General features: G+C 55.4%; 102 protein-coding genes. 44 read left to right on the top strand and 58 right to left on the bottom strand.

Annotation, left to right across the window (positions count from 1 at the left end):
- The 11 genes from WC598_RS11160 to WC598_RS11110 form a co-directional block, all read right to left on the bottom strand.
- Positions 1-546: PLP-dependent cysteine synthase family protein (locus WC598_RS11160; RefSeq protein WP_372961578.1), on the bottom strand; the 546-nt coding region annotated here is incomplete at its 3' end.
- A gap of 415 nt (positions 547-961) precedes the next feature.
- Complete coding sequence (locus WC598_RS11155; RefSeq protein ID WP_372961577.1) at positions 962-1186, bottom strand: hypothetical protein; 225 nt, start codon at positions 1184-1186, stop codon at positions 962-964.
- Positions 1183-1539 carry a hypothetical protein gene (locus WC598_RS11150; protein ID WP_372961576.1) on the bottom strand — a complete coding sequence of 119 codons (357 nt, stop codon included), beginning with the start codon at positions 1537-1539 and terminating at the stop codon, positions 1183-1185. Before WC598_RS11150 ends, WC598_RS11155 begins: the two co-directional genes overlap by 4 nt.
- Positions 1540-1752: 213 nt before the next feature.
- Positions 1753-2337: a hypothetical protein gene (locus tag WC598_RS11145; protein ID WP_372961575.1), complete on the bottom strand. Its 585-nt coding sequence runs from the start codon at positions 2335-2337 to the stop codon at positions 1753-1755.
- A gap of 346 nt (positions 2338-2683) precedes the next feature.
- Complete coding sequence (locus tag WC598_RS11140; protein ID WP_372961574.1) at positions 2684-3151, bottom strand: hypothetical protein; 468 nt, start codon at positions 3149-3151, stop codon at positions 2684-2686.
- Positions 3148-3297: a hypothetical protein gene (locus WC598_RS11135; protein ID WP_372961573.1), complete on the bottom strand. Its 150-nt coding sequence runs from the start codon at positions 3295-3297 to the stop codon at positions 3148-3150. Before WC598_RS11135 ends, WC598_RS11140 begins: the two co-directional genes overlap by 4 nt.
- A 232-nt stretch (positions 3298-3529) precedes the next feature.
- Positions 3530-3901 carry a DUF86 domain-containing protein gene (locus WC598_RS11130; protein WP_372961572.1) on the bottom strand — a complete coding sequence of 124 codons (372 nt, stop codon included), beginning with the start codon at positions 3899-3901 and terminating at the stop codon, positions 3530-3532.
- Positions 3894-4178, bottom strand: a complete 285-nt coding sequence (locus tag WC598_RS11125) for a nucleotidyltransferase family protein (protein WP_372961571.1) — start codon at positions 4176-4178, stop codon at positions 3894-3896. Before WC598_RS11125 ends, WC598_RS11130 begins: the two co-directional genes overlap by 8 nt.
- A gap of 553 nt (positions 4179-4731) precedes the next feature.
- On the bottom strand, positions 4732-5433 hold the full coding sequence (locus tag WC598_RS11120; RefSeq protein WP_372961570.1) for an ABC transporter ATP-binding protein: 702 nt from the start codon (positions 5431-5433) through the stop codon (positions 4732-4734).
- Positions 5430-6599, bottom strand: a complete 1170-nt coding sequence (locus WC598_RS11115; protein WP_372961569.1) for an ABC transporter permease — start codon at positions 6597-6599, stop codon at positions 5430-5432. The genes WC598_RS11120 and WC598_RS11115 overlap by 4 nt, the downstream gene beginning before the upstream one ends.
- Complete coding sequence (locus WC598_RS11110) at positions 6596-7012, bottom strand: hypothetical protein (RefSeq protein WP_372961568.1); 417 nt, start codon at positions 7010-7012, stop codon at positions 6596-6598. The genes WC598_RS11115 and WC598_RS11110 overlap by 4 nt, the downstream gene beginning before the upstream one ends.
- A gap of 584 nt (positions 7013-7596) precedes the next feature.
- Here WC598_RS11110 and WC598_RS11105 point away from each other — a divergent pair.
- The 4 genes from WC598_RS11105 (at position 7597) to WC598_RS11090 (ending at position 10786) form a co-directional block, all read left to right on the top strand.
- Positions 7597-8871, top strand: a complete 1275-nt coding sequence (locus WC598_RS11105) for an APC family permease (RefSeq protein ID WP_372961567.1) — start codon at positions 7597-7599, stop codon at positions 8869-8871.
- Between the two features lie 386 nt (positions 8872-9257).
- A complete protein-coding gene (locus WC598_RS11100; RefSeq protein WP_372961566.1) occupies positions 9258-9494 on the top strand; it encodes an Lrp/AsnC ligand binding domain-containing protein in 237 nt (78 codons plus the stop codon).
- A gap of 358 nt (positions 9495-9852) precedes the next feature.
- Positions 9853-10494, top strand: a complete 642-nt coding sequence (locus WC598_RS11095) for a tRNA sulfurtransferase (RefSeq protein ID WP_372961565.1) — start codon at positions 9853-9855, stop codon at positions 10492-10494.
- On the top strand, positions 10469-10786 hold the full coding sequence (locus tag WC598_RS11090; protein WP_372961564.1) for a hypothetical protein: 318 nt from the start codon (positions 10469-10471) through the stop codon (positions 10784-10786). Before WC598_RS11095 ends, WC598_RS11090 begins: the two co-directional genes overlap by 26 nt.
- Before the next feature lie 51 nt (positions 10787-10837).
- On the opposite strand, the gene WC598_RS11085 is transcribed toward WC598_RS11090, so the two are convergent.
- From WC598_RS11085 to WC598_RS11075, 3 genes are all read right to left on the bottom strand, one after another.
- Complete coding sequence (locus WC598_RS11085; RefSeq protein ID WP_372961563.1) at positions 10838-11863, bottom strand: ThiF family adenylyltransferase; 1026 nt, start codon at positions 11861-11863, stop codon at positions 10838-10840.
- Positions 11864-11931: 68 nt separating this feature from the next.
- The gene (locus WC598_RS11080; RefSeq protein WP_372961562.1) at positions 11932-13116 is read right to left on the bottom strand and encodes an aminotransferase class V-fold PLP-dependent enzyme; all 1185 of its coding nucleotides are present in this window, start codon (positions 13114-13116) and stop codon (positions 11932-11934) included.
- A 249-nt stretch (positions 13117-13365) separates the two neighbouring features.
- Positions 13366-14172 carry a sulfite exporter TauE/SafE family protein gene (locus WC598_RS11075; protein ID WP_372961561.1) on the bottom strand — a complete coding sequence of 269 codons (807 nt, stop codon included), beginning with the start codon at positions 14170-14172 and terminating at the stop codon, positions 13366-13368.
- 946 nt (positions 14173-15118) lie between these two features.
- On the opposite strand from WC598_RS11075, the gene cysK reads away from it, so the two are divergent.
- Positions 15119-16051: a cysteine synthase A gene (cysK, locus tag WC598_RS11070; protein ID WP_372961560.1), complete on the top strand. Its 933-nt coding sequence runs from the start codon at positions 15119-15121 to the stop codon at positions 16049-16051.
- Between the two features lie 11 nt (positions 16052-16062).
- Entirely contained in the window at positions 16063-17028 is a 966-nt protein-coding gene (gene cysE, locus WC598_RS11065) for a serine O-acetyltransferase (RefSeq protein ID WP_372961559.1), read from the top strand.
- Positions 17029-17073: 45 nt separating this feature from the next.
- On the opposite strand, the gene WC598_RS11060 is transcribed toward cysE, so the two are convergent.
- Entirely contained in the window at positions 17074-18021 is a 948-nt protein-coding gene (locus tag WC598_RS11060) for an ABC transporter substrate-binding protein (RefSeq protein WP_372961558.1), read from the bottom strand.
- Between the two features lie 3 nt (positions 18022-18024).
- Positions 18025-18513, bottom strand: coding sequence for a helix-turn-helix domain-containing protein (locus WC598_RS11055; protein ID WP_372961557.1), 489 nt, complete (start codon positions 18511-18513; stop codon positions 18025-18027).
- A gap of 103 nt (positions 18514-18616) precedes the next feature.
- On the opposite strand from WC598_RS11055, the gene WC598_RS11050 reads away from it, so the two are divergent.
- From WC598_RS11050 to WC598_RS11020, 7 genes are all read left to right on the top strand, one after another.
- Positions 18617-19420, top strand: coding sequence for an ATP-binding cassette domain-containing protein (locus WC598_RS11050; RefSeq protein WP_372961556.1), 804 nt, complete (start codon positions 18617-18619; stop codon positions 19418-19420).
- The gene (locus tag WC598_RS11045; RefSeq protein WP_372961555.1) at positions 19417-20124 is read left to right on the top strand and encodes a GTP-binding protein; all 708 of its coding nucleotides are present in this window, start codon (positions 19417-19419) and stop codon (positions 20122-20124) included. The genes WC598_RS11050 and WC598_RS11045 overlap by 4 nt, the downstream gene beginning before the upstream one ends.
- A 6-nt stretch (positions 20125-20130) precedes the next feature.
- Positions 20131-20745: a (Fe-S)-binding protein gene (locus WC598_RS11040; protein WP_372961554.1), complete on the top strand. Its 615-nt coding sequence runs from the start codon at positions 20131-20133 to the stop codon at positions 20743-20745.
- Positions 20745-22037: a cysteate synthase gene (locus tag WC598_RS11035; RefSeq protein ID WP_372961553.1), complete on the top strand. Its 1293-nt coding sequence runs from the start codon at positions 20745-20747 to the stop codon at positions 22035-22037. Before WC598_RS11040 ends, WC598_RS11035 begins: the two co-directional genes overlap by 1 nt.
- Complete coding sequence (gene comE, locus WC598_RS11030) at positions 22012-23139, top strand: sulfopyruvate decarboxylase subunit beta (protein WP_372961552.1); 1128 nt, start codon at positions 22012-22014, stop codon at positions 23137-23139. The genes WC598_RS11035 and comE overlap by 26 nt, the downstream gene beginning before the upstream one ends.
- Positions 23140-23382: 243 nt before the next feature.
- Positions 23383-24279 (top strand): pyridoxal 5'-phosphate synthase lyase subunit PdxS, encoded by an 897-nt coding sequence (gene pdxS / locus WC598_RS11025; RefSeq protein ID WP_372961551.1) that lies wholly within the window; start codon positions 23383-23385, stop codon positions 24277-24279.
- A 674-nt stretch (positions 24280-24953) separates the two neighbouring features.
- Positions 24954-25961 carry a sensor histidine kinase gene (locus WC598_RS11020; RefSeq protein WP_372961550.1) on the top strand — a complete coding sequence of 336 codons (1008 nt, stop codon included), beginning with the start codon at positions 24954-24956 and terminating at the stop codon, positions 25959-25961.
- A gap of 92 nt (positions 25962-26053) precedes the next feature.
- On the opposite strand, the gene WC598_RS11015 is transcribed toward WC598_RS11020, so the two are convergent.
- Genes WC598_RS11015 through WC598_RS10985 form a run of 7 tightly spaced genes read right to left on the bottom strand, consistent with a single transcriptional unit; the run spans position 26054 to position 30319 of the window.
- Positions 26054-26752: a tetrahydromethanopterin S-methyltransferase subunit A gene (locus WC598_RS11015; RefSeq protein WP_372961549.1), complete on the bottom strand. Its 699-nt coding sequence runs from the start codon at positions 26750-26752 to the stop codon at positions 26054-26056.
- Positions 26745-27164 (bottom strand): arsenate reductase ArsC, encoded by a 420-nt coding sequence (locus tag WC598_RS11010; RefSeq protein ID WP_372961548.1) that lies wholly within the window; start codon positions 27162-27164, stop codon positions 26745-26747. Before WC598_RS11010 ends, WC598_RS11015 begins: the two co-directional genes overlap by 8 nt.
- Positions 27165-27182: 18 nt before the next feature.
- Complete coding sequence (gene arsB / locus WC598_RS11005) at positions 27183-28256, bottom strand: ACR3 family arsenite efflux transporter (protein WP_372961579.1); 1074 nt, start codon at positions 28254-28256, stop codon at positions 27183-27185.
- Positions 28257-28280: 24 nt separating this feature from the next.
- Complete coding sequence (locus tag WC598_RS11000; RefSeq protein ID WP_372961547.1) at positions 28281-29240, bottom strand: permease; 960 nt, start codon at positions 29238-29240, stop codon at positions 28281-28283.
- Positions 29241-29245: 5 nt separating this feature from the next.
- Complete coding sequence (locus WC598_RS10995; RefSeq protein ID WP_372961546.1) at positions 29246-29593, bottom strand: putative zinc-binding protein; 348 nt, start codon at positions 29591-29593, stop codon at positions 29246-29248.
- Positions 29594-29599: 6 nt separating this feature from the next.
- Positions 29600-29878, bottom strand: coding sequence for a hypothetical protein (locus WC598_RS10990; protein ID WP_372961545.1), 279 nt, complete (start codon positions 29876-29878; stop codon positions 29600-29602).
- 57 nt (positions 29879-29935) lie between these two features.
- Positions 29936-30319 (bottom strand): putative zinc-binding protein, encoded by a 384-nt coding sequence (locus tag WC598_RS10985; RefSeq protein WP_372961544.1) that lies wholly within the window; start codon positions 30317-30319, stop codon positions 29936-29938.
- An 80-nt stretch (positions 30320-30399) separates the two neighbouring features.
- Between WC598_RS10985 and WC598_RS10980 the strand changes: the two genes are divergently transcribed.
- Positions 30400-30786 carry an ArsR/SmtB family transcription factor gene (locus tag WC598_RS10980; protein WP_372961543.1) on the top strand — a complete coding sequence of 129 codons (387 nt, stop codon included), beginning with the start codon at positions 30400-30402 and terminating at the stop codon, positions 30784-30786.
- 26 nt (positions 30787-30812) lie between these two features.
- Here the strand turns inward: WC598_RS10980 and WC598_RS10975 are convergent, their stop codons facing one another.
- Together WC598_RS10975 and WC598_RS10970 are read right to left on the bottom strand one after the other, a co-directional pair.
- Entirely contained in the window at positions 30813-32099 is a 1287-nt protein-coding gene (locus WC598_RS10975; protein ID WP_372961542.1) for a GntP family permease, read from the bottom strand.
- A gap of 103 nt (positions 32100-32202) precedes the next feature.
- Positions 32203-32577 (bottom strand): ArsR/SmtB family transcription factor, encoded by a 375-nt coding sequence (locus WC598_RS10970; RefSeq protein WP_372961541.1) that lies wholly within the window; start codon positions 32575-32577, stop codon positions 32203-32205.
- A 140-nt stretch (positions 32578-32717) separates the two neighbouring features.
- Here WC598_RS10970 and WC598_RS10965 point away from each other — a divergent pair, with 140 nt between their 5' ends.
- Positions 32718-33728, top strand: coding sequence for a putative zinc-binding protein (locus tag WC598_RS10965; RefSeq protein WP_372961540.1), 1011 nt, complete (start codon positions 32718-32720; stop codon positions 33726-33728).
- A 95-nt stretch (positions 33729-33823) separates the two neighbouring features.
- Here WC598_RS10965 and WC598_RS10960 read toward each other — a convergent pair whose 3' ends face one another.
- Entirely contained in the window at positions 33824-34639 is an 816-nt protein-coding gene (locus WC598_RS10960; protein WP_372961539.1) for a methyltransferase domain-containing protein, read from the bottom strand.
- 263 nt (positions 34640-34902) lie between these two features.
- Here WC598_RS10960 and WC598_RS10955 point away from each other — a divergent pair, with 263 nt between their 5' ends.
- A complete protein-coding gene (locus WC598_RS10955) occupies positions 34903-35736 on the top strand; it encodes an NAD(P)H-dependent oxidoreductase (protein ID WP_372961538.1) in 834 nt (277 codons plus the stop codon).
- A gap of 27 nt (positions 35737-35763) precedes the next feature.
- Here WC598_RS10955 and WC598_RS10950 read toward each other — a convergent pair whose 3' ends face one another.
- The 7 genes from WC598_RS10950 to WC598_RS10920 form a co-directional block, all read right to left on the bottom strand.
- Positions 35764-35982: a helix-turn-helix transcriptional regulator gene (locus WC598_RS10950; protein ID WP_372961537.1), complete on the bottom strand. Its 219-nt coding sequence runs from the start codon at positions 35980-35982 to the stop codon at positions 35764-35766.
- Positions 35979-36371 carry a DUF2178 domain-containing protein gene (locus WC598_RS10945; protein ID WP_372961536.1) on the bottom strand — a complete coding sequence of 131 codons (393 nt, stop codon included), beginning with the start codon at positions 36369-36371 and terminating at the stop codon, positions 35979-35981. Before WC598_RS10945 ends, WC598_RS10950 begins: the two co-directional genes overlap by 4 nt.
- A 15-nt stretch (positions 36372-36386) precedes the next feature.
- Positions 36387-36680 (bottom strand): hypothetical protein, encoded by a 294-nt coding sequence (locus WC598_RS10940; protein WP_372961535.1) that lies wholly within the window; start codon positions 36678-36680, stop codon positions 36387-36389.
- Positions 36681-36836: 156 nt separating this feature from the next.
- A complete protein-coding gene (locus WC598_RS10935; RefSeq protein ID WP_372961534.1) occupies positions 36837-36974 on the bottom strand; it encodes a hypothetical protein in 138 nt (45 codons plus the stop codon).
- Positions 36975-36985: 11 nt separating this feature from the next.
- Positions 36986-37489, bottom strand: coding sequence for a hypothetical protein (locus WC598_RS10930; protein ID WP_372961533.1), 504 nt, complete (start codon positions 37487-37489; stop codon positions 36986-36988).
- Between the two features lie 449 nt (positions 37490-37938).
- A complete protein-coding gene (locus WC598_RS10925; protein ID WP_372961532.1) occupies positions 37939-38307 on the bottom strand; it encodes a hypothetical protein in 369 nt (122 codons plus the stop codon).
- 10 nt (positions 38308-38317) lie between these two features.
- Positions 38318-39823 (bottom strand): hypothetical protein, encoded by a 1506-nt coding sequence (locus WC598_RS10920; protein ID WP_372961531.1) that lies wholly within the window; start codon positions 39821-39823, stop codon positions 38318-38320.
- A gap of 943 nt (positions 39824-40766) precedes the next feature.
- Between WC598_RS10920 and WC598_RS10915 the strand changes: the two genes are divergently transcribed.
- The gene (locus WC598_RS10915; RefSeq protein WP_372961530.1) at positions 40767-41639 is read left to right on the top strand and encodes an alpha/beta fold hydrolase; all 873 of its coding nucleotides are present in this window, start codon (positions 40767-40769) and stop codon (positions 41637-41639) included.
- A 246-nt stretch (positions 41640-41885) separates the two neighbouring features.
- On the opposite strand, the gene WC598_RS10910 is transcribed toward WC598_RS10915, so the two are convergent.
- On the bottom strand, positions 41886-43151 hold the full coding sequence (locus tag WC598_RS10910) for a cation:proton antiporter (RefSeq protein ID WP_372961529.1): 1266 nt from the start codon (positions 43149-43151) through the stop codon (positions 41886-41888).
- Positions 43152-44237: 1086 nt separating this feature from the next.
- Between WC598_RS10910 and WC598_RS10905 the strand changes: the two genes are divergently transcribed.
- Complete coding sequence (locus WC598_RS10905; RefSeq protein ID WP_372961528.1) at positions 44238-45440, top strand: pyridoxal phosphate-dependent aminotransferase; 1203 nt, start codon at positions 44238-44240, stop codon at positions 45438-45440.
- Between the two features lie 117 nt (positions 45441-45557).
- On the top strand, positions 45558-45833 hold the full coding sequence (locus tag WC598_RS10900) for an acylphosphatase (protein WP_372961527.1): 276 nt from the start codon (positions 45558-45560) through the stop codon (positions 45831-45833).
- Positions 45834-45964: 131 nt separating this feature from the next.
- Here WC598_RS10900 and WC598_RS10895 read toward each other — a convergent pair whose 3' ends face one another.
- The 7 genes from WC598_RS10895 to nifS all read right to left on the bottom strand — a co-directional run bounded on the left by WC598_RS10895 (position 45965) and on the right by nifS (position 53794).
- The gene (locus tag WC598_RS10895) at positions 45965-48295 is read right to left on the bottom strand and encodes a PGF-pre-PGF domain-containing protein (protein WP_372961526.1); all 2331 of its coding nucleotides are present in this window, start codon (positions 48293-48295) and stop codon (positions 45965-45967) included.
- A gap of 72 nt (positions 48296-48367) precedes the next feature.
- Positions 48368-50494: a cache domain-containing protein gene (locus WC598_RS10890; protein ID WP_372961525.1), complete on the bottom strand. Its 2127-nt coding sequence runs from the start codon at positions 50492-50494 to the stop codon at positions 48368-48370.
- Between the two features lie 173 nt (positions 50495-50667).
- Entirely contained in the window at positions 50668-51087 is a 420-nt protein-coding gene (locus WC598_RS10885; protein WP_372961524.1) for a molybdenum cofactor biosynthesis protein MoaE, read from the bottom strand.
- A gap of 11 nt (positions 51088-51098) precedes the next feature.
- A complete protein-coding gene (locus tag WC598_RS10880; protein ID WP_372961523.1) occupies positions 51099-51377 on the bottom strand; it encodes a MoaD/ThiS family protein in 279 nt (92 codons plus the stop codon).
- Positions 51374-52129 (bottom strand): ThiF family adenylyltransferase, encoded by a 756-nt coding sequence (locus WC598_RS10875; protein ID WP_372961522.1) that lies wholly within the window; start codon positions 52127-52129, stop codon positions 51374-51376. The genes WC598_RS10880 and WC598_RS10875 overlap by 4 nt, the downstream gene beginning before the upstream one ends.
- Positions 52130-52167: 38 nt before the next feature.
- The gene (gene nifU / locus WC598_RS10870) at positions 52168-52605 is read right to left on the bottom strand and encodes a Fe-S cluster assembly scaffold protein NifU (RefSeq protein ID WP_372961521.1); all 438 of its coding nucleotides are present in this window, start codon (positions 52603-52605) and stop codon (positions 52168-52170) included.
- On the bottom strand, positions 52595-53794 hold the full coding sequence (gene nifS / locus WC598_RS10865) for a cysteine desulfurase NifS (protein WP_372961520.1): 1200 nt from the start codon (positions 53792-53794) through the stop codon (positions 52595-52597). Before nifS ends, nifU begins: the two co-directional genes overlap by 11 nt.
- Positions 53795-53979: 185 nt before the next feature.
- On the opposite strand from nifS, the gene WC598_RS10860 reads away from it, so the two are divergent.
- The 3 genes from WC598_RS10860 to fdhD are packed head-to-tail and all read left to right on the top strand — an operon-like array spanning position 53980 to position 55987.
- Positions 53980-54318 (top strand): transcriptional regulator, encoded by a 339-nt coding sequence (locus WC598_RS10860; RefSeq protein ID WP_372961519.1) that lies wholly within the window; start codon positions 53980-53982, stop codon positions 54316-54318.
- Between the two features lie 51 nt (positions 54319-54369).
- Positions 54370-55197, top strand: a complete 828-nt coding sequence (larE, locus tag WC598_RS10855; RefSeq protein WP_372961518.1) for an ATP-dependent sacrificial sulfur transferase LarE — start codon at positions 54370-54372, stop codon at positions 55195-55197.
- A 25-nt stretch (positions 55198-55222) separates the two neighbouring features.
- Positions 55223-55987 carry a formate dehydrogenase accessory sulfurtransferase FdhD gene (gene fdhD, locus WC598_RS10850; RefSeq protein ID WP_372961517.1) on the top strand — a complete coding sequence of 255 codons (765 nt, stop codon included), beginning with the start codon at positions 55223-55225 and terminating at the stop codon, positions 55985-55987.
- 6 nt (positions 55988-55993) lie between these two features.
- On the opposite strand, the gene WC598_RS10845 is transcribed toward fdhD, so the two are convergent.
- Together WC598_RS10845 and WC598_RS10840 are read right to left on the bottom strand one after the other, a co-directional pair.
- Complete coding sequence (locus WC598_RS10845) at positions 55994-56920, bottom strand: TIGR00269 family protein (RefSeq protein ID WP_372961516.1); 927 nt, start codon at positions 56918-56920, stop codon at positions 55994-55996.
- Positions 56921-56924: 4 nt separating this feature from the next.
- Positions 56925-57119: a thiamine biosynthesis protein ThiS gene (locus WC598_RS10840; RefSeq protein WP_372961515.1), complete on the bottom strand. Its 195-nt coding sequence runs from the start codon at positions 57117-57119 to the stop codon at positions 56925-56927.
- A gap of 107 nt (positions 57120-57226) precedes the next feature.
- Between WC598_RS10840 and nadA the strand changes: the two genes are divergently transcribed.
- From nadA to WC598_RS10825, 3 genes are read left to right on the top strand one after another with little or no spacing between them, the layout of a single operon-like run.
- Positions 57227-58135 (top strand): quinolinate synthase NadA, encoded by a 909-nt coding sequence (gene nadA / locus WC598_RS10835; protein ID WP_372961514.1) that lies wholly within the window; start codon positions 57227-57229, stop codon positions 58133-58135.
- 36 nt (positions 58136-58171) lie between these two features.
- Positions 58172-58759: a thiamine-phosphate synthase family protein gene (locus WC598_RS10830; RefSeq protein ID WP_372961513.1), complete on the top strand. Its 588-nt coding sequence runs from the start codon at positions 58172-58174 to the stop codon at positions 58757-58759.
- Entirely contained in the window at positions 58746-59789 is a 1044-nt protein-coding gene (locus WC598_RS10825) for an AIR synthase family protein (RefSeq protein WP_372961512.1), read from the top strand. Before WC598_RS10830 ends, WC598_RS10825 begins: the two co-directional genes overlap by 14 nt.
- Here the strand turns inward: WC598_RS10825 and WC598_RS10820 are convergent.
- Both WC598_RS10820 and WC598_RS10815 read right to left on the bottom strand, forming a co-directional pair.
- Positions 59747-60037: a hypothetical protein gene (locus WC598_RS10820; RefSeq protein ID WP_372961511.1), complete on the bottom strand. Its 291-nt coding sequence runs from the start codon at positions 60035-60037 to the stop codon at positions 59747-59749. The two genes, WC598_RS10825 and WC598_RS10820, sit on opposite strands and share 43 nt — an antisense overlap.
- Before the next feature lie 4 nt (positions 60038-60041).
- Positions 60042-60737: an SOS response-associated peptidase gene (locus tag WC598_RS10815; RefSeq protein WP_372961510.1), complete on the bottom strand. Its 696-nt coding sequence runs from the start codon at positions 60735-60737 to the stop codon at positions 60042-60044.
- A 101-nt stretch (positions 60738-60838) separates the two neighbouring features.
- Here WC598_RS10815 and WC598_RS10810 point away from each other — a divergent pair, with 101 nt between their 5' ends.
- From WC598_RS10810 to WC598_RS10790, 5 genes are all read left to right on the top strand, one after another.
- Positions 60839-61366 (top strand): hypothetical protein, encoded by a 528-nt coding sequence (locus WC598_RS10810; protein ID WP_372961509.1) that lies wholly within the window; start codon positions 60839-60841, stop codon positions 61364-61366.
- A complete protein-coding gene (locus tag WC598_RS10805) occupies positions 61366-61632 on the top strand; it encodes a hypothetical protein (protein ID WP_372961508.1) in 267 nt (88 codons plus the stop codon). Before WC598_RS10810 ends, WC598_RS10805 begins: the two co-directional genes overlap by 1 nt.
- Entirely contained in the window at positions 61619-63649 is a 2031-nt protein-coding gene (locus WC598_RS10800; protein WP_372961507.1) for a type B DNA-directed DNA polymerase, read from the top strand. The genes WC598_RS10805 and WC598_RS10800 overlap by 14 nt, the downstream gene beginning before the upstream one ends.
- Positions 63639-65141 (top strand): small ribosomal subunit Rsm22 family protein, encoded by a 1503-nt coding sequence (locus tag WC598_RS10795; protein ID WP_372961506.1) that lies wholly within the window; start codon positions 63639-63641, stop codon positions 65139-65141. Before WC598_RS10800 ends, WC598_RS10795 begins: the two co-directional genes overlap by 11 nt.
- 227 nt (positions 65142-65368) lie before the next feature.
- Complete coding sequence (locus tag WC598_RS10790) at positions 65369-66736, top strand: hypothetical protein (RefSeq protein WP_372961505.1); 1368 nt, start codon at positions 65369-65371, stop codon at positions 66734-66736.
- Positions 66737-66814: 78 nt separating this feature from the next.
- Here the strand turns inward: WC598_RS10790 and WC598_RS10785 are convergent, their stop codons facing one another.
- Both WC598_RS10785 and WC598_RS10780 read right to left on the bottom strand, forming a co-directional pair.
- The gene (locus WC598_RS10785; protein WP_372961504.1) at positions 66815-67024 is read right to left on the bottom strand and encodes a hypothetical protein; all 210 of its coding nucleotides are present in this window, start codon (positions 67022-67024) and stop codon (positions 66815-66817) included.
- Positions 67025-67344: 320 nt separating this feature from the next.
- Positions 67345-69543 carry a PKD domain-containing protein gene (locus tag WC598_RS10780; RefSeq protein ID WP_372961503.1) on the bottom strand — a complete coding sequence of 733 codons (2199 nt, stop codon included), beginning with the start codon at positions 69541-69543 and terminating at the stop codon, positions 67345-67347.
- Positions 69544-70415: 872 nt separating this feature from the next.
- On the opposite strand from WC598_RS10780, the gene WC598_RS10775 reads away from it, so the two are divergent.
- On the top strand, positions 70416-70922 hold the full coding sequence (locus tag WC598_RS10775) for a hypothetical protein (protein WP_372961502.1): 507 nt from the start codon (positions 70416-70418) through the stop codon (positions 70920-70922).
- A gap of 231 nt (positions 70923-71153) precedes the next feature.
- Here WC598_RS10775 and WC598_RS10770 read toward each other — a convergent pair whose 3' ends face one another.
- The 5 genes from WC598_RS10770 to WC598_RS10750 all read right to left on the bottom strand — a co-directional run bounded on the left by WC598_RS10770 (position 71154) and on the right by WC598_RS10750 (position 78975).
- A complete protein-coding gene (locus tag WC598_RS10770) occupies positions 71154-73241 on the bottom strand; it encodes a glycine-rich domain-containing protein (protein ID WP_372961501.1) in 2088 nt (695 codons plus the stop codon).
- On the bottom strand, positions 73238-74770 hold the full coding sequence (locus WC598_RS10765; RefSeq protein WP_372961500.1) for a hypothetical protein: 1533 nt from the start codon (positions 74768-74770) through the stop codon (positions 73238-73240). Before WC598_RS10765 ends, WC598_RS10770 begins: the two co-directional genes overlap by 4 nt.
- Before the next feature lie 235 nt (positions 74771-75005).
- Positions 75006-76652, bottom strand: coding sequence for a PKD domain-containing protein (locus WC598_RS10760; protein ID WP_372961499.1), 1647 nt, complete (start codon positions 76650-76652; stop codon positions 75006-75008).
- A gap of 419 nt (positions 76653-77071) precedes the next feature.
- Positions 77072-77479 carry a type IV pilin N-terminal domain-containing protein gene (locus tag WC598_RS10755; RefSeq protein ID WP_372961498.1) on the bottom strand — a complete coding sequence of 136 codons (408 nt, stop codon included), beginning with the start codon at positions 77477-77479 and terminating at the stop codon, positions 77072-77074.
- Complete coding sequence (locus WC598_RS10750; protein ID WP_372961497.1) at positions 77476-78975, bottom strand: hypothetical protein; 1500 nt, start codon at positions 78973-78975, stop codon at positions 77476-77478. Before WC598_RS10750 ends, WC598_RS10755 begins: the two co-directional genes overlap by 4 nt.
- A gap of 323 nt (positions 78976-79298) precedes the next feature.
- On the opposite strand from WC598_RS10750, the gene WC598_RS10745 reads away from it, so the two are divergent.
- The 4 genes from WC598_RS10745 to WC598_RS10730 all read left to right on the top strand — a co-directional run bounded on the left by WC598_RS10745 (position 79299) and on the right by WC598_RS10730 (position 83390).
- Positions 79299-80729, top strand: a complete 1431-nt coding sequence (locus WC598_RS10745) for a two-component system response regulator (RefSeq protein ID WP_372961496.1) — start codon at positions 79299-79301, stop codon at positions 80727-80729.
- 139 nt (positions 80730-80868) lie between these two features.
- A complete protein-coding gene (locus WC598_RS10740) occupies positions 80869-81858 on the top strand; it encodes a radical SAM protein (protein WP_372961495.1) in 990 nt (329 codons plus the stop codon).
- Complete coding sequence (gene uppS / locus WC598_RS10735; protein WP_372961494.1) at positions 81855-82619, top strand: polyprenyl diphosphate synthase; 765 nt, start codon at positions 81855-81857, stop codon at positions 82617-82619. Before WC598_RS10740 ends, uppS begins: the two co-directional genes overlap by 4 nt.
- 78 nt (positions 82620-82697) lie before the next feature.
- Positions 82698-83390 carry a hypothetical protein gene (locus WC598_RS10730; RefSeq protein WP_372961493.1) on the top strand — a complete coding sequence of 231 codons (693 nt, stop codon included), beginning with the start codon at positions 82698-82700 and terminating at the stop codon, positions 83388-83390.
- 6 nt (positions 83391-83396) lie between these two features.
- Here the strand turns inward: WC598_RS10730 and WC598_RS10725 are convergent, their stop codons facing one another.
- The 3 genes from WC598_RS10725 to WC598_RS10715 form a co-directional block, all read right to left on the bottom strand.
- Complete coding sequence (locus WC598_RS10725; RefSeq protein ID WP_372961492.1) at positions 83397-84026, bottom strand: undecaprenyl diphosphate synthase family protein; 630 nt, start codon at positions 84024-84026, stop codon at positions 83397-83399.
- A gap of 73 nt (positions 84027-84099) precedes the next feature.
- Positions 84100-86082 carry a ferrous iron transport protein B gene (feoB, locus tag WC598_RS10720; protein ID WP_372961491.1) on the bottom strand — a complete coding sequence of 661 codons (1983 nt, stop codon included), beginning with the start codon at positions 86080-86082 and terminating at the stop codon, positions 84100-84102.
- A complete protein-coding gene (locus tag WC598_RS10715) occupies positions 86079-86795 on the bottom strand; it encodes a DtxR family transcriptional regulator (protein WP_372961490.1) in 717 nt (238 codons plus the stop codon). Before WC598_RS10715 ends, feoB begins: the two co-directional genes overlap by 4 nt.
- 167 nt (positions 86796-86962) lie before the next feature.
- Between WC598_RS10715 and WC598_RS10710 the strand changes: the two genes are divergently transcribed.
- The 6 genes from WC598_RS10710 to WC598_RS10685 all read left to right on the top strand — a co-directional run bounded on the left by WC598_RS10710 (position 86963) and on the right by WC598_RS10685 (position 91907).
- Entirely contained in the window at positions 86963-87670 is a 708-nt protein-coding gene (locus WC598_RS10710; protein ID WP_372961489.1) for an RAD55 family ATPase, read from the top strand.
- Entirely contained in the window at positions 87667-88830 is a 1164-nt protein-coding gene (locus WC598_RS10705; protein WP_372961488.1) for a GTP-binding protein, read from the top strand. The genes WC598_RS10710 and WC598_RS10705 overlap by 4 nt, the downstream gene beginning before the upstream one ends.
- Positions 88831-88883: 53 nt before the next feature.
- Positions 88884-89633 carry a diphthine synthase gene (gene dph5, locus WC598_RS10700; protein WP_372961487.1) on the top strand — a complete coding sequence of 250 codons (750 nt, stop codon included), beginning with the start codon at positions 88884-88886 and terminating at the stop codon, positions 89631-89633.
- Positions 89630-90208, top strand: coding sequence for a DUF357 domain-containing protein (locus WC598_RS10695; protein ID WP_372961486.1), 579 nt, complete (start codon positions 89630-89632; stop codon positions 90206-90208). The genes dph5 and WC598_RS10695 overlap by 4 nt, the downstream gene beginning before the upstream one ends.
- A gap of 137 nt (positions 90209-90345) precedes the next feature.
- A complete protein-coding gene (locus tag WC598_RS10690; RefSeq protein WP_372961485.1) occupies positions 90346-91368 on the top strand; it encodes a YbhN family protein in 1023 nt (340 codons plus the stop codon).
- Positions 91369-91454: 86 nt separating this feature from the next.
- On the top strand, positions 91455-91907 hold the full coding sequence (locus WC598_RS10685; protein WP_372961484.1) for a bifunctional nuclease family protein: 453 nt from the start codon (positions 91455-91457) through the stop codon (positions 91905-91907).
- A gap of 26 nt (positions 91908-91933) precedes the next feature.
- On the opposite strand, the gene hisE is transcribed toward WC598_RS10685, so the two are convergent.
- The 3 genes from hisE to WC598_RS10670 all read right to left on the bottom strand — a co-directional run bounded on the left by hisE (position 91934) and on the right by WC598_RS10670 (position 93582).
- Positions 91934-92236 (bottom strand): phosphoribosyl-ATP diphosphatase, encoded by a 303-nt coding sequence (gene hisE / locus WC598_RS10680; protein WP_372961483.1) that lies wholly within the window; start codon positions 92234-92236, stop codon positions 91934-91936.
- Positions 92233-92676, bottom strand: a complete 444-nt coding sequence (locus WC598_RS10675; protein WP_372961482.1) for a NusA-like transcription termination signal-binding factor — start codon at positions 92674-92676, stop codon at positions 92233-92235. Before WC598_RS10675 ends, hisE begins: the two co-directional genes overlap by 4 nt.
- A 150-nt stretch (positions 92677-92826) precedes the next feature.
- Complete coding sequence (locus tag WC598_RS10670; protein ID WP_372961481.1) at positions 92827-93582, bottom strand: SIMPL domain-containing protein; 756 nt, start codon at positions 93580-93582, stop codon at positions 92827-92829.
- Positions 93583-93784: 202 nt separating this feature from the next.
- On the opposite strand from WC598_RS10670, the gene WC598_RS10665 reads away from it, so the two are divergent.
- The 3 genes from WC598_RS10665 to WC598_RS10655 are packed head-to-tail and all read left to right on the top strand — an operon-like array spanning position 93785 to position 96697.
- The gene (locus tag WC598_RS10665) at positions 93785-95035 is read left to right on the top strand and encodes a 3-isopropylmalate dehydratase large subunit (RefSeq protein WP_372961480.1); all 1251 of its coding nucleotides are present in this window, start codon (positions 93785-93787) and stop codon (positions 95033-95035) included.
- 1 nt (position 95036) lies between these two features.
- Positions 95037-95591, top strand: a complete 555-nt coding sequence (locus tag WC598_RS10660; protein WP_372961479.1) for a 3-isopropylmalate dehydratase small subunit — start codon at positions 95037-95039, stop codon at positions 95589-95591.
- The gene (locus WC598_RS10655; RefSeq protein WP_372961478.1) at positions 95579-96697 is read left to right on the top strand and encodes an isocitrate/isopropylmalate dehydrogenase family protein; all 1119 of its coding nucleotides are present in this window, start codon (positions 95579-95581) and stop codon (positions 96695-96697) included. The genes WC598_RS10660 and WC598_RS10655 overlap by 13 nt, the downstream gene beginning before the upstream one ends.
- Positions 96698-97233 lie beyond the last annotated feature (536 nt).

Genomic DNA, 97233 nt, shown 5'->3' with positions numbered 1-97233 from the left:
CCCGATCCCTGCGACAAAGTGGGTGACTTTGCCATCGGTATCCCGCCAGATCTCCGGGCCGGTGGTCGTGTAGTGGGCAGCCGGGTTGTCGGGGTTTTTGAACTGGTTGGGAACAAACGAGCCCGGGGTCTCGCGGGCCACCCGTTCGGCCACCTTGTAGTAGCTCCGCTCGTCTTCCGGCGGCACGTTCGTTGGTGTCCGGATAACTTCCGCACCATAGGCTCTGAGCAGGATCTCTTTTTCTTTGCTCATCTTCTCGGGAAGCGTAAAGACCGTGCGGTATCCTCTTGAAGCCGCAAACTGGGCAATCCCTGCACCGGTGTTGCCGGATGTCGGCTCGACAACCGTACCTCCGGTTTTGATCTTCCCAGCCTGCTCGGCCCGGACAAGCATGGATTTTGCCGTCCGGTCCTTGATGGACCCGCCCGGGTTGAGGCTCTCCATCTTGGCGAGAACGATCGGTGTGGTCCCGGGATGGAGGGTGCGGTCCAGCCGCACTAGGGGGGTATTGCCGATGACTTCGGTGATGTTATGGTAATATTTCATGGGGATTGTTCCTTTTCAGATGTACTATGCGGTCTGTGTTCGAACGGCGGGATGATGGGATCTTGCGGCAGCACCCGTAACCGGGGTCTGCGATCAAGACCATGGGTGAATTGTATCAGCGACAACACGCGAAGAAGATCGTATCAAAAAAGGGAAGGGTTGCCCGGGGCTGGCGGGATGAGTTGCCTGACCGTCGCATAGGCCATGCATTCGTGTCCTTTACGTCCTGGTTCATTGTTTTTATCCTTCCTTGTCTTGTTGTAAGGTTGTCTACTAGGTTCATTTGTAGTTTAATAATACGTTCAGATGGGGGAAATTTTGGTCATAGTTCCCGAATTTGGATTATTTGCGGCAATTATTGCCGCAACTCCGTAACGGTCGTTCACCGGTGCAAATTTGTGACCGGCAGGACGGGTCAGAGAGACCTGCCCTGCACGGTCTGGGCTGCCGAAGCTGCAAGAGCAAGGTGGTTCTGGATCTCAAGTCCTGAAACAAATGCGGCCATAGACTCCGGAAGCGACATTGCGGGGCTGGGGATTCCCAGTTCCGAGCAGGTCGGGAGGATATGCCAGTAGTGGACCTTCCGTTTGAACTCGGGAGAGTCCTGGAAGAACCCGAATCCCACGGTTCCGTAGGTCACAGGTGCTCCGCCTCCGCCCGGGCGTATTCCGCGAATACAGGGTTCGATGCATAATCATAGTAGTGCATGAGGGTGCAGGCAGTGCTCATGTGGGTTTTGGCCCGTTCGAGCCGGTTCAACATCTGGGCAGTGTCCAGGTAGAACTCCACCAGATCATTCTCTGTGCCGTACGTTTCATCCTCCTGGAGGCTGGTTCCCTGCGAAAAGAAAAACCGGTCGTGCTTGTGCAGATGGTTCCGTACTTCCGCAGCCACCCTGTCAAGATCGTCGATTGCGGTGACGATTTCGGATAGGTTTGCGAGAATCTTATGCCGGTATTCCCGGCGTTTTTCCCGCTCTGCTGTTGCCTGCATGATTGTGAATAAGAGTTGCCTTTTATGCATATAAGGCATAATTTGGCGGCAAAAAATGCAGTATAATATGATTAGAGGGAATATTTCTTCGGCCCGGTCTGACAGAAACAAGGGCTACATTCATCGATCTCCGGCCGGTACCAGCCTTCGTACCGGCAGATCAAAGTCCGGAGGGACTGGGATGATCCTCCGACAATTAATGCTCTGAACCTCTCACCGCTCCCCCAGCAATTCCGCCATCAGCCCGCCAATGAGAAAATTCACCCGTCGCATCCGGTCCTGGATCCGCACCCAGGAGTCATCATCCACAGATTCAGAGAAGAGCGGGATGTCACAGTACACCAGCAGCGTGCCATCCTCCTCTTTTGTGGCGCTCCATCCGATACACCAGACAAGGGCATCGATGACCGGATGCTCAAGGGACGGCCTGATCAACGGTCCAACAACCGGGTCCGACAGGTACGCAACCGGTTTTCCGTCAAGCATCCCGTTCTTCAGCTCGGCAAATCCCCTGCGCCGGGTATCGAGCGTGACGAGCAGTTCGTCCCGCAGTGAGAGCGTGAGGTCTTCTCCAGAGGATGAACAGATCTCATCAACGCGATCGAGAACACGATCGATTGCGGAAATGTTTTGGAGAAAGTTGTCGTTCACCTCTCCGACAATCTTCAGGCTGAGCCGGTCCTCCGGCCGAACCGGGTCCGGCACAGCCTTTGCAGATACGGACACGAGTTCAACAATGCCGTGGCGGAGAAGATCGTGCTGCGCTTCCGGTACCAGGGATTCAAAAAGGGTTGTCATGATGATTACCTCCGGGTTCTGTTCTTCATTTTCTTCTGTTGCTCTGGGGTCAGTTCGTTGTGTCCGGGTTCCTGCACAACCGGAGGGGGTCGATCCGGCCGTTGTACCCACCCTCTCCCACAAACTGACACACGATTTCTCCCAAGATCCGCCTCCCAAATAGTGCTAAATGCTGCTATCCGTCTCCGGCGTGAAAAAGCTCGTTTTCTAAGGAAACAGTGTCGGTTTTTGGAAAAATAGTGTCGGTACGGACCCTTTGAGGGGGAATCGGAGCCCTGTACGGGCCCGGATTCGAGCATCCCATTATCCCCTCTCTTTACCGGGGTGAAACCATACCCTCCGTCGATCACCGGGTTTCACCCCCACACCCGGTAACGGACGGCTGATCATGTGCCGCCAGTGTTCCTCCTGGCCGGGCCGGGGGTGCAGCCGGGCGGGTCACGGCCGGTCCCGCGGGCAAAGTCACCAGGATCCTGCCATCAGAAGAGAGTTCCACGATACCCTGATCCTCCACCCGGAAGAACCGGAGCACGCCATACCGGGAATAGAGCCAGAGCTCGCGGGAGACCGGGCCGCCGCCGGGAACGATCCGGATCCGGGCAAGGACATCATAGTAATCCCGCTCCACTTCGGCCAGGGTCTCATGGAGACGCGGGGCTTTCTGGATGGTGACAACGGTAAGGCAGCCGCTACCGGCGATCATCATGTGACCGGTAGTTCCCGGGGAGCGCTGGAACAGGGTCACCTGCCCTCTCGCTCTCGCAAACGGCAGTGCGGCGTCCAGCCCGATGGCGGGCAGCGGCCCCCGGTTCATGGTCCCGCTCCTTTGGCACCGGGCCGCAGCTCGCGCCGGACCCGCCGGGTAGGGATACTCATGGTATAATCGTGCCGGCCACTACGTTGGCTGATGAGACGGTGGATCTTCACCATGAGCGGGGGGCTGGATGTGCGGTACAACATCAATAACTATTTTTTTAAAAAATAGGATATATACTAATTGGTTGTATTAAAGATCCTGATCGCGTATTGGTGAATCGGAGGCTGTATCGGGGTCGGATTGGTATAACCGGGGGGTTATGGGATTGAACCGCGGAGTTTTTGTTCGCAGTGTATTCTTTTTCAAAATATTTTCCAGAACATCACCCGTTACGAAAGAAAAAGGGTGTATTGATGAGCCTGAACCATACTCACATTATTTTTGTTTTTCTGATTCCTTCTCTTTTTGCTGCTCATTCTTCCGTATTTTTATCACTTCGGTCTTGAATTTTGGCAGCGTATTGGTGATGATCCCCCAGAGGATCTCGTAATCGATATGGAAGTATCCATGAGCAATTACATCGCGTAACCCGGCAACCTGTTTCCATGCGACAGAAGGATAGCGGATTTTGAGATCATCGGGGAGTTTCTTTGTCGCTTCGCCAATAATTTCAAAGTTCCGGACAACGGCATCCCTTCGTCGCCGGTCGGCTATAAATTCAGTATATGACAATCCTTCTGTATCCTCACCAATATTGCGAGCTGCTTCAAGGATATCATCGAGATACTGGAGTACCGTTCTATGCATAAACGACCTCGCCGAGAATGTAAGGCTTGAGGCGTGTTTTTATCGTGTTTTTCAGGACAAGATCCACCTTTCTCTGGAACAGGTCCTCAAGATAGAATTTACATTCCATATAATTTTCAAAGGTCTTCTGCCCTTTCCGGAATGTTACGAGCACGTCCACATCACTCTCCGTTCGCTCTTCCCCGCGTACAAATGATCCAAAGATACCGATCTTTGCCACACCGTACCGTTTTTTGAGTACCGGTTCGGCTTGCCGGAGGAGTGCGAGTGCATCCATGGTTAGTATTTTGGTATGATCGCAGATGCACTTAACGTTACGGTCATTGGATTGATGAAATTGGTGTGTGTGTTTTGAGTCTGTTCAACCTACTCCGCGAGAGATGACAAAACCCTGTCGGGCATCCCTCCGTTCTCCCGATCCCTCTTCTATCCGGCGGGCGGCTGCGAGTGAGAGGGGGGGTGGCCGGCCCTCCCCCCACAATGACACACGATTTCTCCCAGGATCCGCCTCCCAAATAGTGCTAAATGCTGCTATCCATCTCCGGCGTGAAAATGACCATTTTTCACGGAAACAGTGTCGGTTTTTGGAAAAACAGTGTCGGTCGGAACCCCAAGAGGGGTAATCGGAGCCCGCATAGGGCCCGGATTAGTCTATCTCTAAAACGGGGTTTTTTTAGAGGAGCCGTGTCTTTCACCCGGCCGGTACCGCAGCCGATGCATCCGTGTCCCGGAAGCACGGGATGGGAAGCAATCGGTTCCCCCAGACCGGCAGCAGGGTAAAAAATGGCTCTATTTTGGAGCTCCTTGTGAATGTGCGGTGCAGAAGGATATCAGACCCCGGATGGGGGTGGAATACATTCCTGAACCGGGAGAACGTCGATCTGACCATCCTTCAGCGCGATAATGCGCCCTGCCCGTTTTGCAAGGACGGGGTTGTGGGTAACGATGATGAGGGTGAGACCCTGCCGGTTCAGTGCCTCGAACGTAGCATAGATGCCTTCTGCGGTAACGGAATCAAGGTTGCCGGTTGGTTCATCGGCAAGCAGAATGGCGGGATCGTTCACGAGCGCCCTGCCGATGGCGACACGCTGCATCTCCCCGCCCGAGAGCTGCGAGGGCAGGTGATCGGCCCGGTGGGAGAGCCCGACCTCGCGAAGGATACGATCGATCTTCACCGTATCGTACGGTTTTCCCGCAAAGACGAGCGGGAGACCGACATTCTCCGCAACGGTCAGGGTAGGGATGAGGAAGAACTGCTGGAAGACAAAGCCGATATGTTCCCTGCGGATCTTCACAAGATCCTTCTCCTCCCGCATGGCGATCGGTACTCCGTTGATTGCAAGCATCCCGCTTGTCGGAGTATCGAGGCAGCCGAGAAGATTCAATAGCGCGGTCTTGCCGGCACCGGACGGGCCGGTGATAGAGACAAACTCCCCGGCCCCGATGGTGAGATCAACGCCGCGGAGCGCATGAATTACCTCGCTTCCCCGGCGATAGTTTTTGCAGAGGCCGGATGTGGTGATAATACTCATTCCCATGCACCCCGTATGGCTTCCATGGGAGAGAGCCGGGCCGATCTCCAGGCAGGGTAGAGACCACAGAGAAGACCGAGGAGGATGGAAAAGGCCAGGCATTCCACGATCAGGACTGGATCGAATATGGCCAGGGATCCTGCCGGGGCGTACGGGATGATCCCCCGGACGAAGGTCTCGCACAGGCCGGAGCCCGCAATCGCGGCAATGATCCCGATGATCCCGCCCATCAGGGTGATAAGGATTGTTTCCGAGAGGAGGAGAAGTGCGATATGGTACCCCGAAGCCCCGATCGCCTTCATCATCCCGATCTCCCGTGTCCGCTCGTGCACCGACATCAGGAGGGTGTTCGTTATGCCGGCGGCGCTGATCACAATCGCGATCAGGATAACAGTGAAGAGGAGGACGCGGGCGGATCCAACGAGATTCATGATAGTCCCGGTCACCTGTGCCATGGTGACTACCTGGATATCCGGGATCTTCTCGAGTTTTTCCGATATTGACGGGATGTCCTTCACATCATCCGCACGGATGGCAATCGCGGTAATGAGGCCGTCCTTATGGAAGAGCCGCTGGGCATCGGCAAGCGGGAGGAAATGGAAGTTGTCATCCTCGCCCGTTGTCGGCTCCAGTACCCCGACAATAGTATACGGCTCCCCGGCAGGGCCAAACGGGATGATGCTCCCCGGCACCAAGTGCTCCTTTTCAGCGAGCGTGCTGCCGATCACCATTACTCGGGACTCGTTGGATGTAAAGAACCGGCCGTTCACCTTCCACGCAGGTTTTAGGGGCAGCATGGTCGCGGGATCGATACCGTACACGATATGAGGGGCCCCGTCTTTTATCACCTGCTGGAGGAGCATCGGGGCTGCTGCGGAAACGCCGGGAATTGCCCGGGCCTGTTCCAGGTCTCCGGTTGTGAGATACTTCGGGATCACACCCCCGTGAAGGATGAGCGTTGTTGCTTCGTAGGGACAGCCCTTTGGAACCGCCAGCAGGTGGAAGCCGAAGCTGTCCATCTCTTTGGTGAGCTGCTGCTCGTATCCCGCAGAGAAAGAAAGAAGCGAGAAGAGGATGGCAACCGCAATCGCAATGCCGGCAATTGTCAGGAGGGTCCGCCCCTTCCGGCGCTGGAGATTTCTGGTGGCGAGTGTGAACAGATTCATGGGTATGTCCGCGTGCCGGTTGCAACCGTACTTGCGTACAGGGCAGGATCACCGTTCGTCACATGGATGACTCCCTTTACAATGATAGTGGATCCCTGCAGCTGGGGAATGGCAAAGCCGGCTGGCGCCAGGTCTACGTAGATGAGACCGGTCCCGTCATCCAGCATGAACCAGCAGCCGGACCCGCACTCGTTCGTGATCTTTCCTTTCACCAGGACTTCCTTTCCTTCGTACGCAGTCGGGTTCTTGACGATCTCTCCCACCGTTGCAGACGGAGCCTTCGTTGTCGGGCCGGATTCAGGAGAGGACGTTGTCGTACACCCGGTCATGAGAACGAGACCGATGATAAGAAAGGAAACGATCGCAGCAATGACAGAGCCCGAAAGAGGGAGCAGCGGGAGTTTTCGTACCATGAATTCACCTGAAATATTCTGGAGGAACTGTGCCTTTCACAATTGTGAATAATCTCCGGCCCGGGATCTGAAAATACTTGTGATGGCTGCAAAGGAGGCAGACAAATTCATATCACACGCCACGATTCTGTGTTTTAAAAGGATCTGCAGGAAGGTTTCCGGCAAAGGATTTTGTTGGGGATCAAATGGCGGGGTTACAGCGATATCATCTCGGTGAGTTCATATCTGAGCGGCAGGATCTTTCTCTTCGGGAAGCTCAACCCGTCCCTCTTCTGAGAGGAGAGACAGCGAATCTTTTTTTAGGGCACCGTAAAAGCCGGCAGGTTTGCATGAAACCCCGGATAACGGAGGACAACACTTGACGGGATAAGGACCCTGCTCGCGGGAGTGGCGTCCATAAGTTATAGGGAGGTACGTGATCCCGGATTTCAAACGATTTTGAAATCCGGTTCTGCACTTTATATGAGCCGGACTTCCATGCTAATCGACTCAGTCGCCGATGTCGGAGTATTTCCTGACCACGACCTCACCGGTCCAAGGAAAAGGAAATTGTATCCTTCTGGACAGATCGAGAGAGAAACACCATGCACCCCAGAACCACAGATTCCCTCCGGCTGCCGCAGGTTGTCGCGCTCTACACCGGCGCCGTCCTCGGTTCGGGGATCCTGATCCTGCCCGGCCTTGCTGCCGACATCGCCGGGCCGGCATCCCTCGTTGCATGGGGCCTGATGGCACTCCTCGTTGTGCCGATGGCACTGACAATGGGGCTACTCTCTGCCCGGTACCCGGATGCCGGGGGCGTCTCCTCGTTCGTCACGAAAGCTTTCAACCCGCTGGCAGGTTCCCTGATCGGCTGGTTCTTCCTCCTGTCAGTTGTGGTCGGGGCTCCGGTCCTTGCCCTGACGGGTGCAGGATATGTCTGCGAAGCTGCAGGTCTCGGGGACACATTCCGGCTCCTGATCGCAACAGCGATCCTGGCTGCCGGCATCCTCCTCAATTACGCAGGCATGAAAATAACCGGGCAGGTCCAGGTGGCCGTGGTCCTGACAACCATCATCGTCATCGTTGTCACCATTATCGGAAGTTTTACGGTCATTGACTCTTCGAACTTCACACCGTTCATGCCGTACGGCTGGGAGAGCATCGGCCATGCCTCGGCCGTGCTCTTCTGGTGTTTCATCGGATGGGAAGCCATCACCCACATATCCGGGGAATTTGAAAACCCGGAACGGGATGCAATCCGTGGAACCATCATCGCCGCCCTGATCATCAGCATCCTCTACTTCCTTGTGGCATTCGTGGTTGTCGGGACACACAGTTACGGCACAACCCTTACCGATGTGTCCCTGGTCCACATCATCAAAACCTCGTTTGGCCCGGCCGGGGCCGTTGTTGCCAGTGTCGCGGCCCTATTCATCTGCATTGCGCCGGCCATTGCCTATATAGGGGCCGCGTCCCGGCTCGCATGTTCGCTTGCAACCGAGGGGTTTGCACCGCGCTGGCTTTCCCAGAGATCCGAAAAATATCATACGCCCGTTGGGGGTCTCCTCTTCCTTGCAGGGTGTTTTTCGATCCTGCTTATGGTGTTCAGTACCCGGGCCGTCTCGCTCTCCACGCTGATCCAGGTACCGAGCGGGACATTCATCCTGACCTATATCGGGGGCTGCGCTGCCGGCATTGCTCTTTTAAAAGACAGCAGGTCCGGTCTCCTCATAAGTATCCTTTCCCTTATCCTGACAAGTGCAATCTTTCTCTTTATCGGCTGGGCGGTCGTGTACCCGCTCGTCATCACCGTCGTATGGGGAATCTTTATCAGCGTCAGACGCTGGCGGGAGCGGGCGGCCCGTATAATGGATTAACGGAACCCGTAAACCCCACAATTTTTCCGGTATCTTCACCAACCGTGAGAGGATCGATCCCCCGGCAAGGGTTCATGAGATTGGGCCTCACGCAGGCTACCGGTTTCCTTTTGACCCCGTTCCCGGTTGCGGCAAGGATTACCCAATCTTCCCTCCTCAAAATATCGGTTCTTTTTCCAATCAGGGCCATTTTTGCGGATTTCTGTACCAGTAAATACCATCCAGTCCGAATGGTTGTAGAGGATTCTGAAGAGATCCCCGACAATTCCCAAGGATACATCTGTCCCACCGACAGGATACAAAGAGGGAACCGGGGGTAAATCCAGAATCGTCTGTCGTGCATCAATCCCTGGCACGGCACAAAAACCACATGGAGTTGACAAACAATGGCAAAAGCATACCTGAAAATCGATATCGAGACCGGAAAAGAGAATGATGTAAAGACTGCACTGAAAAAGGTTACCGGCGTCAAGAGTGCAGACTTCGTGACCGGGCTTCACGACCTTGTCGCAACGGTCGAAGCAAAGAGTTACGAGGAGATCACAACCAAGACCCTGGCGGAAATCCGCAAGATCAAGGGGATTAAGAAGACCGTGACAGACTTTGCGTTTGAATGGGCTTAATCATCAATCATTTTTTTTTAAAAACGAGAACACCCTGATCCTTGATGATACAACAAAGGATGACAGGGCGATCTCAAGGACAATGTTATCCGTAATTTTTATCTGTATTTTTTTCAATGAGAATGAGAACTCAAATCACTCGTCACCGGTTTTCAAAACCCGTACTGCGGGATGGGACGGGATCTGCCACGGCAAAATGAGAGAACAGTTCCTCCGGCCGAAACTTCCCGATTTTTCCAAAGAGGCAGAAGTCATATAAGGATGAACCAGCGATGTATTACCAGTAATTCACGATTGTGAACTTATCCGGGTGCCAACGAACAGCTCATCCGGATGATAATAGTGAGAGGAACAATCCTTGTCAAAACTCGTATGTCTTGTCTCGGGCGGCATCGACTCGCCGGTTGCTGCGTACATGATGATCCGCCGCGGCGTTGAGATCGTGGCAGTCCACATGGACAACCGCCCGTTCACGGATGACAAGAACCTTGAGAAGGCGCTCCACCTGGTCCGCCATCTGCAGAAGGTGACCGGAAGCCCGATCAGGACCTATGTAGTTCCCCACGGGCCCAACCACGTCACCTTTGCCCGCAACTGCAACCGTCACCTGCACTGCCTCTTCTGCCGGAGGATGATGTTCCGGGTGGCAGAGCGGATCGCAGAGCGGGAAGGGGCCGTCGGGATCCTGACCGGGGAGTCGATGGGGCAGGTGGCCAGCCAGACCGTCCAGAACTTAACCGTTGTCACCCGGGTTGCGAAGCTGCCGCTCATCCGCCCCCTCATCGGCATGGACAAGCAGGATATCATCGGGATCGCCCGGAAGATAGGCACGTACGAGATCTCCACGCTTCCGGGTCTCTGCTGCACCATTGTTCCCAAACAACCCTCGACCGCCGCAAAACTCACAGACGTAACAAACGAAGAGGAGAGGGTCGACATCAGTGCCCTCGTGGAAAAATCGCTGGAAGGGATGTATGTACTTGCTCCTGAAGCCCTGTAAGACCACGGCCGCGATCGAGGCAATACCAAGGAATCGGCTCGTCCTCGACCTTGATCGGTGCGAGGAGATCTTAAAAATAAGTTGCACGATCGTGGCAAACGCCGGCATCATGCTGATCGTGAGCGACCGGTGCGAGGTCTCGATTCACAAGGACGGCCGCCTCATCCTAAAGACGAATGACACTGATCTTGCCGGGGATCAGGCCGGGCGTATTGCCGGCTGGCTTGAAGGAACCGAAGCGATACAGAAAGACCGGAGTTCCGGCAAAGCAGGGCAGCGCTCCCGGAGATAGGAGTGCACACGGGGTAAGGGAGGATGCAGACCCGCACCATTCCCGCTGTTTTTATAACCCGATATACCGGGCATAGAGCGAACGGGCCGTTGCCTCGTCCTTTGTCCCCTTGATGATCGCCCGCCCGTCCCGGAAGATCGAGAACTCCTCTTTTCCCGACCGGAAGGTGAGCATGTAGGGCGTAAGCCGGACCTCGCCGAGACGGGAGAGCCGCATTTCCAGTTCAGGAAGCGGGATCTCCATCTGCGCTGCCGGGGTGATCTGGATCGCGTCCCTCCCGCAGAGCGAAGTTATCATCTCCCGGGATACCGCATCCAGGGATTCAAACCGGCCTTCCCTGCAGCACGGGCAGTCCGCCCGCTGCCCCACGGACATCCGGTCGAAGGTCTGCCGCCAGGCATCCACGTGGACAAGATACGAGGTTTTGTCCCCGACATCAGGCTGACCCGTCAGGATCTGGTAGGCAAGCGTGCATTCGAGGGACGCGATGAGCGAGGGAATCGTGTTCAGCACTCCCGCAATGTCGCAGGTCTGGAGCACGCCGGGCCCGGGCTGGGACGGGACAAGGCACCGGAAACAGGGGGTCTTTCCCGGCAGGATCGGCATCACCATCCCACCGGTCCCGACCGCGCCGGCATAGACCCAGGGGATCGTGTGTTTCACGCAGACATCGTTTATCAGGAACCGGGTCTGGAGGTTGTCGGTCCCGTCCAGCACCACGTCTGCTCCGGCAAGGAGACTCTCGGCATTCGAGACATTGAAGTCCTTGGTATGGGTCTCGACCTCAACGGACGTGTTGATCTTTTTGAGGATAGCTGCCGCAGCAACGGCCTTTGGGACATTCAGGTCATCCTCGCTGTACAGGATCTGCCGCTGGAGGTTGTGGAGCTCGACAAGGTCGCGGTCGATCAGGACAACCTGTCCCACCCCCGCCCGCACGAGATTGTTCGCCACGCAGCTGCCAAGCGCCCCGAGGCCAACGATGACGGCACGGCTCTCATTCAGCCTGCGCTGCCCGGTCTGCCCGATCTCGGGAAGGAGGCTCTGGCGGCAGTACCGGTCCGGTACGAAACTCATATGCCCATCTCCGCATTGGAAACACCGACAGGGGGGAAAAACAGGGTGAGCATCGTCTCCTCCAGACTTCAGAAGTTTGCTGCAATGGTCCCAACCGTATCCACCAGCAGGTCGGCATCATCGGTCGTATTGTAACAGTGCAGGCTCGCCCGTACCGTCCCGTCCGGAAGGTTCAGGTGCTCCATTAAGGGCATGCAGCAGTGGTGGCCCGACCGCACCATGATATCCGCTTCCCCGTCAAGCATGACCGCAACGTCATGGGGGTTGAGCCCCCGTATGGCAAACGAGACAACCCCGATCCGGTCTGCTCCCGGCCCGGGCCCGAAGACCTGCACGTTTTCTATCCGGGAAAGACCATCGAGGATCCGCAAGGTGATCCGCTCCTCATGCTTACGGATATTCTCCATCCCGAGGGCTTCCAGGTACTCAACGGCCCGGGCAAGACCGATGGCTCCCGAGATATTCGGGGTTCCCGCCTCGTACCGTTCGTACCCTGTCGTGAGCGTGTAGCCCGCAGCCGTGACCTTCTCCACACCGCCGCCCCCGACAAAAAGGGGTTCAAGGCACGGCTCTCTCATGTACAGCACACCCGTGCCGGTGGGGCCGAGCATCTTGTGACCCGAGAAACAGAGGAAGTCGCAGCCCATCCGCTCAACGTCAACCGGGATGTGGGGAACCGACTGCGATCCGTCAACAAGGAGGAGCGCACCGTAATCATGGCAAATCTTCGCAAACTCTGCAACGGGCACGACATTGCCCAGCACATTGGATGCCTGGGAGACCGCAACGAGACGGGTCTTCTTCGTGATGATCTCTGCAAGGGCTGCAGGGTTAAGGCTGCCATCCTGTCCCGGGGTAAGGAGCCGGAGATCGATTCCCTGCCGGTCGCGGATGCGCATCCATGGGAGGAGGTTGCTGTGGTGCTCAAGGAGTGTGGATATCACCTGGTCGCCGGCCTGCCACGGGAACCCGAATGCCACCGCATTGACAGCCTCCGTGGAATTCCTTGTAAAGACTACCTCACCCTCGCGGGAATGGATGAAATTCCTGACCGACTTGTGGGCATCCCTGTACTTTTGGGAAGCCTTCTGGGCGATCCGGTGGACACCCCGGCCGGCATTTGCGCGGGAGGTACGCTCGTAGTCGAGCATGGCTTCAAGGACCGGCTCCGGGGAGAGGCTCGTTGCCGCACTATCCAGGTAACAGACCTCGGACAGGAGCGCGAAATCATTCCGGATATCAGCGGGGATCATGGAACCTCAGGGAATACCGTAATCGCGGACGATAGTCCGGGTATGAAACGCGTGGGGTTTCCCGGGTTAAAATCGTGGGCAGGCATTCGGGCAGTCCTTTTAGGGTATATTCGTATCTCCCCGCCGGATCGTATGGACCCGTGTTCAGGGATGCTGGTAAAATAATATTGGAATTCACAATTGTTAATCTTTTGCAGCACGCATTTTGCGGAAAGGAACAGGACATCACAATTACCCCGGGACATTTTTTTAGCCCCCGAGCACGTTCTGCTGGATCATCAGGAGGGCAATCACGAGTAGTAAAATGCTAAACCCTTTCCTGATATGATCCGCCGGGATTCGCGGCGCAATGGCTGCCCCCGTATATGCCCCGATGGCCGCGCCGGCACCGTATACGATAAGAAACGGCAGGGAGATCTGCCCAAGGACAGCATGGGCTGCGGCACCGGTCACCGAAGTGGGGATGATCGTAAGTAGCGAGGTTGCAACGGCTACATGCACCGGGACTCCGATAACCACGAGCGCCGGGACAAAAAATGCCCCGCCGCTGGTTCCGGTAATCCCGCTGACGAGCCCGCCCATGGCTCCCCACACGATAAGATGCATGCAGGGAACCCGTACGGGTTTTAACGGTTCACGATCACGAGAAAGATTCACTTCAATGGAGGGACCCCACCGGATCGCCGGGACTACGCTCAATGAGGGAACCAGCATCTGCAGGGACATGAGGATCAGCACGAGAGCAAACAGGATGACAAGGATCCTGGCGTCGAAATATACGGTGATGAAAGACCCGAGCAGAGAGAATACCATGGCCGGCAAAACCAGGAATGCAGCAAGAACCGGGAGGATCTTCTTCTGTCGCCCGAATACGAGCGTTGCGGAACATGCCGAAAAGATCATCACCGCAAGGCTTGTCCCTACCGCCATCTTCTGGTCAAAACCAAAAAGCAGCGTGAGCGTCGGGACATAGAGAAAACCACCACCCATCCCGATAATGGACGCAACGAGGCCGATGACGGCTGCAATAACAAAGGGAAAGAGGGGGTCGGGCATGAGAGGGTTCCACGGGAGGGTTTTGTTACGGTTCGGGCACCGGCAGTAAACCGGGCCCGGATCACGATTCCCGTTTTCCGCGAGCGGTATTTATGAGGTAATCTCCCGGCAAGATTTTCCTGAATCATATGGTTTAAATAACGGGATGCGGTGAAGTTCCGGCCCCGATCGTGTTCATCCTGAACTATCAGTGCCGTTCAGTTGTCCGGCTGGCCACGATGAGCGTTACCTGTCGGGAAAGGTTTCAGAGTCAGATGGTATTTGGGGCATGCTGGATGAGAAAAAGAGTATCGGGCCGGGGGGTGCGGTCTCCCGGTTATATCGGAGGTAGCATAGAGATTTCCTGCGTTGTTGCAAGGGAATATATTGATGAGGCGATGTGCCCCGGCAGGTTGTTTGATGTGGCGAGTGGGTGATATACCAGGTACTGCCGGGACGAGGTGAGGACGTGAAATCAGGATGGGATTTTCACGGACACATACCACGGACAGCCATTATTCCGGTTGTTGTACGGATTACTGTCATAGGCGGATCTCTATAGGTGGACACCTGGCGGCAACAATACTGCCCGGCGCCCCGGATACCGCTGGACCGTTCCACGGGCCTTCCACAATGAAGGCCGCGATAGGCACGGGCGGAAGGGCCGGTTGCATCGGGTTCCGTCCGGGGTCCTGCGATAATCGCATGGTATGTGTTCATGTCTGCTTTTCCTGTTCACGCTTGTGAACACACAGTATGGAACGGTTCTGATAATATACCCTGATTTTACACCGTTTTTTGCCGCATTCTCCGTATTCCTGGTTGTAAACAGGAAAACCCGGAAGCCGGGCGACCCTGTCATGGACACAAGACCAAAATATATAATCAGGACCGGACAAATTAACAATTGTGAAGTCCGGATACCCCCCATCATGCCCGGGGTATTTCATGACAGAGGAGAATCAAAATGACAAAGATTTATGATAATATCACGGCAACAATCGGCAACACGCCGCTTGTCCGGCTCAACAGGCTTACTACGGGACTGGGAGCCACCGTCATTGTCAAAGTCGAATCATTCAACCCGATGAGCAGCGTGAAAGACCGCATCGGGGTTGCCATGATCGACGAAGCAGAGAAGCAGGGGCTGATTAAGAAGGACACGATCATCCTCGAAGCAACAAGCGGGAACACCGGTGTCGCCCTTGCCTTCGTGAGTGCGGCGCGGGGATACAAATTCACGCTCGTCATGCCGGAGACCATGAGCATCGAGCGGCGGAAACTGGCAAAGGCATTCGGCGCGGAGCTCGTGCTCACACCGGGCGCTGAAGGGATGAAAGGAGCCGTGGCCAGGGCAGAGCAGATGGCAAAAGAGAACCCGAAGTTCTTCTTTGTTACCCGGCAGTTCGAGAACCCGGCAAACCCGGCAATACACCGCAAGACCACTGCCGAGGAGATCTGGCGCGATACCGACGGGAAGGTGGATATCGTTGTTGCCGGAGTAGGAACGGGAGGAACCATCACCGGTATCGCTGACGTTATCAAGAAGAAAAAACCCTCGTTCCGTGCAATAGCAGTAGAGCCCGATGCATCGCCGGTCCTTTCCGGGGGAGCCCCGGGCGCACACCGCATCCAGGGCATAGGGGCAGGTTTTGTCCCAGCGGTGCTCAACCGCAATCTCGTTGATGAGATCATCCGGGTGAAGAACGAGGATGCTTTCGAGACGACACGAAAACTGGCCCGCGAAGAGGGCATCCTTGCCGGGATATCGAGCGGTGCGGCGCTGTATGCAGCCCTTGCCGTTGCAAAACGCCCCGAGAGCAAGGGAAAGACGATTGTCGTTATCCTGCCCGACACCGGCGAGCGCTACCTGAGTATCCCTGACCTCTTTGAGGCATAAGTGAGACTGCCATGGTGTTTGACCGCTTAAGGGAAGATATCCAGGCGATCACTGTACGGGACCCGGCAGCCCGTTCCTGGGTAGAGGTCCTCTTCTGCTATCCCGGGATCCATGCCCTCTGGTTCCACCGGAGGGCGCACTGGCTCTGGCTGCACAACTGGAAATTTTTTGCCCGCTTCCTCTCGCACATCAACCGTTTCCTCACCGGGGTCGAGATCCATCCCGGGGCACAGCTGGGGCGGCGCGTGGTGATCGATCACGGCATGGGTATTGTCATCGGAGAGACCGCGATAGTGGGAAACAACGTGCTCCTCTACATGGGCGCGGTGCTCGGGGCCTCGGTCCTTGAGAAGAAGAAACGCCATCCTACCGTGGAAGATGACGTGATTGTCGGGGCGGGAGCCATCGTGCTCGGCAACATCCTGATCGGGAAGGGTGCCAAGATAGGTGCCGGGTCCGTAGTTGTCCGATCCGTCCCGCCGGGTGCAACCGTTGTCGGCGTTCCCGGGAAAATTGCCGGGCCGGAGGATGTCGATGGGGATGAATCTGCCAACAATGTCATGCCCGACCCGGTGGTCCGGGTGATTAGCAGGCTCCTTGACCGTCAGAACCAGCTCGAAGAGCAGGTGAGAAACCTCGAACAGGCAAGGGCCGGGCCGTTTGCCACGGTTCTCCGCCAGGAGTTTACGATAGAGAACCGGATCCGCGAAGCCCTAAAAGAGGTGATCGATCCCGAGGTGGGCATCGATATCGTGGACCTCGGGCTCATCAAGGAGATCCGGGTGAAAGGCACCAGTGCAGAAGTCGACATGGTCCTCACCTGCAAGGCCTGCCCTCTCTCCGCCCACCTGTCGGAGCAGGTCCAGCGCAGGACACTCGGGATTGCGGGGATCGACCAGGTGAAGGTGAACGTGCTCGACGAGCCGTTCAACTGGGACCGGTTCGTCAAGCAGCGGGGCAGCCTCAAGGGCATCTGATCTTTTTTCTCAATACGGATTCCATTTTTACGCACAATTACCCGGCTAAAAAATACTGATACCATCAAGATAATGATGCCGGCCGGTATGAATCGCATCGATGAGAGTGGTTTCGAAGATTTCGCGTTCGTCCACAAGCCTCCGGGTATAGCCCAGGTCGTGCAGCACGCGGGCAAACCTCATGGTCGAGGCACGGTATTCCGGGGGAAGGGCCGCACAGTACTTCGGCGAGATCCGGTACGTGTCCAGAACAAAGGCCGGATCCACCATGCCCGTTGTCCCGGCCACGATACCCGCCGCTGACCGGGGATCCTGCCGGATCAGTTCGCAGGCAGACTCGTGGGCAGCGAGAAAGCGCACGAGAACTTCTTTTTTCTTGAGCATCTCCCGCATCACCACGATCCCATAACTGGGATTGAAGGGCCAGAACCGATTCGGAGGCACGACCAGCCGGGCATTCCCGTACCGGGCCGCAGTGACTGCGAGTGCCGGCGTACCGGCAGCGGCGGCAATCTCTCCCTGCTGCAGCGCATCGGAAAGATAATCGGCCCAGGGATAATTCTTCACCGTAACGTCATGAATTCCATGCTCGCGCAACAACTCGTTGGTGATGACATCATGGATGGAGCCTTTCGGGGGCGTCCCGATCGCCCGGCCGGAGAACTGCTTAAGGAACTCCCGCAGGTCCCGGCATTCCGCAAGTGCACGGATCCCTGGGCCGGCAATGAGCACCGTTCCCTCCACGTGCCCTCCCGCAATGCAGGCCAGCCGGAGGCCGCGGTCGATCCCGATGATAACCGGGGGGAGCCCGATGTAACCGAGATCGAGCGTGCCTTCCTGCATGGCGCTGATGATATCCGGTCCTGAAGCAAAGAGTCGCCATGTCGCCCGCAGTCCTGCATCTTCAAGGAGGGAGGTTCCCCGCAGCAAAAACGCGGTATGGTACAGCGTAGAGAGATGCCCGATCCGGACAGGAGTATCATCGCCCGCCATGGTTCACCCAATCTTTCGCGAGACCGTGCTGATCGCTTCGTCGATTACCGAGAGATCCGGGCGGAGCATTGCTACAGGGATATCCACGATCTTCTCAACAATGGAGGCAAGAATCGGGGCGCAGATGATGCCGGCCGCTCCGTCCTTTTCTGCCCGTGCCGCGGCAATGATGCACTCCTCGAGCGAGTTCGCGGAATAGCCCCGGATGGCAAATGTCCGGCCACCAAACTCCACTTCGCGCCGCTCCATGGTGTCGAGAAGGAACCGGGCGGCAATGATGGCAATGAAACTGCCCCGGGGGGGTTCAAGAAGCGAGACAATCTTCCTGATCGTAGAGAGACGGGGATCCCGTTCCCCCGTCGTGATCTTGTAGAGTGTCGAGACCGGGATACCCGTAAGTTCGGCCAGTTCCCGGACGGATATGCCTTTTTTTGCCAGCTCCTCGTTCAGGGCCGTGGTAAAATCGATCTCAAAGATCCTCTTTGACAACATATTATCCTTTATGTCTCACTTTATGGATTATAATTATTACTGTAAGGATAATTTTTTTGCTTATTTGGAAACGTATATCAATTATTTATTCCATGATCATGCGATGCACAGCGATCAGACGTACGAGATAACAGTTCTTCCCGGCACCACCCGTGACGGCAAGAAGGAGGGGTTTGACCGGATCGTCATCCGCCCGGGCGACACCATCTCCATTGTCGGGCCCACGGGGTCCGGGAAATCCGCATTCATCAACGACATCGAGGTACTGGCGCAGGACGACACCATCACCGGGCGCAGTATTCTCGTGGACGGCAGCGAACCACCAGAAGAGATGGTCCGCGATCCGGCAAAGAAGCCAATTGCCCTCCTCACCCAGAACACGCGGGTCATCGCCGACCTTACGGTTGCCCGCTTCCTCGCGCTCCACATACGGGCTCGCGATTCCGAAGCACAGCAGCTCGTCAGCCGCACGGTGAACCTGGCAAATGAGTTCACCGGGGAAAAGATTACAGAACAGATGCGGATGAGCGCCCTCTCCGGGGGCCAGACCCGGTCCCTCCTGATCGCCGATGCCATCCTGATCGGCCAGACACCCATCCTCCTTCTCGACGAGATCGAGAATGCGGGAATTAACAAGGAGCGCGTCATCACCTGCCTCCGCAGGTACCAAAAGGCGGTGATCTTTGTCACCCACGACCCGTACCTTGCCCTGATCACCGACCGCCGCATCATCATGAGAAACGGGGCAGTATCCGCTGTGCTCGAACCCCGGGGCCATGAACAGGAGATCTTAAGAACGGTCTCCGGCATGGATCTGTTCCTCTGGGACCTCCGCGAGAAGATCCGACAGGGAGACCTGATCAGCGAGCCTCAGGAATCACCAAAAAAGACAGGAGTGTATGCATGAAACTCGTTATCGTTGCCGGCCCACCCAGCGCCGGAAAGACTGCCGTCATCCGCCAGATCATAAAGAAGTTCAACAAGACCGACAGCACCGCATTTTTGAAGATCGATGTTGTCCGGGCCTTTGAAGATGAGGAACTCCACGAGGAATTCGGTATCCCCACAAGGAAAGTCTACTCCGGCGATCTCTGCCCGGACCACATGGGGATCATGGTCCTGAAGGATGCGATCAAATGGGCACAGGAAGTGAACGCCGGGATCCTTATTGTTGAGAGCGCAGGGCTCTGTCTCCGGTGCACTCCCTACACAACGCAGGCTTACGGGATAGCTGTCCTCCCAGCAGTCTCCGGCAGTAATGCTCCCTTGAAGATGGCACCGCTCATCGCCCTTGCCGATTCGGCAGTGGTAACCAAGATCGATCTCATCTCTCAGGCGGAAAAAGAAGTATTCCGCGAGTGTATCCACAGCGTTGTTCCGGCGATCGATATCATCGAGACAAACGCCGTGCAGGGAACCGGCCTGAGGTACCTGATGCAGGCAATCGCAAAGCACCCGGAGATCTCGGATGCGGATACCATTACCCTCCGGGGTACGCCACCCCTTGGGGTCTGCACGATCTGTATCGGCAAGAAAGAGATCGGGTGGCAGCACCACTTCGGCGTGATCCGGCCTCTGGAAGAGGCCGACAACATCTACCGGGGGGACTAAAAATCCATGACATGGGAACCGCCGGGGAAAGACTGCGGCGCATGCGGTCTTCCGACATGCAGCGATTTTATTGCTGCGGTCCGGAAAAAGAAAAAGATCAACGGGGACTGCACGTTCTTCTCTGAGGTCAGGGCCGACAGAAAAACAGAAACCACATACGCCGGCACCGATGTAACGGGAGTGACGTATGATTTCATCATCCGGGCCTTCCCGGGCGAGCCTTCGGCCCGGAAATTTATCGTACCCTTCCGGGCGGACCTCGTGGAGAGATGGGAGATCAAAAAAGGCGACCTGGTTACCGGACGACCCGCGGGTCCCGGTTGCCCGATCTACCATGCCCTCCGGGTCCTCTCGGCCAACCCGGTCACGGGCGTGCTGGAATGTCATACCGTAGGCCCGCTGGAAGCACGAAAAGAGAAAACTCATGACGTGCAGGCCTACCATGTCCACGCGTTCGAAGGGATTGCAGAGACGGTTCTCAGGCCGCCCACACTGGGACTCCGGCAACGGTTTCTCCCGGGGTATTGCATGATCAACCTCGCCCACACGGCACTCGTCAACATGGTACTCAGGAAGAAGGACGGGCTGCACGTGCGGGTGGAAGATATCCGCATCCTCTGATGATTCCCAAGTACCGTATACGGTGTGTCGGCGGGGGTGAGATCGTGGAGGACTTCACGAGCCTCTCCTGCCCCCACGGGCATGATTCTCTTCTCAGGGCAGAATACTGCAGCCGACGGCTCCATCTTGCCCCGCATGAAGGCATGTACCGTTACCTCTCCTGGCTCCCGGTAACATCCCCGCTGCTTCCCGCAGGAGGTCCGGCCTCGTTTGACGGGGGAGAACTTGCCCGGGAGCTCGGCCTCTCCCACCTTCAGGTCTCGTTCTCGGGATACTTCCCGGAACGGGGTGCCCGCTTAACCTCGGGCTCGTTCAAAGAACTGGAGGCCTCGCCAACCATGCAGCGACAGAGCGAGCTCGGGGGAAAGATCCTGGTCATCGCATCCGCCGGCAACACGGGCCGTGCCTTTGCTGAACTCTCTGCCCGGTGCCACAGGCCCGTTGTGATCGTGGTCCCCGAGAAGGCGATACCACGCTTATGGACCACGACACCGGCAGAGAAGGTCTTCCTCGTGGCTGTACACGGGGACTATACGGATGCCATCAGCGTGAGTAACGCGCTTGCAGCCGTACCGGGATGCGTCCCGGAAGGCGGGGCAAAAAACATTGCCCGACGGGATGGCATGGGGACCGTGATGCTCGATGCCGCAGTTACGGCAGGAAGGATCCCGAACCATTACATTCAGGCAGTCGGGAGCGGCACCGGGGCCATTGCTGCGTGGGAAGCCTCACTCCGGCTTATTGGCGACGGCCGGTACGGCAGTCACCTACCTCGGCTCCATCTCGCACAGAACGAACCGTTCACGCCCATGGTCTCGGCATGGAGGGAGGGCCGGCGGGAGATTTCCGCGGAAAAGGACATGCCGGACGCGGCAGAGCGGGTCCGGGGGGTCATGGCCGACGTCCTGACCAACCGCACCCCGCCGTACGGGATACGGGGCGGACTCTTTGATGCACTGGAGGCAACGGACGGGATGATGTACAGCATTTCGAATGCCGCAGGGGCGGATGCAATGCAACGGGTCCGGGACACACTCGATATTGACCTGGACCCGGCAGCGGCCGTTGCTACAGCGGCACTGGTGCAGAGCATAGAAAAGCATATGATAAAACCGGACGACCATATCCTCCTGAACCTCACGGGCGGGGGATACGAGCGGATCTTTGAAGATTTCACCCTGCATCCCCTTGCGCCGGCCATAACGGTTCGGCCGGATGAATCCCGCGATGCGCTCGCGAAACTTCTTAAGGAATGGATCGTGCACCATGGACGAACACCAGATCATTGCTGAACTCAAAACGCAGGGGATCGATCTTGTCACCTCCATTCCCTGTGACAAGGCAAAAGGGCTCTTCTTTGCATTGCCGGAAGAGTTCCGGCACATCGGGCTTACCCGCGAAGAGGATGGCGTGGGGGTTTCGGCCGGGGCATACCTGGCCGGGGCACGCCCGCTCATTGCCCTCCAGAGTTCCGGCCTCGGGAACATGTTAAACGCGATCCTCTCGCTCACCGTCACCTACCGCCTTCCGCTCCCGATCCTTGCCAGCTGGCGGGGCGGGGAGACGGAGACAATCCCGGCGCAGATCCCCTTCAACCGCCCGCTTCCCGCAATCCTCGCGGCAGCCGGGATAGGGTATACAATTATTTCAGACCCGGACAATACGGGTGCAATCGGTGAAGCAGTTGCCGGGGCATACCGGGAGAGCCGCCCGCACGTCATCCTGATCAGCCCCGATTCTATCTGCGAGACGGGAACTACGGGAAATCTGCCACCGGCACACACACCGAGCCCGTTTGCATTCTGTTATGAACGGGACTGGCACACCCCGCGACTGACCCGATTCGATGCGATCCGGGCGGTGACCAATCTCGTCGCTGACGAGATCCTGGTCTCCAACATCGGGGTTCCGTCAAAGGAACTCTACGCGGCGCGGGACCGGTCGGAGAACTTCTACATGCTCGGCAGTTACACCCTGGCATCAGCAATCGGTCTCGGGATCGCGAGCGTGCGGCCCGATCGCCGGGTCATTGTGCTGGATGGCGACGGGAGCCTGCTGGGCTCCTCAATCCTCCCTGTCATTGCAGCTGCCGCACCACGGAACCTGACCGTTATCGGCCTTGATAACGGCGTCTTCGGCAGTACAGGCAGCCAGCCCCGGCCCGGGTGCGACACGGCAGACCTCCGGCTGATGGCAGCGGGAGCCGGTTTCGAACAGACCGCTACCGTTCACGAGCCCTGGGAACTGGAAACTGCACTCCGTGCATCGGCCCGCACCGGACCGTCATTCATTCACCTGAGGATCCTGCCGGGCAACAGTGCGGTGCCCAACATCCCAATAAGCCCGGTACAGATCCGGGACCGGTTCATGGAGACGCTGGCCAGAGGCCGGTAAGTCTGGCTGATGCTGAAAACTGATCCGGGATTCCCCCTGATCCAATTTTTTATTTAGAGCATCTTTCGTAGTCTGCCGGTTTACCAGCGATCCGGTTTGCGGCAAAATTCACAATTGTGAATATGTTTATCAGCCTACCAGTCCAATATCGTAAGATACTTCCGGGAGAACGGAAAACCCGCGGATTCGCGGGGTCATTCCTGCCGATCCGGAACCGGAATACCCGGTTATAGGTGCACGATCATGGAATTAGCAGAACTCAGGCATGGCACCGAACTCCTCAAACGGGGGTTTGCGTCCATGCAGAAAGGCGGCGTGATCATGGATGTCGTGAACGCCGATCAGGCACGGATAGCAGAAGAAGCCGGTGCCGTTGCGGTAATGTCGCTCGAACGGGTGCCGTCCGATATCCGGAAAGCCGGAGGCGTTGCCCGGATGGCAGACCCGGAGAAGGTGATCGAGATCATCGAAGCCGTCTCGATCCCGGTGATGGGCAAAGTGCGGATCGGCCACTTTGTCGAGGCACAGGTGCTCGAAGTCCTTGGTGTGGACATGATCGATGAGAGCGAAGTTTTGACACCCGCGGACGAGGAATTCCATATCGAAAAGACGAAATTCACCGTCCCGTTCGTCTGCGGCGCCCGGAACCTGGGCGAAGCACTCCGTCGTATCAATGAAGGAGCTGCCATGATCCGCACGAAAGGCGAGGCCGGTACCGGCAACGTAGTCGAGGCTGTGCGCCACATGCGGGCCATCCAGGGCGGGATACGCACCATCCAGAAACTCGAACCGCAGGAACTCGTTGCCTTTGCCCGCGAGATCGAGGCACCGCTCGAACTCGTTATCGAGACCGCGAAACGCGGCAGGCTTCCGGTCGTGAACTTCTCAGCGGGGGGTATTGCCACGCCAGCCGATGCAGCGCTCATGATGCAGCTCGGGGCGGACGGTGTGTTCGTGGGTTCCGGGATCTTCAAGTCCGAGAACCCGGCCCGGAGGGCAAAAGCCATTGTCGAGTCAGTAAACCACTTTACTGATGCCACGATCATTGCAAACGCAAGCAAGAGCCTTGGCGAAGCAATGCCCGGCCTTGACGTGCACCTGCTCAGGCCCGAAGAGATCCTGCAGGTACGGGGAAACTGATAACTCCCTTTTTGCCGGGGCATGCTGAACCCGGTAGATCGTCCCATTTCAGGAGATATTCCCGTATGTGACGGGCAGGTTGCGGCAAAAATGTCCTCTTTCCGGGGGTATATTTCTTACAAGAACTACTGATAGATGGTAGCACAACGTTTCGAAACGGAATGTTTGGAGGAATACCCGTGTGTAGTCATATGCGTCCCTGTTACGTATCCGGCGTATCGATGATGACTACAATGCACACCGGGCTGCACCCCTGCCCGGAAGGATATTCCTATGACATCAGTACAATCAGACCCGGCCCAATCCCTGCCGCAGTCTCCCGCTGTCCTGCCGGGCCCTGAATCATCCCTTTCAATCGGGATTTCCATGACCCTGGCAGAGATCAATCGGGACGAATGGTGGGATAAATAAAACAGAATGGGATAACGTATCTTCAGGGAAGTAAAATCCCATTCATGGTTTCCTGACAAACCCCTGCCTATTCTTCAACCGCTCGCGATCCTGGGCCCGCCGCTCGGATCACAGAGCAAATTCCTCATCAGACCGGCCCGGTTCTCCGTGATCACACCGTTATTCGTTCCGGTGCAGACACCGGGAGCACAAAAGATACAAGAACATGGGAGTGATAAAAATACAACCAGACTCCGGACCAGACTCCGGTATTGCTTGATTCTATGCCTACCAAAAACTGTTGGGAATTCCGGAAGTGCGGCAGAGAGCCCGGCGGGGCAAGCGCTCACGAGCTCGGGCCGTGTCCTGCGGCTACCGAGACAAGGGCCGACCGGGTGAATGGCGGGAAGAACGCCGGCCGGACCTGCTGGGCAATTGCCGGAACCATGTGTGGCGGGAAAGTAACAGGAACGTACGCGTCCAAGACAGCCGACTGCCACACCTGTGAGTTTTACCAACGCGTCCACCATGATCTCAAAGATGCCGATCCATCCCGGATCCTCGACATTGTTCTGGAGCGGACCTCGGCCCTGGAACATGAGATAGAACAGCGCAAACAGGCCGAGGAAGCCCTCCGGCAGGCAAACACGAAGATCAACCTGCTCTCCAGTATCACCCGGCATGACATGCTCAACAAGATCCATACCGTCAGCATTCTGACGGAACTTATGGAGAAGGACTGCGGCCAGGATCGTGCGCTTGCCGATCGCCTCGCGATTATCGAGAACCAGCTCAAAGACCTTGAAGAGATGGTCTGGTTCACGCGGGATTACCAGGACCTCGGGGTCCAGGCACCCACATGGCAGATCATTCCCACGGTGATCAATGGAATCCGGACCTGGGCCACCTCAATTCCCGTTGAGACGGATCCCCTTCTTGCCCACTATGAGATCTATGCAGACCCGCTGCTCGCAAAGGTGTTTTACAACCTTGTTGACAATGCAGCCCGGCACGGAGAGCGAGCAACACGGATCCGGGTCTCCGGAAGCGTGCAGCCGGATGGGTTTGTTATCCGCTGGGAGGATGACGGCGTAGGGGTCAGGGCAGGTGAGAAAGAGAGGATATTTGTAAAGGGACACGGGAAAAATACCGGCCTTGGCCTCTTCCTGGTCCGGGAGATCCTCTCCATCACCGGTATAACCATAACCGAGAAAGGGACACCCGGGACGGGGGCGCTCTTCGAGATGGTTGTACCGGAAGGTGCATACCGGCAGATATCAGCGGATGAGTGACTCCAGGGCTGCCTACAGGCACGTATCCCGGTTGTTCACCTTCGCATTCAAGGGAAAAAGAGTGCGGGGAAGATCTTACCGGCTGCCGGATCTCATCCGTCATTCCCGTTACCGGCAGAGGACGTTTTCTGCTTCTGCTTCAGCCGCTCGATGAGAGCCTGAGCCTTCTGCTTGGCCGCCCGTTCCGCATCATCGCCCGGCTCGGCCCATGGCTGCGTGACCTTCCAGGTAAGCTTCCCACTCATCGGGGGTTCCGGAAAGGCGCCGGGATCGCAGAGCATCTGTCCCCGGAACTCCACCGGTTTTTCCTGGAAGCAGGACCAGACCGCTTTACGGATCATGGATTCATCCTGGAACTGGCAGTCAACAAGGGTCAGCTGTTCGCGGAACCGCTGGATGAATCCGGCCGGGACATTGTACAGTACAGCGGTGAGCCCTGTGGTCCCGAGGATCCGTTTCTTCTCGTCCACCCCGTTTTTGAACAAGGCTTTGATGGCATCGCCGGTCTTATGCCCCTCCGACTCCGGCCCCCCGAGGATCAGGTAGCGGATATTCGGGTTTGCCACGATATTGCAGATGATCTTCTCAATGCCGATGTTCGCGGTCTGCAAGGTGCCCGATAGTGCAGCCCCGCTCTCAACACCGGTCCGGACGAGTTTCTCGATTTCAGGCGGAATCTCTTCGGCATCATACGTAAGGATGATGACAACCGCGGCCGGGGAGTAATCATTCCCCCGGAGGTACCGTCCCTCTTCGGGGGGATACTCCGGATGTGGAGTTACTTTAAGCATGGATACTTCCGAATTTCACATCGATCCACCGGATGATCTCGTCCCGCACCTTCCGGAACCCGGCCCGTATTTCCTCATCAGACCCGGTGAAGGCTGAAGGGTCCAAAAAGCTTTGGTGAATGACTTCCCCCGCTCCCGGAAAGAACGGGCAGGCCCCGTGTGCGGAATCGCAGACGGTTACTACGGTCCCGATTTCTTGTCCGAAGAACTCATCGATCAGTTTTGACCGGTGTCCGGAGATATCGATCCCGATCTCGTTCATCACGGCGATTGCCATCGGATGGACCCGGGTTACTTCCGTCCCGGCGCTGAATGCTTCGTACCGGTCACCGTATTTTGCCTTCATGTACCCTTCCGCCATCTGAGAGCGGGAGGAGTTGTACGTGCAGATGAACAGGATATTCTTTTTCATAATTACCTCGCTTTTCGTTCACCGCACCGGCGTGCTGCACGTACCGTCATTCTTTCCGCCATACCATTTCTCCCGGAGCCAGAGCGAGACGTTCACGAGCCCGATCAGGACCGGCACCTCGACAAGCGGCCCGATGACCGTTGCAAATGCCACCGGTGATGCTATGCCAAAGACCGCAATCGCAACCGCAATCGCAAGCTCGAAGTTGTTGGATGCGGCAGTGAACGAGAGCGACGCGGACTTCGCGTAATCAACCCCGACCCGGTGTGCCATCCAGAAACTGGCAAAGAACATGATGACAAAGTAGCAGAGCAGCGGGAGTGCGACCCGGACAACGTCGAAGGGAACGTTCACGATATACTCGCCTTTCAGGGAGAACATCACGATGATCGTAAAGAGCAGGGCAACAAGCGTGACTGGCGAGATCTTTGGTATGAAGACCTGCTCGTACCACTCCTTTGACTTCACCCGGAGCAGGACATACCGCGTGACCATGCCGGCAATGAACGGGATACCGAGGTAGATGAAGACACTGGTTGCTATCTGGAGAATCGTAATCGGAACTTCCGAACCGGCCCCGATACCGAGCAGCGGGGGAAGGTACGTGATGAAGAACCAGGCATAGACCGAGTAGAAGAAGACCTGGAAGAGCGAGTTCATACCCACGATGGCGGCACAGTACTCCGAATCGCCTTCGGCCAGATCGTTCCAGACGATCACCATCGCAATACAACGGGCGATCCCGACAAGGATGAGCCCGTACATGAAGAGCGGCTGGTCGCGGAGGAAGACAACGGCGAGAAGGAACATCAGGCCCGGCCCGACAATCCAGTTCTGGACAACGGATAAGGCCAGCACTTTTGTATTCCGGAATACGTTTCCCAGCTCCTCGTACTTCACCTTCGCGAGTGGCGGGTACATCATCAGGATGAGCCCGGCCGCAATCGGGATTGAGGTGGTTCCTATCGAAAGACCGGTGATCAGTGCCGGCACTGATGGTGAAAAATAGCCGATTGCGATACCGACCGCCATTGCCAGAAAGATCCAGAGGGTCAGGTACCGGTCGAGGAAGGAGAGTTGTTTTACTGCCATCATGGTAATCGTCCAGTTATTTCATTATCCCAGTATTGCATTAAACAGGTAGCCCGTCAGGGTGAAGGAGATGAACAGGATCCCGGCAAAGACCGCGAGCAGTTTGATCCGGATCACTTTCCTGAGGATGATCATCTCGGGAAGGGAGAGCCCGATGACTGCCATCATGAATGCCAGTGCGGTTCCCATAGCCATGCCTTTTGCCGTGAGCACCTGCATAATCGGGATCATGCCGGCGGCGTTCGAGTAGAGCGGGATGCCAATCAGAACCGCGATGGGGACCGCAAGCGGGTTATCCGGGCCTGCGATATTAAGAAGGAAATCCGCCGGGGCGTAACCGTGGATGACAGCACCAATGGCAATACCGAGGACGATGTAGGGAATCACTTTCAGGGTGATACTCTTGGATTCGCTGATCCCGAAATCGACCCGGTCTTTCCAGGTCATCGGTTTGTCGGCCTTATCATGCATCTTGCATTTCCAGACAAACTCCTCGACTTCCCCCTCCAGGTGAAGACGCCCGATGATGATACCGGCCACAATCGCGATGATAAGCCCGGAGACGATATAGATAAGCGCTATCTGCCAGCCGAACATGGCAAAGAGCATGGCAGCCGCTACCTCGTTGATGAGCGGGGACGCGATCAAAAACGAGAAGGTGATGCCAAGCGGCACACCGCTCTCGACAAAGCCGATGAAGAGCGGGACGGCCGAACAGGAACAGAACGGCGTGGGGATACCGAGAAGTGCGGCCACCACATTGCCCACCCCTTCTGAGCGTCCCGCCACCCACTTCTTCACTTTTTGTGGGGTGATGAAGGTGCGGACAATCCCTACTGCAAAGACTATCACGGCGAGAAGCAGCGAGACCCAGATGATGTCATTGACAAAGAAGTTCACGGACGAAGCAAGGGGACTGCCCGGGGCCAGGCCAAGAACCGAATAGGTCACCCAGTCGGCAAACAATTGTAAATAATTCTGCATGATATTTAGTCCTCCTGCAGGAGTCCGGTGACCGCCTTCACAACGGTTTCAATCTCATCGAACCGGACATCCGCCATACCGTTTTTCTCAATCCCGAGATCCGTTGTAATGATGTGCCGGTACCGCCCGGTATTTGTTCCAGCGAGTTTTTTTGTTGCACAGCAATCACGGCAGCCTTCTATGACAATTACCTCATCCGAACCGCGGATCTCCTCGTCCAGGGATGCCGCAGATTTCTTTACACTGGTCCAGATAAACCGGCCCGGCCATCGTTGCATCAGGGTCTGGGCTGCCTGGGTTGTCAGCTTGCCGGTATTCGAGACACCGGAACAGGTAACAAGTACAATGGTCATGTGATCCTACCCGGCCCGTTCATCCCGTTTTCTGATGACCCGGTTATACTCTTCCAGGATGGCCTCTGCATAGGCATCCTCGGTTGCCGGCGGAATGTAATTGCAGGCCCGGATCCTTGTCATGAGGGCAGTGCGGATTGCAGCGCTGCTGGTATGTCTCTCATCAGCAACAGCTGCGATGCTCTCGTCCAGCCGGGTGATTCCCGTCATCATCCCGTTTACCTTCAGCTTCCGTATCCTCCAGAGGGCATCTGCCGCACAGCAGGGAATTTTATCATGGGACATCAGCTTCACATCCTTGTTTTGAAATGACGGGGAACCTGGTGCGGGCAACGGGCACAGTTACCGGTTCCTGATCGCATTGACAACAACCTGCACGTCGCTCTCACTGAAGGCGGGGCCGGGCGTCTTGGTGATACCGAGGTCCGTGATCAGGACATAGCGGTCGATAAGAAGCCCTTTGTCGTCCAGGATCTTCTTTGCGCAGGCCACCGGGCAGCCATCAATGACGATCCGCTCATCGGCTGCTTTTCCCACTCCGATGAGTTTCTCTATGCCTCCGCCAACTCCCGCAAGGCAGGAACCGCCGCCATATCCTTCACGGGCAAGCTGGCAGGCTGCTGCATTGGCGAGCTGGCCGACATTCGATCCTATACCGGAGCAGGAGTAGATGATCCGGTTCTTTCCTTCTGCCCCGCAGCTGCAGGATTTCCTCTGTGCTTCCATGGTCCACCTTAATTCAAATTTTGTTGAATTAGAATAAACAGGGCAAGGTTATATATCTTTTGATTTCAGATTATTTTGAAGTGAAACGCGTTACCCTGTCCTGCTGCGGGACAAAAAAGAAGACGGGATCCAAGGAAACGGATATGGAGATCCCCGAGCAGGTCCAGAAGGAACTTGAGGCGCTGGGCGGGTTCGACAGTCTTGCCGGACGCATTCCCCAAAAAGAAGTGCTCGAAGAGCAGAGCCGGATCCATCACGCGCTCGCCGACCCGCTCCGGCTCACGATCCTCCACCTCATCCGCGACCAGCCGCTCTGCGTCTGCGTCATCAACCGCTTTATGCGCCTGGCCGGTTCCAAGCTCTCCTATCACTTGAATATCTTAAAAGAGAGCGGCCTTATCGAGGGGGAGTACTGCGGCAACTGGATCATCTACTCCTTAACGGAGACCGGCCGGAAATATATCTGATCCTCCCGGCAGGTCCCTCCTTTTTTTTACCGGAATACAAAGAACTCCAGGGCAAGGGCGGCGATAAGGATCACGACGCCCGCCAGGGCAACCGGCAGCGTGTAATTTTTTACAACGGTCCCGATACCATCGCCGGTTGTCCGCTGGACCAGCCAGAAATACGGGTCGGTCACAAACGAGATAAAACAGGAACCGGCACTTATCAGGAGGATGAGCGGAATGGGGTGGATGGCACTGGTCACCACCGATCCGGCCAGGACCTCGGCCGTGATGACCGCGGTGACTACGCGGGATCCCTGCGCCGTCTCGATCAGGGCTGCAAAGAGGAACGGGATAAGGATGACCGGGATAAGGAGCGTCATCTGCTGGAGCGCTCCCTCGGTAAAGCCGCTGTGCACGATCACGTACCCGAGCGCACCTGCCCCGCAGATATCGAAGATGATCAGGCCGGCATGCTTTGCACCCTTTGTCATCCCCGTAGTACGGACCGCCGGGGCTGCAAGGGCAATGGCGGTCACCGCACCGACAAGCATGATGAAGTTCATGATGCCAACGTGCGAAAGGCCGAGGAGAAAGAAGGAGACGGGAATGGCAACGATGATCGCGATGAACGGGGCCCAGGCCCGCCAGTGGATCCCGGCATACCCGGCCTGGGGCAGGGGTAATGACGCCCCTGCCGGGCAGGATTCCGGGGCGTCACCGGTTCCAAAAGCCTTTGGGCTCGCGAAGCGGTAGAAGAGGATTGCCACGCCGAGCACCACAAGGGAGAGCGGGATGGCGATCGCATCGTACACGAGCGCGCTGGTATCCGCAGCAAAAGCGTTGAAGAGTGGGATGACCACCGGTGTCGGAAAGATGAGGGCATAGGAGATGATGCTGCCAACCGCTGCAAGGTAGAGGAGGAGGTTGCGCTTTGTTTTGTCCTTCGCCAGGCAGTCCAGGATCGGGTTCAGCATCACGTAGGCCGTGACGCAGCAGGTGATCGGTACCGCGAGGAGGTAGCCCGAGAACCCGGCAAGCGTCGGGGGGTGTTTGACAACGCGGCGGACATCCGAGACGATCTCCCCGGTCTGGTGCTGCTCCTGCAGGAGAGCGGCTATCACGGCACCGCAGAAGATGATGATGCCAAACGCTGAGAAGACCTTTCCAAGGCCGGACACGACATCCACGAGCGTTGCGTCAAGGGTCATCCCCGCCATGAGCCCGAACAGGATCGCCCCGCCAACAAGTGTAAAGAACGGGGTGATCCTGAACTTAAGGCTCACGAGCGTGATGAGGGAAAGGGTGATGATGAACGCAAGGAGGAGGTCCATGGTATACTATACTGGCGGGGGCTAAAAAAAGACTGTGAAACGGTGCCGGAAAGATCGACCTCCGGGGCAGGGTAAAGCCGGGCTGGGTGGACCGCCCCGCACGTTACGGATCCCGTGGGGAAAACTGTGCCGTTGCAAGGAGTTTTTTGAGTTCGGGTCCACGACCGGGGAAGATCCGGTAGATCTTGTGGTTTGAGCGGTAGTAGGAATCGATAAGCCCGCCGCTTTTTAACTTTTTTAAGTTGTACGAGATGAGGTTCTGCGGTTCCTGAAAGATGTACCAGAACTCGCAGACGCAGTGGTCCCGGGCAAGGAGCATAAGGACTATCTTGAGCCGGAGCGGGTGGCTGAGCAGCTTCATGAGGTCCAGCAGTTCCGCAACGGTCTCCATCTCAAGCATCTCCGTCTCATAACGGAGCTCATCTTCCCAGTCGCTCCGGAGGGCGCAGTCGGCCGGGCAGCAGCGGGCAGTTGCCATACTAAAAAGTAAGCATACTCTCTTAAGAAGGGCTTGGTTTTGTTTTTGGACATCCATTTTGCCGGATTTCAATTTTATTTGAAATCCGATTCCGGGGTATATATCGGACCCGCTCCCACGCGTTAACCAGCGTGAGAACCATGGACCGTGAAACAATTAAGATAACAAAAGTGACCGGGAAATGCCCGGCCTGCGAGGACTATTCGGAAAAGAACTCGACAACCCCGCCGAAGATCGCGGTGATGGCCTGCGAAGGGGCGTGTGCCCGGGGCGAGGTTGCCCGAAGGGCGGCAAACCTGGTGGCCCACCGGCTTGCAACGGATTCGACCGTTCGGATCTGTCTCGGGGGAGCGTTCACGAAAGATACAGGCCAGCGGAACCTTGTACGGCGGGCGGAGAGGGTGATCGCGATCGAGGGATGCTTCATCAACTGTTCTTCCCGGATGATGGAGGGCGTTCTTCCGGAACTGAAACCTGAAATTGTCCGGGCAGACCTGATCTATAATCTCGACCTCCCGTTCGGCATTGACGAGGTACCGGACGAGATGTTCACGATCTATGCTCACCAGGTAGCAGAGCGGGTTGTGCGGGATTCCCTGAAGGGATCTGCGGCTCCCGCCACCAGCAAGCCCCCGGCGTGCGGCACCGGCCCGGCACCGGCCGACTGTGGCTGCAGCACCGCACCCGTCTCCTGCAGCGCGGGACCGGCGTGTTCAACGAAAAACACGGATACCCCGCAGTACCTGACGGCAGATGTGGTGAACGTCCGGTGGGGTGGCAAAACGGCATTCCACGCAGAGAACACCCGGGGCGGCACCCTGGTCATGGATGATGGTCCGGCGAACTGCTCCGCCGTTGAGGTCCTGATGGCATCGCTTGGAGGGTGTGTGAGCACGGCCCTCCTTGGACAACTGCTAAAAGACGAGGCCGGGGTCAGGGCACTCCAGGTTAACGTTGCCGGGACCCGGAAGGCCGGACTTCCCGCAGCATATGAAAAGATCCACGTTGTATTTTCCCTCGAGGTGAACCGGAAGGACGCGATCCTTGAGGTTATGATCCGTCAGGCGATGACGGTCTTATGCCCGGTTGCTGTCACGCTCGGGCTGGCAGCGGAAGTGACGTGGGAATTCCGGCGCATGAAAGCGGATTAATCTTTTTTTTCTCGGAATGTGACCAAAAGGGTGGAAGAGTTAAAAAAAAGGATCAGGACCTGGCTTGTCCACCGGCAGGATCGGGGATCCTGTGATCAGCCCCGTTTCGTTCCCGTCACGAGGTAAAAGGTCAGTGAACTGAAGAACTGCCCGGCGGCATCAGCCCGGGCATGTTCTTTTGCCCAGACTTCTGCCTCCCGGGAGCTGACAATGCCGGCGCGGACAGCAAGAGTTGCCGTTGTTTCGAGATCAAAGATCCTCCGGGCAAGCGGCAGGCTGGTGAGCACCAGGCTTACCGGTGCCACATCAACATCGGCAAGTCCCGCGGCAGAAAATCCCGCATGCAGGGACCGGCCTGCCCAGCCGGAGGGAATATGATCGCACCAGAAGTTCAGGATCTTCCGGGTAACGCCGCATTCGCCCGGTGAGAGGACGAAGGTCTCCCAGTCGGGTTCAAAGACCACGATCTTCCCATCCGTGCGGGTCACCCGTGCCATCTCCATGAGAACAACAGCGGGATCGTTTGTATGCTGGAGTACGCGGTCCGCCCGCACGGCATCGAAGGAATTATCCAGAAAGGCAAGATTCGATGCATCGCACAGCAGGTAGCCGGGCGCCGGACTTCCGGCACCCTCACGGGCCCGGGCCGAGACAAGCATCGTGCTGCTCACATCGATGCCGGTCACCCGGCCTTCCGACCCGGCCATAGCGGCAAGGATGGTCGCATCCACGCCGTTCCCGCAACCGATCTCAAGCACCGATGCACCGGGCCGGAGTGCGAGGTTCTGGAAACTCCGGCGTTTGCATTCCTGGAAGAACGGCAGTGAGTGGATCAGGTCGAGATACGAAACAAAGGAGCCGGCATCTCCTGCGCCATCAACAGCGGCAAACCCGGAAGCAAAGGAATCCATGGTATTCACGAACGATTATTTTTGACTACGTATGTTGTCGTTTCCTGCATTTCAAAATTGGGAGAAAGGGATCGGCAAAGCCGTATCACCCCTTTCACGGCCCCGTGACAAACGGAGGGCTCTGACCGTTTTGCACCGGGCATCCGAACCGGAAGCGGACTGATACCGGCAACCGGCAGATCCCTCAAGTTACCAGCAGAGTTATTTTTTACTGAGGCCTATGAACATTCAGGCCAAACCAGGTACCCGCGAGGATGAGGGACATGACAGATATGACAGACAATGAGAAACCAGAAATCGGCCCCGGTCGGGAGACCGTCTGGAGATGCCCGGTCTGCGGCTTTGTTTTTACCGGTGAGAAGCCACCCATGGGGTGCCCGGTCTGCCACAGCCCGTCCCATGAATTCATAGAAAAGAAAGAGCACCGGCAGCTCACTTACGATGGCAAACCCTTCGAGGTCCTGCTCATCAACGGCAGCACCCACCGGGCGGGAAATACCGGCTACATGGCCGATATTGCCGGGGCACTGCTGAACGAACGGGGCGTGAGTTACCGCAGGTTCAACCTGACGGAATATACCATCGATTACTGCTGGTGCTGTTACGCCGTGCGGGCCGGGTCTTGTACCTACCCGTGCCGGAACAAGAAGGACGACATGCCGGCGTTCCACCAGATGATTGCCGCATCAAAGGCGGTGATTGTTGCATCCCCGATCAACTGGAACAACATGTCGGTAAGGCTCAAGACGTTCCTTGACCGGACAACCTGCATGGAGAACCTGTACCACATGGAAAAGCCCGGGCTGACCGCAGGGAAAGTGGCCGGGATCCTTGTCAACGGCCACGAGGACGGGGCCATCAAGACAGCCATGGACATCTGGCTCAACTTCCAGCAGCTCGGGTTCGTGCTCGCCCCGTTCGGGATCGCATTCCGGACGCACGGGTCGGCGTTCAACAGCAGCACGGACCGGGAGTTCTTCCGGAGCGACGAGCTGATCGTCCGGCATACCCGGGGCGTTGTGAACAACGTCATCGAAATGATGCAGCTCGATGTTGAGGCGAAGCTGAAGGACCGGCTGGTGCCGGTTACGGAATGATCGCCGGGCCTCCACGCTTTTTTCTTATCAGAGCGGGGGGTCGGCCCGATCCTGTTTTTCCCGGATAAAGATCTTTTCAATCGGGACTTCGAAGAGGTCAGACATCCTGAACGCGAGGCTGAGTGACGGGTCGTAGCGCTCGTTCTCGATCGCAATGATCGTGTGCCTTGTTACGCTGAGTTTCTCCGCGAGTTGTTCCTGCGTGAGGTTGTGCACTGCCCGGAAGATCCGCAGTTTGTTCTTCATGGCCCGTTCCCGCGGAGGGTATGCGAGTACCAGATCGAAGTTGCAATGTACAGGATTGCAAGGGTGACTAAGAACGCAGCGATGGTTAAGCCGGCCTGGTCGTAGTTGTTTTCGGGACTGCTCACCGTGATGAGGATGATGCCGATTACCGCAAAGAGGATCGCGGTGGCGTTCATTGTCAGGCTCGCAGCTTTCTGTCCCACGAGATTTGTCCACTCGTCTTCGATGACCGGGCTGACACTTCTCTTAAGGTACCAGATGAGGAGGCCTGCGGCACACATGGAGATGATCGCGATCGCGGCAATGCCGGACTTTACGCCGTACATGACGCCGGCGATCATCGCGATGAAACAAATGATCCCGGCAATTGTTGCATGATTTTTCTGCATGGAACACTTCCCCATTCAGATAGCGTAGACCGCGATGATCCCGAGGGTCATGAGGATGCACGCACCCATCCAGAGCACCGTCCGCGTTGACGAGCCGGAGGTTTCCTTATCTGCAAACGGGTACGAGACGATGAACCCCATGTAGATGATGATGTACAGGATCATGGTGGATGAGAGCTGTTCGGCCGGGACAAGGAGGACATTTTTTAAAACCACGGTGAGCAGGATAAGGCAGATCCCGGCAGTGAGCGGGACGAGGAGGCGCCCGTTCGACAGTACGGAGGGAATGCGGGTACAGAAGCCGGTCATGGGAAGCCCCCGATTTTGTTTATATACGTACGAGAGTGCATGTTAAGTATTATCTACATTATGGTATTAAAACTTACCATTAACGGGAGAGTGGGACGAAAAAGGGATTCGTATCAGAAAATATGGCCGGGGAGGCTTTCCTCCCCCCATCTTTTTTCAGGGTTTGGTTGTGCCGTTCCGGTCTTCCATGTGGTCGAGGACCCGGTCCCAGATCACGAGAAGGCCCGGGATGACAACGTAGGCGAGCAGTCCCGTGCCGAGGAACGCTCCGGTGAGGATGAGTTCGTTGTCCATCTCACTCCACCTCAGGCAAGGGCCGCAACGCCGTCCGCCCAGGTCTCGATGCGGGTCCGGATCGCGTCGTCCTGGTAGGAGGAGACGGTCACCTGCCGGCGTGAGAGGTTCACGAAGTACAGTTCGCCGTTGGGGTCGTGGCACTTCAGGGTTGCCGAGAAGCTGTCATTGTCGGCATCGTGGATCGGTGTCCCGCCATGGGCCGTGTTGTTCGCGGTGTTGGCGATTACGGCGGCGATGCCGTCATTGAACCCGGCAAGGGTGCCGTAACTCTCGTTGCCCCGTCCCACGATATCGGCATTGGCATCCTGGTACTTGAATTTGGCCGTGTAGGTCTCGCGGGTTTTCTGTACGGGCGGGTGGTTGGCACCCGAGCTCATATACGATACACACCCGAACGGGTTGTTCAGGATAACGGACTGGACAATGGTGTTGAACGCACTGATGTCCGCAATCGGGTCCGCAAGCCTGCGGATCGCACTTTTCACAATGGTGTTCTGCGTAAAGTCTGCCATTTCTGGTTTCTCCTTTTTCTTTGTTGTCGCGGGGCGCCCTTTGACATACCATCATTGGCAGTGGGGATATAACGGATAATTCGCGGGGGTGGAATCGGGGCCGGATACAGGTTGTTTTAGTGGATCGGCCGGAACCGGCGCTGCGGAATTGGTACCGTGCGGGGAGAAAAAGAGACGGGGAAAAGAACAATCAGGGTGACGGGGGTGCCGGCAGCTCTGATAATGCTGGTTTTCTCTCCAACAATGGGGGTTACACGGGCCTGCTCCATATTTTTTATGAGCCGCCGTGTATGCCGTCACATCCACCGGTTCCGCGTTCGGGATAGTCATGTCTGCTGTGCATCCCACAATGATTCCGGGAGGGTTACCGTAAACCGGGGGTTCATCCGGTGTATTGTGATTATCCGGAAAAAGGTGCATGTTGGTATAAATATATAAGGGGGTGGAGATTATGACAATGAGGAGCGTAGGAGAGGACATTTTACATATCGAAATGATTGCGGTGCAACGAACTGATCAATTACAGTGTGAGGATCAATCGGCTCTTCAAAGCGCTCAAGCTCTTCGATCCGGATTGCATACCCAGTATCCCGGTCAGAGAAATATTCAAAAAACTCGCGCTCACTGATGCCAGAAACATCACAGTATTGCTCCCACAAATAATCGGGATGCTCTTTGACAATTTTGCCAAGTCGAAAACGGGCGACAATTCTCTTCTGTGGAGAGGTGGAATAAATGTACACGGTTTTCACGGATTCATTCTTGAAGATCTGCTTGCGGAACTCGTACTGTTTTACTCCACTCAGGATCTCTTTCACATATTTTGGTTTAATGGAAAGCAAAACGCCGGTCAATTCCGCTCTTCTCCAATATCCACGTGTATTTTTCATTGGTCAATTCTGATATAGCTTGTGCTGGACCTTCGAGAATATGGTTATCGAGTAATTGCTTATAAATCACCGGCTGAGCGAAGTGAAAATGATGCGTAAAGAGTATGACAGTCAGAGGCTTTCGCATTTCTTCAATCTCCATCTGTGAGTATACAGTGCGCCGGGTGACGAGCTGTGAAATTTCATGAGGATCGGAGATCTTTGGGTGAAATGATTCAACGACACCTAAAGAAACGATCCCCTTAAGATCCTGTGACCGGTAGAACAGGATAAGATCCCCAGGATTAATTTTGAGGATATTTGAGTGCGTTATGTACACTTTCCTGATCGAATTGCCTTCCGGGTAAAATTCGCCAAAAAATTCTGACAGACCGATCCGTCGTCTTTTAAAATCCGTAAACAGGCGATCGTGATAAGATGGTTGTATCGGAACAATGAACTTTTTAACCGCTGGGCCATCGTAAAAACTGGGATAAAATAAATTGCTCATTGATAATGGCGTTAGCTCTGAACAGTTTTCCCGCGTGCAAATAAGTAATTTTGAAAAAATCGCTTCATCTCCCGGTTTCACAGCGACTTTAACAAAGCCATACTCGGTGATCAAATCTACAAGGCGATCCGGTTCTTTGATAAAATGGGTCAGGTAAATCTCATCAATCCGGTTCGAGATTGCAATATCGACCGCGAGACGGATGAATAATTCCCCTATTCTCTGGCCAACATGCGATACAATAAATGTTGCCAGTTTCAGTCGTTTTTTTCTCGGGAGCGGAGGAACCGCATCTGCGATCGCCTCGTCTTCAATCTTATAAATCAACAACGCACCGAGTAGGCCATCATTGCGGTAATTGACAAAACTCTTTCTCCCCTGTCTACAAATTCTTTCAAACCAGGAAAAAAAATCGGGAGAATACTCCTTTTTCAAAGTATCGAAAATCGGATCATTTATGTCCAGATTATGAACTGGAACCAGTTTGAGGGCCGGGGACGTAAATACACGGTCACGAACCAGATATTTTGAAAAATCCTCTAGGGCTTCTTCAATAAGGAAAACCCGATCAGTCAAATTTAATCTTGAGGCTTTCCGGTGAATGCCCCGGTCCTCGGTTATGAGAAAATCAACTGCATTTTTATGCAGGGCATATAGTAAGGAATTATCAACGGTATTCCATTCAAATGGAGAGACTTCGAGGATAGTTAAAAAAATGTCATCGGATTTTGCAGCAGGGGGTGATTCAAGAATTGAATATGCTTTGATCTTTGAAAGCATAACCGCCCGTAATGTCGTATCTTTTATACCCTCAACTTCATCATGGGACTGAGGATGAACAAGAATTGTTGCCTGAATATCACTTAATAATCGGGTGAGATTTTGTAAATCGTCGGAAAGAACCCGATCTGTTTCTCGATAAATGAATACATTCGTATCAATCAGAATTCGCATGAAATAACGATGATAATATGTTATCCAGCTCATAATAATTCTAACTAAATAATATTCCGTACAACTGGTTGAAATCTTAATTAGAAAACAGATACCTGCTTCAAGAAAAATGCGACATGAAGGAGAGTCATTTCCTTTTCACTCATGATCAAAGAGGGAAACCTCTACCCCCCGGCCCCCCCACCCACTTTGATCCGGGTGGGGGGTCACCCCCATACTCAGAAAAATGACCGAGGGGGGGCAGGCCCCCACTCCCCCTCCTCAAATGTGATAACCCGCTCCCGTTCTGCACCATCCGGCCCTTTGCTTCGCGGGGAGTTGCCGGCGGGACGGGGTTATTCCGGCCTTACTCAAAAACGGGTAGCGCCCGGGATTTCCCGGGCGGGAGGGGAGGGGGTGGACCCCCGGTCGCTCTGATCGCGGTGGGGGGATAAGACCTGATCAGAAAAAAGAGGAGGGGGGGTGACCCCCCACCCCCCCCTGTTGTCCGGGCCTGCCTCATCAGATTTCCCGGCAGGTTGTTTACCCCCGTTTCACAAAAATAAGCCTTTACCATCGTTTCAATTTCTGCAAACGGACAAAGGATATATCCCGGTATCCCGGGAACATACATGCGTGGCAAAAACCACTCTACAAAAAAACCACTGAAAAGGAAGTGATCACCATGTCGAATAAAGAAAAGAAGGCAGTTGCTGCCGTATCAAAGACCACTCCCGCAGTGGCCAGGACCGCGGGCAAGAAGTCCCACGGAAAGAGAACCTAACCCATTTTTTCATTTCTCCCATCCTTCGTATTCTCTTCTCAAACGCGCTTTTCACATACGGCCAGTGGGCTGCCGGATCCCGGCCCGGCCAGGAAAAAACCCGAGAATTAATAACGGCCCCCAATAAACAGGTATCAATCCGGTTTCAGCTCTGCAGAAACCCAGTGATGAGGAGTATCCATGAACAAGAACCTGACAGTAACCCTGGCAATTGCTACCACCCTCTGCCTCGTGCTCGCAGCAGGGTGCACCGGTACCCCCGGTACCTCCAGCATCTGCCCGTCTCCGGCTTCGCAGGCTGACCTGCTGACCTACCCCGCAGTAAACATCAACGCAACGCCCATCCAGTACAAAGAAGTCAACGGCGTGAAACTCGCGTACCGGGAATTCGGATCCGGCGAGCCCCTTCTGATGATCACCGGATTTGGCAATACCATGAACTCGTGGAACGAGACATTCATCGGCATCCTTGCCTCGAAATACCATGTCTACATCTACGATCCCCGGGGAATGGGATACAGCAGCTACACGAACACAACGCCGCCGTCCCTCACCCAGTACTCCGAGGATGCAGCGGCACTGATGCAGGCACTCGGGTATGACAGCATGCACGTGTACGGGGTCTCCATGGGGTCCTCGACCTCCCAGCAGCTGGTGATCGATCACCCCGAACGCGTGCGGAAACTGGTCCTGGATTCCGTGACCTACAGCATCCGGCTTCCCGAGACACGACTCCTGCTTGCGCTCAATGAAAATATCAGTGTCAATCCCTCCCAGCCGGAAGGCACCCGCAGGGAGGCCCAGGCAAACCTTGCCTGGAATGGCTCCTGGGACAAGTTGTCCGGCATCCACAAGGATGTCATGCTCGTTGAGGGAACCAAGGATATTCTGACTCCCGATCCCATCTCGGTCCGGATGGCCTCGCAGATCAACGGCTCGTGGGTGGTGCGGTTCAACGGCCTTCCACACTTCGGATCCAAGTATGCCCCGGTCCAGTACGGGGAGAATGCCTTATACTTCCTCGGGATGAACGAGTCTCCCCTTGGACCGTAACTTTTTTTTAATCTATTTTTCTGCTCCGTAAAAACCTGCCAAAAGAGGAATCTGGGTGGGATGGAAACCCGGGCGCTCGCCGCCTCATCATGGCTCGCCCCGTGAAGCAAAACCTTACGGGAATCCATATGGTTTTTTACATGAGGGTTGTGGAGGCTTGCCACACAGGGTTGCCTCCCCCGTGTCACACTCACACATTCAACCCGAGTACGCAACACGGATGATTTCTAAAAAAGCATATTTTTCTTATTTCTGATGCTCTGATGAGACCGCGGTCTCTTTCCCAAACATCCAGAACAATTTCCGGTACGCTCTCGTAAAGGGAGTCTTCTCTAAGAGGAAGATCAGGATTGAGCAGGCAAGGATACTGAAGAAGATCACAATATAGGTAACATCCTGGATTGTCTGCCCTGCTGCAACTCCCGCTCCAAGCGGCAGTGACGCAAGAACGGCTGCAGCCAGTCCCTTGGGCTCCATGACAGCAACAACCGCTGCATCCGATGGGGGAATGCTCCGGGGAATGGTAAACCAGACAATGGCGATCCGGGCCAGGTAGATGAAGATCGTGAGGAGTGCTCCCATATAGATGATATTCATGTTCGTGAAGTGGATCGATATGCCGATGTAGATGAAGAAGAATGTCTTCAATAAGGAGACCAGCTGGGAAAAAAATTCCGTTTCTACGGGAGTGAGTTCAACCTGAGTGACCTTATCCACAAGGGACGGGAGGATCTTTTCAGCCTTGAAGTAATTCAGATTCCCGAGAGTCAGGCCGAGTGCAAGGGCAGCAATGGCCCCGGAAAACCCAAGGAGGCTGACAAACCCGAACACAATGAAGACAAAGGCCATGGTGATGAAGATACTCTTGATACTGGTGAGTTTGTGGTACACCGATGACCACCAGATACCAGCCACAACCCCGATGATAATCGCAATCAGGAACGAAGCGATAAATTCGCCAATGATATGGCCGGCATTAATTTTCTGGAGTTTCACCACATTCACAAGGGCCAGCAACACCACGATGCAGAGCACATCACTGATCGCAGATTCAAGCGCGAGAATGGCTTTTGTATCAGTCCCGATATTGAGGTAGCGGGTTAACGGTATGACAACTGCGGATGACGTGCCCCCGAGAATTGCACCGAGCATGCAGGCCTCAATGAGGGAGAAGCCTGCCCAGGAGGTCATGGTCACGATGCAGATGATGGTTATGACCACAAAACTGACTACTATGATGGCGGTTGTTCCGGTGATGGCTTTTTTTAAGGTCTCAATGGTGATGTGCAGGCCGCCTTCAAAGAGGATGATGGCGAGCGTGACCATCGTGAAGAGCGGGCCGACAACGCCAAACTCGGCGGGGGATACATACCCGAGGAACGGGCCGACAATGATACCGATGGCGATAAGAAAGAGTACATCGGGAATCTTGGTGAGCGTAAAAAACCGCGAGAGAATATTACCAAGAAATATGAGAAGCCCGAGAAACAGTACGGTGACTGCTGGATCCATTGGACAATATGTAGAGTCAAGATGAAATTATAGGTTTGGAATTGATGTGAGATTTAACGGACATGCATGGACACACGTGCCGGTCCTGCAAGGGTATGAACTATCCAACTACTCTTGATCGCCGGAACAGAACGTTCATTTTACCGGGGGATCCCCTCATCCTGCGTATAAAAAATAAGATTCATCTATCAGGTACCATACCCGGAGGTTGTTGATGTTTACCCACCAGAGCATCGCGATGAGTTCATTGGCAACGATCGTGTAATGCACCCGGTGCAGATCCGTCAAGCACATTGCGTTCCATGCAGGAGGCAAACACAAAGATTACTCTCGTAAGAACCGCAATCACGAGTGGCCGCGTGAACACAGCGGTCTGGAGGAGGAGAGCCCTCGGAGCAGACCGTTACCTGATTGGCGGCTGCTTCCGTTGTAGAGCTACAACAAAAAACCCCTGGAGAATAAAAAAGAGAGATCCGGAGGAGTGGACATATCCCCGGATGCACAACCGGTTCTGTGCTGCTGTATGAGGCGATTGTTACCGGATTTTGGCAGGTTTCTGCCGGATGGGTGCGATAATTCTGTGTGGGTGCGTGCTGGTGACGTGAGGTCAGGACAGGGTCATGGGACACATACCAGGAAGAGCGTCTGTAGTATTCATGGGTCTCCCTGATTGCGCCGGCCCTGCCGTGTTCCGGCCCGGGCTACAATACTCTCCGGCGCCCCGGGCACCACCGATACGAGAGAGGGGGGCTCCCCGGAGTGAACCGGGATAAGCCCGGGCCGGGCCGGACAAATCTGTTCCGGCACCGGTCACGGTATCGGCGGGGGTCGCGTGGTGTGTGTTCATGACTGGTTCCTGTTCACCATGGTGAACACAGAGTATGGGACCGGTGCGGATATATACCGTGATTTTGTGTCAGATTTTGCCACAATCTTCAGCCGGGTCCAACCGGAATTACGGGTCCGGGACGGCTGCATGAGGGCAGATTCCGTGCCATCGGGATAACCAGACCGGCCACCGGAAAGGAAGGGGACGCGACAGAATCAAACCTGATACCTTATTTTCCCATACACTAACCGGTTACTATGAAACATGCCCGATCCGGCATAGGAAAGATCCAGAAGGCCACAGGTGCAGGTTCCCTGTTCTCGGCCCACCCGTCCAGGGCAGACACCTTCACCGAATCCGTTATCCGGGAGATGACAAGGCTTGCCCTTGCCCACAACGCGATCAACCTGGCCCAGGGGTTCCCCGACTTCCCCTGCCCCGGAGAGCTCAAGATCGCGGCCTCTGAAGCGGTCCGGAACGACCACAACCAGTACGCGATCACCTGGGGTGCAAAGAACCTCCGGGATGCGCTCTCAGTACGGGTGAAGAAATTCAATGGCATGGACTTCGATCCCGAAACCGAGATCACCGTAACCTGCGGGTCTACCGAAGCCATGATGGCCTCGATGCTCGCGATCATCCGGCCGGGCGACGAAGTTATCGTCCCCGAACCATTCTACGAGAACTATGGCCCGGATGCCGAGATCTCCGGGGCGGTCCCGAAGTACGTCCCGCTCGCAGGGGACTTCTCTATCGACGAAGAGGCCTGGAAGAAAGCCGTCACCCGGAAGACCCGGGCGATCATCCTCAACACCCCCAACAATCCCACGGGAAAGATCTTTACGAAGAGCGAACTCTCGTTCATCCGCGACCTTTGTGTGGAAAACAACCTCGTTGCCCTGACCGACGAGATCTACGAACATATCGTCTACGACGGCAAAAAACACATCTCGCTCGGGTTGCTGGACGGTATGGAGGACCGGACCGTGACCATTGGCAGCTTTTCCAAGACCTACAGCGTCACCGGCTGGAGAGTGGGCTATGCGCTTGCCGGTGAAGAACTCACGGCACGGATCCGCAAGATCCACGATTTCCTCACCGTGGGAGCCCCGGCGCCCCTGCAGCAGGCAGCCGTTGCTGCGCTGGCACTTCCGGATTCCTACTATCACGGGCTTGCAGAGGAATACGACCGCAAGCGGCACATCCTCTTTGACGGGCTCAAAAAGGCGGGGTTCTCCTGCGAACTTCCCGACGGAGCCTACTACATCTTCACGGACATTGCCAGTTTCGGGAAGAACGATGTGGAGTTCGCCCGACACCTTGTGGAGAAGATCGGGGTTGCTGCAGTCCCCGGCAGTTCGTTCTATCACAAGGGAGGCGAGACAAAGCTCCGCTTCACCTTCTCAAAAAAGGACGAGACGCTGCACGATGCCTGCACCAGGCTCGAGAAATTATCGTAACCGGCACCGGAAGGGATTGCCGGGAAAGCAGAACAGCCGGATACCCCGGCCATATCAGCATATTCCACGGAATCAAAAAACCAAGAATTTAAACAATGGCATCCACCTCTCAATAGTATGGAGCGGATCACCGCAGTGGCACGGGGGAAGGTCCAGGGTGTGGGGTACCGGCAGTTCATCTCCGACTGTGCCCGCCGGATGGGAATCCACGGGGAAGTCATGAATCTGCCGGATGGCTCAGTCCGGATCGTAGTCGAGGGTCACCCATCAGCCCTTGCAGATTTCATCTGTTTTGCCCATGCGGAGGAGAGTCCGCTGATCCGCGTGGAAAACCTGGCCGTAAAAAAAGAGCCCGCAACCGGTGAATTCCGGGGATTCTTTGTCCACTGGTAACCTGTTCGGAGGAGTTCCGGACCAATCCGTTTTTTTTAAACAGCCTGGCGTTAGTTACCACCACAGGAAATGATTCACCACGTTGATAAGAACAAGACGATTCGTATTTCGTTTAAAAAAAGGTGAAAGGTTTAGTCGTACTTCCTGAAGAGGGCCGGGTTCTGCCGCCGTACCCACCAGCGCCGGACAAGCCAGGCCACAACGAAGATGAGGACGATCACAGCTGCCCATGCAGCGATCGTCACGAGCGGGAGACCCCGGGGCGGGAAGAAGACCTGCACGATCGATGGCTGTGACGGAGTTGGAGCCGGGGCAGGGATTGCAGGGACCATTGTTGTCACAACGGTAACAGCCTCTCCACTACCGGACGGGGTTGGCGAAAGATCCGCTGCTGCACTATCAACCCGCATCGTCTCACCGGCTGCCGGAACAACAGCCGTACCGTTCACCTGCGCTGCAGTGCCAGCCTTACGGGCAACTGCAAAGTATGAGAAGCCCGGCGTGGTGGCACCAAACTCGTACGCAGCAGCACCGGTCTGTTTCAGGCTGGTCGGCAGTTCCACCCACTGGTTGCCCACGTACCGCAGCAGCACAACCTGTTCAGGAGGAATATGCCGCTCGTCAAGCCAGGCCTTGTTCACCGAGAATACGATATCCGCGTGATCTATGGCATCCGGGTTGATCCAGTTTACGGTAATACGGTAGTAACCGGCAACATCCCGGCCGCTCAGCAGGATCGGGGAGCCGGGTGTAGCGGACGTAAGGATACACTCCACCTGCCCGGTCGTGCGGGAGGGGGTGATCGTGACCGATTCAACAGAGGTTGTCCCGGCCGGGGATGCGGGCGTAAAAGCAAAGGTCACCGGCTGGCCGGCCGGAGCCCCGGGGTTGAGGACAACCTGGGGTGTGCCGGAGGGACTGCCGGCAGTATCCCCGGAATCGATGGAGTACTGGGCATTGACCCGGACATTGAACGAAGCTGTCGCCCCGGAGACCACAGTACCCGACTCATCCTTGCCAACAAGGCTGATCGTATAGGTGCCAGGGCTCGTCAGGGTCGTGAAATCCGACCCGAACTCAAAGAGGGAGTTGTACTTCTGGTACGGATTCGATGACCCGGGATAGTTGTTGTAGTACCGGGATAAATTGACCTCATGCGTTGATGTGGAGACCACATTTCCTGTTGCATCAGTGACCGTGCAGGCAAGCTGGGAGGTCCGCTTGTCAATGGAATACCAGTAGGGCGTGGAGGTTGATGATACCGTGGAGGGAATGGGCTTGGTCACACCGTAGACCGTGAAGACCTGTCCCGGGATTATGTCGATCGTTCCCGAGGGATTGACATACACCGATTTCCAGGCAGTATCATTGGGGTCATAGAGATTCTCGTAACTCGTACCGGTGGGATTCCGTACATCAAGGTGGGTGAGGGCAATCCGGTTGCTCCCGCTGAACTGCCGGAGCGCCGACGTCAGCTGCTGCTGGATACCCTGAACGTCATAATACGTGAGGACCGGTTCCCCGTTCTCGTAATAGAGGAAGGTCGTGTTGACCCCGTCCTGCAGGTTGTATTTCAGGATCGGGGCCACTTCCACGGAATACGTAGTACTTGCACTGTTGATATTGTAGACAAACATCGTGTTGTTGGCAACCGCAACGGTATCTGTCGTCGTGCCGCCCAGATCATTGACGATCTCGATCCCGTTATTCGGGGCTGCAAGGGTCCGGAAGTTGGACCAGTTGTTCCCGCCATCAGAGAAATACCCGGGAAAATTATCGAAGTAGGTCCGGAGGCCGTGATCGATCGCATACTGGATCCGGACATTCTTGCTGGTAGTCGGGCGGTTGGTTCCAAGGGCCGTGTCCGTGATCCCGAACGTGATCGTCTTTGTCACGCTGGTGCCGGCCAGGGTCCCGGAGAGCCCGGTTACATTGAGCTTGTAATTCCCGGCGGTCAGGTCCACGAGGGGATAGCCGGAACTGTTCGTGTACGTTGTATTGTAATTCTTGGTAACCCCGCCAAGGACGAGCCCTCCATAGTAGGAGTTGGTGACAACAACCTTGTTGTTCGGGTCGGTGTAGCCCCCGGGCTCTTTGATAATATCCGGGACATAGCCCCCTCGGACCGGTGATGCTGAGGTTGATCCCACAAACGACCAGTCAATCTGGCTGCTGTTGGTCACGCCGGTAACGGGATCGACATGGCTCCGGATGGACCGCACCGGAAGTCCCGTGCAGATATCACCGGTACAGGCGCTTTCAGGATAGAGCTCAATCCGGATATCCCCGGGGTTTCCTAGTGCAGGGGAAAATGTGCCATAAACGTAAAAATCCCTCAGTTCGGCAAACCGGGTCTCGTTGGCACTCGGCTGGGTTATGACCAGGGAGGAACCATCTGCACTCGCCACCGGCACGGACAACAGAAACACCAACAGGACGAAGACAGCACAGAATCCCCTCATAGCAGGGAATACTCGTGAGATATTATAATCATTGCTATTTGTTTTGGGCAGTCAAGGGCAGTAAAAACAGGCTTATGGAGTACCGGCCCCGTCACCAAACCGGTACGCCCCTTCCGGCACGGTAATCTCGAACCGTGCGCCGGTTTCGTACATCCCGGTCTCCCGGATCGAGATATCGGTAATACCAAGGATCTCCCGGACAAGGAACAGTCCCATGCCCTTCTGTGAACCATACCCCCGTTCAAATATATTCTCTTTATCCGAATCCGGAATTCCAGCCCCATTGTCCTCAAAATACATGGTCAGATGGCCGGTTGTTTCCCGATAGTGGAGGGAGATAACGGTTGCCGTTTTTGCATGCCGGATCACATTCTCGGCCAGGTTGAAAAAGACAGTTTCCAGCAGGGGATCGGCATACAGCTCCAGGTTGTCCAGGTGGATGGAGTGGGATAATCCGGAGGTATCCAGGCGGGAGATGGCAATGAGGAATACCTGGTTCAGGTTCTGCCACCGGGGGGAGTTTATTCCCATATCCTGGTAATTTTTAGCAAACACGAGGCTCGTTGAAATTTTTTCGGTAATTTCTTTCTCTTTTTTCACATATGCAGCAGCGTTCTCATCCAGGGGTAGTTCTCTTAAGAGTTCAATATACCCTTCAAGGCTGAAGAGTGCGTTCTGAATATCCTGGAAGGTGATGGTGTTGAGGAGGTTGAGTTTCTTACGCGCCTGCGTGAGAGCCTGCTGGCTTTTCTGGAGTTCATCGTAATTGTGCTTCAGCTCTTCAGCAGTTGCAGTCATCTGCTCATACGCGGCAGAGAGTTCCCCGCTCTTTTTGAGCAACTCCACCTGTACCCGTTTACGCTCGGTAATGTCCCTGAAGATGCCCTCAATACCCGCGATCTTCCCGTCCGGCCCCGTGTAATAATGAGTATGGGTTGAGACCCAGATCGGGGTACCGTCTTTTCGTTTGAGCTGGACTTCGTAATCCTCAAGATACCCCTTTTCCGAGAGAATCCGGAGCATCTCCTCCCGCTTCTCCGGCCGGTAATAGAATGTTTCGGCAATCGGTTTACCCAGGACCTCGTCAAGGGAATCATACAGGAGGCTCTTGAGAAAACTGGGGCTTACCAGGATCAGGTTCCCGTCGAGACTGCTCCGGTAAAAAATATCCTGGATAGTCTCAAGGATGGTTCGGTAATTCCGCTCGCTCTCCCGTAACGCAGCTTCAGAAGCCTTCCGTAGTTCCTCCTCTTTGAGAATTCCCCAGGCCCGCGTTGTATAATAGGCGGAGAAGAACAGGATGATGATGAGAATTCCCGAGATGATGATGAGATCATTGCGGAATCCCTGAAGGGTACTCAGGATTTCTTGCTCAGGGGTTGCGACAACGATCATCCAGTGGGTATCGCCGATGATTACCGGGTAATAGACAGCCTGGTATTTTTCCGGACCACCCGTTTTCGGTTGCGCAGATTCAAGCGTATAGGATGAGATCCCCCGGTTGCCTTTCACGGCTTCGGAGACAAACGCCAGAGCAGTCGGCGATCGGTTATAGACCGTAAAGGCAGACCGGTCAACCAGGCCGGAATCCGGGGAGTAGAGGATTGTCCCGTTCTGGTTGAACGCCCAGGCATAGCCGGACTCCAGGATACGGACGGATTCAAGGTCTTTCTGGGTCAGCTGCTCAAACGGTATCAGTATCGTAAGACTGCCATCATAGATACCGTCCTTAAAGACCGGCATGGAAAATGCGACCGTCCGGAATCCCTGGACCGCGGTAAAAACATCGCTTGTCACCACCTGGTGCCCGGTCATGGATTTCCGGACATGGGGCTGGGACGAAATGTCTGCCCCGGTTGAGGCTTCGTACGGGTAGGTATAAACGATTGTCCCGTTCCGGTCAACCCGGGTGATGGAAGCAATATCCTGTGAATGCCGGAAGAAAAATTCCTGCATCAGTTCCCGCCCTTCCGAATCCATGCTGACAACATGCTCATTGTCCACAAGGAATGAGAGGGTATGGTTGTACGTTGAGAAGAACCGTTCAATGCTTTGAGCTGCCTGCCCGGCATGCACCATCTGCTCGGTGTTGAGCTGGTTGATGGTGGTTGATTCCACTTCCGTGTATACGGACAGGAGCAGTACCCCGCAGACAACGAATAAGACAAGGAACAGTGCAAGTTGCCGCAGGTATCTCATTTCAGGAAGTACTCCGGGTTGTGAACAACCTTACCTGAATCCTGAAAATATTTGTAGTTTCTGCATTGAGGACGACGGCAGAAAGGCCGCGGGATAGCGGTCAGACGGGATGGCGGGTAATCGTGATGTTGGCAGAACCGGACCACGGAAATACCAGGATCCGGATAAAAAGATCAGTGATGGCCCGACCCGTGGCCGTGCTCGCCGGGAACCCATCGCCCGCCATCTTTGGTGAGCTCCTTTTTCCAGACAGGCACGCTCTTCTTGATCTCCTCGATGATGTACCGCGAGCCGGCATAGGCATCCGGGCGATGGCCGGCGCTCACGACGATGATTAAGATGTTCTCGCCAACAGAGAGCCTCCCGATACGGTGTACGATATCCACGTGCTGGAGATGGAACTGCTCTGTTGCGGCCATTGCAATCTTCTCCAGTTCGGGAACCGCAACATCCTCGTAGGCTTCCAGTTCCATCTCGGTGATCCCGTCATTACGGACAATCCCGTCAAAAACCACAACGGCCCCGGTTTCGGGCGTCTTTGCAGCCGTAATGAGAGCCCCGATATCCACATCGTCAGTCTGGATCCGTATCATGGTACCTCCTCTTATCCCCCGGCAACCGGGGGGAAGACCGCGATCTCGTCCCCGTCAGCAACCAACACCGTTGCCGCATCGGCAAGCTCCACCCGCTTCCCGTTCCGCATAACGATGACAAACTCGCGGAACATGCCGTGCTCGTCAAAGATGGCATCGTAGCCTTCCTTCTTCGTTCCTGCAATCTCCTTTACCAGTGCAAGGAGGGTAGTTCCCGTATTGGGATTCGTGATGAGATCGGTGCCGAGCAGCTCCCGGAACCGTGCAAAAAACCGTAGCTTTACCGTCATGATTTCCCCTTGATACTATGATCGGATTTTCCCGTTCCGCACACCGGGCAGGCCGGGTTCTTCTCAATGCAGAGTTCTTCTGCCCTCGATTCCACACCGTCCCAGATGAGAAGCCGGTTTGCGAGGAGTTTTCCTTCTCCGGTGATGTACTTGACAGCCTCGTTTGCCTGGATTGTCCCGATGATCCCGGGGGTTACCCCTACAACCGGGAAGACCTCCTTTGGCGGGGCTCGTGGGAAGATGCACCGGAGGCAGGGGGTTGTGCCGGGAAGGATCGTTGTTACCTGCCCGTGAAGGCCCCGTATCGCTCCGTGAAAGAGAGGGATCTGCTTCTTCTGGGAAGATGCGTTGAGAAGATAGCGGGTGGGGTAGTTGTCCATGGCATCTACGATCCCATCTGCATCCCCGACGAGCCGGTCAACATTGGACTCGTTGATGGTGGTATCAATCACGTTCACCCGGATATCCGGGTTTATTGCGCAGAGTTTCTCGTGTGCCGATTCCGTCTTCCTCCTCCCGATGTCGCGGTCGAAGTGGAGAATCTGCCGGTTGAGGTTCGAGAGATCGACAACATCCTTGTCCACGAGCGTCAGCGTTCCCACGCCTGCAACCGCGAGGTAGAGAGAAATGGGGGAGCCAAGACCCCCGGCCCCCGCTACAAACAGATGGGATCTTTTCAGTTTTTCCTGCCCCTCTTCGCCAAAGAGCAGGATCTGCCGTTTATACCGTTCGAGTTCGCGTTCTGATAACATGGTTCACCAGATATCCCGTATCGGATGCATCCAGGGGTTTAGTGCTGGCAGGTAAGACCTTCTTCGTGCTCATCGTGGGAATGGGGATTCTTCTCTTCCCATTCAGGAAGACCCTGTTTCTTCCGGTAATCATTGATCGCCTTGTGAATGCCTTCCTCGGCCAGCACCGAACAGTGCATCTTTATCGGGGGCAGACCTTCGAGCGCTTCTGCAACCGCCTTGTTGGAAACCTCCCAGGCTTCCTCCAGGGTCTTTCCCCGGACAAGTTCCGTTGCCATGCTGCTCGATGCAATGGCAGCTCCGCAGCCGAACGTCTTGAACCTGGCGTCAGTAACAACATTGTCCTTGATCTTCAGGAAGATCTTCATGATGTCCCCGCAGACCGGGTTCCCGACTTCTCCGATTCCATCCGCATCCTCCATCTCGCCCACGTTCCTTGGGTTCTTGAAATGGTCCATAACCTTGTCACTGTACATTGCAGCCACCTTCCTTTCCGTTTTTGGTATACAGGGGAGACATCTCCCGCAGGCGTAATACGATCTTCGGCAGTTCTTCGAGCACGCGGTCCACATCGGCATCCGTGTTGCTGTTGCCAAGGGTGAGCCGGAGCGACCCGTGGGAGACCTCGACCGGCAGACCGGTTGCAAGGAGGACATGGGAGGGTTCGAGCGACCCCGAGGTGCAGGCACTCCCGGTCGAGGCGCAGATACCCTCGTCATCCAGCCAGAGAAGCATGGACTCCCCCTCGATAAACTCGAAGCTTATGTTAATGTTGCCGGGCAGTCGCTTCTCCGGGTGGCCATTCAGGTAAGCATGGGGGATCGTTTTGAGGATACCGGCCTGGAGCCGGTCTTTCAGTGCCCGGATCTTCCGGTTGTGCCCTTCGATATCGGCAGTTGCCATCTCGATAGCTTTCCCGAGGCCGACAATACCTGCGATGTTCTCGGTCCCTGCCCGGCGCCTCCGCTCCTGGCCGCCGCCGTGGATCAGGTTGTCGATCTTTGTCCCTTTACGGATGTAGAGGACACCGGCACCCTTGGGACCGTAGAACTTGTGGGCCGAGAGCGAGAGAAGATCGATACCCTGCGCATTTACATCAATTGGCACATTGCCGATCGCCTGGACGGCGTCGGTATGGAAGTACACCTTGTGCTTCTTTGCAACCGCTGCCAGTTCCGCGATGGGTTCGATCGTGCCGATCTCGTTGTTGGCATACATGATCGAGACAAGGATCGTCTTGTCGGTGATGGCCTTCTCAAGCTCGGCCGGGTCAACGAGACCATACTTGTCGACCGGGAGATAGGTGACCGTGAACCCTTCCTTTTCAAGGTACTGGCAGGTATGCAGAATGGCGTGGTGCTCAATCTTCGAGGTGATGATATGGTTGCCCTTCTTCCGGTTTGCCAGGGCAACTCCCTTGAGGGCCCAGTTGTCGGACTCGCTGCCACCGGAGGTGAAGTAGATCTCGTACGGTTCGGCACCCAGGGCCCTGGCCACCTGCGCCCGGGCAGTATCGATTGCATTCCTGGATTCGCGGGCAATACCGTAGATTGATGACGGGTTGCCGAAGTGCTCGGTATAATAGGGGATCATCGCATCCACAACCTCCTTTCGTGCAGGGGTGGTTGCGGAATGGTCCATGTAAATGATACGCTTCTCTCCCATGGTTCACCGTATACCTGAATATGTGCGCTGGTCGTCTGATTATTCTTTCCTTCCGACCCATGACGGAGAACTGCCGGGGCAATCGTCCTTTATGAGGGTAAGGTATATGTGCTGCCACGACCAATTCACAATTGTGAATACGATCTATTATGTCGCGATTGTGACAACATAAAGGTTGTGATGTGATGGAAGCTCCCTGTCAGAAGATAGTTTGGGATGTCCTGCCGGCAATCCGGGCAGCGATTGCAGTAGAACTGGTCAGGTGCGGCGTATCCCAGGTGGAAGCATCACGGATGCTCGAGATCGCGCCATCCGCAGTCTCCCAGTACCTCTCGGGAAAACGGGGGTACCGCATAGAATTCGAGAGCGATGTCAAGCACTCGATAGAACTGCTTGCAAAGGATCTCAAAGACAAGAAAAGTATCAATCTCGTAAAGCGCACCTGCGACATCTGCCGCCAGCTGCGCGAAGGCGACGAGAACCAGTGCCCCGGGCCCACGGATGCCGAAAGGTGCGGTTCCTGATTTTTAATACCCGGACTTTGATCCCCATTTTTCTTTCCTGCGAGACGCATCATGACGCCAGACGACAAACACCGGCAGTTAAAGGCAATAATCGCCGGCAAAGGATCCATGCTGGTCGCATTCTCGGGGGGCGTTGACAGCACGCTCCTCGCCGATGTGGCCCGCGAGGTCCTGGGCAAAAAATCGCACTGCGTGTTCCTTGACAGCCCGGTGGTGCCGAGAGCGGCTGTAGCAGACGCAAAAAAGATTGCAGCCGATCTCGCCCTTACGCTCGACATTATCAGCGTGCCCCAGCTGGAGCACGAAGAGTTCTGCAGCAACACGGCCGACCGCTGTTATCACTGCAAGAAGATCTCTTCGGGGGTTCTGAAGAAACGGGCTGATGAACTGGGTCTTGCCTGTATTGCCGATGGTATCAATGTCTCGGACATGGGTGAGCACCGCCCCGGCCTCCGGGCATCCTCCGAGGAGGGTATCCTCCACCCGTTCATCGATGCGGGGATGACCAAACAGGATATCCGTGCCATTGCACAGGAGCGCGGTCTTCCGGTCTGGCAGAAACCTTCGGCGGCCTGCCTCTCCTCCCGCATCCCCTACGGGGATCCGATCACCCGGGAAAAACTCGGGGTCATCGAGGAGGCCGAGGCATACCTCGCGGGCCTTGGACTCACCCAGCTTCGCGTCCGGCTGCACGATACGATTGCCCGGATCGAAGTACCGAATGATGAGCGGGAGAAACTCCTGGAGCACCAGGCAGACGTGATACGGGAATTCAAACGGATCGGGTTTACGTATGTCACCCTTGATCTCGAAGGATACCGCAGCGGCAGCATGGACGAAGTGCTCACACCTGCGGGCGAACCCGGCCGGCACCGGTAGTGTTACGATTATTTGGAGATGATGAATGTACAGAAAATTACCCTGCAAGCGGATTGACGGGGAACTCTGCGAGGATCACCTGCACGAAGTGATCGAGGAAGTCCCGCTCGCCCTCTTTGTCAACGGACGGCATGCCATGACCGCGATGATGAGCCCGGTGATGCTCGAAGAGTTTGTCACCGGCTACCTCTTCACCGAGCAGATCATCAAAGGAATCGACGAGATCGAATCGATCAAGATCGAGAAGAACCGGATGAGCGTGATCACGACCAACCTCTTCAAGGTACTCGGCCCGAAAAAGACGATCCTCTCCGGATGCGGAGGGAGCACGTCGTTCATCGACACGGAGAAACTCCCGAAGATCCAGTCGGATTACCATATAACCACGCAGGAGATTTGGAATGCCGGAAAAGCCGTGCTCAATTCCGAGCTCCACCGCCTCACCGGGGGCATCCATATCGTTGCTCTCCTTGACGGGGAAAAGATCGTGGCCGTCTCCGAGGATATCGGGCGACATAACGCCCTTGACCGGGTGATCGGCTTTGGCCTCCGCAACAGGATGGATCTCTCGAAGACCTATGTCATGGTCTCAGGAAGGATCTCATCCGAGATGGTGAGAAAGTGCTTAATAGCCAATATCCCGATCATCGTCTCACGGGGAGCAACGACAACGCTTGCCGTTGAGACCGCTGAAAAGACCGGCCTGACCGTCGTGGGATTTTCCCGGGGCGGGAAGATGAACATCTACACGCACCCGGAACGGGTCTCGGTCGTAAAACCGGGCCCCTGAACTCTTTCACCGGCCCAGTGTCTTTTTCAGCTGGCAGAGCTGGCAGAGTTCCCCGCTGCAGGGATCGCCGCAGAGCCGGCAGTGCCGGATTGGTTCCGGGGCGAGAGCTCCGGCACACCGCATTTCTATCGTTTTCTTGCTCTCCAGCAGATGCAGCATTGTGCCGGGATGGCGGTATTCCAGCGTGGAGAGAATAGACCGCACCTCCCTCCGCAGGGCATACCGGGAGTACGGACATTCGGGAAGATCCGTCCAGGCATTGTTCAGCAGGAGCCAGGTTGCGATCTCCTTTTCAGCAATCTTCATGAGGGGCTTGATCCGGGGAATGAACCGGCCGGAGGAATCCGATCCGCTGTTCCGGACAAGACGCGAAAGATCCCCCCGGAAGACGTTCATTAAGACTGACTGGGCCTCATCATCAAGGTTATGGCCGGTGGCAAGTTTTGTTGCGCCCGCCCGCTCTGCCCCCACGATAAGCGCTTTTTTCCGCAGAACCCCGCAGATGCTGCAGGCCTCCTTTTCCCGGCCTTTGAGATACTCATCAAGGGTAGCGCCAAACAGGTCTTCAAACGCGATTCGGTGGTGTTCCACCCCGAGGGAATTTACGAGGAGTTCGGCGGAACGGACCGTCTCATCCCGGTAGCCGGCAATTCCTTCGTCAATGGTTATAGCAACGAGGCTCACGCCGTCCCACAAGGGAAGGAGCCGGTGGAGAAGCATCAGGAGAGCGGTGCTGTCCTTTCCCCCGCTCAGGGCAACGGCCACCCGGTCCCCGGGAACAATCATCGACTCTTCCCGGATCGTTTCAGCTACGCGGTCGCAGATATCAGCAATGGCATGAGCGCTGCACAGGTGCCGCCCGCTCTGCCGCTGGAACAGGACTGCGGGGCCCGTGCAGAGCGAGCAGCGCGGCACCTCCGGCCTGCCGTCCATCGCATCAGCCCCCGTGGGCTATCCGGAGCAGCCGGATCTCGTCACCGGTCCCAATCACGGTATCTTCGGTGATCAGGATCCCGTCCCGCGACGCGATAACCTCCAGCGGGTTGATACCCTCGCCAAGCAGGATCGCCTCAAGAGTCGATGGAGGCATGTCAAGAACCCGGGCTGAACGGTCGGGCAAGAGGAGTTTCATCAGGTACTAATACCTGTGCCGGCAGGTTTCATAAACATCCGGGTGACCCTCCATCACCAACGGTTTGATAAAACGGGATGCAAAATAGGATACAGGAGTTTAGAATCGTGCGGGACACACGCAGCATCCGGCAGGAGATCCTCCAGCTGAAAGAAGAGCGGAATGCTATCCTTCTGGTGCATAATTACCAGCCCGGGGAGATCCAGGATCTTGCCGACATGACAGGGGATTCCCTGGAACTCTCGCGCGCTGCCGCATCCATGGAGGGTGACGTAATAGTCTTCTGTGGCGTGGACTTCATGGCCGAGACTGCCGCTATCCTCTCCCCGGGAAAAACGGTCCTGCTTCCTGCGGAGGATGCCTGCTGTCCTATGGCGCAGATGATAACCGCGGACGAACTGAAACTGGCAAAGTCACGGCACCCTGATGCCGCCGTGGTCTGTTACGTCAACACCTCCGCGGATGTGAAAGCCGAGAGCGATATCTGCTGTACCTCATCAAACGCAGTAAAGGTTGTCAATTCCGTTGAGCAGGACACGATCATCTTTGTGCCCGACCAGAACCTGGGACGGTACGCCCAGCGGTTCACCAAAAAGACGATCCTGCCGTGGGAAGGATTCTGCATTGTCCACGACCGGATAACACCGGCCATGGTGCACGAAGCAAGGAAAGCCCACCCGGGTGCCCGGGTTCTCGTACACCCGGAATGCCGCCCGGATATCATCGATCTTGCCGATACGGTGGCAAGCACATCGGGGATCATCAGGCACGTGTGCTCGGCAGAAGAGAGAGAATTTATCATCGGCACCGAAGTGGGAATCCTGCACCGGCTCTCAAAGGAATGCCCGGCCAAGAGATGTTACCCCCTGTCGGAAGGCGCCATCTGCCGGAACATGAAAAAGACCAGCCTTGTACTGGTCCGGGATTCCTTAACAACGCTCAGGCCCAGGATTGTTGTGCCGGAAGCTATTGCGGTGAGAGCCCGGACTGCTATTGAACGGATGCTCGCACTCTGAAACCCGGGTGCATCTGGGGAATGGGGAAAAACGATCATGACTGACACTGAGCTTATCGAAATGCACGGGATGGTTTCCCTTGCACTCGGACAGATCGAACACTGCGGGGAGTTTGCCACCCTCATACCGGAAGTGAGATCGAACCTCGTCTTCGCACGGAAGAACGCCAGAACCCGTGAGGACGTACTTGCGGTTGATGGCAGGATTACGGTTGTAAACCATATGCCCTGTGCAGCCGGGAGACTCCGGTTAGGTGCATCGAGCCATATGGCCCGGCTCATCATCGAGATGCAGAAGTATGACCCGTCAATCCGGGCAGGAATTGACTTTGCCAGCACCCCGGAACTTGCCCGGTGGCTGGAAGACTATTGCAGGTCAAAGAGTTGGGGTTTTGGTGTCATTGATCGCAGGAATGAACCGGAAGAGATCAAGGCAGCTGAAGGCGCCTCCATGCCCTGGAAAGTGAAGGAGGCCGTACGGGCTGCCGGAGGCAAACCTCCTGTGATCTGTTACGAGACCGGTGCCATGGGGAAAGAGCCCGTTTCCGTGCTGCTCGGAAAAGACCCGCTGGAAATTGCCGATCGGATCTGCACGATTGCGGGATTGTACCATGACCGCAGGTAAACCAAAGATAGGGAAGATCGATAATACCCTTTTTTCAGAGTTCCTCCTCCACCGGCTGGGAAAAACCGACCCGTCCGTTATCGTGCCGCCAAGGACGGGGATCGATGCCGGGGTAGTCGACATCGGCAACGGGAAAGTCCTGATCATTGCAGAAGATCCCATCTTTGCCGTCCCGAAACAACCCCTTGAAATGTTCGGCTGGTATACCGTGCATATCGGTGCAAGCGATGTGGCGGTAATGGGCGTGAAACCCCAGTACATGACCTATTCCCTCCTCCTCCCGCCGGAGACCAGCGACCAGGATTTCCGAACGGTTGTCGATTCAATCCATACAACGGCAGTGGATCTCGGCATTGCGATTGTCGGGGGTCACACAGGATACTACCCGGGATTCACTTCGCCCACCATCGGGGGAATCACGGTCTTTGCGATTGCGGATAAAGACGCATATATCACTCCTGCCGGGGCCAGGCCAGGTAACAACGTAATCCTCACCAAGGGTCCCGCCATCGAGACCGCAGGCATCCTCTCGGTTCTGCGTGAAGCGGACCTGCGGGGGAAATACCCGGAAGAACAGATCGAAAATGCAAAAGCACTCTGCCGGCAGATGAGCGTAGTTACGGATGCTCTCACCGCAATGGCAGAGGGTGGGGTCACCGCGATGCACGACGCAACGGAGGGGGGCGTTATCGGGGGTCTGTTCGAGATCGCGGATGCCAGCGGTGTCGGGATGAAGATCGACGAGTCCCTGTTCATCTATCCCGAAGAAGTGCGGATGGTCTGCGAGACCTTTGCTATCGACCCGGTTGCGGCTATCGCCGAAGGCTCGCTCCTCATAACAGCAGACCCGGCATATGCGGGAAAAATAATGGCTGCACTCGCGGGGGCCGGTATCCAGTCATCCGTCATCGGTACTGTTACCGGAGATGCCTCCGTACGGGTTATGAAACGCATTGACGGGACAACGGTTCCCCTCGCAATACCAGTTCAGGATCCGTTCTGGCCGGTATTCTTTGAGAGCCTTGTCTGATCTTCAGGGCTTTCTTCTTTTTTCCGGGCCATAATCCTGTTGTAGGTCTCCTCGCCCACGCACTCCTTTGCGTACTTGCACCACTGGACGCAGGTGAGGATATCGTTATAGACCACAAACCCGCAGTTGCTGCAGGCTACCGATATATCGTTTGAGAAGAGTTCAACTTCCTCGCCGCACTGGGGACATTTCTTTATCGCGAGCGTGGGCGTGCGCAGGTTTGCTGAACCGGGGCAGTGATCGAGCATGGTGTTACTCCTCCAGCAGAGTCTGCTTCCCGGCTGAAGAATCCAGCGGTTGTACCAGGCGCTCATCATCGGTTGCAGGCGAGTTGACGAGCGGGAGAACCGGATACCCCACCATACGCTCCGACGGGAACGGTACCAGCATAGTGGCCATAGCCTCCGCAGTCAGGGATTCTTTTGCAATCCAGTGTTTCTCATCTGCTTCCCGGAGGATCACCGGCATCCGGTCGTGAATTCCTGCCAGACGGGTGTTTGATCCACAGGTAACAATCGTATACGTGGAGAGGGTCGTGCCATCAGGGCAGGCCCAGCGGTCGTAAAGACCGGCAAAGGCAAAGAGCCGGGTTTCCGGAAGGTGGAAGTAGAACGGGACGTTTCGTTTTCCCTCTTGTTTCCATTCATAGAAACCGGAGGCAGGAACAAGGCAGCGCCGATCCCGGACAAGGTGCCGGAAGACCGGGTTCTCCCGGAGATTCTCTGCCCGGGCATTGATCGGGCGCCGGGCAGAGGAGAGGTCACAGGTAAAGCCGGGGACAAGGCCCCACGTCATCAGAACCATCTCACGGGTTTCTCCACCTACGATAACCGGCATCTCACTCCCGGGCGCAATATTGAACCGGGAGCGGGCGCCCATCATCGGGTTGAAGACCCGGAAGCGGTTGCCGAGATCATCGATACAGACAAGGGAGTACCTGCCGCACATCACAGCTCTTCAGATCCACCCGGGCATCAATGTTGCGATAACACTTTCACTCCCCGCCAGCCTGAGCCTTATCCACATCAGTGCAGCAGGGATCCGGTGCCATGCTGATCGAACTCTCGAAAGGGATCACCCTCCACCCGGGCTCATTTACCGCGGTACTTGCACCGGAAAAAAAGATCCTTGCTGCCCTCAACAGCAACACGGATCTCCAGAGGTTCCTCTTCCTGTACATCTGCGGCAACTATTCCCGCATCCTCACCGGGATCAGCCGCACATCAGCCAACTTTGAAGTCAGGAGGCCGTTTACCGCAGACCAGTTGCTGACCGTAATCACCGAAGCGGCCCACACCATCGTGTTTATTGAACACGATCCCACCCTGTTTGACGGTGCAGGACGGCTTCTTGACCCGGTGGGATCGGCCCTCCGGCAGGCCGGGCGGGAGGCGCTTGTGATCCTCTGGGCACCGGCCAGTGACCGCTCGTTTGCCGCGCTGGCACGGCAGGCAGACCGGGTCATCGAGATCATTGCTGAAGAGCCTGCGCATAGTGCACAGAATTTCCACTCCCGGCACACCTGTCGCGGGGGCCGGGCAGCCATGGGGGGTCAGAAGACCCTGGAGGTTTCCTGATGGGGAGAAGCGTTGAGAGTATCCGACAGGGGGTGAACGCTGCAACAGGACGCTGGGCACGATCAGCACGAGCGCTCCCGGATGGAAAGCAGCAGGCCAGCGGGGAAAAACTTGCGGCGCTTGCAAAAAGCCATTCCAGCGAGGCGTTCTTTGTCTGCGAAGATCCGCTGGAGGCTGCCCTCTTCTCGGTGGTTGTTGAGCTGCTAAGGTGCCGGGACGAACAGGGCAGGAAGAGGGGGGAGGAGGAGCCGCATGTGGATCGTTGACTCGGCCTCACGGGGAGGGATCGATCTGTGGTGCAGGGAGAGATCGGTGCGGGTGATCCACCACGAGTATGATCCACCGTTCTACCTGTACCTTCCGGACCCGGATGCATACCATGAGATGACAACTGCGCTGGAAGAGGAGTTCCGGGCCGAGCCCTGCACGTTCAGGACCATCTTTGGGGAACACGAGGGCTACAAAGTCTTTGCCGGCCGTGACGTGGCAGAAGCCATCGAGCGGCAGACCATGTATGCTGCGCAGCTCTTCAACGTGGATATCCGGAAAGACCAGCGGTTCATGGCAGAGAGGGGGATCCTTCCCTGCTGTAACGGCATGGAGACCCGGTTCTCACCGGAGATCACCCACGACCTGGACCTGATGGAGATCCGGATCCATGGCAGCCCGGGCCGGGACCGTGCCGTTACAGAGATCGAGATCATCCACGGGCGCACCGAGCGCCTCACAGGAACCGGGCGGGCGGTGCTCTCCGATCTCTCCGGGCTTGTCGATGCCTGCGACCCGGATGTTCTCCTCATGCCCAACGCGGATCGCTGGATGCCGATCGTGCTGGAGCAGGCTCGGGACATGGGGATTCCCATGCCACTGAGCCGGAACGGGAAGTACCGGACCATCAGTTCACGCTCCTACTGGAGCTACGGGCGGGTGGAGCACAAGGATGCGGCCATTATTCCTGACGGCAGGATCCTGATCGATACCGAACAGTCGTTTGTGTACCGGGAGGGAGGGCTGGCGGGCGTGCTCCTCGCGGCCCGGCTTTCGGGGATCTCCCCGAGCCTTGCATCCCGCCTCACTCCGGGCACAATCATCTCCGGTTACGAGACCTATGAAGCGGTGCGAAGAGGCATAGCAGTGCCGTTCCGCAAGAGCGATGCCGAAGTGCTCCGGAAATTCACCCGGCTCAAGGGTGCTGACCGGGGCGGGATGATGTTCCAGCCAGAGCCCGGCATCTTTGAAAACGTGGAAGAGATCGATTTTACTTCAATGTACCCGTCAATCATTGTTCTGGAAAACCTGTCCCCGGAGACCCTCACAAACAAGGAAACACGGGGGTTTCTTTCAACGGCCCTTCAACCCCTGCTTGTCCTGCGGAAAGAGACAAAACAGAAGAAACGATCCGATCCGGGTATCGCCGGTCTCGATGCGATCCTCAAGTGGATGCTCGTTACCTGTTTTGGCTACACCGGATACAAGAATGCGAAATTCGGCAGGATAGAAGTGCACGAGGCCATTACCAGGAGATCCCGCGAGATCCTCTTGCAGACCAAAGACATTGCCGAGGAGATGGGGTTTACCGTGCTGCATGGGATCGTGGACTGCCTCTGGGTGCAGGGGTCGTCCCCCGTTCAGGCATTGCAGGACCGCATCGGTCAGGAGACCGGGATACCTGCCGAAGTCGAACATTTCAACTGGCTGGTATACCTCCCCTTAAATGACGGGTTCGGGGCGTACAACCGCTACTATGGCAGGCAGCCGGACGGCAGCGTGAAAGTCCGGGGCATTGCCGCACGCAGGCACGACACTCCCGGGTATATCCGGAAAATGCAGGGGGATATGCTTGTCGTGATGGCCGGAGCAAAGACCATTGCTGAACTGGATGAGCGGTGGGATAACGTGTGCGGGATCTACCGGGCTGCGGTGGCAGGACTCCCTTCCGCACCCGTGCACGAGCTGGTCATCAGCCGGAGGATCAGCCGGCTTCGGTACACCCATCGCTGCATAGAGGGTGCAGCAGTGGCTGCATACCAGGCAGGCGGGGAGGATGTTGCCCCGGGCATGAAGATCCAGTACATTGTCCGGGATGCACGCGCATACCAGGTGGATCCGGTCTGGTGTGCCAAAACCTTTGATATCCCCTACTACCGGGAGCTGCTGGAGCGGGCATGGGCCGAAATAGCATACGCGTTCCGGGAAGGGCGGGCAGACAAAGAGATGCAGGTGCAAACAGGCAAAGATGTAATATCGCATGCCGCCAAGTATCCGGCAGATAATGGTCAGTAAGCAGATCCTATCCACAATCAGATTCGTTGCCGGCACAAAGCCGGTCTTTCACCTATCGGAGATCATCCCGTACCTTGAAGAGAGCCTGTCCGTCGAGGACCTGTTTAAAGGGATCTCCCCTGAACTGGAAAGGCTCGGACTTGCAGCACAGAAAAAAGGCGGGGATTATGAAATATCGCGGTACTCACCTCAGACGGCGTATGTCCTGAACCCGGAAGAGACCGCCCGCCTCACCCAGTTCTTCGAACAAAGGGCACTCCCGGGACTTCTCCAGACGAGCATCGAACAGTACATTGCAAAGAAAGTGGGAAAAGACTTGACAGATCCGGTCCTTATCGAGCGGCTCCGGCGGGCTATCGTTTCCCAGAAGGACGATTACTGGAAACCGCAGCACAAGCGGGTCCTCCGGTACGTCAAGGGGTACAGCGTTCTTGGTTACCTCGCATACCACCTCCCGGTCTACTTCATGCAGACCGAATACCTCCTTGCCCTGCTCGCCCGGGAAGGCCGGTTAAAAAAGAGCATGACCATCCTCGATGTCGGCACCGGGCCGGGGGTTGTCCCGCTCGCGATCGCGGACTTCTACTCCCGGCTCGATACGGCAAAGGCAGACATCTACTCCCTTGAGCGGTCAGAAGAGCACATCGAGGCGTTCTTGACCTTAAGGGAGAACTGCGTACCCCGGGGGGGAAAGGTCAGCATCAAGTCGCCGGTCAAGGCGGACATCCGTTCGCTTGACATGGAAGCCCTGCCACCAAAGATCGACCTTGCGATCTTTTCCAATGTCCTCAATGAACTGCCGGATGCCACGATGGAGATCCAGACAGGGATCGTTGCAAGGATAGCGGAACGACTGGCTCCTGACGGATTTATCCTTATCGTTGAGCCGGCTGACGAAGAGAACGCAACCCGGATGCGATCCCTTACCGTGGCACTCCATGCAAAAGGCCTGTTTATCGCAAGCCCGTGCTCGTTCATCTGGGGCACACCCTGTACGGCCCCGCGCTGCTGGAGTTTCAAGGCAGAGCCGGCAATAAAGATGACCCGGCTCATGGAAACGCTGGCCCGGTGCGAGGAGTCGTTCCGGTTCGTGAATACCGATATCAAGTACAGCTATGCGATTCTCAGTAAAGATCCAAAAACAAAAGAGCATTGCCGCCTTCCTGCCGAATCGAAATTCATCCGGTTCTCCAAGCTCACCCACCATGTGGAAAAACGGGTCAATGCTGCCGGCGTGAAAATGAGCGGGGAGCTGGGCAGCGCCCGGAACCACGTGTATAAAATCTGCGACGGAACGGCAAAGACACCGGTCTATGCAGTGCTTCCCTCCTACCACATTACCCCGGAAAATGATGCGATCACAAAAGCACCCTATGGATCTCTCCTCGAGATGAAGGGAGTGATCGTGCGGTACAACAAAACCCACAATGCTTACAACCTGCTGGTGAGCAGGAATACGATAATATCCGGCCGGAATCCCGATACGCCATAAGAGGGATGGATTTGATCTGCGATAGTATGGCGGGGATGCGCACGAGCCGGAAAACGTTGCGTCCGTCCCGTCCGTGATCGGGATTATAGAAAACAGAGCAGGAACACCGGACCGGGCTTCCCGGGGATATCTTTTTGCCGGTTTTCTATGAACAGTCCGGCAAAAACCAAGGCAAAGGCTCCCCCGGGTTAATATTTATTGAGGATAAATACAGTATCTGTGATGCAATGGACGATCTGAACCTGGGCAGTGACGAGTCCATCCAGAAAAAAATACCAAAGATCATTGTTGCCGGCACCCGGTCGGAAGCAATTCTTACCAGCAGACGTATTCTTCTTGCAGAACGTGAAACGGGCAGGGTCTTTTGGGAGTGCCAGTACACTGACATCACCCTTGTCATTTCAGGTGTAAACAGCATACACGAACCGGTTCTTACCATAACCTCCACCAGGCCGGATAAAGAACAAGAGTCAGTAGAACTCGTTTTTGTTTACCAGTCCGCCGGCCAGAATATCCGGGACCTTGAGAAATGTATAACGGCCCTCAAAGAGCAGAACGTCCCCTTCCAGAACACCGGCCTTTTGAGCGCAACAACACCCATGAGCCGCGTTTCAGCCGTGAGCGCCAGTCTCCAGGTGGATGAAGAACCAAAAGACGAGCGCACAGCATCGGACCGGACCCTGACCGGAAACTACCGGAAACTCAAGCAGCTCCCCCCGGAGAACTCCCAGGAGAAGTCATATTTTACCACGGTTGCAATCGTTCTCGTGGTTATTGCCGTTCTCATCGTTGGTGCATTCATTGCCGGACAGGTACTGAAAAACAAGAATGCCCCGGTCCCGGTGGTTACCCCTGCGCCGACTGCGGTCACTACCGCTGAACCGGTGCCGGCTGAAACCACCGCGGAGGTCCAGCTCACACCCACGCCCTCAGCCACACCCGCCAATACTACAGGGGAAATGAGTATTCCGGTGAATGGGATCTGGGCAAAGATAACATACCCGGGGAACTATTCCGGGTCTCTCGGGGCTCAGGGACGGATGTATGCGGTGAACAATTCCGGGACCCGGTTTGTCCCGTTACCGTTCCACGATGCTACAATCGACGGTACCGTTGAGAAAGGTGACGGTTCTGCAGATATGCTGGAGATTGCCATCTATAATGGCGGGTCCCTTGTATCTGCAATCAATACCACGAGGCCCTTCGGCACGATTGATGTTCATGTACCGGTCGGGCCTGCACAATGGAACGGGCTGGTAGTCACACCAACACCGGAGGCAGTGGTGGTTATACCCACGCCGGAGACATCCCTTGCCCTCCGGACGGTACCGTCAACCGGGGTGTGGGTCCGGGTTGCCTATCCGGGAACGTTTGCCGGATCTATTGGTTCAAATGGAAACTGGAGGCAGGTCGAAAGTTCGGGGGACCAGTTCTACCAGATACCAATGAAAGACGGTCTGGTTGAAGGAACCCTGGAAAAAAGCGACAATTCGACTATGAACATGGTTGTTCAGGTCTACAAGGACGGGACGCTGGTTTCGTACGGGAATACGACCCGGCCGAAGGGGAACGTAGAGTTCCACAAAACGGTGTAAGGGATTACCCCCTTTTGGGAAAAATGGGGAGTGCCCCACAATACGGGGAATAGCCTTCGCTGTCATGGATGACATCTGTTACGAGGGGGGCAGAACAACGTAAATCGGCGTTGGTGCAGTTGTTGGTACCTTCGTGGGTATGGTTGTTGGCACAGTTGTGGGTGTTTCGCCGGGAGCAGTTGTTGGTGTGGCCGGCGCAGTACTCGCAGGCGATGTGCATCCGGCAACCAGGATCAGCGCAATGCAGGCAACAATGATAAAAAGGGATTTTGACGAGAGTAAATGCATATTTCACTGTTATATCAGTTGCCTATATTCTTTTTTATGGTATCATTCCCTGCCGCACATCGGATAGCCATTTTACGGGAAGATCGAGAAGAAGAAGGATATCAGGTTCAGATGCAAACTTCCGTTCACGACAGGTTCAACAGGGTAAAAGATTCTTCGTGTTGGTAATTGAGTGAATAGTATTCACCTTTGTATCTACCCAGACGGGGAAAAAGTACATTTTCGGGTATAATCCCTTCCGTGAGACCCCACCAGGTACCCATTAATTGTGCAATAACAGGATTGAAGGTAAATTTTTAATGGGTGGGTATTATTTGATTTCAGTAATGGAACACGACTGATATGGTATGATCGACGATAACATTTGTGAAGGTGTACGTGTAAGCAACGTTATCGGCTTTGGGGAAGCCGGATAAAGCAACACCATCTACGGTCACACTGGTGATATATCGATTATAATTAGGTGTAATTGTAAAAGCCTGCGTTCCTCCATCCGCGACGGTCCGGGCGGAGCCTGGGGATATTGATCCATAGCTTGATCCTGAACTGATTGACGGTGTTATGGTATGCGTGGAGGATCTCACCGTAATTAAATTCGTCTTGGTGACGGTACTGCTCCCGCCGTCATTGGTAGCGGTCAATGATACGGAATAAACACCTGCAGTGTTATAGGTATGGACCGGGTTCTGCCGGGTCTGGTACGTGATATCCCCGTCGCCAAAACTCCAGGACCAGGTTGTCGGATGGTTGATATCAGTGTTGCATTCATCCGTGAAGGTAACCGCAAGGGGCGTCCATCCTGAGGTGGGCGACGCAGAGAATGCAGCAGTCGGAGCATACACCGCCGCGATACGGTAGACATCGGTCACATAGGTCCGGGATATGCCCGGCCCGGAGTATTCCAGGGATATGACCGCAGCTTCTGCATGGTTCCACTGCTTGACATTGATCGGATGATACCCTTTTGTCAGGTACACCGATCCGGTACTCTCTCTTGGGGCATGCAGATTATTGTCGTCTATTACTGTCGAACCATCAATCGTGAGTACTGCTCCATCGTCGGACCACATGTAGAAGGTGTAGGTACCGTTTGTGGGAATATTGATGAATCCGTCATACTCGCAGGAGTAGTACTCCGTAAAGCCGAGATAGGGGAACGGCCAGTCGGGGATATCGCTCGACAGGTACGAGTAATTGGTAAGGGCAATATTGTTGGCAAAGTGGATCCGTGGGGGATTATTGGTAAATGCCAGGTTCGCCTGGTCCCAGGACTGCTCAACGCTGTAATACCTGGCACGCCATCCCGACACGTATTGCCCGACGATGATATAATTGATATAAGTGACGTTGTCGCTGCCACCGGCATTGGATGCGGTCAGGGATACGTTGTAGTAACCCCGCTGTGTGTAAATATGAGATGGATTTTGCAAGGTGGAGGTCCCGCCATCGCCGAAATTCCAGGACCATGAGGTAGGATAATTTGTCGATGTGTCCGTGAAGGTGATATTGGGGGATGAAACACCCCAGAAGGGCTGCGCAGTGAAACTGGCCACCGGGGGCTGGGGGCTTACTGTGATATAATTAAGCTTCGTTGTAGAATTGCTGCCATAGCCATTGGTCACCGTCAGGGTCACATTGTAGGTGCCCAGAGCCCCATAGGTGTGAGACGGGTTCTGAACGTTTGAGGTTCCGCCATCGCCGAAATTCCAGGACCAGATTGTGGGAGAATTGGTTGAACTGTCGGTGAACGCAACGGTAAGCGGGAGCGTCCCTGAAACGGGTGTGCCGCTGAATAGTGCAACCGGGGGCGGTGGGGTTATCGTGATGTAATTCGCCCTGGTTGCAGTACTGCTGCCCACACTATTTGTCGCGGTCAGGGTGACGGAATAGGTACCGGGCAGAGCATAGGTATGGGAAGGATTCCGTTGTGTTGAATTCGTGCCATCGCCAAAGTCCCAGAGCCAGGATGACGGGCTGTTGATCGAAGTATCCGCAAAGACCACGGGATACCCGGCAAACTGGGTTGTCGGCGTTCCATTGAAACTTGCGCTCGGGGGATAGATTACCGGAACCTGCGTGGGCAGGCCACCGGGCCCGAACTGTGCTGCAGCAAGAGAGCCGCCGGAGGAGCCGCGGGTATAAATGATCTTAACCTCCGAGATCGTATCGGACTCGGGGGCTGTATAAACCAGCGATTCGCCAACAGACCAGGTTTTCCAGCTGGAATCGCTATTCTTGGAGAAGGAGCCGGTCTTGTCCAGACCATTGACAAGAATAGTAATTTCATTGTTCTGGAGGATATCCCCCCCATTATGATAAACAAAGACAGTACGATCGAGATTGGAGATCACCGCTTCCACGGAGGGTATTTTCTCGGGGGTTCCCCCGGTGAGGACGGTCGTACTGATAACCGCAATAGAAATGACGACAACAGAGACGAGCAGAATGGCACCAATGACATCCGAGACTCCGGATTCACGATTCGCAACCATATGGTGACAGAATTTCACAATGCTCATCCCTGAATTATAATGCTTATGTATTACAACCATATATCTTAAGGCTGCCTTTGGGGGAAGATCCCATCGGGATTCCCCTGGGGGGACCGTTGTTCCTGACACGCCATAAGGGGTGACAGTTGCAAGGGATCAGAAAACGGATCTGATCAGCATAAAGGGAACCGGCTATTGTTCTATTTCCGCGATCCCGGGTGCGGGATCATACCGTGGGGAGATTTTAACCAAGCATGGCCGGATCGTGGATCGGCCCCATCATCAACGGGTACCCGGTGGCAAAACGCCGTATATTCTCGGCATTATGGGGCCACGGGTCAGTTTTTTTTAAGGAGATACCACTCATATGCCGGATTTTTATTATTGTACGGACAGGATCTGACAGGGTCATGCCATATTTTTCAGAAAATCTGTGGTAAAAACAAAATGTACCCATGTGACCCCTTTGATTCAAACACGCGATTCTGGTCACTGCGAATGAACACGATTTGAGTCGTAAAAATTACCCATTCTTACGTAAAAATACTATGAGATTTTAAAAGTGTTACCTGGGGGTCGCACGGGTACAAATGAATTCCAGGCAGTAGGTCGCACACTCCAAAAGATCATCACAGGCCGGGACTATTCGTAAAATTAACAACTGAAAATAGGGCAGATCTGAAATGGAAAGAGGAGAAAGGAGCCGCAGGTCTCCATTGGAAATTCATCTGCGTGACCAAAATTTACAATCGTTCGTCCAACCACCAAGGATTTATCGGACCCATTCATTCTCATGCATAAGGACTCGATGCACTTTTTCGGGCTCCCTGCGGGGGGGCACGGGTCATCGCGGGAGAGACACCCGGAGTACTGCAGCAGATGGTTCGGAGACATACAATATGACACTGTTTCGTGTTAAGCCCGGGACAAAAAGTACCGTCATCCGGTTGAAAGACCCGGTTTCAGACATTAAGACGTTCGAGGGCGTCATCCGGTCACTTGTTCTGACAAACGCACTGGAATGCACATCCTACCGGAGTGTGGCAAGGCACTACCCGCCGGTCGATGTGGTTCGGGAGATGTATACGGCGAAATTCGCATATATGGATGCAAAAGGGAAACGAATCGGGAGTGGTTCCGAGGTGTACAACTCCATTGAGGGCTATGAGTGCGGCATCGCTGCCGTCATCTCCAACATGGCCAATATCGCGGCGCATTGCGGGAAAGTAAAGCATCTCCCGGGAGCCGATCTTTATTCTGTCACGCTGAAGTGCCATGATCCAGGCGATGAACTCTTTTTCCTGAGTATTGCCCGGAACCGGGTGACCCTGTCATCGTATAATGATGACCGTATTCGCCTGCGGGTCAGGACCTGGGTTGATGGGCTGCCGGCACGGGCCACCTGATATCACCCCGCTGCAATGGATGAAAACCCTCCTTTTTTGCATAACCTTCATCCACCGGATCAGCTCCCGTCAGGGCCTGGAGCCACACAAAATCCACCATCTGCATAAAACGCCAGAAAGAGTAAATTCTGTTAAAAGAGGGGATCGTATCCCGACACCGGGGCAAGGGAATGAACAACGGGAGGGTCTGACCTCACGCCGGTAATCGGCCCATCCTTCGGCAACGGCCAATCAATACTTGATGATGACGATACCGGATCCGCCATTGCCCCCATTGTAGCCCGTCCAGCTCCAGGTGTAAAAACTACCCCCACCACCGCCACCGCCACGATTTGATACTCCGTTTGATCCGGCATAGCCATCGCCACCATTTCCGCCACCGCCGCTGCCGCCGCTGCCGGCGGTATACTGGGAGTTGGCACCGCCGCCACCGCCCCCTGCATAGTATACCGATGACCCGGAAATGGATGATGAGACACCTGCGCCTCCATTACCGGCAACAGAGTTTGTGGCAGCAGTACCGGCAACACCGGCACCGCCGCCACCGCCGCCATTGCTTGTATACCCGTTGTTTCTCGCCCCCGCACCTCCACTGTTCCCCTGACCGCTGGTACCTGATCCACCGCTGCCACCGCTCATTGCGCCACCACCGCCGGAACCACCGTTTCTTCCGCGGGTAGTGCCATCCCAGCTGCCGCCACCACCGCCACCGGTTGTGGTAATAGTCCCGAATTCAGAGATCTCTCCATTTGAACCGCGGGAATCTGAAGCGGTTGAACCGTCCCCTCCGGACCCGACATACACCGAAATGTCATCACCCGGAGTAACGGTTAAGGTACCTGCGAGGAGGCCCCCTGCACCACCGCCGCCATTCCACCCGCCACCACCGCCCCCTGCCACCACGAGGTATTGAACCGTTGTAACATCGGAGGGCACGATCCAGGAACTGTCTCCGGTATTTGTGAATGACCGGATGATGTAATCCCTGTAGGTAAATGCCCCCGTCCCGGTTACGGATCCACCGGGCGCCGTGACAACAACATCAACAGCCCCCACAGCATGCGCAGGAGTAACTGCGGTGATCGAGGTGCCGCTGGCAACCGTGAACGAAGTGGCCGCCGTACCTCCAAAGGTTACTGCCGTTGCCCCGGTAAAGCCGGTCCCGGTGATCGTGACACTGGTGCCACCCACAAAGAGACCGGTTGCAGGAGAAATACTGCCAAATGCAGGAGCTGCGATAAACGAGGCTGCAATCGTATGATTCACTGCAACATTCGTGAACGGATAACTGCTGATTGCTCCCTGCGACACGCCATCCACCAGCACATTGCTGATCAGATACCCGGAATTCGGAGTTATCGTGAAGCTCTGGTCGGAACCATGGTTAACCAGTACTGCCCCGGACGGGCTGATCGTCCCACCGCTTCCCGCGGATGCAGTGATCGTATACGTGTTGATCGCAAACGAAGCCGAGATCGAGTGCCCGCTCACGACATTCGTGAATGAGTAGCTGCTGATTGCTCCCTGCGATACGCCATCCACCAGTACATCCGTAATATGATACCCGGTATCCGGTGTTATCGCAAACGTCTGGCTGCCACCCTGGTTTACGGTTATTGTTCCGGACGGGCTGATCGTCCCGCCGCTTCCCGCGGATGCTGCAATCGTATACGTGTTGATTGCAAACGTGGCAGCAATCGTATGATCGGCCACAATATTCGTAAACGAGTAACTGGTTACAGAACCCTGCGACACGCCATCAACGAGCACATTGCTGACATGATACCCTGCCAAAGGAGTTATCGCATAGGTCTGGCTGGCACCGCGGTTCACCAGTACGTTCCCGACCGGGCTGATCGTCCCGCCGCTTCCTGCCGATGCAACGAGGCTGTGGTAGAGCGGCAGGGTAGTTACCGGCGCAGAGACATAAACGGACTGAATAACATGGGTGACAGAGCCGTTATAGACAAAGGAGATAGTAACCGGTGTCGGCTCTCCACCAGGTATGGTATACTTGAGGGTATCACCGACGGAAAAACTTGACCACCCGACACCATCAAGGGTGGTGAACTGGTTTGTTTTATCCAAACCATCAACGATAATCGCCAGCTCGGCTTTCGGGAGCGTATTACCGCCATTATGGGAGACCAGGATGTTGTTACCAACATGAATCACGTCGGCAGTCATGGATGGGATCGTCTGTTCGGGCTGGGCCATGATTGTCACGGCGGCAATACTGATGCCAATCGTGAGCACGGATACCAGCATGAGCGCGCCAAGGAGGTCAGTTACCCCGGTTTCCTGGTGACACCTGTTCATTGCATTGTTCCGCCAATCCCATGGATTGTTTCCGAGTAGAATGCCTGCGATGCAATCACATTGATATCGGGAGATGGACAGGTAGAAACATCATCATCACAAAGACCCCTTATCCGGATAAATACTTCCGTTCCTGATTGATTAACCTGGAAGTTAGGAACGCCGGCAACGGTTGCGATATAGTTGAAATAGTTCTTCCACATTGCCTGGGCCTGGGGATCCGGTGTATTGACACCGATCCGGATCCATTTGGTATTCGCACTGTTTGGTGTATACGCATAGGGTAAGGGGGTGATATTGGTCAGCCGGCTCTTCAGCTGGACCGGGCTGTTGCCACCAACAACACCACGGTTGTTGGGGTCAATGGTAAGGGCGTTGATATTCACGGTCACAATGTTCTTTGACGTATCGATGTTTGAGACGTTATTATAGGAGAAGGTGATCTCCGGAGGGAGTTTATACGAGGTATTGCCATCGGTCTGGGAAAGGAATACGCCCCCAAGCTGATAATAGTAGTTCTGGTTGATCCAGTAGTTGTTCTGGGAGCGGTATTCTACGGCTCCAAGGGGAATGGGAGAGACCGTATACGGATTTGTTTCCGCGTAATCATAACTGATATTTCCCGTGGCGGTGATGGAGCCCAGGGGTTTGTCCCGGGTAATGCCGACAGTAACCGGGGGAACGGTAGCTGACTTCAGCCCATACGATTCATCCATCAGATCGATAGTGTAAGTGGTGCCGGCACGTATATTCCGGTACACCGGATAATTCTGCATCGTGATGATGCCACCCTTTTTGACGGTGACGGTGATATCCGTACCATTGTACGCGTATGCATTCATCGGAACGAGACATCCATAATTCCCATTGCTCCACACAGAAATGGCAGTTCCATTTTGATTTTGTGCCGGAACACATGCTGCCTGGGGATTAGTTGGCATAAAATAATTCTGATAGAACGAGGTTTCCGGTGTAAAATTTACATACGCAACCCATGACGTTGTATTTACCGTTGCCCCGAAGTTCCCGTTGGCGGAAAGATCCGAGGACTGGATATTTGAGAGGTTGACATAGATATGACCCGGTGTATTTTTGGCCGTGGCGGGAAGGTCTGTACTGTATTTCACCGTATTATTGAGGATGAAGGAGCGGGAGGACAGGGTCAGGGTTTCTGGAGTCGCAGTTCTCTGGTTGATGGCAATAATACCACCGGAACTCGCAGGGTTCATGACCGGGACAATACTCATCATACCCTCAGTAAATACCCCCTTTGTCCCGAGCGTGAAGGAATCGCTCATGGTCAGGCCGACCTGCTTATTAGTGAACAGGGAATCCAGGCTGAGTTTGTAGCCGATAAACTCATCCTTGATCACATTCATGTGGGTAATCTCATCTTCACGTCCCTGTGCCGGGACACCATACGTGAGATATAAGGATGCAACGATCCCGATGAGACCGAGAATAAGAACAAAACCGATAACTTCAGACAGGGCAGTGTCATTCTGTTTTCGTGAAGATGGAACCCTCATAATTCAATAATTCGTCTGCGGCTGGGATTATATAAGTATTAGTATCGTTCCCGAAAGGATACCCTCGGATAAAAACAGGGTTACGGATACCATTTGTTAAAAAACCAGATATTACACCATGGGTTCAGAGTGTTGGGCCCTTAAAACCTGGATAACCGGCCCAATCCCTGCAGACGCAGATTTGGATTATGTATCCGCTCCTCATGGGGATACGCCGGGCTCAGTCAGAAAAAAATCAGAAGGGATAATCGGCAGAGCTGGCGAAATAGTCCTCAAGATTGGTAAATGTCACCAGCGTCCCGCCACTTGTGACATCGAAGCCATCGCGGGCGATCACCACACCGGTAAAGGATCCTCCTGAAAAAGTTACCTTCCCGTTGGGGGCAAACAAGACCCCACTCACGCCGCTCCCGCCAAGTCCGGTAATCGTGATATCGCCGGTTCTCGCAATAATTACCACATTCGATGCAGATGGCCTCCAGGCAGTAGAGGAATAACTATCGGCAAATATTTTCAGATTGTCTGCAAGAAGGCCACTGGTCACATATCCCCGCTCCGCATAAAAAGCTGCAGTTTTTGTTGAGGGCAGCGCCGTATCCGGCATGGTAAATCCCGGTACGGTACTCTGGTGGATGCATTTGGACAGAATATCCGTATAATAATATGAAGGGGCATTCAGCGAACCCGTGTAATAAATATGTGAATTGCTGTCAAGCGTGGGTGTCCAGCCAAGGGTAAGATCGCCATTCACGTACACATTCCCATGTATCCGTGCATCTTTTACATTGAAATTGCCCTTGACATAAACGTCCCCATAGATATCCCGTGCACCATTCAGGAGGTTCATATTCCCGTTGACATAGATGTTCCCGGGATTGCTCTGGGATCCCAGTCCGGCACTTCCCCCGTCGAGAGTAACATCCCCATCCACGTACAGGGTGTGGACCGCTATTGAGGTGCCCCCGTTAAGATCAGTCGTTGTCAGCGAATCGGTAAGGATTACGGTGGCATCGGGCCCGGATACCGTGGCACCGGAGAAGCTTAACTGTTCTCCGTAGACGAAGACATCGTCCTCAATGACATACGTAACAAAGGGGATCTTGGTTACCCAGATGTAGTCCGCCCGGGTCTTGGTACTGGAGCCATATGCATTTGTTACGGTCAGGCTCACCGAGTAGTTTCCGGGCGAGACATAGATGTGTGCCGGGTTCTGTACCAGCGATGAATTACCATCGCCAAAGGACCAGTTCCACGCTGCTACGGATCCCGTTGATGCATCCGTAAACTGTACCGTAAGCGGAATATAGCCCGACTGCGGGGCCGCGGGAACGGCAGTGAAGTTTGCAACCGGGAGTGGGATGGGAGTGGGGGTTGTTGTTGTTGTGGAGGAGGTACTTGTCGTTGTTGCAGTAGTAGTGCCGGTAAAGGTCCAGGTCGGGCCGGTTGTCAGGGCCCCGGCATTGAAATCAGTCTGGGCAAGTATGCTTCCTGAACCGGTACCGGTATAAATGATCTGGACTTTGCCGGGAAGGGGAGTGCCTGCGGGAACCGTGTAATCAAGCGACTGCCCGATACTCCAGCTGGTCCACGAAGGATTGCCATCATTGGAAAAGAGTGAGTTCCGGTTGACGCTGCTCCCGTCAAAGAGGATCGCCATCTCACCAATCGGCAGGGAATCCCCACCGGCATGGTAAATATGCAGGGTATTTCCGGTGCTGGAGATGGCGGCGCTGACCGCGGGGATATTCTGTGGGGGTGGCTGAGAGGTGATAAACACCGCTATGACCGCAATTGCGATAACTACAACAGATACGAGCAGGATTGCACCGATGATATCTGATACGGCAGAATCGTGTCTGTAACCGGATTTGAATTTCTGCATGGTTTTTTTCTCCTGACATCCGCTGGATGGTGCTCTGATTACCGGATTGAATACTTTTCTGTAGGGTGTACTAAGCGGATAGCAATTCTTAACTGTTGTGGAGGGGATCAAAAGGTAAAACCAGGGCGTAATGAATCCCCACACCGGGATCATACCGTTGAACCCGGGAGAAACCCCATCACCATCAGTTTTTCAGATTGTGCTGCCCCACCCCCAGGAGAAATGGAGACCTTAAAGGGTGGCCCGGCACTTCCCGCATCCAATAAACAAACAGATGCAAGATCGTAGAAAAACGGCCCGGCGGAAATGCCAGTAAATTGCACGGGAAAGGAGACCGTCATGCATGCCGAAGAGGATAGATATGACTGTGACAAACGGAGGGGATTGGTGGGTATGAGGGATACAGAACCCGATCCGGATTATGGAACAACCCACGACTGGAGGACACTTCCCGACGGCACTCCTGTATATACAAGCTGAATGTTCTTTGGACGGGATTGCCCAACAGGAACGTTGTACGTCAGGGTGTCTCCTATGGACCAGACCGACCAGGTACCACCATCCCCCTTGAGAAACGAGCCGGTGAGGTCGGCACCATCCACAAGAATCTTCAGATCATTCCTCATAAGAGGATCGCCACCATTGTGACGCAGCTGAATGGTATTCCCGAAGGTTATGAGTTCTGCCGATACCGCTGGGTTCTGGGGAGACGGCGGGGATACGATGGCGAGACCGACAAGGGATACTGCCAGACCCACAACGGCTACGAGGATAACAGCCCCCAGGGTATCGGATACGCCGGAATCACCCTCCCTCCACCGGGTCACTGGGCAATCCCGCCTACGCCCTGGACCGAGGGAGTATAGGAAGCATTCCAGGCAACAACATTGATGCCATACCGGTTCGGGTCAGCGCTGTTGATGACAATATAGGTCTCATTTCCTACAGTACCGGCAATCGTGCCGGAAACAGCGTTCGTTTTTACCATATAGTTGAAATAATTCTGCCACAGGGTTCGGGACTGGTTGTCGGTTGTGTTCAGCGCAAGCCGGATCGATTTTGTGTTGCCATTCCCAGGGCTGACGGAGGCGTAGGGTAGTTGCGACATACGGTTGAGGGTGGTCTTGATCTGGACCGGGCTGTTGCCGCCAATCTTGCCGCTGGCACTACTCTCAAAAGCAAGGACATTGATGTTGAGAACCTTGATGGTGTTATCGACCGTATCATTTGAAATACTGATTGCCGGGGGGAGTTTCCAGGTGACATTCCCGTCATACTGGGCAAGGAACACCCCCCCCATCTGGTAATAATAGGTCTGGGGGATCCAGTAACTGTTCTGAGCCTGGTACTCAAGGGATCCAAGTGCAACCGGAGGCATATTGTAGGTCATCTCACGGTAGCCATACGTGGCATTCCCGCTACCGGATATACCCGTCGAGGTATACGTATTGGAAAGTGAGAGGTTATCGGGATAAATCATGACAGATTCCAGGCCATAGGCAGGATCCATCAGGTCAACCGTGTATGTTCTACCGGGGGAGATTGTCCTGAAAACGGGAAGATCCTGAAGGGTGGTGCTGCTGCCTTTGATCACCGTAACGCCAATGTCAGTTCCATTATAAACAAGTCCCCCTACAGGATTCATGCAATAGTATAACATGCCGGATCCAGTTCCGCTCGTCCCGGTCAACTGCGTTCCCTGAGGGCAGGTACTTGAAGACTGGTTGGCTATTGTCGGGGAATTTGTCAGACGGGGAGTAAGATTCACCACGGCTTTCCACCCGGTTCCGCTCACCTGGGTCCCGTACCTCGTTGAGGTCAGGTCAGTTCCCGCACTGACGGAGATATTTACATAGAGATTCTGGGGACGGTTCATAATTCTCTGCGGAGTTCCTGTTGATGGCAGTTCAGTAACGGTGCGATTGGAAGGATCGACAATAAGGGACTGCGATTGAATGGTAAGAACCTCATTGTGAACCGGATCATTGATGGTGATAAGCCCAGACGATCCCACCGGGCTCATAATGGGAATGAAGCCCATCATTCCCTGCGAATATCCACCGGTCGTGCCGGGATTAAAAGAATTGCTCACCGAAGTTCCGACTTTGTTGTTGTTGAACAGCGAGTCGAGACTGAGTTTATAGGAGACAAACTCGTCTTTGACCTCGGTCATGTGGAGGATCTCATTCTCACGCCCCTGCGCCGGGACACCGTAGGTGAGATAGAGGGACGCGACAATCACAATCAGGGCTATTATCAGCACAAACCCGATAACCTCCGACAGGGCAAGGTCAGTTCTTTTTTGTGCAGCTGGATCCCTCATATTCCAGTACTCCGTGTATGGCTTGGTTTATAAAGATAGTCGTACATTCTCCTCAAGAAGCGGCATTGAATTTGCGGGGAATGACGATACCAACAGGAATGCGATATCGCCGGACCCGCGGATTTATCAGGGGTATTAATACAAGGCACGATAACACTGCTTCTAGAGCGCGCGTTCACGGATACCTGCGAAGATTTGCATCATGGAAATACTACAAAAATCCGTTTTATCGAGCGGACAGCCGGTATTGCAAAAACTCAATCCCGCCGGCCCGGAACCAACACCCCTTCAGGAATAATGATCACCAGATACGAGAGATCCAATTGACCCAGACCGTTCTTGTTGTTGATGACAGCAGTTTCATCACCGAGGGCCTTGCATCTCTCTTAAAAAAGAATTACCGGACGATCGTCGCTTCCGGAGGCGAGATGTGTCTTGAACTCCTGAAAAAAGAGAGTCCGGATATCATCATTCTCGATATTCTCATGGAACCCATGGATGGCTGGGAGACGCTGCTGCATATCCGGGAGAACCCGGTAACCCGCTTCATCCCGGTCATCATGTTCTCGGCAAAAAAGATCAGTCCCTTCGAAGCCGAGACACCGCACCCGCATATCGATGATTATATAACAAAGCCGGTCAGCCCGAGAGATCTCCTGGAGACCATTGCAAAGGTTCTCTCGCGCAAGGAGACCTGCCGGAAAAACCTTGAGCTCTGGAGACATGCAGGACTCGATACGGAAGAGATTGAGGAATATACGCGACTCATGGCAACAATCGAGGTGGATCATGGCCTTATTGCCAACCTCCAGCAGCAGCTCGGCACGGAACGAAGGGATACACCGGTTGGGGAGATCGAGCGAACGATTGAGATGATACACTCCCGCATACAGGAAAATTCGATCCTGGCCGAAGAGATCGCACTGCGGGGGAACTCCCTGGTAACTCCTGTTGCTGAACGGGAGATCACATTGGCAGAGATCAATCCTGAAGTGTCACGAGGAGAACCCTCCGGGGAGGTGGGCCACGTATCCCAGAGGGTCATACCGGAGGAGCAGCGGACACCGCCAGCAACAAGGGAGAAACAGGAGGTTGCTGGCAGCATTCCCGTTGAGACTAAAACAACTGCACCGGCACTCATGGAGTGCCGGCTTGGTATGGGAAGTCCGGAAGGGGCGGATAAAGGTGGTCCGGATCATTCTTTTAACAACCTCACTCCCATGAGTCCAGAACGGGATACCACTGCTGGCACAATACTTTCCGCTGTCCTGGAATCCCATTCCATCCCGGTACGAGAACCGGGCGATTCCGGATCAGCGGATGCCGCTCGTAGTAACGAGACAACAACCTTCAACAATCCGCCTGCAATAACCCGTTCGGAACATCAGTCTGGAGACGAGCGGGATCCCGTACCGATTAATACCGTGGAGTCTGCACTTCCGGTGCAGTTCCCGGTCCTCCCGCAGGAGGATCATGGCAGTTTGCATCTTCCAATGCAAAAGGTGCCGACCCAGACTCAGGAACCGGTTGTGCAGCCATCACCCGTGACCAGGGAAGAACAGGGCACTCGTTCGATCAGGACAGAGCAAAAAACTAAAACTACCAGCACCGTGCACAAAGAGAAAACACCAGAGCCTCCAAAGAGCCGGGACGTGAGAAAGAGCACAACACAGGAGAAAGCGCCCTCATCCCCCGGCTTCTTTTCACGGATTATTTCAGCAATCATGCATATTTTTACCCGGTCAAAACCATAAAAACACCCATGGGTTTCCGGTCCTGCTTAAGCCGCCACGTACGGTGGAGACTTCGCAGAAGGGTTTTGAAGCCACAGGACATAATAGTACGATTACTTTTAAAACCGGTCCGGTTCCTCCGCGACCGGGGAGCACAAGAATGACACTTTCCCGCGGTTGTATCCTCTGCCACCAGGGCGCAAAACTGGTTCTCTTTGTTACGGGACGATGCCACCGCACCTGCTGGTACTGCCCACTCTCCAGCGAACGAAAAGGTACCGATACGGTATATGCAAATGATCGCCCTGTCGACATCCCAAGCCAGATAATCGAAGAGGCGGAGAACATGAGTGCGCTCGGCACCGGCGTTACCGGGGGGGAGCCGCTCCTCTGCCTCGACAAGGTGACCGCCTACTGCCGGCTGCTCAAGGAGCATTTCGGGCCGGAACACCAGATCCACCTCTACACAGGAAAAGCCCCGACCGATGAAGAGCTGGCGGCTATGCAGGGACTCGTGGACGAGATCCGGCTCCACCCGCCGCAGGAGTGCTGGGAAAAGATAGCCGAAACCGACTATATCATCTCGGCACAGCACGCAAAAGCCATGGGATTTGATATCGGGATCGAGGTGCCGGCCCTCCCCGGGCTCGAACACCTTGCAGCGGCACTGCCGTACCTGGACTTCCTCAACATCAACGAGCTCGAATGGGGGGATACCAATGCCTATGCCATGCGCGAGCGGGGATACGAGCTTGCCGACAACCTGCACAATGCCATTGAAGGAGCCAAAGGCTGGGCAGAGGAGTTATGCCGGCACGAGAAAGTCCACTGGTGCTCTTCCGCATTCAAGGATTCGGTCCAGCTCCGCGAACGCTTGAAGAGGATCGCGGAGAACACCGCCCGCCCCTTCGATGAAATCACCGAGGACGGGACCATCGTCTACGGGGTTCTGGAATTCGGCGAGGATGGGGACGCATCCGCAGAGATCCTCAAACGGGAACTCGAACCGGGGAGCTTCGAGGTCTTCAGCGACCGCATTGAACTCCCCTGGTGGATCCTCACGGAATCGTCCACAGACGTGAAGGGGAACAAGTATGTCATCGAACGCTACCCGAATGGCGGGATGATCGTGGAGCTGACACCGGTATGATCCTGCGCTCGGTGATGGAGTCCCTGTACGAGCGAATCCTCCGGATGCAGTGTACACACGTGCCAAACCATATTGCCATCATCCAGGACGGGAACCGCCGGTATGCCAAAAAAGCGGGACTCGATACGGCGAGCGGGCACCGGGCCGGGGCAGACAGGACCGAGGAGATGCTGGACTGGGCCCATGATCTCGGGATCCGGCATATCACCCTGTACACGTTCTCAACCGAGAATTTCTCCCGGAACAAAGAGGAAGTCGCCCACCTCTTTACCCTTTTCAAGGAAAAGTTCACATCCGTATTGAGAGATGAGAGGGTGACAAAATACAAGATCCGCGTCCAGATGGTCGGGGATCGCTCGCTGCTCCCGGACGACCTGCGGGAGGCGGTCAACGCAGCAGAAGAGGCAACAAAAGACTACAATGGTTTCTGCCTCAACATCGCACTTGCCTACGGGGGCAGGAACGAGATCCTCCTTGCTGCAAAAGAGATATTAGGCGAGATTGAAACAAGCCATGCAGACCCGAAAACCATTGACGTCCACACCGTTGAAGAACACCTCCACGGAGGAAGGGGCATTCCGCCGGTTGACCTGATCATCCGGACCGGGAACGACTGCCGCACGTCCAATTTCCTGCCATGGCTTGCCAACGGTCATGAGTCCACGGTATACTTCTGCGCCCCATACTGGCCACTTTTCCGGAAGATCGATCTCCTCCGGGCCATACGGATCTACGACCAGCGGATCTCTGCACGGGGATAGGGATCCCGCAGATCAGGTTGAACGGGACTAATCGGGAACTATATTTCAGTCTACGCACAGATCAACTCCTGAGCGATTATGACTGGCATACAAGACAACAACCCCGTATGGCACCGGACAACCATTCTCGTGCGGGCAGATATCCTCGAGAGTGCACGGGCGCACAAGACTGATATCAACGGAGTCTGCAACCAGGCACTCGCCGATCTTCTCAACATCGATATGCGACAGCAGCCACTTGGGTCGCTTCCGGCACCGGTGCCGGTCCTGATTGCACCGGATGGGGCACCCGAAACACCGGTCAAACCGGTCCGGGAACTCAAGACACCACAGCATCCCGTTATCAACGCCGACGATCCTTCAGCCGTAACGAACGTGAAACGGGCAAAGAAGATCCTTCCTGTCCCGATCGCAAAAGGTCCTGCCGCAGAATCTTCCGACGACAAGTCACAAACAAAACAGGAGCAAAAACCCGTCGCTGCACCCGTACTAAAGATCCCGGCAAAGCATAAGATGCCAGTGGCCGGAAAGCGGGGAAAAGAGGATGCCATAAAAAAATTCATTGCGGAAAAAGTCTTAAGAGGAGAGCCGGACGATGCCACCCTACCCAAAGATGAAATCTACGAGCTCTTTTGCCGCTGGTGCCGCGACAGGAAAATTGTTCCGGTACCCGAGCGGAGACGGTTCACTCTTGCCCTGAAAAACCAGTTCGCCCTTGCGGAGAAGACGGTGAACAGTGTGCCCTGCTGGCTGAATATAAGGATAAAATAACCATTTTTACCTGCCGAACCGGCGGATACGGGACTGGTAATCCCGTAAAATCCGGAGGAAATCCACCTTCCGGAAAAAATTCCAGTTCACATCGGAGAAGAAGAGTTCTGAATAAACCGACTGCCAGATGAGGAAATCGGTTAAGTGGTCCCCGCCGCTCTTGACCACAATATCAGGGGTGTATTTAAAGGTAAGATAGGATTCGAGCAGTTTCTCGTCCACCGATTCAGGGGAGACCTTATCCAGAGCCATCCGCCGGATGCATTCGGCGATCTCCTCCCTCCCGCTCTTGCCAACGGCAACGACCACATCCATACCGGAGCCAGAAATCTCCTCCCGGTCGCCTACATGGAGAACCAGTCGGGCGATCGTGGCAATTTTCCGGATTTCGTCAAGGTAGGGCTCCATAGTCTCCGGGGAATCGGTTGCAATATGGAACGTTATGCCCTGGATTGCAGGCTGCCCGGCGGGATTCTGTTTTACCACTGCCATGGAGATTTCAGTGCACCACTGGGTAATCCGGTACAGGTTATCCGGTGCATCCGCCATGTCCTCGCCGCTTATCATGAAACACACATGGCCCGGCAGGTCATGGAGCTGCCGCAGGAGCATCTGCTCGTAAAGCCAGTAGATCATCGCACTCCCACTATTGGGGGTCCAAGTAAAAATTCTTGGGGGTTAAAAAGGGGTTCACGAAAGAGCCGCATTCCTACATAAAAAGACCCAGCAACCGGAACGCAATCGCCCCAAACGCAATGGCAAGTGCGGTCTCAAGAGCTGTAATGGCGAGGGCCTGTTTCCAGCTGAACTCTTTTGCCAGGGCAAGAATCGTTGAGATGCAGGGGGCATACAGCATGGCCACAAGCCCGAAAACGATGAGCTGGACCGGTGTCATGATGGTAGAAAAAACCGTTGTGCCAAAGAGCGCTGCAAGGGCGAGGATGGTCATCTCTTTCCGGATGATGCCAAACACGAACACCACGCCGGTCATTACGGGAAGGCCGAGAAGAATGACCGTAATCGGGGAGAGGATTGTATTGATCGGTTCAAGGAAGCCCGCAGCAAACGCAGCCGTGATCGCGATGCTGCCGATGATGTAGGCAGGAAGGACGATCCAGATGAGCGACTTGGTCCGCTGCCAGGTCTGGCCAAGGACAATGGGTACAGAAGGAACATGGTAATCGGGCATCTCCATGATCATCCCGACGGATTCGCCGGGCAGGAGACGGAACGCAAGGCGTCCAAGGACAACGATCAGGATGAAGGCAAAGAGGTAGAGGGCCAGCGCCCACCAGACATTCACGAAGAGCGCCACAACTCCGAGGATGACGATGGTCCGGGCCGAGCAGGGCACAAGCGTGACTAAGAATGCTGCAAGGAACTTCTGCTTGGGCGACTCGATGATCCGACAGGAGAGGCAGGCCGGGACAGTGCACCCGAAGCCAAGGACAAGCGGGATGATGGCCTTGCCATGCAGGCCCATCTTGTGCATCCCCTGGTCGAGCATCAGCGAGAAGCGGGTGAGAAATCCTGAATCCTCGATGAGCGCAAGGAAGAGATAGAACGGGATCACGTAAGGGAGGATCAGCGTGAGGGCTGCCACGAATCCGGTCCAGGCGCCGTTGATGATGACATCGACAACCGTGCCCTTTACCAGCGGCTGGACCGGGGCGATACCGGAGAGGAACGCCGTGAGGAGTTCTGACAGCCATGCGCCGACAATGAACGTCCAGACAAGGAGACCGCCTATCACCATGATCAGGAGGATATACCCGATCAGCGGGTGGAGGGCCAGCCGGTCGATCCGTTCGGTCAGCGACAGCTCGTTCTCATTCTGCGGGCGGATCTCCATCACTTCCGCTACCAGCTGTTCTGCCACATGGTACCGTTCACTGCTCATGACGGTAGCAGCAGGTTCCCCGTGAATCCGCTCCAGTTCCTGCCGGAAAGCCCCGGCTGCAGCAACCGCATCCGGGGCCAGTTTCTTTGCCTCCCATATTGTGTCCGAATCCGACTCAAGGAGTTTGATTGCGGTCCAGCGGGGAGGGTAGCCCCCGACACCTGCGGGGAAGAGGGCCATGATCTTCTGAATCCGGTCTTCGACTTCCTTGCCGTACGGCATGGTATGAGGTTTTGGCCGGGTCACTATGGCCGAGAGGATCGCATCCGAGAGATCCGCAATACCTTTTCCCTGGATCGCAATCGTAGGGATGACCGGGATACCAAGAAGACCGGAGAGTTTCCGGAGATCGATGGCTATGCCCTTTTTTGTGGCAAGATCCATCTGGTTGACGGCAAGGATCATGGGACTTTCGAGTTCAGAGAGCTGGAGGGTAAAGAAGAGGTTCCGCTCAAGGGCAGAGGCATCGAGCACGTTGACCACCACGTCAGGGTGATCGTGGGCGATGAACTCACGGGATACCTGCTCTTCAGTGGACAGGGCAGTTATAGAGTAAATTCCCGGAAGATCGATCACCCGGATCCGCTGGCCACGATACTGAAGGAGCCCCTCGGCCCGCTCAACGGTCTTGCCCGGCCAGTTGCCGATGTCCTGGTCAACACCGGTGAGCTGGTTGAACATCGCGCTCTTGCCCACATTCGCATTCCCTGCAAGAGCTACAACATACTCCTCCTTTCGTTCCGGGAGCGATACCGGGATCTGGCATCCGCTGCAGTTGTTGCAGCCATTCATCCCGTCGTCTCCTTACAGGCCGTGACAAAGATATGATCGGCAATGGCATGGTCGATGGCAAGTTTTGTCTTCCGGACCGCGATCTCAACCGGCCCGAGCATGGGAGCTTTCCGGATCAGCTGGATCTCGGTGTGCAGGGTAAGACCAAGGTCGGTTAAGCGCTGGACTACGCTGTTGTCTCCACGGATGAACGCAATAGTACCTTTCTGGCCGGGCGCAAGGGTGGTGACCGGGAGAAGAGGTTCATCACGGGTGCAGGAGGAAACAGTTCCTTCTCCCTCAAGACAGGAAGAGCAGCTCTCGACCTGGCGGTTACAGGCTTCGATCAGGCTGCCGTGGGGGCACCGGGCCGGGGCTTTGAGCAGTTTGCAGAGGGCACATTCCGTCTCGTCGGAAAGGGTGTGTTCCATCTTGCAGGCCTCGTCATGCACATTCTCCTGGTTGATGTGAAGAACATCCGTTAGGAAAACCTCAAGAAGCCGGTGGCGGCGTTTGACCTTCTGCGCCATCTCCCGGCCCAGATCCGTCAGCTTTGCACCCTTGTAGGGTTCGTAATGGACAAACCCTTTCTCCGAGAGCACCTGGAGCGCCTCAGTGACACTGGCCGGTGCAACTTTCAGGCATTTCGCAATCGCGGAGGTCTTGGCAATTCCGTCAATGGTCTCGATATCCAGAATGCTTTCAAGGTATTCTTCCAGCTGCTCGGAGGTCATGTGATTAGATTTAGGGTCGCCTAAATAAATAGATTTCGGGAAACCTAAATCTGCGAGGGTGACCCACCAGGTTGCCGAAGTAAAAATACCTTGATCATCACGACGCGATCCTGGCGTTTACTGATAGGAGAGATTATAAGCATTCTCATGAAATGATCAAGCAATAGATGTATAATTATAAGACAGGAATTGAGCAGATCGATAGCGTATGCGGAGGATTTGAGGCGGGGACAAATATCCTCATCCTTGCCCCCCCGATGAGCTATGCCGATCAGCTTGCCTATGCACTCATCAAACCGCTGCAGGGCGAATATTCCATTGTCCTTTCCACCAATGAGCGTGCAGCCGAAGTGGTGGACTATTTCAAGGTTGCCGGGGCCGACAAGCGGTTCGTCGGGGTGATCGATGCCATCACCAAGAGCTCAACCCCGAGCATTGCCGACACAACCCGGCTGATGTTTGTCTCAAGCCCCACCGATCTCACAGGTATCGGGATCAAGTTCTCCAACATGATAGAGACCATCTTCGAAGGAGATTTTTCTGATGGCGAGCCTGGCCTTTTTCCCCCGCCGGTCCGGTTCTGCGTGAACTCGATCTCGACCCTCCTCATGTACCGCAGGCTCGAAGTGCTCTATCAGTTCCTTCACGTCCTGACAGCAAAACTCAAGAAGATCGAAGGAGTCGGCATCTATCTCCTCAACAGCGAGTCGTTTGACGAGAAGACCCTCTCCTTAATCAAGCAGCTGATGAACTGTGTCATCGAAGTGAAGATGGAGAACAATATCACCTACTTACGGATCATGGGCATACGGGGAGTTACCGGGGAGTGGCTCAAGTTCACGGTAACCAAAGGACAGGTGGTCATACTGCCATGATCCCCACCGGTATGCATGCCCTGGACGAGATGCTGGGGGGCGGGATCCCCGGGGACAGCAGGGTCCTCTACAGCATGGAGCCCGGGGTCAACGGCCAGCTCTTCATGATCTCGACCCTCTCCGCCGCACTCAAAAAAGGTATGACCTGCCTCGTCATCCTGCCCAATACCACGGTCGATGCGTTCCGGCATGATGCAATCACCCTGCAGGGGGACCAGAAAGCCCTCAGTTCAGACAAACTGGCCTTCATCGATGCAATTGACCGGGAGAGGATCCAGAAAGGTGCAGCATCACGGGACGCAGAAGCCCGTGACTGGAAAGCCCGGATCCAGAAGGTCTGCCGGGAATCCGGGGTCGATGTTATCTTTGCATACTTCGATCTCCTGTACGAGGAGTTCGGCCTCGAGACCGGCCTCAGCATCCTGGAATCAGCCCGGCAGGACAGGAAGACAACGCTCATCCTGGAGCACCTCAACCTTGAAGGAGCCCCGCTCGTGGACCGGTTTATCCATGAACACTCGTTCGATCTCGTCCTGACAATACGGTCTTCATCCCATCCCCTCCCCCAGTTCAGTTACTTTACCCTCCTCCATACCTCCTGGGCACCGCTGCCGGTCCGGTCAATCCCCTTTTCAGTCAGCGAAGGAAAGGTCATCCTCTACACCCCCAAGATTGTCGTAACCGGGCCGGAACACTCAGGGAAGACCACCTTCGTCTCCCATGCATCCGCAGCAGATCAGGAAACAACCCGGGCCGGAGTACCTAAAGAGACCGCCACCGGTACCATGGATTTCGGGCGGCTGCGCTGGAAAAACTTCGATATCACGCTCTACGGGACGCCCGGGCAGACAGAGTTCGATCCCCAGATCATGCCCACGCTCCGGCATGCCATGGGGGTCGTCATCGTGATCGATGCCGCAGATCAGGACATGTTCCCGCGTGCAAAATACCTTGCAGGACTCGTTGCAAAACAGCGGATCCCGTTTGTGATTGCTGCAAACCGGAAAGATCCGCACAAAGTCATAGCCGAGAGCGTGATCCGAAACGCGCTCGCGCTTCCCCGGGAGATCCCGCTCTATTACATCTCGGCAACGGAAAGGTCCGATGTTTCCCGGGTCCTTGAATCCCTGGTCGATTATATCACCAGGATTTCTTCCTGAACGTGCCAGGGACGGTACAGGAATCATCGGTAACAATGGAATTACGGTATACTATGTTGACCTTTGTTGGCCTCGGGCTTTTTGACAGGACTGATATCTCGGAGAAAGGCCTCCGGTGCATCAGGGACGCGGATCACGTCTTCCTGGAATGCTACACCTCGCTTCTTATAGGATCATCGCGGGAAGAACTCGAAGAGTACTATGGAAAGCCGGTGCAACCCCTCTATCGGGAAGATGTGGAACAGCATCCCGATGAACTGCTCCGGCTTGCCGAGAAGGAAAGCGTAGCATTCCTGTGCGCCGGCGACCCCATGGTTTCCACAACCCATGCGGATCTCCGTCTGCGGGCAGGAGCCCGGGGGATCAGGACAGCCATCATCCATGGAGCCTCCATCTCCAGTGCCGTCTGCGGCCTTTCCGGACTCCAGAATTACCGGTTCGGCAAATCCTGCTCCCTCCCCTTCCCGCAGAAGAACTGGTTCCCGACAACCCCGTTTGAGGTTGTTGCAAAAAACCTTGCACAGAACCTGCACACCATCGTGTACCTCGACATCCAGAACGAGCGGTACATGACCGTTCCGGAAGCAGTTGCCCTGCTCGATCAGATGGCTGCCCGGAATGGGACGACTATTCCCCTCTATGTCGGGATCGCCCGGGCGGGATCGGATACCCCCATTGTCCGGGCCGGTACGGGAAGCACCCTTGCATCGGCCGAGTTCGGTCCGCCCCTCCACATACTCATTGTGCCCGCAGGACTCCACGATATGGAGCGGGAATACCTGGAGATGTTTGCGGGATTATGAAGATCGCGGAATGCCAGGCCGTCCTTGCAGAGACCATCTCGCTCTCCCGCGTTACGGGACCGGAAGATACCCCGGTTGGCCGGGCGGGAGCCGCCATCCTCCTGATGGCCAGATCCTACGAGAGCGACGGCCGGGGATTCTCTGCAGGGGGGGACCCGGTCAATGCCCTTGCAAGTTTCTGGTATGCATCCGGCTGGCTCCATTTTGGTATATCGTATGGTCTCATAACCTGCAGGAGTAATGCAGTTCCCTGTGTATTCGAAGGGCCGTTCGGGCAGATCCCTTCCGGGCAGTCGGAAAAACTTGCAGAGAAAACCGGCCGGTATGCCCGGTTGCTCGATACCGCCCGGTCATCCGTGCGGTGTGCTCCCGAAAAAACTACTCCCGCCCATACCTTTGCCGGGAAGGTGCTGTGCATAGCAGGCATCTATTCAGGATACGGGGCCCTCAACAGGGCAGAAGGCGACCCCGAGAAGGCTCTTGCCTGTTTCAGTTACGGGCACGGGTGGCTGGATGCCGGTGTAACTGCAGGACTCTTCTCGATCACTGCCAACCGGGATATCTTCACGGTGTAGACTCCCATTACCTTTTTTGGATAAAGGCGGGGCTGAAACGGCGGTTTTTTCGGAATAAAATTGTTTATACTATGCCCAATAATCTGTAAAGGTAATAACCCCGGAGTAGCGTCTCCTCGTTTTTGTGTGAGGAAATCATGGAGAAGTCGCAGGTCAAATGGCTCTATATTTCTGTCGGGTTCTCCCTTGCAGTCCTGATAATCATCCTCTACTTCACCATCAATGAAAATACCCTCTCATACCTTCAGAAGATCAATCCCTGGTTCCTCCTTCTCGCATTTCTCACCCACATCCTCACCATGTGTTTCTGGGCGTGGCGGGTGCAGAAGATGTCGGGTTCCCTCGGGTACCGGATCGGGTTCTTCTACAGCCTCAACCTGGTCTTTGCCAACCTGCTCGCCGCTGCCGTAACCCCGGCACAGACCGGCGGGGAACCGGTCCGGATCCACGAGCTCTACAAAGCCAATGTCCCCATCGGAGACGCAACAGCAGTCGTCATCATGGAGCGGGTGCTTGACGGCATCGCCCTTGCAGCCCTTGCCGCGTTTGCCATGATCGTCCTGACCGAGCAGTGGAAGAGTCTCGGCGCCATCTCGGAGATCATGGTCTACGTCACCTGGGTCTTCGTTGCCGGCTGCCTCTTCCTCTTCTATCTCGCCATCAGGAGGCCGGATATCATAAAACGGGTCGTGACCCGGTGTGCACGCTTCTTTACCAAGAAGTGGGAAGAGGCAAGGGTTGAGGAACTTCTCATCCGGGCAGACAAGGAGATCGACAACTTCCAGTTAGCAGTAGTCAAGTTTGTCAAAAGCTCCAAAGGCGGGCTTCTCTGGGGCATGCTCTTTACCCTCCTCTACTGGGTCTCGGAGATCGTAACCGCATCCCTCATCCTGATGGGGCTCGGGCAGCCCCCCCTGTTCCTCGAATCCTTCGTTATCCAGCTCATCCTCGCCATCCTGATGATGATCCCGCTCACCCCCGGGAGTTCGGGTATCGCAGAAGTCGGGGCGACTACGATGTACGCTCTCTTCATCCCGGCGTCAATCGTCGGCATCTTTGTCGTGATCTGGCGGATCGTCCTCTATTACTTCAATATCGCCCTTGGCATCCTTTCGAGCATCATCATCGTTCGAAGGGAAGCAAAAAAGGCCGTTGAATAGCCGGATTATTCCGGTGTCAATGATTACGGGGTTGTGCCCCGCCACCTGAACTCTTATCAATAAGGACAGCAATCTCTCTGCACGGCATGACGCAGGTCAGGTGCGAGGTTAAGGGGGTATTTGTCGCAACAGGAAAGACAACGACCGTGCCCCTGGTAGTGCTCTCGGATGGCAGCAACCGAATGCTGCCCATTTTTATCGGCATCTGGGAGGCGATCTCCATCAACATCGCAAAGAACCGGGAGGTTTCCCCCCGGCCGTTCACCCACGATCTCTTCCTCGATCTCTGCGGGAAATTCTCCATCACTTTCCGGTTCCTCCAGATCGATTCCCTGGAAGACGGGGTATACTATGCCCAGCTGGTTCTTTCCCGCGATCAGCACGAAGAGTACCTGGACTGCCGGCCAAGCGACGGGATTGCCCTTGCCCTCCGCAGCGATATCCCGATCTTCGTGGACGAAGCGGTGCTTGCCGCAGCCGGGCAGAGCCAGGAGAATTTCCCGGCCATGGTGGACCTCACCACGTTCATGCAAAAATAAATGAAAAAAAACAGGGGGATTACCGGTTATTTGCGCCGGTGTTCGAGTTCCCGCAGAACATCGGCAAGGTCCACGCCTGCGGCCCTGAGGGCAACGAGCAGGTGGAAGAGGAGATCCGCGGTCTCCTCGACGGTTCGTTCGTTCACCCCGTTCTTCACCGCAAGGATGAACTCGGTTGATTCCTCACCTACTTTTTCGAGCACCTTGTCGATCCCCTTTTTGTCATTCAGAAGACGCGAGGTGTAGGATTCCTCATTCGGGTGGGCGGCCCGCTCGCAGATGACCGACCAGAGATCCCCAATCACCCGGGGGTCGACCGGTGCGGTCATGCTGCCACCTGAGGGAGGAGAACTTCGCCCACCTCAAGGTCAAAAAACCGCCGGCAAAGGATGCGCGCTTTCTCGATATTGCAGCCGGCCTTCCCGATGGCAATTCCAAGGTCGCTCCGCTGCCGGACAAGGACATTCACCGGCCCCCCTTCCCCGCTGCGGTCAACGCCCACGACTTCGGCCGGCTTGAAGATATTGGCAATAAAAGCGTCCGGGGCTTCGGCGTACTCCACCATCTCGATACGCTTCCCGAGCACATTCTGGAGGCGCTTGATGTTCTCACCTTTCTTCCCTATGGCCAGCCCCATGTCGCCTGGCCGGATCACGTAGATGATCCGGTCGAACCGGTCGTCGATCACGCAATCGAGAGCGGTGGATTTGGTCAGGATGCGCAACTCTTCGATATATCTTCGCTCTTTAAAGCCGATATTTCGTTCCATTTGAAAATCAATCCTATTGTATCCGCGAATTAGTGGTATTCGAAATTTGGTACGGAATTAAAATCCGGTACTTCCGGATGCAACGCTGTGATTAAAGAAACTATCACACGCTGCACAGGTAAAAAAGTTGTGAATGGTTGAGGGAGGAAATCATCGGATGGTGTACGTGATGGTCACTGAGGCAGTGACCGTCACATCGCCCGGCTGGATGGGGGTTGGGACCGCTGCCGCCTTCATTGCCGCACCGGTGTCGTACTGGTAGTTCTGGTAGAGTACCGGGGAGTAACCGCCGGAGATATCAGCATTTTTCACACCGGTGATGTTCACACCCATAGCGGCTGCAACAGTGTCGGCATCGGCCTTGGCGCGGGTGACGGCTTTCTGGAGAGCCTGGGTCCTGAGCACCTGCGACTGCTCGTCCGAGAGCATGAACTGGATGCTGTCAGCCTGGTTGATGCCGTTTGCTACGGCAACATCGATGACATCGCCGGTCTTGCTCACATCATGGAGCGTTACGGTTAAGGTGTTGGTCACCCGGTAGGTCTTCACTTTCTGTTCGAGGATGGACTTGCTCTCCTCGTACACCGGGTAGATGTTGTAGCCGGTGGTCTTGAGGGCATCCCTTGGAATGCCGGAGGTGACGAGGGCGTTGATGACATTGTTCATCTTCAGGGCGTTTTCAGACTGGGCGATCTTTACATCAGCGTTCTCGGTCTGGACCGAGAACGTGATCTGTGCCCGGTCGGGAGTGCCGATAATATTGCCGGTACCGGTGGCATGGATCACATTGGCGTTACTGGTATCTTCCACGGCTGCTGCACAGCCGACGAGCGCCATCGCAATGACTGCGACAGCAACCATACAGAGAGAGAGTCTTCGTATCATGGTTGTCATGAGATCTTGCATGGAAAGGGGGTTAAAGATTACTTTAACTGCGAAAATACTGGCAGTTATCCAAAAAAATGCCAATTATGTGCAAAACCGTCATGTCCATAGTTCCTGCAGACCCGGCATATGACAGAGCACAAGTGCACCAGAATATAAAGGGCAACCAACAGGCCCCCAAACAACAATATCCCACAGAACGAATAGTGTACGCGATTCAAGCATGGGAGCGACAATCGTAGAGAAGATATTCTCACGGAAATGTGGCAGGGAAGTCCGGGCAGGCGAAATGGTCATGGCCCCGCTTGACGGGACGATGATCCACGATATCACCGGCCCGCTTGCCATCCAGAAGTTCTACGAGATGGGCGGGAAAAAAGTCTATGACCCGGAGCGCATCATCCTCCTCTTTGACCACCAGATTCCCGCAGACTCCATCGAAGCTGCAACCAACCAGGTCTACATGCGGAAGTTTGCCGAGGAGCAGGACATCCACAACTACGACATCAACGAAGGAGTCTGCCACCAGGTGACCATCGAGAAGGGACGGGCAGCACCGGGCGATATCGTTGTCGGAGCGGATTCCCATACCTGCATGTATGGTGCCACCGGGGCATTTGCCACCGGTATCGGGTCAACAGACATGGGCTTTGCCTTAAAATTCGGCGCCCTCTACTTCAAAGTGCCGGAAACGATCCGGGCCGAGGTATCGGGAAAGTTCCAGAAACGCGTAGGGGCAAAGGACCTGATCCTCTCGATAGCAGCCGATATCGGGGCAGACGGGGCAACCTACAAGGCAATCCAGTTCACCGGTAAGACCATCTCGAAGATGGACATGGCAGGGCGCATGACACTCTGCAACATGGCAATAGAGATGGGAGCAAAGGCCGGCATTGTTGCACCCGACAAGGTGACCTGGGAGTACATGAAGGGGCGGCGGAAGATGAAATCCTTCGACCTGGACAGCGACCCGGACGCAAACTATGCTGAGAAGCGGTCCTACAATGTCTCTGACCTCGAACCAACGGTTGCCATTCCCCACAACGTGGATACCGGTGTCCCGGTTGGCAAGGTTGCCGGCACCCATGTGGACCAGGTTTTCATTGGCTCGTGCACGAACGGGCGGTTTGAGGACCTCGAAGAGGCTGCCGAGGTGCTCGGGAAGAAGAAGTTCAACCCGAAGATCCGGGTCATCATCATCCCGGCGTCGCGGGACGAGTATCTCAAGACGCTCAGGGCTGGTCTTATCGAGAAGTTCGTGAAAGCCGGGGCCCTTGTGGAAGCTCCCTGCTGCGGACCCTGCATGGGCGGGGCATTCGGCCTCATTGCCCCCGGCGAGGTCTCGCTCTCGACATCGAACCGGAACTTCAAGGGGCGGCAGGGTAGCACGGAGGGCAAAGTGTACCTCTGCTCACCGGCAACTGCCGCGGCGAGCGCGATCACGGGCGAGATCACCGACCCGCGGGAGGTCTGACATGGCATCAAAGAAAACCGTGCAGGTAAAGAAAGTGATCCTCGAAAAATCTCCCGTCCTGGCAAACGGGCGGACATGGAAATTCGGGGACGATATTGATACCGATGCCATCATCCCGGGGCGGTTCCTCACCCTCAACAACCCGGATGAGCTTGCAAAGCATGCCTTTGAGGGAACCCGGGACGAGTTTGCAAAGAACGTGAAGGAGGGCGATGTCATTGTCGGGGGCCGGAACTTCGGCTGCGGCTCCTCCCGCGAACACGCCCCGCTCGCTCTCATCGGGGCCGGTGTAAAAGTCGTTATCGCCCGCTCGTTTGCCCGGATCTTCTTCCGGAACTCGGTGAACGTGGGGGTTCTCCCTGTGGTCTGCCCGGATGCCGACAAGATTCCTGATGGGGAAAAGATTGTCCTGAAGATCAAGGAGGGGTACCTTGAGGCGGATGGGAAGAAGTTTGCCATCGAGCCAGTACCGGAGTTCATGCAGGGCATCATCGATGCCGGCGGGCTTGTCGAATATGCAAAGAACATAAAGGAGATACCGACATGTACAAGATAGCGTCAATCGGCGGAGACGGGATCGGCCCGGAGATCGTATCCGAGGGAAAGAAAGTCCTCGAAGCTGCCGGGGAGAAATACAACTTCGACATCCAGTGGACGGACTTCGATATCGGGGCAGACCGGTATCTTGCAACCAGGAAACTGGTCACCGAGGATGACTTAAAGGAACTCAAAAAGTTCAAGACAATCTACTTCGGCTCCATAGGAGACGACCGGGTGAAACCCGGTATCCTCGAGAAGGGGATCCTTCTCGCACTCCGCTTCCACTTCGACCAGTACGTCAACCTCCGGCCGATAAAACTCCTCCACGGGGTCGAGACTCCCCTCGCCGGGAAAGGGCCAAAGGACATCGACTTTGTTGTCGTCCGCGAGAATACCGAGGACTTCTACGTGGGCATCGGCTCCCGGTTCAAGAAACACCAGAAGAACGAGCTTGACGTGGTCCGCGACCTCTACAGCGTGAAGTTCGGCCTCGACGTCACAAGCGATGCAGAAGAGATCGCGTACCAGATAGGCGTCATCACCCGCGAAGGTTCCCGCCGGGTCCAGACCTACGCGTTTGACCTTGCCATGCAGAGGAACAAGAAACTCACCTCAGTGGACAAGGCCAACGTCCTCTCGGATGTGTACGGCCTCTGGCGGGACGTGTTCAATGAGACCGCAAAGAAGTACCCCGAGGTCAAGACCGAGTTCAACTTTGTAGACGCGGTCACCATGTGGTTTGTCAAGAACCCGGAGTGGTTCGATGTCGTGGTCACGCCCAACATGTTCGGAGACATCATCACCGATCTCGGCGCCATGATCCAGGGCGGCCTCGGCCTCGCCCCGGGCGGCAACATCAACCCGAAGGGCACCTCGATGTTCGAGCCTATCCACGGCTCGGCCCCGAAATACAAGGGCATGGACGTTGCAAACCCCATTGCCACCATCTGGGCCGGCTCGCTCCTGCTCGATCACCTTGGTGAGCACGAGGCTGCCGACGCGATCGTCAAGGCGATCGAGAAGAGCATCAAGGACGGCATTGTCACCAAAGACCTTGGCGGGACTGCGGGCACGGCAAAGGCCGGGGCGTATATCACCGAATGCGTAAAGAAAGGGAAATAATTCTCCTGCTTCACTCTTTTTAACCCCATATGGGCATTCTGATCATTTGCCCAGGTATTCGTTGTGTGTGGAGAACCCCCTACCTGTTTACTCTGTACATACACCGGATAAGTTTTTCCCGCCATAATCACAGCGGGTTCATGGTCCAAAGCCGTGCTGGGGTCGGAGGAGATATTTCCATGCCATAATACGCGGGCGATTCACCAATTTCAGCAGCGGATTTTTTTCTCATTTGGATCGTGTCGCAAGCCGGTCATATACACTTTTATCCTATCCGACCCCCCAGAACATTGGTTCAAGTTTTTAGGAAAAAAACCGTTTTTACGTCAGAGAATATGGAAAACAGCGTTCTGTCTGTATGGGGGGGTCGGATGTGGCAAAAATGTCGCAGACAGTGGGGGGCAGGGATCAGTACTTCTCTAAATTTTCCTCCATGAATTTTGGATAGTCATCAATTCTCTCAACCTCCGATCAACCGAGTGATCGAAGAACCGAAACAAACGAAACAAATTTGAGTTTTTTCCGAATCCCTTCCC

The organism is Methanoregula sp. (assembly GCF_041645475.1).
In the GTDB taxonomy this organism is placed as follows: domain Archaea; phylum Halobacteriota; class Methanomicrobia; order Methanomicrobiales; family Methanospirillaceae; genus Methanoregula.
This window is presented reverse-complemented; position numbering and strand designations above follow the sequence as displayed.

Bases quoted from the DNA above. Each gene is read 5' to 3' on its own strand.
- WC598_RS11150 (WP_372961576.1), bottom strand. From the start codon at position 1,539: ATGCAGGCAACAGCAGAGCGGGAAAAACGCCGGGAATACCGGCATAAG.
- WC598_RS11145 (WP_372961575.1), bottom strand. From the start codon at position 2,337: ATGACAACCCTTTTTGAATCCCTGGTACCGGAAGCGCAGCACGATCTT.
- WC598_RS11140 (WP_372961574.1), bottom strand. From the start codon at position 3,151: ATGAACCGGGGGCCGCTGCCCGCCATCGGGCTGGACGCCGCACTGCCG.
- WC598_RS11135 (WP_372961573.1), bottom strand. From the start codon at position 3,297: ATGTTGTACCGCACATCCAGCCCCCCGCTCATGGTGAAGATCCACCGT.
- WC598_RS11130 (WP_372961572.1), bottom strand. From the start codon at position 3,901: ATGCATAGAACGGTACTCCAGTATCTCGATGATATCCTTGAAGCAGCT.
- WC598_RS11125 (WP_372961571.1), bottom strand. From the start codon at position 4,178: ATGGATGCACTCGCACTCCTCCGGCAAGCCGAACCGGTACTCAAAAAA.
- WC598_RS11120 (WP_372961570.1), bottom strand. From the start codon at position 5,433: ATGAGTATTATCACCACATCCGGCCTCTGCAAAAACTATCGCCGGGGA.
- WC598_RS11115 (WP_372961569.1), bottom strand. From the start codon at position 6,599: ATGAATCTGTTCACACTCGCCACCAGAAATCTCCAGCGCCGGAAGGGG.
- WC598_RS11110 (WP_372961568.1), bottom strand. From the start codon at position 7,012: ATGGTACGAAAACTCCCGCTGCTCCCTCTTTCGGGCTCTGTCATTGCT.
- WC598_RS11105 (WP_372961567.1), top strand. From the start codon at position 7,597: ATGCACCCCAGAACCACAGATTCCCTCCGGCTGCCGCAGGTTGTCGCG.
- WC598_RS11100 (WP_372961566.1), top strand. From the start codon at position 9,258: ATGGCAAAAGCATACCTGAAAATCGATATCGAGACCGGAAAAGAGAAT.
- WC598_RS11090 (WP_372961564.1), top strand. From the start codon at position 10,469: ATGTACTTGCTCCTGAAGCCCTGTAAGACCACGGCCGCGATCGAGGCA.
- WC598_RS11085 (WP_372961563.1), bottom strand. From the start codon at position 11,863: ATGAGTTTCGTACCGGACCGGTACTGCCGCCAGAGCCTCCTTCCCGAG.
- WC598_RS11080 (WP_372961562.1), bottom strand. From the start codon at position 13,116: ATGATCCCCGCTGATATCCGGAATGATTTCGCGCTCCTGTCCGAGGTC.
- WC598_RS11075 (WP_372961561.1), bottom strand. From the start codon at position 14,172: ATGCCCGACCCCCTCTTTCCCTTTGTTATTGCAGCCGTCATCGGCCTC.
- cysK (WP_372961560.1), top strand. From the start codon at position 15,119: ATGACAAAGATTTATGATAATATCACGGCAACAATCGGCAACACGCCG.
- cysE (WP_372961559.1), top strand. From the start codon at position 16,063: ATGGTGTTTGACCGCTTAAGGGAAGATATCCAGGCGATCACTGTACGG.
- WC598_RS11060 (WP_372961558.1), bottom strand. From the start codon at position 18,021: ATGGCGGGCGATGATACTCCTGTCCGGATCGGGCATCTCTCTACGCTG.
- WC598_RS11055 (WP_372961557.1), bottom strand. From the start codon at position 18,513: ATGTTGTCAAAGAGGATCTTTGAGATCGATTTTACCACGGCCCTGAAC.
- WC598_RS11050 (WP_372961556.1), top strand. From the start codon at position 18,617: ATGCACAGCGATCAGACGTACGAGATAACAGTTCTTCCCGGCACCACC.
- WC598_RS11045 (WP_372961555.1), top strand. From the start codon at position 19,417: ATGAAACTCGTTATCGTTGCCGGCCCACCCAGCGCCGGAAAGACTGCC.
- WC598_RS11040 (WP_372961554.1), top strand. From the start codon at position 20,131: ATGACATGGGAACCGCCGGGGAAAGACTGCGGCGCATGCGGTCTTCCG.
- WC598_RS11035 (WP_372961553.1), top strand. From the start codon at position 20,745: ATGATTCCCAAGTACCGTATACGGTGTGTCGGCGGGGGTGAGATCGTG.
- comE (WP_372961552.1), top strand. From the start codon at position 22,012: ATGGACGAACACCAGATCATTGCTGAACTCAAAACGCAGGGGATCGAT.
- pdxS (WP_372961551.1), top strand. From the start codon at position 23,383: ATGGAATTAGCAGAACTCAGGCATGGCACCGAACTCCTCAAACGGGGG.
- WC598_RS11020 (WP_372961550.1), top strand. From the start codon at position 24,954: ATGCCTACCAAAAACTGTTGGGAATTCCGGAAGTGCGGCAGAGAGCCC.
- WC598_RS11015 (WP_372961549.1), bottom strand. From the start codon at position 26,752: ATGCTTAAAGTAACTCCACATCCGGAGTATCCCCCCGAAGAGGGACGG.
- WC598_RS11010 (WP_372961548.1), bottom strand. From the start codon at position 27,164: ATGAAAAAGAATATCCTGTTCATCTGCACGTACAACTCCTCCCGCTCT.
- arsB (WP_372961579.1), bottom strand. From the start codon at position 28,256: ATGGCAGTAAAACAACTCTCCTTCCTCGACCGGTACCTGACCCTCTGG.
- WC598_RS11000 (WP_372961547.1), bottom strand. From the start codon at position 29,240: ATGCAGAATTATTTACAATTGTTTGCCGACTGGGTGACCTATTCGGTT.
- WC598_RS10995 (WP_372961546.1), bottom strand. From the start codon at position 29,593: ATGACCATTGTACTTGTTACCTGTTCCGGTGTCTCGAATACCGGCAAG.
- WC598_RS10990 (WP_372961545.1), bottom strand. From the start codon at position 29,878: ATGTCCCATGATAAAATTCCCTGCTGTGCGGCAGATGCCCTCTGGAGG.
- WC598_RS10985 (WP_372961544.1), bottom strand. From the start codon at position 30,319: ATGGAAGCACAGAGGAAATCCTGCAGCTGCGGGGCAGAAGGAAAGAAC.
- WC598_RS10975 (WP_372961542.1), bottom strand. From the start codon at position 32,099: ATGGACCTCCTCCTTGCGTTCATCATCACCCTTTCCCTCATCACGCTC.
- WC598_RS10970 (WP_372961541.1), bottom strand. From the start codon at position 32,577: ATGGCAACTGCCCGCTGCTGCCCGGCCGACTGCGCCCTCCGGAGCGAC.
- WC598_RS10965 (WP_372961540.1), top strand. From the start codon at position 32,718: ATGGACCGTGAAACAATTAAGATAACAAAAGTGACCGGGAAATGCCCG.
- WC598_RS10960 (WP_372961539.1), bottom strand. From the start codon at position 34,639: ATGGATTCCTTTGCTTCCGGGTTTGCCGCTGTTGATGGCGCAGGAGAT.
- WC598_RS10955 (WP_372961538.1), top strand. From the start codon at position 34,903: ATGACAGATATGACAGACAATGAGAAACCAGAAATCGGCCCCGGTCGG.
- WC598_RS10950 (WP_372961537.1), bottom strand. From the start codon at position 35,982: ATGAAGAACAAACTGCGGATCTTCCGGGCAGTGCACAACCTCACGCAG.
- WC598_RS10945 (WP_372961536.1), bottom strand. From the start codon at position 36,371: ATGCAGAAAAATCATGCAACAATTGCCGGGATCATTTGTTTCATCGCG.
- WC598_RS10940 (WP_372961535.1), bottom strand. From the start codon at position 36,680: ATGACCGGCTTCTGTACCCGCATTCCCTCCGTACTGTCGAACGGGCGC.
- WC598_RS10935 (WP_372961534.1), bottom strand. From the start codon at position 36,974: ATGGACAACGAACTCATCCTCACCGGAGCGTTCCTCGGCACGGGACTG.
- WC598_RS10930 (WP_372961533.1), bottom strand. From the start codon at position 37,489: ATGGCAGACTTTACGCAGAACACCATTGTGAAAAGTGCGATCCGCAGG.
- WC598_RS10920 (WP_372961531.1), bottom strand. From the start codon at position 39,823: ATGCGAATTCTGATTGATACGAATGTATTCATTTATCGAGAAACAGAT.
- WC598_RS10915 (WP_372961530.1), top strand. From the start codon at position 40,767: ATGAACAAGAACCTGACAGTAACCCTGGCAATTGCTACCACCCTCTGC.
- WC598_RS10910 (WP_372961529.1), bottom strand. From the start codon at position 43,151: ATGGATCCAGCAGTCACCGTACTGTTTCTCGGGCTTCTCATATTTCTT.
- WC598_RS10905 (WP_372961528.1), top strand. From the start codon at position 44,238: ATGAAACATGCCCGATCCGGCATAGGAAAGATCCAGAAGGCCACAGGT.
- WC598_RS10900 (WP_372961527.1), top strand. From the start codon at position 45,558: ATGGAGCGGATCACCGCAGTGGCACGGGGGAAGGTCCAGGGTGTGGGG.
- WC598_RS10895 (WP_372961526.1), bottom strand. From the start codon at position 48,295: ATGAGGGGATTCTGTGCTGTCTTCGTCCTGTTGGTGTTTCTGTTGTCC.
- WC598_RS10890 (WP_372961525.1), bottom strand. From the start codon at position 50,494: ATGAGATACCTGCGGCAACTTGCACTGTTCCTTGTCTTATTCGTTGTC.
- WC598_RS10885 (WP_372961524.1), bottom strand. From the start codon at position 51,087: ATGATACGGATCCAGACTGACGATGTGGATATCGGGGCTCTCATTACG.
- WC598_RS10880 (WP_372961523.1), bottom strand. From the start codon at position 51,377: ATGACGGTAAAGCTACGGTTTTTTGCACGGTTCCGGGAGCTGCTCGGC.
- WC598_RS10875 (WP_372961522.1), bottom strand. From the start codon at position 52,129: ATGTTATCAGAACGCGAACTCGAACGGTATAAACGGCAGATCCTGCTC.
- nifU (WP_372961521.1), bottom strand. From the start codon at position 52,605: ATGTACAGTGACAAGGTTATGGACCATTTCAAGAACCCAAGGAACGTG.
- nifS (WP_372961520.1), bottom strand. From the start codon at position 53,794: ATGGGAGAGAAGCGTATCATTTACATGGACCATTCCGCAACCACCCCT.
- WC598_RS10860 (WP_372961519.1), top strand. From the start codon at position 53,980: ATGGAAGCTCCCTGTCAGAAGATAGTTTGGGATGTCCTGCCGGCAATC.
- larE (WP_372961518.1), top strand. From the start codon at position 54,370: ATGACGCCAGACGACAAACACCGGCAGTTAAAGGCAATAATCGCCGGC.
- fdhD (WP_372961517.1), top strand. From the start codon at position 55,223: ATGTACAGAAAATTACCCTGCAAGCGGATTGACGGGGAACTCTGCGAG.
- WC598_RS10845 (WP_372961516.1), bottom strand. From the start codon at position 56,920: ATGGACGGCAGGCCGGAGGTGCCGCGCTGCTCGCTCTGCACGGGCCCC.
- WC598_RS10840 (WP_372961515.1), bottom strand. From the start codon at position 57,119: ATGAAACTCCTCTTGCCCGACCGTTCAGCCCGGGTTCTTGACATGCCT.
- WC598_RS10830 (WP_372961513.1), top strand. From the start codon at position 58,172: ATGACTGACACTGAGCTTATCGAAATGCACGGGATGGTTTCCCTTGCA.
- WC598_RS10825 (WP_372961512.1), top strand. From the start codon at position 58,746: ATGACCGCAGGTAAACCAAAGATAGGGAAGATCGATAATACCCTTTTT.
- WC598_RS10820 (WP_372961511.1), bottom strand. From the start codon at position 60,037: ATGCTCGATCACTGCCCCGGTTCAGCAAACCTGCGCACGCCCACGCTC.
- WC598_RS10815 (WP_372961510.1), bottom strand. From the start codon at position 60,737: ATGTGCGGCAGGTACTCCCTTGTCTGTATCGATGATCTCGGCAACCGC.
- WC598_RS10810 (WP_372961509.1), top strand. From the start codon at position 60,839: ATGCTGATCGAACTCTCGAAAGGGATCACCCTCCACCCGGGCTCATTT.
- WC598_RS10805 (WP_372961508.1), top strand. From the start codon at position 61,366: ATGGGGAGAAGCGTTGAGAGTATCCGACAGGGGGTGAACGCTGCAACA.
- WC598_RS10800 (WP_372961507.1), top strand. From the start codon at position 61,619: ATGTGGATCGTTGACTCGGCCTCACGGGGAGGGATCGATCTGTGGTGC.
- WC598_RS10795 (WP_372961506.1), top strand. From the start codon at position 63,639: ATGGTCAGTAAGCAGATCCTATCCACAATCAGATTCGTTGCCGGCACA.
- WC598_RS10790 (WP_372961505.1), top strand. From the start codon at position 65,369: ATGGACGATCTGAACCTGGGCAGTGACGAGTCCATCCAGAAAAAAATA.
- WC598_RS10785 (WP_372961504.1), bottom strand. From the start codon at position 67,024: ATGCATTTACTCTCGTCAAAATCCCTTTTTATCATTGTTGCCTGCATT.
- WC598_RS10780 (WP_372961503.1), bottom strand. From the start codon at position 69,543: ATGAGCATTGTGAAATTCTGTCACCATATGGTTGCGAATCGTGAATCC.
- WC598_RS10775 (WP_372961502.1), top strand. From the start codon at position 70,416: ATGACACTGTTTCGTGTTAAGCCCGGGACAAAAAGTACCGTCATCCGG.
- WC598_RS10770 (WP_372961501.1), bottom strand. From the start codon at position 73,241: ATGAACAGGTGTCACCAGGAAACCGGGGTAACTGACCTCCTTGGCGCG.
- WC598_RS10765 (WP_372961500.1), bottom strand. From the start codon at position 74,770: ATGAGGGTTCCATCTTCACGAAAACAGAATGACACTGCCCTGTCTGAA.
- WC598_RS10760 (WP_372961499.1), bottom strand. From the start codon at position 76,652: ATGCAGAAATTCAAATCCGGTTACAGACACGATTCTGCCGTATCAGAT.
- WC598_RS10750 (WP_372961497.1), bottom strand. From the start codon at position 78,975: ATGAGGGATCCAGCTGCACAAAAAAGAACTGACCTTGCCCTGTCGGAG.
- WC598_RS10740 (WP_372961495.1), top strand. From the start codon at position 80,869: ATGACACTTTCCCGCGGTTGTATCCTCTGCCACCAGGGCGCAAAACTG.
- uppS (WP_372961494.1), top strand. From the start codon at position 81,855: ATGATCCTGCGCTCGGTGATGGAGTCCCTGTACGAGCGAATCCTCCGG.
- WC598_RS10730 (WP_372961493.1), top strand. From the start codon at position 82,698: ATGACTGGCATACAAGACAACAACCCCGTATGGCACCGGACAACCATT.
- WC598_RS10725 (WP_372961492.1), bottom strand. From the start codon at position 84,026: ATGATCTACTGGCTTTACGAGCAGATGCTCCTGCGGCAGCTCCATGAC.
- feoB (WP_372961491.1), bottom strand. From the start codon at position 86,082: ATGAATGGCTGCAACAACTGCAGCGGATGCCAGATCCCGGTATCGCTC.
- WC598_RS10715 (WP_372961490.1), bottom strand. From the start codon at position 86,795: ATGACCTCCGAGCAGCTGGAAGAATACCTTGAAAGCATTCTGGATATC.
- WC598_RS10710 (WP_372961489.1), top strand. From the start codon at position 86,963: ATGTATAATTATAAGACAGGAATTGAGCAGATCGATAGCGTATGCGGA.
- WC598_RS10705 (WP_372961488.1), top strand. From the start codon at position 87,667: ATGATCCCCACCGGTATGCATGCCCTGGACGAGATGCTGGGGGGCGGG.
- dph5 (WP_372961487.1), top strand. From the start codon at position 88,884: ATGTTGACCTTTGTTGGCCTCGGGCTTTTTGACAGGACTGATATCTCG.
- WC598_RS10695 (WP_372961486.1), top strand. From the start codon at position 89,630: ATGAAGATCGCGGAATGCCAGGCCGTCCTTGCAGAGACCATCTCGCTC.
- WC598_RS10690 (WP_372961485.1), top strand. From the start codon at position 90,346: ATGGAGAAGTCGCAGGTCAAATGGCTCTATATTTCTGTCGGGTTCTCC.
- WC598_RS10685 (WP_372961484.1), top strand. From the start codon at position 91,455: ATGACGCAGGTCAGGTGCGAGGTTAAGGGGGTATTTGTCGCAACAGGA.
- hisE (WP_372961483.1), bottom strand. From the start codon at position 92,236: ATGACCGCACCGGTCGACCCCCGGGTGATTGGGGATCTCTGGTCGGTC.
- WC598_RS10675 (WP_372961482.1), bottom strand. From the start codon at position 92,676: ATGGAACGAAATATCGGCTTTAAAGAGCGAAGATATATCGAAGAGTTG.
- WC598_RS10670 (WP_372961481.1), bottom strand. From the start codon at position 93,582: ATGCAAGATCTCATGACAACCATGATACGAAGACTCTCTCTCTGTATG.
- WC598_RS10665 (WP_372961480.1), top strand. From the start codon at position 93,785: ATGGGAGCGACAATCGTAGAGAAGATATTCTCACGGAAATGTGGCAGG.
- WC598_RS10660 (WP_372961479.1), top strand. From the start codon at position 95,037: ATGGCATCAAAGAAAACCGTGCAGGTAAAGAAAGTGATCCTCGAAAAA.
- WC598_RS10655 (WP_372961478.1), top strand. From the start codon at position 95,579: ATGTACAAGATAGCGTCAATCGGCGGAGACGGGATCGGCCCGGAGATC.